We start from the raw sequence: 115343 nt of genomic DNA, 5'->3' as shown, positions 1-115343 counted from the left end.
CGCGACCGACACCGACCCGGAGCCCGAGGCCGACGACGCACCTGCGGCGGCCGCTCCGGCTGCCGAGGCCGCGACGGTCGAGGCGGTTCCCACGGCCCCGGCACCTGCCGCGGCGCCGTCGGGTGGCCCACGCCCCGAGGACATCACGTTCGACGCCGCCGACGCCACCATGGCGCTCATCGCGCTGTCGGCGAAGATGCGCGTCGATCAGATCGAGGCGCTCGACTCCATCGAGTCGATCACCGACGGTGCGTCGTCACGCCGCAACCAGCTGCTGGTCGACCTCGGCTCCGAGCTGAACCTCGGTGCCATCGACGGTGCGGGCGAAGCGGATCTGGCCGGCCTCAAGGGGCAGGTGACCAAGCTGGCGCGTACGTACAAGCCGTTCGGTCCTGTGCTCTCCGATGCCATCAACGACCAGCTGCGCACGGTGCTCGGCCCGTCCGGCAAGCGCCCGGCGGCGATCGCCGAACGCGTCACCAAGGCATGGGAACTCGGCGCGGGCTGGGCCAAGCACGTCACGGCCGAAGTGGCGCTGGGAACCCGTGAGGGCAGCAGCGTCCGCGGCGGCAGCCTCGGCGGTCTGCACGACGGAGCGCTGCCCGACGCGGCAGCGTTCGACAAGGTCGTCGACGCGGCGGTCGGTGCGGTCGCGGCGCGACGCGGCATCGCGGTGTCGCTGCCGTCGGCCGGCGGTGCCGGGGGAGGCGTGGTGGATTCCGCCGCGCTCACCGAGTTCGCCGAGACGGTGACCGGACGCGACGGTGTGCTCGCCTCAGCGGCCCGGATGATCCTGAACCAGCTCGGCCACGATGCGCCGGTGAGCGTCGGCGAATCGGTCAACGACGCCGAACTCGTCGACCTGGTGACCGCCGAACTCGGGTCCGACTGGCCCCGCCTGGTGGCGCCGACGTTCGACGGCCGCAAGGCGGTGCTGTTCGACGACCGGTGGGCCAGCGCCCGCGAGGACCTCGCCCGGTTGTGGCTGGCCGAGGAGGACGAGATCGACGGCGACTGGAAGCGGCTCTCCGAGCGCTTCGAGGGTGCCGGGCACGTCGTTGCGACGCAGGCGAACTGGTGGCAGGGCAAGGCCCTGGCTGCCGGCCGCAACGTGCACGCGTCGCTCTACGGTCGCGCCGCGGCCGGCGCGGAGAACCCCGCCAGCGGTCGCTACGCCAACGAGATCGCCGTGGTGACCGGCGCGTCGAAGGGTTCGATCGCGGCATCGGTGGTCGCTCAGCTGCTCGACGGCGGCGCGACCGTCATCGCCACGACGAGCAAGCTCGACGACGATCGGCTCGGGTTCTACAAGGCCCTCTACCGCGACAACGCCCGGTTCGACGCGACGCTGTGGGTGGTTCCGGCCAATATGGCCTCCTACGCCGACATCGACGCCCTGGTGGACTGGGTCGGCAACGAGCAGTCGGAAAACCTTGGACCGCAGTCGATTCACCTCAAGGACGCCCTGACGCCCACGCTGCTGTTCCCGTTCGCCGCACCTCGGGTGGCCGGTGACATGTCCGAGGCGGGCTCGCGCTCCGAGATGGAGATGAAGGTGCTCCTGTGGGCCGTGCAGCGGCTCATCGGCGGGCTGTCGCACATCGGCGCAGAACGCGACATCGCGTCGCGTCTGCACGTGGTTCTGCCCGGCTCGCCGAACCGCGGCATGTTCGGTGGCGACGGCGCCTACGGCGAGGCCAAGTCGGCGCTCGACGCCGTGGTCACGCGGTGGAAGGCCGAGACCTCGTGGTCGCAGCGCGTGTCGCTGGCCCACGCCCTGATCGGCTGGACCAAGGGCACGGGCCTGATGGGACACAACGACGCCATCGTCGGTGCCGTCGAAGAGGCCGGGGTCACCACCTACTCCACCGCGGAGATGGCCTCGATGCTGCTCGCACTGTGCGACATCGAGTCCAAGGTGGCCGCAGCCCGCGCGCCGCTGCACGCCGATCTGACCGGCGGACTCGGCGACGTCGAGATCGACATGGCCGAACTCGCCGCCAAGGCGCGCGAGGAGATGCTGGCCGAATCCAAGCCCGACGCCGACGAGGTGGATGGACGCACCATTCGCGCCCTGCCGTCGCCGCCGCGCGGATACACCGCGGCGCCGCCGCCGGCATGGGACGACCTCGACGTCGACCCGGCCGACCTGGTGGTCATCGTCGGTGGTGCGGAACTCGGGCCGTACGGCTCGTCGCGCACCCGCTTCGAGGCCGAAGTGTCCGGTGAACTGTCGGCCGCCGGCGTGCTCGAACTCGCGTGGACTACCGGTCTGGTCAAGTGGGAGGACGACCCGAAGCCGGGTTGGTACGACACCTCCTCCGGCGACCTCGTCGACGAGGGTGAACTGGTCGAGCGCTACCACGACACGGTGCTCGAGCGGGTCGGCATCCGGTCATGGGTGGACGACGGCGCGATCGATCCCGATCACGCTGCGCCGCTGCTGGTCTCGGTGTTCCTGGACAAGGACTTCACCTTCGTGGTGTCGTCGGAGGCCGACGCCAGGGCGTTCGTGCAGTTCGACCCGGAGCACACCGTCATCGCGCCGGTGGCGGACGGGTCCGACTGGCAGGTCACCCGCAAGGCGGGCACCGAGATCCGGGTTCCGCGCAAGGTGAAGCTCTCCCGCACCGTTGGCGCGCAGATCCCCACCGGATTCGATCCGACGGTCTACGGCGTCACGCCGGACATGACGAACTCGATCGACAGGTTGGCGCTCTGGAACCTGGTCACCACCGTGGACGCGTTCCTCGCCTCGGGCTTCACCCCGACCGAACTGATGCGCTGGGTGCACCCCAGCCTGGTCGCCAGCACGCAGGGCACCGGCATGGGTGGCATGACGTCGATGCAGACGATGTACCACGGGAACCTGTTGGGCAAGAACAAGCCGAACGACATCCTCCAAGAGGTGCTCCCGAACGTCTTCGCTGGTCACGTCGTGCAGTCCTACATCGGCAGCTACGGCTCGATGATTCACCCGGTGGCGGCATGTGCCACGGCCGCGGTGTCGGTCGAGGAGGGCGTCGACAAGATCAAGCTCGGCAAGGCGGAGTTCGTGGTCGCCGGTGGGTACGACGACCTGACGCTGGAGGCCATCACGGGCTTCGGCGACATGGCGGCGACCGCCGACACCGAGTCGATGCGCGCCAAGGGCATCAGCGACTCGAAGTTCTCCCGCGCCAATGACCGGCGCAGGCTGGGCTTCGTCGAGTCCCAGGGTGGCGGCACGATCCTGCTGGCCCGCGGTGACCTGGCACTCGAGATGGGTCTGCCCGTGCTGGCGGTCGTCGGGTACGCGTCGTCGTTCGGCGACGGCGTGCACACGTCGATTCCGGCTCCCGGCCTCGGCGCCCTCGGCGCAGGGCGCGGCGGTAGGCAGTCGCAGCTGGCCAAGTCCCTGGCCAAGCTCGGCGTCGGTGCCGACGACATCGCCGTGATCTCCAAGCACGACACGTCGACGCTCGCCAACGATCCCAACGAGACCGAGCTGCACGAGCGGCTCGCGGCCTCGATGGGACGGTCGACCGGCAACCCGCTGTTCATCGTCAGCCAGAAGAGCCTGACGGGCCACAGCAAGGGCGGCGCGGCAGCGTTCCAGATGATGGGGATGTGCCAGATGCTGCGCGACGGCGTCATACCGCCCAACCGCAGCCTGGATTGCGTCGACGACGAACTGAACCACGCACAGCACTTCGTGTGGGTGCGCGAGACCCTGCACCTTGGCGAGAAGTTCCCGCTCAAGGCAGGTCTCGTGACGAGCCTCGGCTTCGGTCACGTGTCGGGTCTGGTGGCGCTGGTGCACCCGCAGGCGTTCCTGGCGGCACTGGATCCGCAGCAGCGCGAGGACTACCAGCGTCGTGCCGGTGAGCGCGTGCTCGCCGGGCAGCGCAGGCTCGCGTCGGCGATCGCCGGTGGGCCCGTGCTGTACGAGAAGCCGGCCGATCGCCGGTTCCACCACGACGAGCCGGAGAAGCGCCAGGAGGCCGACATGCTCCTCGACGCGTCGTCGCGACTCGGCGCGGATGGCTGGTACGCGCGGTGACGGAGTCGGGCTGGGGTAGCGTCGCGGCGTGAGCATCGTGGGAGTGGGCATCGATCTGGTCTCCATACCGGACTTCGCCGAACAGGTGGATCAGCCGGGAACGGTGTTCGCGGAGACGTTCACCCCTGGTGAGCGTCGCGACGCTGCAGACAAGAGTTCTTCTGCGGCAAGGCATCTCGCCGCGCGGTGGGCTGCGAAGGAGGCCGTGATCAAGGCGTGGTCCGGGTCACGGTTCTCCAAGCGGCCGATGCTGCCCGAGGGCATCCACCGCGACATCGAAATCGTCACCGACATGTGGGGCCGACCGAAGGTCCGGCTGTCGGGCGCGATCGCCGAGCATCTGAAGGACATCACCATCCACCTGTCGCTCACCCACGAGCGCGACACCGCCGCGGCGGTCGCCGTCCTGGAGACCCCCACCTAGCGGTTCCCCTTTCCCGCGAGCGTGCGTGTCTGCGGACGACACGCCGCGTCCGGAGCCGAGTTCACGCACGCTCGTGGCTGGGTGAGCGTGCCACTAGCCTGGGTGTCATGACCGATGTCGCTGCCCGTGTGCGCGAAGTCCTTCCGTCCGTACGTGCCGATCTCGAGGCGCTCGTCCGCATCGAGTCGGTATGGGCCGACCCCGCGCGACGTGACGAGGTCCGGCGCAGCGCGGAAGCGGTGTCGAAGTTGTTGTCCGAGGCAGGCTTCGGCGACGTCCGGATCATCAGCGAGGGCGGTGCGCCCGCGGTGATCGCGCACCATCCGGCGCCGCCCGGTGCGCCGACGGTCCTGCTGTACGCGCACCACGACGTGCAGCCCGAAGGCGACCGCGCGCAGTGGCACTCGCCGCCTTTCGAACCCACCGAACGCGACGGCCGGCTCTACGGCCGCGGCACCGCCGACGACAAGGCAGGCATCGCAACGCATCTGGCCGCGTTTCGGGCCCACGGCGGCAACCCGCCCGTCGGCGTGACGGTGTTCGTCGAGGGCGAGGAGGAGTCCGGCTCGCCGTCGCTGGGCGCCATGCTCGCCGCGCACCGGGACGAACTCGCCGCCGACGTCATCGTGATCGCCGACTCCGACAACTGGAGTCCCGATCTCCCGTCCCTTACCGTGTCGCTACGCGGCCTCGCCGATTGCGTGGTCGAGGTGGCGACGCTCGACCATGGGCTGCACTCGGGCATGTGGGGCGGGGTTGCGCCCGACGCCGTGACCGCACTGATCCGCCTGCTGGCCAGCCTGCACGACGACGACGGGAACGTCGCCGTCGAGGGTCTGCACGAGGCGTCGGCGGCTGACGTCGACTTCCCGGCCGAACGGGTGCGGCGCGACGCGGGACTGCTCGACGGCGTCCGCGAGATCGGTTCCGGCAGTGTGGTGCAGCGGCTGTGGGCCAAGCCCGCGATCACCGTGATCGGCATCGACACCACGCCGATCGCCTCGGCGTCGAACACCCTGATCCCGCGGGCGCGCGCCAAGGTCAGCATGCGCGTCGCTCCCGGGGGCGACGCCGCCGAACACCTGGCGGCTCTCACCCGTCACCTCGAGCAGCACGCGCCGTGGGGTGCCCGGGTGACCGTGACCCCCGGCGACGTCGGTCAGCCGTATGCGATCGACGCGACCGGCCCGGTCTACGACGCCGCGCGTGCGGCCTTCCGCCAGGCGTGGGGTGCCGACGCCATCGACGCGGGCGTAGGCGGCTCCATCCCGTTCATCGCCGAGTTCGCCAAGGCCTACCCGGAGGCGAAGATCCTCGTGACCGGCGTCGAGGACCCAGACACGCAGGCGCACAGCATCAACGAGAGCCTGCACCTCGGGGTCCTGGAACGCGCCGCGACGGCCGAGGCGCTGCTGTTGGAGTCGCTTGCCGGCGGGCAGGAGCGCAGCGACCGGGGTCTGTAGAACGCGGCTAGACCGAGATGTCGCGGCGCAGCTTCGCGACGTGCCCCGTGGCCTTGACGTTGTACTGGGCGACCTCGATCTTGCCCTGTTCGTCGACGACGAACGTCGAGCGGATCACGCCCTGGACGGTCTTGCCGTACATGGTCTTCTCGCCGAAGGCGCCCCACGCGGTCAGCACCGAGCGGTCCGGGTCGGACAGCAGCGGGAAGGTCAGGCCTTCCTTGTCGCGGAACTTGGCGAGCTTCTCGGGCTTGTCGGGGGAGATGCCGACCACGTCGAGGCCTGCATCGTTCAGTTCGGCGAGGTTGTCGCGGAAGTCGCAGGCCTGCTTCGTGCACCCGGGCGTGGAGGCCGCGGGGTAGAAGTACACGACGACCTTGCGACCCTTGAAATCCCCGAGAGCGACGGTGTTGCCGTCGGCATCGGTCAGGCTGAACGCGGGGGCGGTGTCGCCTACCTGGAGGCGGGGCGTCGGTGCCATGCGTGATTCCCTTCGGTTCGGCCGTGCTCGCAGTCGGCGGTCGCCGGGGCGAGCGACGCGACGGGGTAGCGCCTGAACTAGGGTAGTGCGACAAGGCGCGAGGCGAGTTGGAGGGCTGACGTGGCGGATAGAGATCCGGACACCATCAAGCGGGATATCGACCAGGCGCGCGATCAGTTGGCCTCGACGGTGGATGCGCTGGCGGTTCGCGCCAATCCCCGTCGGATCGCCGACGACGTGAAGGCCGCCGCGCTGGACTTCGTCAAGAAGCCCGCGGTGGCAGCCTCGCTTGCCGGCCTGGGTGCCGTGGTGCTCGTCGTCTTCGTCAAGCGCGTCAGGAATCGCTGACCAGCCGAGTTCAGCGGCGGTTCGGCCTGAAGAGGTTTGCGAACCAGGAGCGGGGCGGGTTGGCCCGCAGGCCCAAGCGGCTGCAATTGTGGATCGCCAAGAGTTCGGGTGCCGTCGCGTCCTCGTCATCGACTTCGGCCGCAAGCGTGGAGGTCGATGCGCTGGATGTTCTCATCTAGCTAAGACCTCGCTTCCCCGGTTAGCTGCTGTCAGGCGTCTTGCCCGGATGGTCACCAGCTAACTCCGACTGTACCAGGCTTACCCGGCTTTGTAGCCGGTGAAACGCGACGAACTGCCTGATCAACGACTTACGCTACGTCCCGTATCGATACGATTCGGCGGCAAAACCGCCGCTGTGCAGGCGAATCCAGCACACCCAGAAACGCCTTGCTAGCTGCGCATGGGCGAAATTGCCGGGGCGTCAGCGGCAATTTCAGGTGGGCGTTGCGGCAAAGGGGTAGCCGGCGAGTTGTGAGCTACGTCATCCGAGGCCAGGGTGTCGGGAAACGACGAAGACCCCGCCGTGGCGGGGTCTTCGAGTGGTGCGCCGTCAGGGTTTCGAACCCCGGACCCGCTGATTAAGAGTCAGCTGCTCTACCAACTGAGCTAACGGCGCGCGTGAGAGACGATAACAGGCGGCGCGGCGCAGGTGAAATCACGCCGTCAGACGACCGTCACGAGGGCCAAATGTAACGATCGCGCCGTTGTCGGCGGTTTCCCTTAGACTATTGCCAACAACTGACGCCGGTCGTCGTCACGTTGAATCCTGAGTCGTGAGGTGGAGCCAATCATGTGGCGAGTCCATTCGGTGACCCGTCCGCGTCGCCGCCCGGCGCTGATGGTGTCCCTTCTGCTGGTGCCTGCCGTGGTGCTGGGACTGAGCGGCTGCAACAGCTCGCCGTCCGCTGCGCCTCAGCCCGAGACCATCGCCGACAAGGGCACGCCGTTCGGCGATCTGTTGGTGCCGAAGCTGACGTCGTCGGTCACCGACGGAGCGGTCGGGGTGACGGTCGACTCGCCCGTGACCGTGCAGGCCGAGGACGGGGTGCTGGGCGCGGTCACCATGACCGACGAAGACGGCGCCAACGTCGTGGGCGCGCTCAGCAAGGACGGGCTGACCTGGACCACCACCGATCCGCTCGACTACAACGCGCGCTACACCCTCAACGCTCAGTCGCTCGGTCTCGGTGGCGTCACCAATCGGTCGATGACGTTCCAGACCCACTCGCCCGAGAACCTGACGATGCCCTACGTCCTGCCGAACGATGGCGAGGTCGTCGGTGTCGGCCAGCCCATCGCGATCCGGTTCGACGAGAACATCCCAAACCGGGTGGCCGCGGAGAACTCCATCAAGGTCGTCACCACCCCCGAGGTGGATGGGGCGTTCTACTGGCTCAGTAACCAAGAGGTCCGATGGCGTCCCGCGCAGTACTGGAAGCCGGGCACCATCGTCGAGGTCGCGGTGAACACCTACGGCGTCGACCTGGGCGACGGTCTTTTCGGGCAGGACAACGTCAGCACTCGCTTCACCATCGGCGACGAGGTCATCGCCACGGCGGACGACGACACGAAGACGCTGACCGTCCGCCGCAACGGCGAGGTCATCAAGACCATGCCGATCTCGATGGGCAAGAGCAGCACGCCCACCAACAACGGCACGTACATCGTCGGGGATCGCTACTCGCACCTGGTCATGGATTCCTCGACCTACGGCGTGCCGTCTAACTCGCCGAACGGCTACCGCACCGAGGTCGACTGGGCGACCCAGATGTCCTACAGCGGCATCTACGTCCACGGCGCCCCGTGGTCGGTGGGCAGCCAGGGCTACAGCAACGTGAGTCACGGCTGCCTGAACGTCAGCACGAGCAACGCGAAGTGGTTCTACGAGAACACCAAGCGCGGCGACATCGTCGACGTCACCAATACCGTCGGATCGGTCCTGCCGGGCACCGACGGCCTGGGTGACTGGAACATCCCGTGGGAGCAGTGGAAGGCCGGCAACGCCGACGTCTAGACCCGAACCGGACCCAACGAAACGGGCCCGCCGCACTGAGTGCGGCGGGCCCGTTCCGTTACCGGGGTGGCTGACGGGACTCGAACCCGCGACAGCCAGGATCACAACCTGGTGCTCTACCAACTGAACTACAGCCACCATCGCCGCCGACCCGAAGTGGGCACTGCGGCGTCGTAGATACTAGCCGCTCGGACGCTCGGTAGCCGAATCGATTGTCACTTCGCCGTTGCCGACGGGCCCGAGGTCGGCCGCGACGGCCGCGATGTCGCTGGTCGCGGGTCCCGGAGCAGGCACGAATGCGGTGCGGCGGTAGTACTTCAACTCGCGGATCGACTCGTGGATGTCGGCCAGGGCGCGGTGCGCGAGCCCCTTCTCGGGCTGGCCGAAGTAGATCCGCGGGTACCAGCGCCTGCAGAGTTCCTTGATGGAGCTGACGTCGATCATGCGGTAGTGCAGGTAGCCGTCGAGGGTCGGCATGTCGCGGGCGATGAAACCCCGATCGGTCGCGATGGAGTTGCCGCACAGCGGTGCGGTGTTGGGGGCCTTGACGTGGGTGCGGATGTAGTCCAGCACCATCTCCTCGGCGGCACCGAGGCTGGTCGTCGACGCGCGCACCTCGTTGGTGAGGCCCGACTTGCGGTGCATCGTCGCGACCACGTCGATCATGCCGTCGAGCGCCTCGTCGTCGGTGTGGATGACGACGTCGATGCCGTCGCCCAGCACGTTGAGTTCCGAGTCGGTCACCAGGGCGGCGATCTCGATGAGTCGGTCAGACCCGAGATCGAGGCCGGTCATCTCGCAGTCGATCCACACCAGTTCGTCGCGCACGAGGTTCCACAGTATTCCCACCGTCCGACGGTGTCGTCGCGACCACCTCTCACGTGCCCCCACGGCCGGATGGCACGACTAGGGTTCGCCGCATGACAGCAGACCCGTCGACCGCCCCCGCACAGCAGATCGCCGCTGGCTACGCCTTCGAAGGACCCGCCCTCGAGCTGGGGACGGTGATCGTCGACGGCGTGGTCGACCCGTCGGCCCGGGTCCGCATCCCGCTTGCCACGGTCAACCGGCACGGACTGGTCGCCGGTGCGACGGGTACCGGCAAGACGAAGTCACTGCAGATGATCGCCGAGCAATTGTCGGCGGCCGGCGTGCCCGTGCTGATGGCCGACGTCAAGGGCGACCTGTCCGGCCTGTCGCGCCCGGGTGCGGCGGGGGACAAGACGACCCAGCGCGCCGCCGACACGGGCGACGCGTGGACGGCGACCGCGTATCCCGTCGAGTTCCTCTCGCTCGGCACCGGCGGCGTCGGCGTGCCGGTGCGCGCCACCGTCACCAGCTTCGGGCCCATCTTGCTGTCCAAGGTGCTCGGTCTGAACGCCACCCAGGAGTCGACCCTCGGCTTGATCTTCCACTTCGCCGACCAGAACGGGTTGGCGTTGCTCGATCTCAAGGATCTCCGCGCGGTCATCCAGTACCTGACGAGCGACGAGGGCAAGCCGGAGCTGAAGGCTCTCGGCGCGGTGTCGACCACCACCGCGGGGGTGATCCTGCGCGCGCTGGTCAACCTCGAGGCCGAGGGCGGCGACACGTTCTTCGGCGAACCCGAACTCGAGCCCGAGGACCTGATGCGGCGCGACGCGCAGGGCCGCGGCGTCATCACGCTGCTGGAACTCAGAAATCAGGCCGCCCGGCCGGTGCTGTTCTCGACGTTTCTGATGTGGGTGCTCGCCGACCTGTTCACCACGCTGCCCGAGGTGGGCGACGTCGAGAAGCCCAACCTGGTGTTCGTGTTCGACGAGGCGCACCTGCTGTTCACCGACGCGTCCAAGGCGTTCCTCGAGCAGGTCGAGCAGACGGTGAAGCTGATCCGCTCCAAGGGCGTGGGCGTGTTCTTCTGCACCCAACTCCCCACCGACGTGCCGAACGACGTCCTCTCGCAGCTCGGAGCGCGCATCCAGCACGCGCTGCGGGCGTTCACCCCGGACGACGAGAAGGCGCTCAGGAAGACCGTGCGCACCTACCCGAAGACCGCGGCCTACGACCTGGGCGAGGCGCTGACGTCGTTGGGCATCGGCGAGGCCGTGGTCACGGTGCTCTCCGAGACGGGGGCGCCGACGCCGGTCGCGTGGACTCGGATGCGCGCGCCGCGCTCTCTGATGGACACCATCGGCCCCGACGCGATCAGCGCTGCGGCCACGGCGTCGCCGTTGCAGGCGGAGTACGGGCAAACGATCGACCGGGAGTCGGCCTACGAGCGGCTCAGCGCCCGAGTGGCCCCGCCGGAACCCGTCGACCTGCCGCCACCGGTGCCGCAGTGGGACGGGCCAGTGGCGTCGGACGAGCGAGCCGAGCCAGGGATGATGGAGAAGGTGATCGGTAGCCCGGCCTTCAAGAGCGCGATGCGCTCGGCCGGCACCGTCATCGGCCGCGAGATCACCCGCAGCATCTTCGGCACCGGCCGGCGCCGACGTCGGCGCTGAGCCGGGCTACTCGCCGCCCAGCTTCTTGTAGACCGCGCCGACGATCGGCGTGACGATCGAGCGGGGGGCGTAACCGCTCGCAACCGACATCGCCTTCGACGTCACGCCCGGCACGACGCGCATCTTGTTGCGCTCCAAGCCGTCGAGCGACACCTTCGCGGTGTACTCGGTGTCGATCCACAGGAAGTCCGGGATCAACTTCTCGACGAGCGACTGCTCGTCGGGGTCGGGCAGTTCAGTGCGGACCGGTCCGGGAGCCAGCACGGTCACGTTGATGCCGAGTGGCTTGACCTCACCGCGCAGCGACTCGCTGAACGTGTTCACGAAGGCCTTCGTCGCCGCGTACGTCGCGTTGTTCGGGATCGGTGAATTGCCCGCAGCGGAGCCGGAGATCAGGATGCCGCCTGCCCGGCGCTCCACCATGCCGGGCAACACCGCCAGCACCAGGTCGTGCACGCCGAGGACGTTCAGCTGCACCTGGTCCTTCTCGCCCTGGGCGTCGAGCTTCGCGACTGCGCCGAAGGTGGCGGTCCCGGCGTTGGCGCACAGGATCGACACGTGGCGTCCGGCCAACTCGTCGCAGAACGCGCCGCGTGCGGCGGGGTCGGCGAGGTCGACGGCGCGCACCTCGACCGTCACGCCGTACCGCTCGGTCAGCCGGGCGGCCAGCGCCGTCAGCACCTCCTCGCGCCGGGCGGTGACGATCAGATGGTGCCCGCGGGCGGCGAGTTCGGTCGCCAGCGCCTCGCCGATGTTCTGCGAGGCGCCGGTGACGACGGCACGGGCGTCGGGGTGGGGAGCGGGTACTGGCATGGCGCCAATCGTAGGGACCAATAGAGTGCACCCATGAGCAGCCCCGACCCGGGCTCGCCGACTCCCGGGCGGTCACGCATTGCGGCGTGGGCTCTCTGGGACTGCGGCGCCACCGGTGTGAACGCGATCGTCGTCACCTTCGTGTTCTCCGTGTACCTCACCGGGCAGGTCGGCCAGGGCATCGGCGGGTCGACGACGCCGGCGGAGTGGCTGGGCCGGGCACTGACGATCTCAGGGCTGGTGGTCGCGGTGCTGGCTCCGGCGACGGGTATCTGGGTCGACGCCGTTCATCGCAGACGCCGGGTGCTGACCGCGCTGACGGGTGCGGCGATCGTGCTGACGGCGTCGTTGAGCATGATCCGCGACGACCCCTCCTACTTGTGGCTCGGCCTGGCGCTGTTGGCGTGCACCGCCGCGTGCAGTGACCTGGCGACGGTGCCATACAACGCGATGCTCGGTGAGCTGTCCACGCCCGCGACGTCAGGCAGGGTCTCTGGATTCGGTTCGGCAGCAGGCTATTTCGGGAGCGTTGCGCTGCTGCTGATGGTCTACCTCGGGTTGATCGCCGGTGAGGGCGACACCCGCGGGCTGCTCGGGATCTCCGCCGCCGACGGCTGGCCGGTGCGGCTGGCGATGCTGTTGACCGCCGCGTGGTTCGCCCTGTTCGCCCTGCCGCTGCTACTGACCCGACGCACCGAGACCCCGCTGCAGACCGGTCCCAAGATCACCTTTCTCGGCGCCTACCGCCGGTTGTGGGCCGAATTGTCCGATCAGTGGCGCCGCGATCACAACATCGTCTACTACCTGGTCGCGAGCGCCATCTTCCGCGACGGGCTCACCGGGATCTTCACGTTCGGCGCGGTTCTCGGCGTCACGGTGTACGGGCTGTCCCAGGCCGACGTGCTGCTGTTCGGCGTGTGCGCGTGCGTCGTCGCCGCCGTGGGAGCGGTGCTGGGTGGGTTGCTCGACGACCGGGTCGGATCCAAGCCGGTGATCGTCGGGTCGCTGGCCTCGATGGTGGTCGTGGCTGCGGTGTTGATGACCCTCGACGGTCCTGCCGGATTCTGGACGTGTGGTCTGCTGCTGTGTCTGTTCGTCGGGCCGACCCAGTCGTCGGCGCGCACGCAGATGTTGCGCCTGACGCCGGAGGGCAAGGAGGGGGCCGCGTTCGGCCTCTACACCACGACAGGGCGTGCCGCGGCGCCGCTCGCGCCGTGGTTCTTCGCGACGTTCATCGCGGTGTTCGGCACCGACCGCGCCGGTATGGGCGGACTGCTCACCGTGCTGGCGCTCGGTCTGGTGGCGATGCTGCTGGTGAAGACGCCTACGTCACACCGGACTGCATACAGTGAGGCCTGACCCCGTGCGTTGCTGAATTGGCGTGCCGTTCACCGAGATCGAGCAGCTGATGTCCCGGCCCACGTTGATGATGCTGACGCTGGCGGACTGCCGTGCCGGGGCGCTGAGTCGAACTTCCTTGCTCCACGGCAACACCACGTTGAACTCGGTCTGGAACATGCCGCCGCTGTCGATGTAGGTGATGTTGATCGCGCGTCCCTCGCCCGCCACGTCGTACAGGACGGTCTCGGTGGTTCCCGGCGTAGCCGATTCGCCAGGCGCCGTGGACGTCCCCGGCGGCGGGATCGGCAGTGGGGTGGGCGACGCGGTCGTCGTCGGAGTGCGCGTCGTGGTCCGGGGCGCCGTGCTGAACGACGGCTCGGTCGGACCGTTCGGCGGAGCCACGACGGTCTCCTGCTGGGAACTGTTCACGATCACCAGCGCGATGAGGAGGCCGACGACGATGACCACCGACAGCGCTGCCAACGCCCACAGCCACATGCCGCGGCCGGGTCCGCCGTCGCCTGGATCGCCGGGCGGCACCTCCGGCTGCATCCCGAACTGCTCGGTGGGTGGCGGCTGGTAGGCGTATGGGGAGTAGGGCGGCAGGTTCTGCGTGTGTCCCTGCGGTGGTGGGGCCTGGTACGGGTTGGGGTACGACGGCCCGTACGGGGCCTGGTTGGCGTACGCCGGGTCGCTGTAACCGGGGTGGCCGTACGACAACGGCTGCGTCGGCTCCGGCCCGTCGCGTCGTCCTGGATCGGTCATTCCCACCTCATGTGCGCCAAGGGTACCCGCGCCTCACCGGGCCTGGCAGCGACGCGAACCCCGGTGCTTACAGCGTTTAACAAATTTTTCGCGAGGGTAAACCAAGATCACGCGCCATGGTGGCGCGCAGGAGTGGAGGCCCATCATGCGGATTCTCAGCGTCATCGTTGTCATCTGGCTGTTGATCGGCGTGGTCGCCACGTTCCAACGCGGCTACTTCGAGTCGTCGGCGAACAACTGCGGCACTGCGGGCACCATCGCCTTGACGGTGGTGGCAGGTCCGCTGAACTACGCGGGCGTCAACCCGAAGGTGACCGACTGCAAGCTCCCCGAGCCCAGTCAGTGATCGACGCGTCTCGATGCACGTGATCGTGAATGGAAGGGGCTCATCGTGATCGCACTCGGAGTCGTCCTACTGGTACTCGGACTGATCTTCTCGGTCCCGATCTTGACCTACATCGGAGTCGTCGCGCTGGTGATCGGCGCGGTGTTCTGGATCCTCGGCGCAGTCGGCCACGCGGTCGGTGGCCGCAGAGTCTGGTACTAGTTCCGACCACGCGACGTCAACGCCGCCACGGTCATCGCACGCAACACTGCGCGCGACGACCGTGGCGGCGTCGTCTGTCTGATGGCGTGCGGCGTGGAGTTGAGTAGTCCGAAGCCTGCGTGAGCCATGAGTCTGGCGTCGTCCTCGTCGAGTTCGCCGTCGAGACGCCGCAGCACGTCGACCCAGATCTCGACGTACTGACGCTGCGCCTTGCGAACCTGGCGTTTGGCCGCGGCGGGCAGGTGCCCGAGGTCGCGGTCTTGGATGCGGATGAGGTCTGACTCGCCGAACGCGAAGTCGAGGTGGAAGTCGATCAGCCCGTCGAGGGCGGCCGCGGCATCGGGGGCGTTCCGGACGACGTTCGTGCCGCCGTCGAGCAGACGCGTGCTGATCCCGACGAGGATCTCGACGAGCAGTCCCTCCTTGTTCGAGAAGTGCCGGTAGATCGCCGGTCCGCTGACGCCGGCGGCGGCGCCGATGTCCTCGAGCCGGACCGACAGATACCCACGCTCGGCGATCAGGCGCTCGGCGGCGGCGATGATCTGGCTGCGCCGATCCGACTTGGCTCTGCTGCGGGAGGTTTCACCGGCCCCCGCCGACGAGGCGCGCGCACTGGTCGTCACATCGTCTCCTCGAAGCCGGTAGACATTTGGGTTAATCGTCACTAACATCCTACGAGTTAGTCACCATTAACTCAACTGAAGTGGGTGCCCCGATGGCGACGCGGGTTTCGCATCGCGAGCAACACCTCGTTCTCGTCGAGCAATTGCAGACCAAGCTCACCGCCGCCGCCCGCGGCGGGTCGGAGCGGTCCAGGGAACGGCACGTCAGCCGCGGCAAGCTGTTGCCGCGTGAGCGGGTCGACGGTCTCCTCGACCCGGGTTCGCCGTTCCTCGAGATCGCCCCGTTGGCCGCCGACGGCATGTACGACGACGAATGTCCCGGCGCCGGAATGATCGCGGGCATTGGGCGGGTTTCGGGACGCGAGTGCATGGTCGTCGCCAACGACGCGACCGTCAAAGGCGGCACCTACTACCCGATCACGGTCAAGAAACACCTGCGGGCGCAGGAGATCGCCGGCCAGAATCGGCTGCCGTGCGTCTATCTCGTCGACTCCGGTGGCGCCTTCCTGCCCCGGCAGGACGAGGTGTTCCCCGACCGCGATCACTTCGGGCGGATCTTCTTCAATCAGGCCAACCTGAGCGCGCAGGGCATTCCGCAGATCGCCGCGGTGATGGGGTCGTGCACGGCAGGCGGCGCGTACGTGCCCGCCATGAGCGATGAAGCCGTCATCGTCCGCAATCAGGGCACGATCTTCCTCGGCGGACCGCCGCTGGTGAAGGCCGCCACCGGCGAGGTGGTGAGCGCCGAGGACCTGGGCGGCGGAGACCTGCACGCCAAGGTCTCCGGCGTCACCGACCACCTGGCCCACGACGACCGCGACGCCCTGCGCATCGTGCGTCGCATCGTCGCCACCCTCGGTCCGCGGACACCCACGCCGTGGGACGTCGCGCCGACCGTCGACCCGATCGCCGATCAGGCGGAGTTGTACGACGTCGTGCCGATCGACTCGCGGGTGCCCTACGACGTGCACGAGGTCATCGGACGCATCGTCGACGGCGGCGAATTCACCGAGTTCAAGGCCGAATACGGCACCACGCTGGTCACCGGGTTCGCCCGCATCCACGGTCACCCGGTCGGGATCGTCGCCAACAACGGCGTGCTGTTCGGCGAATCCGCCATGAAGGGCGCGCACTTCATCGAGTTGTGCGACAAGCGGTCGACGCCACTGCTGTTCCTGCAGAACATCGCTGGCTTCATGGTGGGCCGCGACTACGAGGCGGGCGGCATCGCCAAGCACGGGGCGAAGATGGTCACGGCCGTGGCGTGCGCTCGGGTGCCGAAGCTGACGGTGGTCATCGGCGGTTCCTACGGCGCGGGCAACTACTCCATGTGCGGGCGGGCCTATTCGCCTCGGTTCCTGTGGATGTGGCCCAACGCGCGCATCTCGGTCATGGGCGGCGAGCAGGCCGCCTCGGTGCTGGCCACGGTGCGCGGGGACATGACGGCCGACGAGGAGGAGGCGTTCAAGGCGCCCATCCGCGAGCAATACGAACACCAGGGCAACCCCTACTACTCGACCGCGCGGCTGTGGGACGACGGCGTCATCGACCCGGCGGACACCAGAATCGTGGTGGGACTTGCGCTCTCGGTCGCCGCGAATGCGCCGCTGGAGCCGGTGTCCTACGGCGTCTTCAGGATGTGAGGCAATGACTCTCAACGTGTTCGATACCCGGGGCGACGCCATGTTCGATACCGTGCTCGTGGCCAACCGAGGCGAGATCGCCGTGCGGGTGATTCGCACCCTGCGCGCGATGGGCATCAGGTCGGTCGCCGTCTTCAGCGACGCCGACGCCGGGGCACTGCACGTCGCCGAAGCCGACGTCGCGGTGCGGATCGGCCCCGCCCCGGCGCGACAGAGCTACCTCGACATCGCCGCAGTGGTCGATGCCGCGCGCCGCACGGGCGCCCAGGCCGTCCACCCCGGATACGGATTCCTCTCGGAGAACGCCGAATTCGCTGCGGCGCTGCGGGACGCGGGCATCGCGTTCATCGGCCCACCGGTCACCGCCATCCAGACCATGGGCGACAAGATCACCGCCAAGGCGGCGGTGTCGGCGTTCGGCGTGCCGGTGGTGCCGGGCATCTCGCGCCCGGGGCTCACCGACGACGACCTGATCGGCGGCGTCGGCGAGGTCGGCTTCCCCGTGTTGGTCAAGCCGTCGGCAGGCGGTGGCGGCAAGGGGATGCGAGTGGTGCATGCGGCCGCCGACCTTCCTGCCGCGTTGATCTCCGCACGCCGCGAGGCCGCCGCGGCCTTCGGCGACGACACGCTGTTCATCGAACGCTTCGTGTTGAATCCCAGGCACATCGAGGTGCAGGTGGTCGCCGACGGCCACGGCAACGTCGTGCACTTCGGGGAGCGCGAGTGCAGCCTGCAGCGCCGTCACCAGAAGGTGATCGAGGAGGCGCCCTCACCGCTGCTCGACTCGGCGACGCGGGCGCGCATCGGGGCGGCGGCGTGCGACACCGCGCGCAGCGTCGACTACACCGGTGCCGGTACGGTCGAATTCATCGTTTCGGCCGACCAGCCCGACGAGTTCTTCTTCATGGAGATGAACACCCGCCTGCAGGTCGAGCACCCGGTCACCGAACTGGTCACCGGCACCGATCTCGTGGAACTCCAGGTTCGCATCGCGGCGGGGGAGCAGCTGACGCTCGAGCAGGACGACGTCGTGCTCTCGGGCCACGCCATCGAGGCGCGCGTCTACGCCGAGGATCCGGCACGGGACTTTCTGCCCACGGGCGGCACGGTACTCGACGTCGTCGAAAGCCCGCTCGCACGCAACGATTCAGGCATCCGAGTGGGCACCGTCGTCGGCAGTGACTACGACCCGATGCTGGCGAAGGTCATCGCCCATGCCGGCGACCGGGAAGGCGCCCTGCGGGCGTTGGACCGCGCCCTGGCCGGTACCGCCGTACTCGGGGTCGCCACCAACGTCGACTTCCTGCGCTTCCTGCTGGCAGACCCCGACGTGGCGGCGGGACGGTTGGACACCGGGCTGCTCGACCGCCGCCTGCCCGACTACGGCGGATCACCCGCCGACGACGACGAACTCATCGCCGCCGCCGTCCATCACTGGCTGCAGCGCTGGGCCGGGGCCGACAACGACCCGTGGTCGCTACCCTCGGGCTGGCGCGCCGGCGTTCACGCCGCGACGACGATCCGCTTGCGAGCGGGCGAGCGCACCGACCACGTGCACCTCACCGGAACCCCGTCCGCGGGTACCGCCCGGATCGAGGATGGTGAATCTCGTTCCCTGGCAGCCACGCTCGCCGGGCGAGACCTCACCGTCACCCTCGACGGGCTGCGGACGGAGTACGTGGTTGCCGCCGCCGAGCACGTCACCTGGCTGCACGGTGCCGGCCGCACCACGGCGGTCGAGGAGGTCCGCGAGGCGCCGGTCCGTCCCGACGACGCGCACGCCGGAGACGCCGAACTCGTCAGCCCGATGCCAGGATCGGTCGTCGCGGTGGGCGCCGAGGACGGCGCCTCGGTGACGTCGGGGGACGTCGTCGTCACCGTCGAGGCCATGAAGATGGAACACGCCCTCTCGGCGCCCGTGGACGGCGTCGTCGAACTGCTCGTCGCCGTCGGCGACCAAGTCAAGGTGGGCCAGCCGCTGGCCCGAATCACCGTGTCGAACAAGGAGTCCGAACAATGAGCGACTTTCTGTCCACCGGCACTCTGCCGGACCACTACGAACAGCTGGCCAAGACCGTGCGCGACTTCGCGCAGAGCGTCGTCGCTCCCGTGGCGGCCAAGCACGACGCCGAGCACTCGTTCCCCTACGAGGTGGTGGCCGGCATGGCCGACATGGGTCTGTTCGGCCTGCCGTTCCCCGAGGAGTACGGCGGCATGGGCGGCGACTACTTCGCGCTGTGCCTGGCGCTGGAAGAACTCGGCAAGGTCGATCAGAGCGTTGCGATCACCCTCGAGGCCGGGGTGTCACTGGGCGCCATGCCCGTGTACCGCTTCGGCAACGACGCCCAGAAGCAGGAGTGGCTGCCGCTGCTGGCGAGTGGCAAGGCGCTGGGGGCATTCGGCCTCACCGAGGCAGGCGGCGGTTCCGATGCGGGCGCCACCAAGACCACCGCCAAGCTCGACGACGGCCACTGGGTCATCAACGGCACCAAGCAGTTCATCACCAACTCGGGCACGGACATCACCAAGCTGGTGACCGTGACCGCGGTCACCGGTGAACGCGAGGGTTCCGGAGGGCAGGAGCGGAGCGACTCGGGAAATCGGCCCGGCAAGAAGGAGATCTCGTCGATCCTGGTGCCGGTGCCCACCGAGGGCTTCACGGCCGAACCGGCGTACAACAAGGTCGGCTGGAACGCCTCCGACACCCATCCGTTGAGCTTCGACGACGTCCGCGTGCCGCAGGAGAACCTGCTCGGCGAGCAGGGTCGCGGCTACGCCAACTTCCTGCGCATCCTCGACGAGGGCCGCATCGCGATCGCGGCGCTGTCGGTCGGTGCCGCGCAGGGTTGCGTCGACGAATGCGTCCGGTACGCCAAGGAGCGTCAGGCCTTCGGTGCGGCCATCGGGACCTATCAGGCGATCGCGTTCAAGATCGCCCGCATGGAGGCACGGGCGCACGCTGCCCGCGCGGCCTACTACGACGCGGCCGCACTCATGTTGTCCGGCAAACCCTTCAAGAAGGCTGCCGCCGTCGCGAAGCTCGTCTCCAGTGAGGCCGCCATGGACAACGCACGCGACGCCACGCAGGTGTTCGGCGGCTACGGCTTCATGAACGAGTACCCGGTGGCGCGGCACTACCGCGACAGCAAGATTCTCGAGATCGGTGAGGGCACGACCGAAGTGCAGCTGATGCTGATTGCCAGGGAGGCCGGGCTGTAATGACGGATGAGACGCAGAAGAGGATTGTCACCCAGCGGGGGTTGTGGTTCGAGGAGTTCGAGACCGGTGTGCTGTACCAGCACAGGCCCGGGCGCACCATCACCGAGGCCGACAACGTCTTCTTCACCACGCTGACGATGAACACCCAGGCGCTGCACCTCGACGCCGCGTTCTCCGATGCATTGCCACCGTTCAACCAGCGGCTGGTCAACTCGATGTTCACGCTCTCCACGCTGGTCGGGCTGTCGGTCGCGCAGCTGACGCAGGGCACGATCGTCGGCAACCTGGGTTTCGGCGAAGTGGCGTTCCCCAAGCCGCTGTTCCACGGCGACACGCTCTACGCCGAGACCGAGGTGCTCGAGAAGCGCGAGTCGAAGAGCAGGCCGGGTGAGGGCATCGTCACGTTCTCCCACGTCGGGCGCAATCAGCACGGCGACGTGGTGGCCACTGCGTCGCGAAAGACCATGGTGCGCAAGCGGCCAGCGGAGGAGTCCTGATGCTCGGCACCAACGGACCAGGCTGGCTGTTCTGTCCTGCCGACCGCCCGGAGCGGTTCGAGAAGGCCGCGGCGGCGGCCGACGTCGTGATCCTCGACCTCGAGGATGGCGTCGCCGCCAAGGACCGGGAGGCCGCGCGCAGAGCGCTCGCCGAGACCCGGCTCGACCCGGCGAAGACCGTCGTGCGGGTGAACCCGGTGACGACGCCGGACCACGCCCTCGACATGAAGACCCTCACGCAAACCGATTACACGACCGTAATGCTCGCCAAGACCGAGACCGCGGAGCAGGTACGTTCGCTCGCGCCGTTCGACGTCGTGGTGCTCGTCGAGACCCCGTTGGGCGCTCTCGCCGTCACCGAGACCGCGCGCATCGACAACGCTGTCGCGGTGATGTGGGGTGCCGAGGACCTGTTCGCCGTCACCGGCGGCACCGCGAACCGATGGCCCGACGGCAGGTACCGCGACGTCGCGCAGCACGTCCGCTCGCAGACCCTGCTCGCGGCCAAGGCCTACGGCCGGTTGGCGCTGGACTCGGTGTACCTCGACATCTCCGACCTCGACGGTCTCCGTGCCGAGAGCGACGACGCGGTGGCGGTGGGTTTCGACGCCAAGGTCGCGATCCATCCGACCCAGGTGGCGGTGATTCGCTCGGCGTACACGCCGACCGACGAGCAGATCGACTGGGCACGCCGCGTCTTGGACACGGCACGCGATCAGCGCGGTGTCTTCCAGTACGAGGGCCTGATGGTGGACGCCCCCGTGCTGCGACGGGCCGAGCGAATCGTCGCGTTGGCCCCCTGAGTCGAGCGATTCGTGGAGTATCACCCGCGCTGAGCGCAGGTCTCACTCCACGAATCGCCTACTTGCGCTTGGCGGCGGCCAGACGCGCTGCGAACTCCGGCGATTCGATCGACCGCGCCTGTGGGCCGATCTCGACGTCGACTGCCTGCGCGTGCTGATCCAGGTCGACGGTGCCGGGGTTGGCCGTAGCCCGCATGGACGCCTTGGTGGCGAGGACGACGTCGCGCGGCGCCGACGCCGGGCCCGCGGCAAGCGCCCGCGCGGCAGCGACGGGATCGTCGGCGACCTCGAGCGCAAGTCCATGTCGCACAGCGCTTTCCGCGTCGAACCGCATGCCGAACAGCAGCGCTGCGCGGGCAGCCTGCGGCCCAATTGCGCGTTGCAGCATCCACGTCGCACCGCCGCCGGGGTGAATGCCCAACTTCTGGAACCTCGGGTCGAACATCGCTGCAGACCCAGCGATCCGGACGTCGGCGGCGAGCGCCAGGTTCAGGCCCGCCCCGACGGCAGCGCCGTTGACTGCGGCGATCGTCGGAAGGGTGCATTGCGCGACGGCGAGGAAACCGTCGTAGATCACGCGCAGTCCGTCCTCTGTCGCGGCACCGAGTGCGGTGAGGTCGGCGCCGGCACAAAATGCCTTGCCCGCCCCGGTGAGGATGACCGCGTGTACCTCGGTGTTCGCCTCGGCGGCTTCGACGGCGGCGCGTAGTTGGGCCGAACTCTCCGCGGTGACTGCGTTGCGGCGATCCGGGTCGTTGACGGTGATGAGCGCGACGCGGTCCTCGACCTGCGTCAGTACGAGATCGGGCATCGTCTCAGCGTAGTGACGCGCCCGTTGGTGACAGCAGAAGGGCCGTTCGGGACCTGCGACGGGTGGTCCGTGGCGTCACTCAGCCCAATTACCTGCGGTTTCCCCTCTCCGGTCACGGACGCGGTTCACCTTCGCAACGGATTCATAAACGCCCATATTGTCTAACGTGCAAATAAATAAACCGGTCCTACCTTCAGCTTGACCACAGGGTCTGAAGAGCTGGAGGACAAATGGCACCGACGAGCAAGCGCCTCACCGTGAGTGCAGTGGCAATCACGGCAATGTGCTGGCCAATGATCTTGCCGAGCGCGGTGAGCACGGCTGAGCCGGCTCACCAATCAGCGGGTAGCGGAGGTGTGCCCTGCTCGAACATGTTCCAGCAGTTCACATCGACGCCGGCCGGCGTTCCCCAGACCCTTCAGAGTGCCGCGTCAGCCTTGACCGGCGCAGGCGCGCCGGCCACGCCGGTAGTGATCCCGCCGGCGACGAACGCCGCGGCCGTTAGTGGTGGGACGGGAGCTGGCGGCGCTGCTGCGGGTGGTGGTGGAGGAGCTGGTGGTGCGGGCGCGGCCGGTGGTGGTGCGGGCGCGACCGGTGGCGGTGCGGGCGCTGGTGGCGGCGCTGCTGGTGGCGGAGCTGCCGGTGGTGGTGGAGGAGCTGGTGGTGCGGGCGCGGCCGGTGGTGCCGGCGGAGCTGGTGGCGGAGCTGCCGGTGGTGGCGCCGGAGCTGGTGGTGGAGCGGGCGCCGGTGGTGGCGGAGCCGCAGGTGGTGGCGGTGGAGCAGCCGGTGGTGGTGCAGGCGGCGGTGCGGCTGGTGCAGGCGGAGGTGGCGGTGCCGGTGGTCTCGGTGGAGCGGATGCGGCCGCACTGCAGACCGCATCGGGTGTCGTCGGTGGCGACGCGGGCGCGGCGGCACCTCTGGGCGCGGTTGACGCCAGCGCCGGTGTCGTCGGCGATGGCGGCGGTGCAGGAGCGGGTGGCGGCGCAGGCGCAGGCGGTGGTGCAGGTGTCGGCGGCGGTGGTGCTGATGTGGGACAACTCGTCGACGCGGCCGGTACCGGTGCAGGCGCGCCGATCGACACTGCAGCGGGCGTGGGAGCCCCTGTCGGAGAGGCGATTCCGGCGGCAGCTCCGGTCGGTGGCGGCGCCCCGGTCGGCGGTGGTGCTCCTGTTGGTGGCGGTGCTCCGGTTGGTGGCGGAGCCCCGGTTGGTGGTGGTGCTCCGGTTGGTGAGGTGATTCCGGCGGCCGCGCCCATTGGTGGCGGTGCTCCGGTGGGCGGTGGCGCTCCGGTCGGTGGTGGCGCACCGGTTGGTGGTGGTGCTCCCGTCGGTGGCGGTGCGCCGGTAGTCGATGGCGGAGCGGTAGCCGTGCCCGCCGCTGACGCAGGTGCGGTAGCCGCGCCCGTGGTCGATGCCGCCGCCGTTGCGGCGCCGGTCGCAGACGCAGGTGCCGTGGCCGCGCCGGTCCTGGACGCTGCCGCAATCGCGGCACCGGGCGGCGGGGGCGTCGTGGGCGGCGCGCCAGCCACGGGCGCGGTCGAGGTGGGAGTGCCGGCAGCCGTTGAGGTTCCTGCCGCCGCCACGATCGAGAACTCGGGTGCCGTGGTGGGCGGTGCGCCTGCCGCAGCCCCAGTCGTTGCCGGTGCGCCGGGAGCGGTGACGGCAGGGATTCCCGGAGTGGGCGTTCCAGGCGTCAGCGTTCCGATCGTGACGCCCCCTTCGGCAGGAACGGTGCCCCTTGGCCTGCCGTCCGCAGCGCTCGGCGCCATTCCCGGTGCGGGCGCATCCGGTGGTTCCGCTGCTACGGCCGGCGGCGGTGCCGCGGCCGCGGGTGGTGCGGGTGCGGCTAGTGCAGGCGGTGCAGCGGCCGGGGCTCCCGTGGTGGGCACGATCGACACTGCCGCAGCAACAGCGGCCCCCGCGGCAATCGACGCTGCCGGAGGCATTCCCGTCGCAGGCGGTGGCGGCGCGCCGGCAGCCGGCGGTGCCGGTGTGCCCGTCGCGGGCGGTGGCGGTGCGCCCGTGGCCGGTGGCGGCGGTGTGCCTGCCGCCGGCGGTGGCGGTGTCCCGGCGGCCGGTGGTGGTGGCGTCCCTGCAGGCGGCGGCGGCGGTGCGCCCGCGGCCGGTGGTGGCGGCCTACCCGAGGCAGCGGGACTCCCCGGGGGCGGAGGTGCGGGTGCTCCGGCGGCAGGTGGCGGAGGCGCGCCCGCTGCCGGCGTAACTGGTGGACCAGAAGTGCTGCCGCAAGCGGCCATTGACGATGCAGCCGCACGTGCGCAGCTCGACCAGAATGCTGCCCGTGCGGCAGCCGAGCAGGCCGCGGGCGTCGGTGGCGGCCAAGGCGTCGGTGGCGGCGAAGGTGCCGGCCTACCCGGGGGTCACGTTGGGATCGACGGTGGCCAGGGTGCTGCCGTAGACCAGCTAGCGGCTGTAGGGGCACCCATAGCGGGTCCTGAGGTGGCGCCGGTCGTCGACGCTGCCGCTGCTGCCGCTCCCGGCGCAGGCGGGGGCGCGGGTGGCGCAGGTGGTGGCGCTGGCGGCGGAGGCGCTGCGGGTGCCGGTGGTGGCGGAGCAGGCGCAGGCGCAGGCGGCGCCGGAGGCGGCGGAGCCGGTGGTGGCGCAGGTGCAGGCGGCGGTGCCGGTGGTGCGGGTGCAGGCGGCGGTGCCGGTGGTGCGGGTGCAGGTGGCGGCGCAGCAGGTGGCGCAGCCGGAGCCGGAGCCGGGGGCGCAGCCGGAGCCGGAGGCGCAGCAGCAGGTGGTGGTGCAGCAGGTGGGGGTGGCGGCGCAGCAGGTGGTGGCGGTGCTGCCGGAGCAGGCGCGCCGGCCGTCGTGACCCAGGCCGCCGGCGTCCCCGCCGCTGCGTCCACTGGTGTCCTTGCGCCGATGGCTGCCGTACAGCCGATCCCCGCGCAGGTCATCGCGCCGCTCACCGGTGCTGCGGCCCTGGCCACGCAGTACGTGCCGCAGCCGGCAATCGTGCCGGGGCAGGGTGGGCTGTTCGCGCTGCCCGCACTGAACCTGCCTGCGGTCAGCGGGCTGGGCATTCCGCTTCCCACGCAGATCACCATGCCCACGGACATGATCTGCACGTCGCCGGACTGGTCGGCCCCCGCAGGCCCGGCTGCTCCCGGCGGCCCGACGCCGCCGCCGGCCACTGCGCCGGCTGGCGGAAGATGGTGATGCGCAACGTCATTGACCTGATGGCGTGACGACGGTGGAACGGTTCGCTGACCGCGGCGAGAGTCGCGGGCAGCGGACCGTTCCTCGTCTGCTGGATGATTCCGTCGTCGACCACCCATGACGACGTGAACTGACGCAGGATGAATGCATGGACCTCTCTTCCTGCACTGCACTGGTCACCGGAGCCAACCGTGGGCTCGGCAGACACTTCGCCGAACAGCTCCTGCAACGCGGGGCGCGCGTCTACGCCGGCGCCCGCAACGCCGACGGCGTCGACCTGGCCGGTGCGATCCCGGTGACCATCGACGTCGCCGATCCCGGGTCGGTATCGGCCGCCGCGGAGGCGGCCGGTGACGTCACGCTGCTGATCAACAACGCCGGCATCTCGCTGGGCGCAGACCTACTGACCGGCGACCTCGACGACGTCCGCCGCGAGATGGACACCAACTACTTCGGAACCCTCTCGGTGACACGGGCGTTCGTTCCGGTGATCGAGCGCAACGGTGGCGGGGCGATGCTGAACGTGCTGTCCGTGCTGTCCTGGCTGAGTCTGCCGATGGCGGGTGGCTATTGCGCATCGAAGGCGGCCGCCTGGTCCATGACCAATGCCCTGCGGCTGCAACTCGCCGAACGCGGGATCGCCGTGACGGCACTGCACGTCGGCGCCATGGACACCGACATGATGAAGGACAGCGACGTGCCGAAGTCCGATCCCGCCGCGGTGGTGGCGCTGGCGCTCGACGGCGTCGCCGCGGGCGACCACGAAGTACTCGCCGACGACGTCAGCCGTCACGTTCGGGCGCAGTTGTCGAACGGTGTCGCCGGGGTGTACCCGCAGCTGGCGTGACGAGGGCCGGTCACGCAGTGGTGTCGCGCGCGCCCAGGCGGAGATGCTCGATGTGGTAGACCGCTTCGTCGAGGAGTTGAGCCACGTGATCGTCGTACAGGCGATAGACGATGTTGCGCCCGTTGCGATCTCCGGTCACCAGTCCGAGCGCACGCAGCAGGCGCAGTTGGTGCGACACGGCGGGTTGCTCCATGCCGACGGCAGCCGACAGGTCGGTGACGGTGCAGGGCGAGAGCCGCAGCCGGGTGAGGATCAGTAGCCGGTTCGGCGAGGCGAGGGCTTGCAGGGTCTCGGCCACCTTGGCCGCAGACGACGCATCGAGGGTTGCCGGTGGTGTCGACCGGCCCTCTACGCCATGGCCCATGGCTCCATTCAAGCATGATCGACGGGCTGCCCCTGACACCTCTACACTTTTACATGTATACATGTCTGCGTGACTTGTTCTGGAACGCTCACGCACCCGGGCGCGCCCTGCACCGACCACGACGTCGCTGCTCCCGCTCGCTCGTCGGGTGCGTGGGCGCTGCCGTCGGTGCGCTGGGCGGCCGTGGCGTTGGCTCTCTTCCTGGGCGGCATCGGTGCACGCCTGCTCGGAGCACCCGCCGCGGTGTGGTGGTCGTTGTTCCTGACCTGCTACGCCGCTGGGGGATGGGATTCGGCACTCGAGGGCCTGAAGGCGTTGCGGGACAAGCGCCTCGACGTGGACCTGTTGATGATCGTTGCGGCCATCGGCGCCGCCGCGATAGGCCAGGTGCTCGACGGCGCGCTGCTCATCGTCATCTTCGCGACGTCCGGAGCCCTGGAGGACGTAGCGACACGGCGCACCGAGGACTCGGTCAACAGCCTCCTGACCCTGGCGCCGCAGCAGGCCGTGCGCGTGGACGCCGACGGCACGGAGACGGTCGTGCCCGCCAGTCGACTCGCCATCGGCGACCGCGTGATAGTCCGCCCGGGCGAACGGATCTCGGCCGACGGCCGCGTGGTCGACGGCGCGTCGGACGTCGATCAGTCCTCGATCACCGGCGAGTCCATGACGGTTGCCAAGAACGTGCACGACGAGGTGTTCGCGGGCACCGTGAACGGCTCGGGCGTGTTGGTCGTGCGGGTCGATCGCGACCCGTCGCAGACGGTCATCGCCCGGATCGTCGAGATGGTCGCCGTGGCGTCGGCGACCAAGGCCGGTACGCAGCTGTTCATCGAGAAGGTGGAACAGCGGTACTCGGCGGTCGTGGTCGCCGCGACGGTCGCGCTTCTGGCGATACCGCTGCTCGTGGGCCACGACGTGCAGTCGACCCTGCTGCGCGCCATGACGTTCATGATTGTCGCATCGCCGTGCGCGCTCGTCCTGGCCACGATGCCTCCGCTGTTGTCGGCCATCGCCAACGCCGGCCGACACGGCGTCCTGGTCAAGTCGGCGGTGGCGATGGAGCACCTCGCCGACGCCGACGTCGTCGTACTCGACAAGACCGGAACCCTCACCCGCGGAACGCCCGAGGTCTCCTCGGTCGTCGCGCTCGACGAGTCCGCCGACGGTCCGGACGTCCTCGAACTCGCGGCGGGCGCCGAACTCTACAGCGAGCACCCGATCGGTCGCGCGATCGTGGCCGCAGCACGCGCCAGGGGAGTGGAGATCCCCCCGGCACGGCAGTTCACGGCGCTGCCGGGACGCGGAGTCCGGGCGGAGGTGCGGGGTCGCACGGTCGCGGTACTCGTGCCCGATGGTCAGCACCGCCTGCCGCAGGTCGTCGACATGCAAGCGGCGGGCGCCACGGTGGTCGTGGTGCTGGTGGACGGGCGGGCGGTCGGACTCCTCGGGCTCAACGACCTCATCCGAACCGATGCCGTCGAATCCGTCGAACGGCTCACTCGGATGACCGAGACCTCGCCGGTTCTGCTGACGGGCGACAACCCGTCCACGGCCGCGCACGTCGCGCGAACGGTCGGCATCCGCGAGGTCCGCGCCAATCTGCTTCCCGACGACAAGAGCTCCGTCGTGGGGGGTTTCGAGCAGGCCGGCCGGCGCACGCTGGTCGTCGGTGACGGCGTGAACGACGCGCCCGCGATGGCTGCCGCGCACGCGTCGATGGCGATGGGACGTACCGGAGCCGACCTCAGCATCGACACCGCCGACGCGGTCACCGTGCGCGATGAACTGACCGTGATCCCGACGGTCCTCGCGCTGGCGCGTCGCGCACGTCGGGTTGTGATCGCCAACCTCGTCATCGCGGGCTCGGCGATCGTCGCCCTGGTGACCTGGGATCTGGTCGGTGAGCTTCCGTTGCCGCTCGGAGTGGCTGGGCACGAGGGGTCGACGATCCTGGTGGCCCTTAACGGGTTGCGGCTACTGACCGACCGCGCGTGGCGACGGGCCGGAGGGCGCTGAGGTGCGGTGGCGTGTCCGGGGTTCCGGCTCAGGAATAAATGAGTCCCGGTGACGGCTGTGGGGAGGACGTATGCGCCGGCTGACAAGGAGACGGGTATGTCGGAACCCATTGACTTCGACGAGATGAACCGGAAGGTCATCTCCGAGTTCCGCGAGACGGGCGGCAAGGCAGGCGGCGTGTTCGAGGGCAAGCCACTGGTGCTCGTGCACCACGTCGGCGCCAAGTCGGGCAGAGAACGCATCGCGCCCCTGGTGCCGTACCTGGATGGCGACCGCACCTTCGTCTTCGCCAGCAAGGGCGGCTCCGACACCAATCCCGACTGGTATCACAACCTGGTCGCCAATCCCGACACCGTCGTGGAGCAGGGCTCCGAGACCTTCCGCGTCACCGCGCGAGTGCTGAGCGGTGAGGAACGGGACGACGTCTACGCCAAACAGACCGAGGCGGAGCCGCAGTTCGGCGAGTATCAGCGCAAGACGTCACGGGTGATCCCCGTCATCGAGTTGCAGCGAGTGGTGGACTGAACCCATGGCCGTAACCGTTCTGCTCGAATTCAAACTCAAGGCCGAGGCGTTGGCCGAGGCGCGCGAACTGATGGGCCGCGAACTACAGACCACACGCGCGTTCGACGGCAACCTCGCCACCGACGTCATCGTCGACGAGGACGATCCGACGCATTGGATCATCTACGAACGCTGGGAGTCCGTCGAACATGACGAGGCGTACCGCAGCTTCAGGGCAGGCGAGGGCAGGATCGCCGCATTGCCTGCGCTATTAGCCGTTCCACCGGTCAAGACGCGGTACCTCGACACCGACATCTGACGCATCAGCTGCGGAGTCTCGTAGGGGACTACAACTTGCGGAGCAGCACCGCCGCGCGGACGTCGTCGCCGACGGCGAGCGCGAAGCGCACCTCGTCTCCGCGGCGCACGGAATGGATCGCGACGTCCTCGCCGTAGCGGATCGGCCGCCGGTACTCGACGACGGCTCGGTATGGTGCCGTGCACACGTCGGGTGCGGAGGCCATCACCTCGTGCACCGCGTGCCAGTAGGCGGCGTTGGTGACGTGCTCGAAGAGATCGATATCGGTGCGACGCAACGCGAACGGCGTGACGACGTCGGTGTCGGTAGGGTTCTGCAGCCATGGTCGCCACTTGAGTCGGTGTTCGTCGGTCGTGGTGGCGAACCGCGCGACCAGTGTGTCGGAGACTCGCGACGGAGTGAGTGTGTCCTTGTTGATCGCGATCCAGAAGCCCTCGGTCTCGATGTGGCCGCCTGCGCTCCCATCGAGGTCGACGCGCATCGTGCACCAGCGGCTCGACAACGCCGAACACCACCGGTGGAACGTCAGGTCACTGGGCCACTCGATGGGTTCGATGACGTCGATGACCGTGCGTTGCACGATCCAGTGCGGATGGTTCTCGGCCTCACCGGCGTCGACGAGGTTCTCCGCACCGACCTCCTGGATGTAGCGGGCCACGCCATCCAGGCGTAGGTGCAGGTCACCGTCGATGTCGCCCGTCGCGACCGGCCACGACGTCTGGTAGACGTACCCGGTGTCGGGCCGGGGGCTCAGGCGGTGGTCGACGTCGTTGGTGGGCATCGGGTCATGTGTACCGCATCCGCTCGCGGGGCTCGGTCACCGGTGGCTTCATCGTGGCCCAATACCGACGAGACCAGGGTCGAAGGTCGCCCTGGCCGCGACCGACGCCGCCGCAGCCGCGACGATGACGCCCGCATCGGATTCGTACCCCTTCGGAAACACGATCTCGGCGCTGTCGGGGCCGTCGCGGTGAGCCATCAGCCAGTCGTACAGCAACCAGTCCAGCGCGCAGGTCACGGCCATCGGGTCTGCCTCGGCAGAACGGGCGGCGGTGAGCACCGATCGCAGCGCCTCGAGGTGCTCCTTGCGCGACGCCTCCTTGTTCACCCCGGAGCTGTCGAAGAGCAGCATCGACAGGGTCAGCGGAAAGCGTTGACCGGTCTCGGTTCTGACCACCCACCGGCCGCCCTTCCACGGATTCCCAGGATCGACCTGCTGCATTTCACCGAACCCGCCGATGACGCCGATCGCAGGGTCGTCGAGTTCACCGTCGAACGGCGCCGGGCCCAGCAGTCCGAGCGGTTCGCGCGCCAGGATGGAGAACAAGGCCGCGGTTCCGAGGATCTTGCCTGCCCGCAGGTCGGGGACCGAACCCGTGCGATCCAGCGCCGCGGAGTACTCGAAGCACAGCCGATCCAATGTGCGATGGAGATCCAACAGGTCCTCACGTTCCTCGGCTGCGGGCCGTCGGCCGCCGCCGAGAATTCGACCGAAGCGCTCCGCGGCGATGATGAGGGAGTCGTCGATGGCTTCGAGGTGCGTGGCCACCAGGCGCTCGGGCTCGTCGTCCTCGGCGACCAGCGCCTGCAGGGTCGTGGGGACGCCTCGTTCCGTCGCCCAGTAGAAGCCGAGCTGCCCCTCGTTCTGGACGATCCGTGGCCTCACGACCGTTGCCAGATCACGACGCGGTTGTTGCCGGAGTCGGAGACGGCCAGCCGGTCGCCGGCCAGCGAGATGCCGTACGGCCAGCACAACGTGTCGCGTTGCACCGACGTCCAGCGGTTCTCCCCGTTGGATCCGAAGTCCGGTTGCGCCAGCACGTGATCGGCCGCGCGGCCGTCGAGGGGGACACCGTTCCACAACAGGATCCGGTTGTTGGCGGTGTCCGCGATCGCCAGGCGCTCGGTCGACGGGTCGGTCGCGTCTAGCCCGATCGCGTAGGGGAAGCGAAACCTGTCCCCGGTGTGCGGGCCATACGGCCACTCGGTGGCAGAGGTGAAGTCCGGCTGGCCGATCACGACGTCGGCGGGCCGGTCGACATCCGGGTGCGGCGACCAGCCCAAGATTCGGTGATCACCGGCGTCGGCCACCAGCAACAGGTCGCCGCGGCCCGCGATGTCGTGCGGCCACCGGAAGCTGGCGGGACCGGCGTCGCCACCTCGATTCTCCTCGCGGTGCTTCGGATCGGGTTGTCCCAGTACGACGTCGGCGGGACGACCAGGGTCGGGGATTCCGCCGTCCCACCCGAGTACACGACGGTTGCCGGTGTCGGCGACCCAGAATCTGGATCCGACCATGGCGATTCCGAACGGCCAGTAGAACGTGGACGCTGAACACTCACCACCCTGGTTCGGCAGGACGCTAGTCACATCGGGTTGTCCGAGAACGTGATCCGGCGGAGTGTCGTCGAGCACGGGAACTTCGTCCCACACCAGGATCCGGTGGTGCCAGGCGTCGGCGACGATCAGCCGACCGCCATGGACGAGCACTCCGGTCGGCAGGTTCATTCCCCGCTCGGGTCCGCGTCCATTCGCCGCGCGGCCTTCGGTCGTCCCATCGGGTTGGCCGAGCACGACGTCGGCGGGCTGCTCGTCGGCGGTGGGCATGCCGTGCCAGATGAGCACCCTGTGGTTGCCCGAATCGGCGACGGCGACGTGGTTCTCGCCGAGGAACACCCCGCGCGGCGAGTACATCCAGGCCATGGTCGGGCTCGCAGGCGGCAGTGCCAGACCGCCGGGGGCGGGCGCACCCAGCCACACCTCCGGTGCCCAGCCACCGCTGACGTCGACCTCGGGCGTGACGTCTACCCTGGCCGGCCGTCCGCTGACGTTCACGCGGACGGTGTATCGGCTCATGTCGTGACTCGAACCCAGACGTCGCCCTCGTCGACCCGCAGCGGAAGCTGTTCGAGCTGGGCGCCCGGTGCCGTCAGGCATTCACCGGACGTCGCGTCGTAGCAGAACCCGTGCCACGGGCAGGTCAAGGTGCCATTCGAGACGTCGAGCATCGCGTTGTCCAAGGGCAGTGCCTCGTGCGCACATTCGTTGCGATACGCCGTCAGCCGCTGTGCGATGTTGACGACGATGACCTCGGCCTGGTCGCCGGAACTGGCCGTCAAGCAGGCGGCCGTGATGTCGCCGACGGGTATGTCGGCCGCGGCCCCGACCTTCACCCAGCCCTCACCGGTCGGGTTCAGACCGATGCGCAGCGATTCGACTGAAATCAACGTCGGTGAGGGCTCGTTGGGAAGCACTTCGACAGCGCTCACGCCGGGGACGCTCTCGGTCAAGGCGTTCTCGACGAGATTGCGCAGAGTGACCGACGACATCGAGCAGCCGTTGCAGGCGCCCTCCAGTCGCACGAAGGCCGTGCCGTCCTCGATCCGAACCAGGGCGACGTCCCCGCCATGGCTGTGCAACTGCGGGCGCACGTCGGCCAGCACGCGATTGGCCAGTGTCATGGGATCGGGTCGCACGATCTCGTGCAGGGACAGCAGTAGGTGTACCACCGGGTCGTCCACGAGTTCGAACAACGCCTCGCGCGTGGCTTCCTCGGCCTTGAGCCGGCGCACGATGGACACCAGGCCGGCACGGTGAATCGACTCGACGGACGCCTTGACCTCCTCGGCGATCGCACGCGACATGGGATCCAGGCCCGCCAGCGCCCTCATCGCGTCGTCGACGCGCTTGGCCAATTTCTCGAACTCCGGTTCGTCACCGGGGGCCGACGTGGAGTGCGACTGGTCGGCGATCGCGGTCACGGTGTCTCGCTTCGGTTCAGCGTGGTCTGCCGGGCGACTTCGTCGAGCACACCGCGCACCGCACGTACCGATTCGTCGTCACCCAGTTCTTCGAACAGTGAGCGCGCCTCGTACAGCTTCGCCTTCGCATCCCGGAAGGCCCCTAGATGCGCCAACACGTTGCCCTGATTCGCGAGCACTCGGGCCCGCCCGAGCGGGTCGGTGGTTCGGTCGCGCGCCTCGAGGATGGCCTCGTAGAGTTCGACGGCTTCGACGAGGTTGTCGGCTTGATGCTTCGACGGCGTGTAGACGAGTGAATTGGCAAGGTTCAGTTGCGCGCTGGCCCACTGCTCCGGATGGTCCTCGCGGGTATACACCGTCAACGCCGACCGCAGCGACTGCGACGCGACGCCCAACCGCAACTGACCGGACGCCTCGACCATCGGCATGGTCAGGTACGCAGCCGCGAGATTGGCGTGGGACGACGCCCAAAGCAGTGGTGCGTCCGAGCATTTCACCAGCTGCAGTGCCGAGTGGTAGTGCGGGATGGCCTGTGCGATGAGCCCGGGATTGTCATGCGTCTGTTCGTGCAATAGCCCTGCGGCGGTCAGATGCAGTTCGGCGCGCTCGACGCGGAGGGCGTCGGCGTCGGTGAGCAGGCGAAGCGCCTTCTCGATGCGTTCATGGGCTTCGCCGGGATCGCCCATCTCGATGCACACGGATGCGGAGGCGCCGAGCAGCACACCGGCAAGTGGCCTCGACATGCCCTGCGCGGCTTGGACTGCCGTGTCGAGGAGACCTACGGCCACGGCCGGGTCGTCGCTCAGCGCGTGGCTTGCGACGCCGCCGAGCAGGACGGCGGCCAATTCGCCGTCGGTGTCGCCGACGGCTGGTGGCGTGTTGATGCGCCCGAGCGCGAAGGCCACCAGGTCGACCAGTGGACCGAATTCGCCGAGTATGGACCGGAGTTCGTCGGGGTCCTCGAGATCTGAATTGAGTACGAAGCGGTTGTATCGGGTGATCGGGTCGCTGCCATGAAGCGCGGCGAGAGCGGCATCGCGGTCCCCGGCAAGGGCATGGCGATGTGCGGCCAGCCGACCGGGCCACTCGTCGGGTAGGCACCCGGCCAACAGCGTGAGGCGGGCCTGCTCGGTGTCGTCACCGGCGGGAATCAGCAGGTAACCCAGGGGAAGGCCGAAGGCGCCCAATGGTTGTGGACGGACAGCGAGGTCCGGCCGGACGAGGGCGGCCTCGGCGGCCGACGGATCGACGATAGCGGTTTTGGTCACGGCCCTCCCATGTTCGTCATCCCATCAGTCTTCCGCGCACGTCGCGTTCGGCGGCTCGTTTGATGAAGCTGGCGGCCCGCTCGGCGCGACGGCGCGTCCGATGGGTGTCGATCCGCTTGCGCACGACGCCGTCGGCGAAGACGACGACGATGTCGACGGCGAACTGACCGCGCTCTTCGACCACCACGGTGTCGACGGCGTGTGCTTCCTCGGCGGAACTCTTGGCGGGGATCACGGTCGGTGGCCGACCGGTCGGAAGGGGCTCGTGACTAGACATGGGCAACCGCCCGGATCTTCGTGTTCATCGTCGAAGGATTCCCGGAAAACAGCTCCGAACACGGGCCTCCCCCCACCGATTATGGCCAGGATCACGTCACCGGCTCCAGAGGCACCCGAAGCGCGCCGCGCTCCTCGTCCCAGAAGGCGCGCTGGACGCCGACCGGGATGCGGCCGTAGAGCACCTCGTGGATGAGCGCACTCCGGTCACCGGCTGGATTGCGCTGCTTGAGCAGCAGACCGCCGCTGCGTGGCCCGCGTAGCGGAATCAGCAGGAAGTCGTCGTCCTGGACGATGGCGGCCACGGCGTCGGAGGCGAACCTGCTGGCGGCCAGGGCGGCATCGAGGCGGACGTAACCGTCGCCGGTGAACTCCACGGTCACCTCGCTGGCCTTCGCGGGTCTCAAGGGCGCCAGGAAGTCCCGCTCGATGACGTCGCTGACGGTGTTCATCCCTGCCGTCACCGGCTCGGACAGCTCGGCTCCGTACTCGACGCCGGCGACCTCGATCAGGAACACCGTGATGTCGGTGGGGCAGGAATCGCCGAGCGCCCACCGCGCGAAGGCAATGGCGTGATCCCACCGGAACGAATGGGTGTGCAGCCCTTGCAGAGGCGGCAGCTCGGCGAACTCCTCACCCGGTACGCGAAACACGGTGCCGGGCTCGGATCCCGTCGCAGCCGCGTCGACGATCACGACCCGTCCGGCGCCCCGCATGCGGAACGCGGTGTCCATCCCCGCGGTGCCGCCGTCGACCATCTGAGCGCCGTCAGGGACGCCGAGTTCCCAGAGATGACGCACCAGGACGGGCCCGACGCCGTCGTCTCCGCGCAGGAGGTTTCCGCATCCGACGACCAGCACCTCGCAGCCGGGCGGTTCGATGTCGATCCGTTCCGGCTCGGAGGCGTGCGTCGACGTCAGGATCACACCATTCCGTTGATGACGAACTTGGACAGTTCTCTTCCGGTCTTGCCGTCGTAGGCATGGACGGTGCACACCAGGCAGGAGTCGAAGCTGCGGGCTACGTGGCCAAGCTCGACCGGGTCCTCCGCGTCCACGATGGGCGACCCGACGAGCGCTTGCTCGATGGGGCCGAGCACCTCGGAGCCGTCCCGCGGCCCGATGTTCCACGCAGTCGGCGTGACGACCTGATAGTTCTTGATCTTGGAGTTCTCGATGACGATCCAGTCTGCCAGCGCACCGCGGGCAGCCTCGGTTGCGCCGAAGCCCTTCCCCTCGGCATGCTCGGTGGGCTTGGTGTAGAAGCTCTCCTTCAAATCGAGGTCGTCGAGCCATTGACGCGCCCACTTGTAGTACTTGGGCGCTTCGTGCATGCGGGCCATCTGCCGGACGAAGACACTCGGGCCGATCGATGCGAGCAGGTTGGGAAACAGCGGGTCGTCGTCCTGGTGCGCAGCCGCGTTCGGGCCTCCCGCAGCCATTCGCCTGGCCAGCGGGCCGGCCTCCAGCGGAACGTTGCCCAGCCCACCGCCGATGTCGTAGCGCGGCGATTTCGCCCAGCTGTACTTGCCCTGCTTGCGACCGGCTTCGGGATCGATCGGGATGGTCTCGCCGTCGAACGGGTGCAGGGGCTCGCTGCCCTCGTAGAACGAGTGCGTGACGTCCTCCCGCACCTTGGCTTGGTCGAAGTCGTGCCACTCGCCGTTGGCGTAGATGCCCGAGCGGCCGATCAGTGCGGCGTTGCGACCGTCGATGGTCGGGTTCTCGTAGAGGGTCGGGTCGAAGTAGGTGCCCATGGCGAGGTAGTTGCCGACGCCCTGGCCGTACTTGTCGAGCCCGACGTCGAGGCAGTAGCGGATGAAGAATCCGCAGTCACTGTTGTACTGCGACTCGTTCTCGTCGACCCAGGCCAGCATGTCCTCCCAAGTCTTGACCTCGAGCCAGCGTTCCACGCTGCAGCCCAGCCACTGACCTTCCAGCCATGCGTCCTTCCAATGTTCGAGGATCGCGATCGACCGGGTCACGTCAGACAGCGTCGGCGCGCACATCACCCCGCCGGGGACCATGAAGCTGGAGTGCGGCCATTGGCCGCCGAAGATCGCATAGACCTCGACGGGTTTGCCCGAGAGTACGACGCCCGGTTGATAACTCGTGCCCACGTACGGTGCGAAGCGCCGGACCGCCTCGGCGTAGAGCGGCGACTTCGCGTAGTTCTTGTTGGTCAGGTCGATGGCGAACAGCGCGTAGAAGTAGCGCGGTATCGATTGCAGGGTCTCGGCCGCCTGGCAGATGTTGCGGATCAGGGTGGCATTCGGCGGCATGTGCGTCGCCCAGGCCGTGTCGAGCGCATACGCCGACTTGTAGAGGTGGCTGCCGCCGCAGATTCCGCAGATCCGCGGACACACGACGAGTCCGGCCTGTGGATCCTTGCCGCGCAGGATGATCTCGAAGCCGCGGAACATGGCGGCCTCGGTCCAGGCGGAGGTGACGATGCCGTCTTCGATGGTCACTCGGACGTCGAGGTCACCCTCGACGCGGCCCAGGGGACTTATGTAGAGGTCCAGTGCGGTCATTGGGTGGTCCTTCCGATGGGTCGATTGGTGCGGCAAGCGGTGTCTGGGCACGGCTAGACCACGAACATGTCTTCCTTGGACCACTGCGGGGCGGCGATGCGGGCTGCTGCGGCATGCGCCATGTAGGTGAGGTGGTCGGTGCCTTCCGGCACCTCCTTGGGAATGACTCCCGCGACCTTCTGGGTCTTGAACACCGTTCCGGGGGCGAGGTCGAAGTGTGGGAACTCCGGTTCGGTGCAGCCCAGACAAGGCATGCCGGCACGGGTCTTGGAGGATTGTCGGTTCCACAGGATGCGGTTGCACGGCGAATGGGTCATCGGCCCCCGGCACCCGAATTCGTAGAACAGGCAGCCGGTTCGCGTCCCCTCGCCGAACGACATCGTCGACTGCTTGTACTCGAAGAATTGCACACGGGTGCAACCGGTTTGCGTGAACGTCTTGAAGAACGTCTCGGGCCGGTGCAGTTCGTCGAGCGTCAGGTCGCCCGCGCGACCGGTGGCCAGCGCGACGAGGATCTGGGTAATCCAGTCCGGGTGAGCGGGGCAACCGGGGATGTTGATGACGGGCAAACCCATCTTCGACTTGAAGTCGGCACCGAGGTAGCCGCCCTTGCCGCGCTTGTGGAACTGTAGGCCGGTGGAGCCGGACGGATTCGGTTCCATCGCGGGGATCCCGCCCCAGCACGCACAGTCACCGATGGCCACGACGATCTGCGCGGCACCGGCCAGGTCGGTCACCCAGTCCTTCATGGGCCGGTCGGCGAACATGTCGGTGCGTCCGTCATAGGCCTCCATGACGGTGCCCTCGAACACGAAGATGTCAAGTGGGCGTTCGCCGCTCGCGCAGTCGTTGAACACCTGCTGGGCGTTCTTGCCGAGTTCGAGTCCGAGCGAGGGATGCCAGATGAGGTCGAGCCCGAAGTCGACGATCAGGTCGACGACGTTGGGTTCCTCGGCGTTGAGGAACGACATGGTGTTGCCACTGCACGCGCCTCCCTGGAACCACAGAACCGAAGCCATGCGAACTTCCTCTCCTAGCGAGACCCCTGCCGGGACCTTGGTCGATCTCGAATCGAAAGTGAAGGGCCGAAGGTCATCTGAGTTGTCGGCCGAAGGACTTCGCAACCTGCAGAAGGAAGCCGAGGCCGCGGGCGACGTCGGGATCTCTCGCCGCCTTGAGGATTCCGAACAGGCCCTTGGGGCTGTGCGCCGCGGCCGTCTTCGCATCGACCAGTGCCTGCCCTAGCTGGCTGAGCACCTCGACGGCCTGCGGGTCGGTGAGGCGGGATTCCAGAAGGGAATTCAGTGCCGGGGTCGCACCGACGACCTTGTCCGACAGCGTGGCGAAACTGGCCGCCAAGCCGGCCAGATCGACCGACTTCAGCGAGTCGATGCCGGGGATCGACTGGTTCGCCCCGTTCAGGCCCTTGAATTCGCCGATCGCAGACGTGAGGCTGTCACCGAGCGTGTCGCTGCGCCGCACCAGGCCGTCGAGGCCCGACACCAGAACCGCCAGCAGATCGGCGTGTTCGAGGAGATCGTTCAGTGACTCCGCTACGCGCGGATCGTCCAGCTTGGCGCGAATCTGTTCGGCCGGTGACGGTTTCAGCACCTGTCCGTTTGCTGTCATCGCGCCTCCGTGGATCAGATGTGGCCCTGCTCACAAGCTAGCTCGCCGAACTGGCTGCGCCTATCGCTATCGCGCAGATACTGTCAGGATTGCGCACACTTCAATGCGCTGGTGCGCAGCGAGATTGGGCCGGACGGGCATGAGCGTCATCGAATCCTTAGGTGAGGCTGGGCTCATGCACGAGTTCGTCGTCAGGCAGCCGTCATGTCACGACTGAGCCGTCTCGGATTCATCGACGTTCGGCACACCGAGGTCCCGGTGCGCCGCCGGGTCAGATCGCGGGGCGTGCCACCGGCGCTCACCAGCAACGAGGTCTTCTACAGTGAGGACGTTCGCGAGGCCGCCCAACTGATGGGTCAGGCGTTGTCCCCCATGGCGCTCCGCGTCGCCGACGAACATCTCGCCGGATTTGCCGCAGGCATGCACGGCGTGCGACTGCGCAACGTCAGCATGCTGTACTTCGACCTTCATGTCCCGGCCGTGATCGACATCCCCCGCCATGGCGACTACTTCGGCGTGCACATGCCCATGAACGGCTGCGCACTCGCCAGCCACCGGGGAAGGACCTTCGAAGCGAACAGCATCCGTTCGCTGGTGACCAGTCCCGGCCAACCGCTGACGATGCGTCTGGATCTCGACTCCCCGCAACTGGTCATCCGGATCGAGAAGCCCGTGATGACTGCCTATCTCACCCGCGTCATGGGACGAACCCTCCAGCACCCCCTGGCATTCGAACCCGAATTCGACCTCACCAGTGAAGCAGCGATGCGCTGGCATGCCGCCGTGCAGTTGATCCACACCGAGGTATTCCACGCCGGTTCGCTCGTGAGCCGCGGACAGGGCATCGGAGCAGTCGAGGACCTCGTCATGAGCAGTTTGCTCCACCTACAACCGTCCAACTATCACGAGGAGTTCACGTCGCCGGCGCCGCCGGACAAGCGTGGCGCCGTGGTGCAGGCCGCCATCGACTACCTCGAGGACCATCTGGCCGAGCACATCACGATGAGTTCAGTGTCAGGTGCGGTGCACATGAGTGTGCGGGCCGTCCAACAGGGCTTTCACGAGCAGCTCGGGATGACGCCCATGACCTACGTGCGAGAGCGCCGCCTCGAACGCGTCCACGCCGAGTTGATGGACGCGACGCCTGCCGACGGAATCACCGTGACCGCCGTGGCCGAGCGGTGGGGCTTTCACCACCTCGGGAGCTTCGGCAGCGAGTATCGCAAGCGTTGGGGGGAGTCACCGTCGCAAACCCTGCGACGCTGACTCTCAGCAGATGCGGGGAAGCTGTTCGCCCAATTCGCGTTCGATCACCCGCGTGGTTCCGAACGGCGTCCTTCCCACCGCCATGCCGGGGTGCTCGGTGACCACGCGGCCGATGACGGCGGCGCCGGCGCCCTCGGGGTGCCCGTGCATGGCTGCGAGTACCGCCTCGGTCGCGGCGGGGTCGACGAACGCGATCAATTTGCCCTCGTTCGCCACCTGCAGCGGGTCCAGTCCCAGGAAGCCGCACGCCGAAGCCACCGCCTCCGGCACGGGAACCAGGCTCTCCTCGAGGGCGATTCCCACTCCCGCAGCCCTGGCGATCTCGATGACCGACGCGACGAGACCGCCGCGCGTCGGGTCGCGCAGCGCGTGGATGCGACCACCGCGGACGTCGGCCGTGAGCATCGCATCGACGAGCCCGTGCAGGGGTGCGCTGTCGGTGGTGAGGAGGGTGCCGAAGTCTATTCCCTCACGAACGCTCATGATCGCCACGCCGTGCTCACCGATGTTGCCGGACACGATGACGTCGTCGCCGGGCCGTACCCGTTCGGGTCCGACGTCCACGCCGTCCGGGATCACCCCGACGCCGGCGGTGTTGACGAAGAGCTGATCTGCACTGCCCTTTCCGACCACCTTGGTGTCACCGGTGACGATGCCGACCCCGGCGTGGTCGGCCGCCTTGCCCATGGCTTGCGCGATGCGACCGAGTACCTCCAGCTCGAGCCCTTCCTCCAGGATGAAGCCGGCGGTCAGGCCGAGGGGTTGAGCGCCGCTCATCGCGAGGTCGTTGATGGTGCCGTTGACGGCCAGATCGCCGATGCTGCCCCCGGGAAAGAACAACGGCTGCACCACGTATGAGTCGGTCGACACTGCGATCCGTCCGGCGGGCACCGTCAGCACCGCCGAGTCCCGCGAGGGTCCGCCAGTGCCCCGTCCCGAGTTGAAGGCGGGAAGAAACAGGTTCTCGATCAGTTCCTCGGACAAGATGCCGCCACCGCCGTGGCCCATGACGACGCGCTTGGTTTCGCGCAGGGGAAGCGGGCACACCCAGTTCGCCAGGTCGATGGCAACCAGATCGTCTGCCTCAGGCATTGGCGGCCGTCAGGTCGGTGATGCCCAGCCTGCGGAACTGGTAGTAGGCCGCGCACGCGCCCTCGCTGGACACCATGGTGGCGCCGAGCGGACTGCGGGGGGTACACGACGTGCCAAATGCCGGACACTCGTTGGGCTTCAACAGGCCCTGCAACACCTCGCCGCTGTGGCATTCGGTGGATTCCCGAACCTGCATGTGCCCGACTCCGAACTTCTTCTCCGCGTCGAACTCGGCATAGCGGGGGGACAGGGTCCATCCCGACTTCGGGATCACGCCGATGCCGCGCCACGGCCGGTCGATCACGACGAAGACGTCGTCGAGAGTCGCCTGTGCAACGACGTTGCCCTGATCCGTCACCGCCCGCGGATACGCGTTGCGCAACTCGACCTTGCCGTCTTCCAGCAGATCGACCAGCTGACGGACCCCCTCGAGCAGGTCGAGCGGTTCGAAGCCGGATACCACGATCGGCACCCCGAATTCCTCCACCAGCGGCCCGTATGCCGAGGTTCCCATCACGGTGCAGACGTGACCCGCGCCGAGGAAACCCTGTACGCGGTTGGTCGGCGAGGACAGAATGGCGGTCATCGCCGGCGGCACCAGCACGTGCGACACCAGGAGGTAGAAGTTCGTCAGGCCCAGACGCTTGGCGTGCACCACGGACATGGCGTTGGCCGGAGCGGTGGTCTCGAACCCGACGCCGAAGAACACGACGTCCTTGTCGGGGTTGTCGGCGGCGATCTGCGTGGCGTCCAGAGGGGAGTAGACGATGCGGACGTCTCCACCGCGGGCGCGCACGCTGAACAGGTCCTCACGACTGCCAGGCACGCGCAGCATGTCGCCGAACGAGCAGAAGATGACGTTCTCGCGCGCCGCGATTTCCAGCGCCCGGTCGATCATCTCCAACGGCGTGACGCAGACCGGGCAGCCGGGTCCGTGAATGAACTCGAGGGCATTGCCCAACAACTGGTCGATGCCGTTGCGGATGATCGAATGCGTTTGACCACCACAGACCTCCATGATGGTCCACGTGCGGGTGGCACGGCGCTTGATCTGGTCGACCAGTAACCGAGCGGCGGCCGGGTCCCGGAATTCGTCGAGGTACTTCATGCCCGCTCCCGTTCTTCGTCAGCGCTCGCAGACTGCACGCCGGCGAGTTCTTCTTCGAGGAAGCCGAGGTCGGCGAACATCTTCAACGTGTTGTTGGCGGACTCCTCGTCGAGTCGGTTCAGCGCAAACCCGGCGTGGACGATGGTGTATTCACCGACCTGAAGGTCCGGCAGGTAAGCCAGGCAGACCTTCTTGGTGGTGCCGCCGAAGTCGACGGTCGCCATTCGGGTGCCCGACTCGTCCCAGATCTTGACTATCTTGCCGGGGATTCCGAGGCACATGAGCCACTTCCTTCTCTTGTCGGAGACTTCGGTGATGCTGCCGCGATGACGGCCTGCCCCAGGGCCAGACCGCCGTCGTTGCATGGCACGACGCGGTGAGTGAGCACGTCGAACCCCCGCGCTCGAAGACCGTTTCGAATGCCCTCGAGCAGAAGGCGATTGGCGAAGACGCCGCCGGTCAGACCGATCGTCGGCATCGACGTGGCGAGCGCGCACTCGGCGGCGACCCGGATCGTGGCTCGGATGACGGCGAGGTGGAACGCGGCGGCCAACTCGGCGGCGGTCGCACCGGAGCGCATCCCGGCCACCAGACCGATGATGACCGGCGCCGGATCGAGCACGCCGTCGCGGACGTCGAAGTCGACCAGCACCCGTCCGGGCCGGCCTGCCCGCGCCACGTGCTCGAGTTCGATCGCGGCCTGACCTTCGTATGTCACCTCCTGGCAGACACCCAGCAGGCTGGCCACCGCGTCGAACAACCGACCCATGCTGGTGGTGGTGACGCAGCCGATGCCGCGGGGGATCTGCTGGCCCAGCACGTGGCGGCCGTCCGTCCCGACGTGGGCCACGGGAGGCAAATCGGGGTCCCAGTCGACGCCCGCCCTGAACATCAAGTCGAGCGCGATGCGCGCAGGTCGTCGTGCAGCGCCGTCCCCACCGGGGAGGGCGAACGGCTTGAGATGCCCGACCCGGGTGAACCGGGACGGCTCGGTCAGTGCCAGAAGCTCACCGCCCCAAGTGGTTCCGTCGGTGCCGTAGCCGGTGCCGTCGTAGGTGACCGCGAGGATCGCGCTGCCGAGGCGGCCGTGCTCGGCCAGCAAGGAGACGGCGTGTGCGTGGTGATGCTGCACCCCGACCATCGGCCCGCCCCGCCGCTGCGCCCAGCGGGTGGTGGCGTACCCGGGGTGCAGGTCACGAGCGACGAGTTCAGGTCGTCGGCCGGTTAGGTGGACCAGGTGATCGAGCGCTGCCGAGAAGCACGACTGCGTCCGCGGATCCGCCATGTCGCCGAGGTGCGATGACATGTGCGCGTGTCCGTCTGGTGCCATCAGGCAGAACGTGGTCTTGAGATCGCCGCCCGTCGCCAGGATCACGGGGGTCTCGGGCGTGGGCACCGACACCGGCAAGGACACCGGCAGCGGCGCATATCCGCGTGACCGGCGCAGTGGAAGCGTGGCACCGAGGTCGTCGACCGCGAGCACCGAGTCCTCGCATGGCACGTGAATCGGCCGATCGTGGGTGAGCACTCCGTCGGCGAGCCCGTTGATCCACGTGAGGTCGTCGTCGCGAAAGACGATCGGGGAACCCCCGGCATTGGCCGACGTCATGACGAGTGCCGTCGACTCCAACCGCTGGAAGAGCAGGTGATGGATCGGCGAGTAGGCGAGCATCACTCCGACGTCGTGCAGGCCGGGGGCTACGAGGGCCGACACTGCGCCGGGTGCGGAGGGAACGAGGACGATCGGGGCCGCGGTCGACGTGAGCAACGACGCGGCGGCATCGGAGATCACCGCGACCAACCGGGCCGTGGCCAGATCGCGGACCATGACCGCGAACGGTTTCGCGGGTCGCGACTTGCGACGCCGCAGCTCCGCGACCGAATCGGTGTCATCCGCGCGGCACGCGAGGTGGTAGCCGCCGATCCCCTTCACCGCCACGATGCCACCCGCTTCGATGACGGCCGCTGCGGCGTCGATCGGGTCGCCGACGGCACCATCTCGCGACGTCGGGCTGAGCCACGTGAGCGTCGGCCCGCAGTCCGGGCACGCGATGGTCTGCGCGTGAAACCGACGGTTGCGGGGATCGTGGTATTCGTCGGAGCACCGTTCGCACATCGGAAAGGCCGCCATCGTGGTGGCGGGACGGTCGTAGGGCAGATCGGTGATCACCGTGTAGCGCGGCCCGCAATTGGTACAGGTGATGAACGGATGGCGGTAGCGGCGGTCGGTGGGGTCGGTCATCTCATCGAGGCAGTCGGTGCACATTGCGACGTCGGGGGGAACCAGGGTGCGCGGACCCGCGGTGGCCGTGCTCGCGACGATGCGAAACCCGTGATCGCCCTGCGGCGCAACGACGGTCACCCGAATGTCGTCGATGCGAGCCAATGGCGGCGGACCGGCCCGGAGATCGGCGATGGCCGCGTCGACCGCTTCGGCGCCACCCTCGAATTCGAGGTGGACGGAGCCGGAGTCGTTGGTGACGAAGCCGGTGACGCCGCGGGCGTCGGCAATGCGGGCGACAGCGGGACGGAACCCGACACCTTGAACGACTCCGGTGATGTCGAGCCTCGATCGCACCGCCGTCACGGGCGCATGCCGTCACGCTTCATGGGCCTCCCGGGCACCGCACTCCAGTCGCGTCATTGGGCTGACGACGCGGCCTGGTGACTTCAGGCTAGACCCGCATCCGCCGCATGAAGATCACAATCCCCTGAGGACTTTGGTCACTACTTCTTCATCTCGGTTCCAGGCTCGCCGCGTGCATTCGAGGCATAGGATCCGCACATCGACGACACAACCGGACCGGCGGTGGTTCCCCGTGCATGAGCTGTCACTGTGCCAGGCCATCGCCGGTGTCGTGCAGCCTCACGCTGCTGGGCGGCAGGTGGACGTCGTGCGGGTCCAAGTGGGTGCGCTGCGGCAGGTAGTGCCCGAGTCGTTGTCCTTCTGTTGGACCCTGGTCCGGGAGTTCGCGGGCATGGACCATGCTGAGTTGGAACTGCAGCTGATCGCGGCCGCCGTGTCGTGCCGATCGTGTGGGGAGGAGAGCGAGATCGCATCGCGCTTCTCAGTCGCCTGCCCAGGGTGCGGCAGCACCGAGGTGGACGTCATTCGCGGCGAGGAGTTCATGGTCACGTCCATCGAGATCGGCGATCCCGTAGGCGTTGACGCGTCGAAAAGCGGTCCAAATGGGTAGGTTTCACCGTCACGACGACGGCACCGAACACAGCCATGACCACGACCACGACCACGAAGCCGACCATGGGGACCACACCGGATATGCGACCGGATCTCAACGCGTCAGTGTGCTCGAGTCGATCTTCGCCGAGAACGACAGCACGGCCGCCCTCAATCGCAGCGCGTTCGAAAGGCACGGCGTCCGTGCCCTGAACCTGATGAGTTCACCCGGCTCGGGTAAGACGACGGTCCTGGCCTCGACGCTCGACGAACTCAATGGCGACATCGCGATCGGGATCATCGAAGGTGACATCGCCACCGACCTCGACGCAGCAAAGCTAGCGGGCCGTGGTGCTCAGATCTCACTCTTGAACACCAGCAACGGGTTCGGCGGTGAGTGCCACCTGGACGCTCCGATGGTCAACCGGGCTCTGGCACAATTGGATCTGGCCGCGTTGGACCTCGTCATCGTCGAGAACGTAGGCAACCTCGTGTGCCCCGCCGAGTTCGACGTGGGCGAGCACGCCAAGGTGATGGTGTATTCGATCACCGAGGGCGAGGACAAGCCGCTGAAGTACCCGGTCATGTTTCGTTCGGTGGACGTGGTGCTCCTCAACAAGATCGACCTCGAGCCGCACCTGGATGCCGATGTCGCGACCTACGTCCGCCACGTGCACGAGGTCAACCCCGGCGCCCTGGTGCTGCCCCTCAGTGCCCGGACGGGTGAAGGGATGGTCGCGTGGTTCGCATGGCTGCGCGCCTTCGCCGCGCAGTGAACCCTCGACGATCCCCGCTCGTTGGTTACGGTGGTGGATCGGCTCGACTTGGTGTCCCACCGCCGACGTGACGGTTCATTCGCCTATCCGCCTTCGGCAGCGCGTCCCAGATTCATGCATCGAAAGCGCCCCCGGCAGGGATCGAACCTGCGACCAACCGCTTAGAAGGCGGCTGCTCTATCCGCTGAGCTACGGGGGCCGCGAACACACCTTAACGAACGACTCGAACCGGAGGACGCGTCATCCCCGCATCCTGGGTCACCGGTGTCGATCGGTCTCGACCGTTCACATCTGCGTCACAGCTACGATCAACGCCCCGCGCAACCGAGGGGCCGCGGACTAGCGTGGAGTCAGCATCGGGCCACCAGGGGAGGGGAGCGCAACGCCATGAGCGACGTGCCGGAGTTGGACGCGGCCGGACTTCCCGAGGAACTGAGCGCCGTGGACCAGCTGTTGCATCGCGGCGAGGCCAACCCACGCACCAGGTCGGGAATCATGGGCGTCGAACTGCTCGACACCACACCCGACTGGAACCGCTACCGCGCGAAGTTCGAGCAAGCGTCCCGCAAGGTGCTGCGCCTGCGGCAGAAGGTCGTGATGCCGACGCTTCCCACCGCGGCGCCGCGATGGGTGGTCGACCCGGACTTCAACCTCGACTTCCACGTGCGACGGGTGCGCGCGCCCGAACCGGGAACCCTGCGCGACGTGCTCGATCTCGCGGAGGTGGCCCTTCAGTCGCCCATGGACATCTCACGGCCGCTGTGGTCGGCCACGTTGGTCGAGGGCCTCGCCGACGGCCGTGCCGCCAGCATTCTGCACCTGAGCCACGCGATGACCGATGCGGTGGGCGGGGTCGAGATGTTCGCCCACATCTACGATCTCGAGCGCGATCCGCCCGCGACCCGCGCGGCGCCGTTGCCGATCCCGCAGGATCTGTCGCCGAACGACCTGATGCGCGAAGGGATCGGCAACCTGCCCAACACCATCGTGGGCGGCGTGCGAAGCGCGCTCGGCGGAGCGGCCGGAACGCTGAGCCGGGTGGTGCGCAACCCGGCGTCTGCGGTCGGCGGCGTGGTGGATTACGCCCGGTCCGGAGCGCGGGTCATGGGCTCGGTGTCCGAACCGTCACCGCTGTTGCGCCGCCGCAGTCTCTCGTCTCGCAGTGAAGCCATCGACATCGAGTTCGGCGACCTCTACCGAGCGACCAAGGCCGTCGGCGGATCCGTCAACGACGCCTATCTGGCCGGATTGTGCGGCGCGCTGCGGCTCTATCACGACGCGCGCGGGCTGCCGGTGCAAACGATCCCCATGGCGGTCCCGGTCAACCTGCGCTCCGACGACGATCCCGCGGGCGGCAACCGCTTCGCCGGGGTCAACCTCGCCGCACCCGTGGGAATAGTCGACCCCGCCAAGCGGATTGCCCAGGTGCGCAAGCAGATGACGCAGAAGCGCGAGGAGCGCGCCATCGACCTGGTGGGCGCCGTCGCGCCGATCCTCAGCCTCCTGCCCGACGCAGTCCTCGAATCGGTGGCCGGGTCCATCGTCGCCTCCGACGTGCAGGCCAGCAACATCCCGATCTACCCGGGTGACACGTTCATCGCCGGGGCGAAGATCGTGCGGCACTACGGACTCGGTCCGCTACCCGGGGTGGCGATGATGGCAGTACTGGTGTCCCGCGCTGGGTACTGCACCATCACCACCCGCTACGACAAGGCATCGATCACCGATTCGGACCTGTGGGCCCGCTGCCTCGCCGAGGGTTTCGACGAGGTGCTCGCGCTCGGCGGCGACGCCCGCTGCATACCGGCCTCGTTCACCGACGATGCCGACACTGATACGTCGAATGGGAGTGCGCCGCAATGAGTTCGCAGAACGGACAGACCAGCCGGGCCATGCGCTTGCCGGGTTCGGTGGCCGAGATCCAGGCCAGCCCGGAGGGTCCCCGGATCGGCGCGTTCTTCGACCTCGACGGCACGCTGGTCGCCGGCTTCACCGGGGTGCTGATGACGCAGGACCGCCTGCGCCGCAGGCAGATGAACGTCGGCGAATTCATCGGCATGGTGCAAGCCGGGCTCAACCACCAGCTCGGCCGCTCCGAGTTCGAGGACCTCATCGGCAAGGGCGCCCGCATGCTGCATGGGAGTTCGCTCAGCGACCTCGAAGAACTCGGCGAGCGGCTGTTCGTCCAGTACGTCGAGCAGCGCATCTATCCCGAGATGCGCGACATGGTGCGCGCCCACCAGGCGCGCGGACACACCGTCGTGCTCAGCTCCTCGGCGCTGACCGTTCAGGTCGAGCCGGTTGCCGCGTTCCTGGGCATCGACAACATCCTCAGCAACAAGTTCGAGACCGACGAGAACGGCCTGATCACTGGCGAAGTGAAGCGGCCCATCATCTGGGGGCCGGGCAAGGCACGCGCGGTGCAGGCGTTCGCCGCGGAGAACGGCGTCGACCTCGCCAAGAGCTACTTCTACGCCGACGGCGACGAAGACGTCGCGCTGATGTACCTGGTCGGGAACCCGCGGCCCACCAATCCCGGCGGCAAGATGCAGGCCGTCGCCATGAAGCGCGGGTGGCCCGTGCTGCGGTTCTCCAGCCGCAGCGGCAGCAGCCCCGTGTCGCAACTGCGTACGGTCGCAGGCATCGCTTCGCTGGTGCCCGCCGCCGCTGGAGCATTCGGGCTGGGCCTGCTGACCCGCAACCGCCGCACGGGGGTCAACTTCTTCACCTCCACGTGGACCAGGCTGCTGATGACGGTGATCGGCATCGACCTCAACGTGGTGGGCGAGGAGAACCTGACGGCCAAGCGGCCTGCGGTGTTCCTCTTCAACCACCGCAACCAGGTCGATCCGTTCATCGCCGGTCGGTTGATCAGCGACAACTTCACGTCGGTGGGCAAGAAGGAACTCGAGAACGACCCACTGATGGGTTCGATCGGCAAGGTGATGGACGCCGCGTTCATCGACCGGGATGATCCCAGGGCCGCCGTCGAGGGTCTACAGAAGATCGAAGAACTTGCGCGCAAGGGTATCTCGGTGATGATCGCGCCCGAGGGCACCAGGCTGGACACCAACGAGGTTGGCCCGTTCAAGAAGGGTGCCTTCCGCATCGCGATGTCGGCAGGCATACCGATCGTGCCGATCGTCATCCGCAACGCGGAGGTCATCGCGCACCGGAACTCCACCACCTTCAATTCGGGCACCGTCGACGTCGCGGTCTTCCCGCCGATCCCGGTCGACGACTGGACCAACGAGAACCTCTCGGAGCGCATCGCCGAGGTCCGTCAGCTCTATCTGGACACGTTGCGGGAGTGGCCGTTCGACGGCATCCCCGACGTCCCGCTCTACTCGCGCAGCACCGCCGACGAGTCGCAGCCGAAGAAGACCGCCGCGAAGAAGTCCGCTGCCAAGAAGACGCCGGCCAAGAAGGCGGCGGCCAAGAAGGCTCAGCCACAGAAGTCAACGGGGACAGCGCGTTCCACCGGGACCGCGAAGGGGCGGCCGTGAAGCCCTCGGTCGACGAGTATGCGACCTTCAGCCCGACCGGCGACGCGCTGGTCCTCGCGTCCGTCGGGTCCCCGGCTGAACGTCGACTGCTCGACGATTGGCTCGGCGACCAGCGCGACAAGCACCCGGACGCCCGCATCGAAGTGCTGGAACTCCCCGACGGCGATCCGCCGGGCGCGGTGCTGGCCAGGCTGGTGGAGTTGCTCGAGGCCGATGAGGACAGGTCGGTCGTGCCGTCGCGGGTCTTTTGGATTCCCGGCGGTCTACCGACCCGATCGAAGGTGGTGTCGTTCCTGTCGGGCCGCGACACCTACCGGCCGCCGACCGCCCTGCAGCGCCGCATCCTCAAGCGTGACCCGGCGCGCGCCCGCGTGGTGGCCGGTGAGCCCGCCAAGGTCTCCGAGCTACGCCAACAGTGGAGCGACACCACGGTCGCCGAGAACCCGCGCGAATTCGCGCACTTCGTGCTGCGGCGGGCCAGCCTGGCCATCGAGCGCGTCGAATTGCGCTTGCTCGGACCCGAATACAAGTCACCCCGCCTGGTCAAGCCCGAGATGCTGGCATCCGCGCGCTTCCGCGAGGGGCTCGAAAAGATTCCCGACGCCACCGTCGACAAGGCCGGCGAGATGCTCGACGAACTGTCGACCGGGTGGAGCCGCTTCTCGGTCGACCTGATCCCGTCGCTCGGGCGGGCGATCTTCAGCCGCGGCTTCGATCCCAACATCGACTACGACCGCAGCCAGGTCGAATCCATGCGCAAGGCGCTGGAGACCCATCCGGCCGTGCTGTTGTTCTCGCACCGTTCGTATCTCGACGGCGTCATCGTGCCGGTGGCCATGCAGGAGAACCGGCTGCCTCCGGTGCACACCTTCGCAGGCATCAACCTGTCGTTCGGCGCCATGGGGCCGCTCATGCGGCACTCCGGCGTCATCTTCATCCGGCGCCGGCTCGACGACCCGCTGTACAAGTACGTGCTGCGGCAGTTCGTCGGGTACATCGTCGAGAAGCGCTTCAACCTCAGCTGGTCGATCGAGGGCACGCGGTCGCGCACCGGAAAGATGTTGCCGCCCAAGCTCGGTCTGCTCGCATACGTCGCCGACGCGTATCTCGACGGCCGCAGCGACGACATCCTGTTGCAGCCCGTGTCCATCAGCTTCGACCAGTTGCACGAGACGGCGGAGTACGCGGCGTACGCCCGCGGCGGCGAGAAGACGCCCGAGGGCCTGTCGTGGATGTACAACTTCATCAAGGCCCAGGGCGATCGCAACTACGGCAAGATCTACGTCCGCTTCCCCGAAGCGGTGTCGATGCGCGAGTACCTCGGTGAGCCGCACGGCACGATGACCACCGACGAGGACGCCAAACGCCTTGCGTTGCAGAAGATGGCGTTCGAGGTGGCGTGGCGCATCCTGCGTGCCACCCCGGTCAACGCGTCCGCGCTGGTGTCCGCGCTGCTGCTCACCACGCGCGGTGTGGCGCTCACGCTGGACCAGCTGTGCCACACGCTGCAGGACTCGCTGGACTACCTCGAACGCAAGCAGACCCCGATGACGAACAGTGCCCTGCGCCTCCGCACGCCCGAGGGGGTGCGCGCAGCGGTCGACGCGCTGTCCAACCGCCACCCCGTCACCCGCGTCGACGGGGGACGGGAACCGGTGTGGTTCATCGCCCCCGAGGACGAGCACGAGGCGGCGTTCTACCGCAACACGCTCATCGACGCGTTCCTCGAGACGTCGATCGTCGACCTCGCCCTCGCGCATGCGGCCCGCGTCGACGGCGACCGCCTCGAGGCGTTCTGGTCACAGGCGATGCGCCTGCGCGACCTGTTGAAGTTCGACTTCTACTTCGCCGACTCGGCAGCCTTCCGCGCGCACGTCGCCGAGGAGATGTCGTGGCTCGCCCGCACCGAGGTGGGTGCGTCGCGCGGCGGCACCCCGGATTGGGAGGGTGACTTCGCGGCAGGGCACGAGCGCATCGAGGAGATGCTGCGACACAAGCGCCCGCTGGTCGCCGGCGCCTTGCTGCGGCCGTTCTTCGAGGCCTACGGGATCGTGGCCGACGTGCTGCGCGACGCGCCTGCCGACATCGACGAGAAGGAACTGACCCGTCGGGCCCTGGGCGTGGGCAACCAGTACGTCGCGCAGGGGAGGGTGCGCAGCAACGAGTCGGTGTCGGCGCTGCTTTTCGCGACGGCGCGGCAGGTGTGTGCCGACCGGCGACTGCTCGAACCGGCTGCCGACCTCGCCGACCGGCGTGCGGCGTTCCGGCACGAACTGCGCGGCATCCTCGAGGACATGAGCACGGTGGAGACGGTGTCCCGGCAGCAGTTCATGGCCCGGGAGTCGAGGCGGCGTCCAGCCGCCGAATGACCGTCGGTCACCGCACCGCAATACCCTGGTGGCATGACCACCACCACCGCGCCGCCGAGTACCCGCCGTGGTGCGGTGGGCCCGATCCTGGTGGCCGTCGCACTGCTCGCCGGGTGCACCGCTGCGGGGCTGGGCGCGCTCGCGCTGGCTGACGCGCTCACCGCCACCGGGCTGCCCGATCCGGGTCCGATCACCAGCTACGGCCTGCCGTTCGTGCGGTCTGCGGGTGAGATCGCCGCCGTCGTGGCGGTCGGGTCCTTCTTGTTCGCCGCGTTCCTGGTGCCGCCGCAGCCCAGCGGCGTGCTCGACGTCGCCGGATACCGGGCGCTGCGCATCGGCACCGTCGCATCCGGGACGTGGGCGGTGTGCGCGGCCCTGCTGGTGCCCTTGACCGTCTCCGACGTGACCGGTCAGCCGCTGACCCCGCAGCTCAGTCCATCGTCGATCTGGTCGGTCGCCGGGCTCGTCGAGACCGCGGGGCTGTGGCGCTGGACGGCTGCGCTGGCCGCCATCGTCACGATCGCGGCCATCCCGGTACTGCGCTGGTCGTGGACACCGCTGCTGTTCGCCGGCTCGCTGGTGACGCTGCTACCGCTGGCCCTGGCCGGTCACTCGTCGTCGGGCGGCTCGCACGACCTGGCCACCAACAGCCTGATCATCCACCTCGTCGCGGGCGCGATCTGGGCCGGTGGCCTGCTGGCGCTGCTGGTCCACGCGCTGCGCGGCGGCGCGCACGCCGACGTCGCGGCGCGGAGATTCTCCGCGGTCGCCCTGTGGTGCTTCGTCGCGATGGCGGTGTCCGGCATCGTCAACGCGCTGGTGCGGATCCGGCCGGAGGATCTGCTGACGAGCGGGTACGGCCGCCTGATCCTGGCCAAGGTCCTCGCGCTGTGCGTTCTGGGCTTCATCGGCTGGCAGCACCGGCGGCGGAGCGTGGCCGCGTTGGCCGAGGACGCCGAGAGCCGTCGTCCACTGATCCGGCTCGCCGTGGTCGAGGCGGTGGTCTTCGCGCTGACGTTCGGCATCGCAGTGGCCCTGGGGCGCACGCCGCCCCCGCCGCCGCTGGTGCTCAACCCGTCGATCCCCGCCGTCGAACTGGGCTACGACCTCGCGGGTCCGCCAACGGTGGCACGGCTGCTGTTCGACTGGCGCTTCGACCTGATCCTCGGCACCGCGGCGCTGATCTTCGCCGCCGTTTACGTCGCGGGCGTCGTGCGGCTGCGCCGGCGCGGCGACGCCTGGCCGACCGGTCGCATCGTCGCCTGGCTGTGCGGCTGCGCCGTGCTGCTGTTCACGACGTCGTCGGGCGTCGGGCGGTACATGCCCGCGATGTTCAGCGTGCACATGTCGGCACACATGCTGCTGTCGATGCTCGTTCCCGTGCTGCTGGTCCTTGGCGCGCCGGTGACGCTTGCCCTGCGGGCTCTGCCCGCCGCAGGCCGCGGTGATCCGCCCGGCATGCGGGAGTGGCTGCTCGCCGCGCTGCACAGCAAGGTATCGAAGTTCCTGACGCACCCGATCGTGGCGCTGGTCCTCTTCGTGGCCGGCTTCTACGGTCTGTACTTCGGCGGCCTGTTCGACGCCGCCGCGGACAGTCACGCCGCGCACGTGGCGATGAACGTGCACTTCCTGCTCAGCGGGTACCTGTTCTACTGGGTCGTCATCGGCGTCGACCCGACGCCGCGCCCGATTCCGCCTTTGGCCAAGCTCGGCATCGTGTTCGCCTCGCTGCCGCTGCACGCGTTCTTCGGGGTCGTGTTGATGGGCACCAAGTCGCTGCTGGCCGGGGACTTCTACGAGTCGCTGGGCCTGCCGTGGCACACCGACCTGATCGACGACCAGAAGCTCGGAGGCGCGATCGCGTGGTCGGCGGGCGAGGTCCCATTGGTCCTGGTCCTGCTCGCGCTACTGATCCAGTGGCGCCGAACCGACCAGCGCACCGCCACTCGCATGGACCGCGCTGCCGACCGCGACGACGACGCCGACCTCGCGGCCTACAACGCGATGCTCGCCCAGATGGCCAAACGCGAGTCCGAGTCGCGCTAGCGAGGTCGGGCCCCGCCCATCCATCCCCAGTCCGGGTTTCATCCACAGCGCGGCATCGTGGGCTCGGTTCAGCCGCGTCCTCGTCACCCCTCGCGCCGTGAATGGAGGTGTCCATCGTGGACATCGCCAGTAGCGATACGAGAGGAACACCAATGTTCGAGACACCCATCGCCCTCGTCGGCAACATCGTCAGCGAGCCCGTGCGGCGCCGCGTCGGCGAGCAGGACCTCACCCGCCTCCGGGTGGCGAGCAACTCCCGCCGCAAGGCGGCCGACGGCAGTTGGCAGGCCGGGGACACGCTCTACGTGACGGTCAGCTGCTGGGGCGCGCTGGCCCTGGGAGCCGGCGGATCGCTCGTCAAGGGCGACCCGGTCGTGGTCGTCGGGCACCTCTACACCAATGAGTACGACGACAAGGAGGGCAACAAGCGCTCGACCAATGAGATCCGCGCCATCTCCGTCGGGCCGGACCTCGCGCGCAGCGTCGCCCGCATCACCTCGACGCGGCGACTGGCCGGCGTCGGCCCGGGCACCGGGGACGGTGGCGATGCGGGCACGGAATCCGCCGGGACCGGTGACGTCGACCCCGGTGACGTCGACGACGACGGTTCGGACGGCTCGTCCGACGGGTCGGCGCCGGAGGCTGGGCTCACGCTCACGGCGTAGCCGTCCCGACAGCCTCCGTCGGTTCGGCCGACGCGGTGACGCCTAGGATGGTCTCCGAGCATTACCCGGGGAGACGAAAGGCAACGCAACGGCATGGCCGAATTCATCTACACGATGCGGAAGGTCCGCAAGGCGCACGGCGACAAGGTCATCCTCGACGACGTCACGCTGAACTTCCTTCCCGGCGCGAAGATCGGCGTCGTCGGGCCCAACGGTGCCGGCAAGTCGAGCGTCTTGCGGATCATGGCCGGGCTCGACCAGGCGAACAACGGCGACGCCTACCTGCAGCCGGGTGCGACGGTCGGGATCCTGATGCAGGAGCCCCAGCTCGACGAGGACAAGACCGTCCGCGAGAACGTCGAAGCCGGCGTGGCGATCAAGGGCAAGCTCAACCGGTACAACGAGGTCGCCGAGCTGATGGCGACCGACTACACCGACGAACTCATGGAGGAGATGGGCCGGCTCCAGGAGGAACTCGACGCCGCCGACGCCTGGGACATCGACAGTCAGCTCGAGCAGGCGATGGACGCCCTGCGCTGCCCGCCGCCCGACGAGCCGGTCAACCACCTCTCCGGTGGTGAGCGACGCCGTGTGGCGCTCTGCCGCCTGCTGCTGTCGAAGCCGGACCTGCTGCTGCTCGACGAGCCCACCAACCACCTCGACGCCGAGAGCGTGATGTGGCTCGAGCAGCACCTCGCCGACTACAAGGGCGCCATCCTCGCCGTCACCCACGACCGGTACTTCCTCGACAACGTCGCCGAGTGGATCCTCGAACTCGACCGTGGTCGGGCGTACCCCTACGAGGGCAACTACTCGACGTACCTGGAGAAGAAGGCCGAGCGCATCGCCGTGCAGGGCCGCAAGGACGCCAAGCTGCACAAGCGTCTGACCGAGGAACTCGCCTGGGTGCGGTCGGGTGCCAAGGCGCGGCAAGCCAAGAACAAGGCGCGCCTGAGCCGCTACGACGAGATGGTCGCCGAGGCGGAGAAGACGCGCAAGCTCGACTTCGAGGAGATCCAGATCCCGACCGGCCCACGCCTGGGCAACGTCGTGGTCGAGGTGAGCCACCTCGACAAGGGATTCGCGGGTCGCACGCTGATCAAGGACCTCTCGTTCACGCTGCCCCGCAACGGCATCGTCGGCGTGATCGGCCCGAACGGCGTCGGCAAGACGACGCTGTTCAAGACGATCGTCGGCCTCGAAGCGCCCGACAGCGGTGAGGTGAAGGTCGGCGAGACCGTCAAGCTCAGCTACGTCGATCAGAACCGTGGCGGCATCGACCCGAAGAAGAACGTGTGGCAGGTCGTCTCCGACGGTCTGGACTACATCGAGGTCGGCCAGAACGAGATTCCGTCGCGCGCCTACGTCTCGGCATTCGGCTTCAAGGGACCCGATCAGCAGAAGCCGGCGGGTGTGCTCTCCGGTGGTGAGCGCAACCGCCTGAACCTGGCGTTGACGCTCAAGGAGGGCGGCAACCTGATCCTGCTCGACGAGCCGACCAACGATCTGGACGTGGAGACGCTGTCGTCGCTGGAGAACGCGCTCGAGACGTTCCCCGGCTGCGCCGTGGTGATCTCCCACGATCGCTGGTTCTTGGACCGCACCTGCACGCACATCCTCGCCTGGGAGGGCGACGACGACAACGAGGCGAAGTGGTTCTGGTTCGAGGGCAACTTCGGTGCCTACGAGGAGAACAAGGTCGAACGACTCGGCATCGATGCGGCGCGTCCGCACCGTGTGACGCATCGCCGGTTGACCCGCGACTGATCTCGCCGGGTAGGCGCGCGGGGGCCACGGGGGCTACTAGTGTCGCTGCTGCGTGCCATCGCTCCGCCGTCCCCGTGGGGCCGGCGGAGCGGGCCAACGACGGACGGCGCGCAGGCGGGAGTAGATCGGCATGACGGTGATTCCGGGAAGCGGCAGAGGCGCCGACGGCTCGGCTGAGACGACGACGATTCCCAGCCAGGATCCCAACGCCACGCTCGCCAGGGCGTACCTGCAGACCCACCGGGGACCGCACGGTGACGCACCCGCCGCGGACTCCACCGTCACCGCGCCGATCGCCCGTTCCATCGCAGGCGGCATCGTCACGCCGGCGCTGCTCGCCGCTCACGGCAAGGTGGGCCGAAAGCGATCGATGGGCGAGACCAAGGTCGCGGTGTACGCCTCGGGTGACCAATCCGGTTGCGGCCCCGCGATACAGATCGTCACCGACGCCAGCGCGATGTCGATGGACTCGGTCACCGTGCTGCTGCACCGCCTCGGCGTCGCCTACGTGGCGATCATGAATCCGGTGTTCCGGGTGCGCCGCAGCGCCAACGGCGAGCTGCTCGACATGCAGCCCGCCGCCGATCCGCAGGCAGCCAGGGACGGCATCGACGAATCCTGGATCCACGTCGAACTCTCGCCGTCCGCCGACGCGAAGGCCGTGACGGAGGCAGCCGAGCTGCTGCCCAACGTGCTCGCCGATGCCCGCCAGGTCGCCGTCGACACCGGCGCGCTGAACGCGATGCTGGTCGGGCTGGCCAACGCGCTCGACTCCGACGTGGCGGGCAACTTCCCGAGCTACGACCGCCGCGACGTGGCGGCGCTGCTGCGCTGGCTGGCTGCCGGTCACTTCGTGATGCTCGGCTACCAGCGTTGCGCGGTGCGCAACGGCGAGGCATCGGTGGAGCCCGCCAGCCGGCTCGGTGTGCTGCGGCTGCGCACCGACGTGCTGCCCCAGCTCACCGGCGACGACGACCTGCTGGTGCTCGCCCAGGCGACCATGCCGAGCTACCTGCGCTACGGCGCGTACCCGTACATCGTGGTGGTCCGGGAGAACCTGCCCGGTGGCACCACGATCGAGCACCGGTTCGTGGGTCTGTTCACGGTCGCCGCGGCGAATGCGAACGTGCTGGAGATTCCGCTGATATCGCGCCGTGTCAACGAGGCGCTGGCGCTCGCGCACGGTGATCCCAGCCATCCCGGCCAGCTGGTCCTCGACATCATCCAGACCATCCCGCGGCCGGAACTCTTCTCGCTCACCGCACGTGATCTGCTGGAGCGGGCCAAGGCCGTGGTCGACCTCGGGTCACGGCGACGGGCCCTGCTGTTCCTGCGGGCCGACAAGCTCGCGCACTTCGTCTCGTGCCTGGTGTACCTGCCACGCGACCGGTACACGACCGCCGTCCGGTTGGAGATGCAGGACATCCTGGTCCGCGAGTTCGGTGGCCTGTCCATCGAGTACACCGCGCGCGTCAGTGAATCCCCCTGGGCCGTCGTTCACTTCACGGTCAAGCTGCCGGACGGCTCGGTGCGGACCGACGTCGACACGTCGCTGGAGAACGAGACCCGGGTGCAGAGCCTGCTGACGGAGGCCGCGCGTACGTGGGGCGACCGTTTGATGGGTGCGGTGCGAGACGGCGCCATCAGCCACACCGACGCCGAGCACTACGCAGCGGCGTTCCCGGAGGTCTACAAGCAGGCGTTCAGCCCGGACGACGCCATCGCGGACATCGAGATCATCGAGCATTTGTCGGACGACTCGGTCAAGTTGGTGTTCGCCGACGGCGCCGAAGACCATGCCGCGCAATTGACCTGGTATCTCGGCGGGCGATCCGCATCGCTGAGCGAATTGCTGCCGATGCTGCAGTCGATGGGCGTCGTCGTGCTCGAGGAACGGCCGTTCACCGTCACCCGCAAAGACGGTCTGCCGGTGTGGATCTACCAGTTCAAGATCGCGGTACACCCGTCGATACCGGACCCCGACGACGCCGAGGAACGCGCCGCCACCGCCACCCGGTTCGCCGACGCCGTCACCGCGATCTGGCAGGGCCGGGTCGAGATCGACCGGTTCAACGAGCTGGTGTTGCGGGCAGGGCTCACCTGGCAGCAGGTGACGATTCTGCGGAGTTACGCGAAGTACCTGCGGCAGGCGGGTTTTCCGTACAGCCAGAGCCACATCGAGACCGTCGTCAACGGCAACCCCGACACCGCGGTCGCGCTGGTGCGGTTGTTCGAGGCGCTGTTCGATCCGTCGGAGTCCGACACCCGCCCCGACGCGCAGGCCGCAGCCGCCGTCGTGGCGGCCGACATCGAGGCGCTCGTCAGCCTCGACACCGACCGCGTACTGCGGGCGTTCGCGTCGATGATCCAGGCGACGCTGCGCACCAACTACTTCGTCACCCGCGCCGGCTCGGCGCGCGAGCAGAACGTGCTGTCGATCAAGCTGAATCCGCGCCTGATCGACGAACTCCCCTTGCCGCGGCCGAAGTACGAGATCTTCGTGTACTCGCCGCGGGTGGAGGGCGTGCACCTGCGGTTCGGCAACGTCGCACGCGGCGGCCTGCGGTGGTCGGACCGCAAGGAGGACTTCCGCACCGAGGTCCTCGGACTCGTCAAGGCCCAGGCAGTCAAGAACGCGGTGATCGTGCCCGTGGGCGCCAAGGGCGGGTTCGTGCTGAAGAACCCGCCGTCGCCCACCGGTGACCCGGCCGCCGACCGCGACGCGCAGCGTGCCGAGGGCGTGGCGTGCTACCGCCTGTTCATCGGAGGGCTGCTCGACGTCACCGACAACGTCGACACCGTGAGCGGCACCGTCACGGTGCCCGACCGGGTGGTACGGCGCGACGGCGACGACGCCTATCTGGTGGTGGCCGCGGACAAGGGCACCGCCACGTTCTCCGACATCGCCAACGAGGTCGCGAAGTCCTACGGATTCTGGCTCGGCGACGCGTTCGCCTCCGGCGGGTCGGTGGGCTACGACCACAAGGCGATGGGCATCACGGCCAAGGGCGCGTGGGAATCGGTGAAGCGACACTTCCGCGAAATGGGCCACGACACGCAGACCGAGGACTTCACCGTCGTGGGCGTCGGTGACATGAGCGGTGACGTGTTCGGCAACGGGATGTTGCTGTCCAAGCACATTCGGCTGGTCGCGGCGTTCGACCACCGGCACGTCTTCCTCGACCCGAACCCCGATGCGGCGAGTTCGTGGGACGAGCGCCACCGGATGTTCGCCCTTCCGCGGTCGAGTTGGGACGACTACGACCGCAGCCTGCTCAGCGAGGGTGGCGGCATCTACAGCAGGGAACAGAAGTCGATCCCGGTCAGTCCCCAGGTCCGCGCGGCACTTGGCCTGTCGTATGACGCCGAGGAGATGACGCCGCCCGCCCTGATGAAGGCCATCCTGCTGGCGCCGGTCGACCTGTTCTGGAACGGCGGCATCGGCACCTACGTCAAGGCCGAGACCGAGTCCGACGCCGACGTCGGTGACCGCGCCAACGACCCGATCCGCGTCAACGGGAACCAGTTGCGCGCCAGGGTCGTCGGCGAGGGCGGCAACCTCGGCGTGACGCAACGCGGCCGCATCGAGTTCGACCTGAACGGCGGGCGGATCAACACCGACGCGATGGACAACTCCGCAGGCGTGGATTGCTCGGATCACGAGGTCAACATCAAGATCCTCGTCGACGCGCTCGTCACGGCGGGCAAGGTCAGCGCCGAGGAGCGCACCGGTCTGTTGATGTCGATGACCGACGAGGTCGGCCAGCTCGTGCTCGCCGACAATGCCTCGCAGAACGACCTGATGGGGACCAGCCGAGCCAACGCCGCGAGCCTGCTGCCCGTGCACTCCCGCCAGATCAAGGAACTCACCGCCCGCCGGGGACTGAACCGCGAACTCGAGGCGTTGCCGCCGGAGAAGGAGATTCGCAGGCGCATCGACCTCGGGCTGGGTCTCACCTCACCGGAGTTGGCGACGCTCATGGCGCACGTCAAGCTGGCTTTGAAGGACGACCTGCTGGCGACCGACCTGCCCGACCAGGAAGTGTTCGCGGCGCGTCTGCCGGAGTACTTCCCGTCGCAGTTGCGCGAGGGCTTCGGGCCCGACATCCGTACCCATCAGCTGCGGCGCGAGATCGTGACGACCATGCTCGTCAACGATCTCGTCGACACCAGCGGCATCACCTACGCCTACCGGGTCACCGAGGACACCGGCGTCGGGCCGGTCGACGCGGTACGCAGTTTCGTCGCCGTCGACGAGATCTTCCGCGTCGGGGAGGTGTGGCTCGGGATCAGAGAGGCTGCTGCCCAGGGTGTTCCGGTCTCGGTGACGGACCGCATGACGCTGGATCTGCGCAGGCTCATCGACCGGGCGAGCCGGTGGCTGCTGAACTACCGTCCACAGCCGCTGGCCGTCGGCGCCGAGGTAAACCGCTTCGCGTCGAAGGTGGCTGCGCTGACCCCGCGGATGTCGGAGTGGTTGCGCGGGTCCGACAGGGACATCGTGGCCCAGCAGTCCGCCGAGTTCACCGCCAAGGGCGTCTCGGAGGATCTCGCCACGATGGTCGCGACGGGGCTCTACCAGTACAGCCTGCTCGACATCATCGACATCGCCGACATCGTGGACCGCGAGCCCGCGGAGGTGGCCGACGCCTACTTCGCGCTGATGGATCACCTCGGCACCGACGGACTGCTGACCGCCGTGTCGGGCCTGGCCCGCGACGACCGTTGGCATTCGTTGGCACGTCTGGCGATTCGCGACGACATCTACGGTTCGCTGCGCGCATTGTGCCTCGACGTGCTGGCGGTGGGGGAGCCGGAGGAGACCGGCGAGCAGAAGATCGAGGAGTGGGAGCACACGAACAGCTCGCGTGTCGCGCGAGCGCGGCGCACCCTCACCGAGATCTACGACGACGGCGAGAAGGATCTGGCGACGCTGTCGGTGGCGGCGCGCCAGATACGAAGCATGACCAGGACGAGCGGAACGGGAGCCACCGGGTGACGGACCAGCCGCCACGGATCGACGGTCGGGAGCGGTTCACGACACCGGTGCCGGTGCGATGGTCGGACATCGACATGTACCAGCACGTCAATCACGCGACGATGGTGACGATCCTCGAAGAGGCGCGCGTGCCGTTCCTCACCAAGCCGTTCGCCGACGACTTCGCGACCACCGGGCTGCTGATCGCCGAGGTGCGCGTCGCGTACAAGGGCCAGCTGCGACTCGCCGATTCGCCGCTGCAGGTGACCATTTGGGTCAACCGCCTGCGTGCGGTCGACTTCACGCTCGGCTACGAGGTGCGTTCTGTGCTGGCGGATCCGGATTCGAAGCCCGCGGTGATCGCCGAGACGCAGCTGGCCGCGTTCGACATCGAGGCGCAGAAGTTGGTGCGCCTGGCGCCGCATCATCGGGAGTACCTCCAGCGCTACCAGCGATGAGCGCCGGGGAACGCGGTCTGTGGCTCGACGGCGGCGCGCACCGCGACGACCTGGCGACGTTCGTCGATCGGGTGCTGCGGCTCGACGAGTCGGCCGTGATCAGGTTCCGCGAACGTGCCGATGGCTTGGTCGTCGCCTGGGTCGCAACGGGTTTCGACGTCCTCGCCAGCCGCGTGGTCGGTGGCCGGGTGCGTCCCTCGGACCTGTCGGCCGGCGCCGACGCGCTGGCGCGTTCGCTGCCGGCGATGGACCGGTCCGGCTTCGTGGACACGGGCTTCGCCATGGATTCGGCCTGGCGTGGTGCCCTGCCCCCGGACAGCGGATTCGTTCACCTCGACGACGTGCCGGCGCGTGCGGTGCTCGACCTGGCGCAGCGCGGCGTCGCCCTGGCCAAGGAGCACGGCAGCGCGCACGGCCCCCCGGCATCGCTGCTCGACCAGGAGGTAGTGGCCGTCAGCTCGGGCGACGCATCGGTCGGCGTTCCCATGAGGTGCGTATTCGCCTTGACCGCAATGGGTTTCCTGCCGCAGTCACCCTCGCGAGCCGACGACTTCGCTCCGGAGTCGGTGGCGGCCGACGAAGTGGTGCGGGTACGCGTGCACCCGTCATGGGTGCGCGTCGACGCGAGGTTCGGCACCGTGTACCGCCGCCGCGGCGACCCGGCGCTGGTCTTGCGTTAGGACACCCAGGCCGCGGCGTTGGGCGGCAGGTCACCGCGCACCAGGGGAGCGCTGGTGATCAGCACGTCCTCGTCGGACAGTGGCACGGGGTGATCAGTGGCGTTGAGCAGACACGTCACGCCGTCGGGTCCGCGGAAGGCGAGCACTCCGGTCGGCGTCGCGAGCCACTCCACGCCGGTGCCGAGATCGGTTCTTCCGTGCCGCAGTTCGATCGCGCGACGGAAGAACTCCAGCGTCGAACCCTCGACGCCGTCCTGCTTCTCCACGGTCAATGCCGCCCACTCGGGAGGCATCGGCAGCCACGTGTCCGGTGAGGAACTGAAGCCGAACGGCGGCGTGTCGCCCGACCACGGCATGGGCACCCGGCACCCGTCGCGGCCGCGCTCGGTGTGGTCGGATCGCTCCCACACCGGGTCTTGCAGCACCTCGTCGGGCAGGTCGACGTTGGGCAGGCCGAGTTCTTCGCCGTTGTAGACGAACACCACGCCTGGCAGCGCGAGCATCACCAGCGCCATCGCCCGCGCGCGCGCCAAACCGACCTCGCCGCCACCGTAGCGACTGACCTCCCGGTCGACGTCGTGGTTGGACAGCGTCCACGTCGGGGGAGAGCCGGCCAGATCCGCTGCCGCAAGCGAGTTCTCGATCGCCTCGCGCACCTCGATCGCGTCGAACTCGGCGCGGACGAGGCGGAAGTTGAAGCCCAGGTGCAGTTCGTCGGGCCGCAGGTACTTCGCGAAGTCCTCGTTGTCGAACACCCAGATCTCGCCGATCGTCACGGCCTCGGGATGGTCGTTGACGATGGTCCTGATCCCGCGGTGGATGTCGTGCACGCCGTCGTGGTTGAAGCGCGGGTCCTCCGAGTCGTGGCTCAGCATCGCGAGATCGGTGGTGGCCATGTCGGGCAGGCCCGGTGGCTTCGACATGCCGTGCGCGACGTCGATGCGGAACCCGTCGACGCCCCGCTCCAGCCAGAACCGCAGCGTCTTCTCGAGGTCGTCGAAGACCTCCGGGTTCTCCCAGTTGAGGTCGGGCTGCTCGGGGTCGAACAGGTGCAGGTACCACTCGCCGGGGTTGCCGTCGGGTTCGACGACGCGGGTCCACGCGGGGCCGCCGAAGACCGACACCCAGTTGTTCGGCGGATGGATGCCGTCGGTCCCACTGCCCTCGCGGAAGACGTAGCGCTCACGCTGGGCGCTGCCAGGGCCTGCGGCCCGAGCCGCCTCGAACCACGGGTGTCGGGAGCTGGTGTGATTCGGGACGAGATCCATCGTGATCTTGATGTCGCGCGCGTGGGCGGCCTCGATCAGCCGGTCCAGCGCGTCGAGCCCACCGAAGATCGGGTCGACGTCGCGGGGGTCGGCCACGTCGTAGCCGTGGTCGGCCATCGGCGAGACCATCACCGGGTTCAGCCACAGCGCATCGATGCCGAGCCGGGCCAGGTAGTCCAAGCCATCGGTGACGCCGTCGAGGTCGCCGACGCCGTCGGAGTTGCTATCGCGGAACGACCGTGGGTAGGCCTGGTAGAACACGGCGCGGGACCACCACGCGTCGGGGGATTGGGTCACGCCAACCCATCCTGCCGCAAGTCAGAACGTCGAGTTGACCATCGACTGGGCGGCCATCTCGAGGTAGTCCAGGAGCGCCTTGCGATGCGCGTCGTCCAGCGTCTGGGCGTCGATCTCCGCGACGGCGGTGTGCATGCACCGCAGCCAGGCGTCGCGTTCGAGGAAGCCGATTCGGAAAGGCGCATGACGCATCCGCAGCCGTGGATGTCCGCGCTGGTCGGAGTAGGTGCGCGGGCCGCCCCAGTACTGCTCGAGGAACATCAGCAGACGGACTTCGGCAGCCGCGAGGTCTTCTTCCGGGTAGAGCGGGCGCAGGATCTCGTCGTCGCGCACCAGCTCGTAGAAGCGGCCCACGATCCTGCGGAACGTCTCCGCGCCGCCGACCGCGTCGTAGAACGACCGGGAATCGTCTGTCACGGCGTCCATTGTCCTCCGCTGTCTCGGGGCCGCGTCGCAGGCGTCGACGTCACGCGTTGTTCATCGAACTGACCTGCGAACACGGTCAGAATTGTCGTGCGGACGACTCGGATCCATGGTGGACTGTCTCCTCGGAGGGCGTATGTCGCAGCGAGGAAGAAGTCGCGGCCGGCAACACGGGACCGCGACGGGTTTGACCGGGCTCCCTGCTGCTCCTGCAGCGGGCGCGTTCCTGCACGCGACCGTCGACGGCCGGGTGGGAAGCCAGGCGTCCATCTGGGGTCGTCGCCGGGTGCTGCTGCTGAACTCCACCTACGAGCCGCTGACCGCGCTGCCGATGCGGCGCGCGGTGATCATGCTGATGTGCGGCAAGGCCGACGTCGTGCACGAGGATCCCTCGGGTCCGGTCATCCACTCCGCCACCCGCACCATCACGGTCCCGTCGGTGATCCGACTGCGGACGTTCGTGCGGGTGCCGTATCGGGCGCGGGTGCCGATGACGCGGGCCGCGCTCATGCACCGCGACCGGTTCCGCTGCGCGTACTGCGGACAGAAGGCCGACACCGTCGACCACGTCATCCCGCGCAGCCGCGGCGGCGAGCACTCGTGGGAGAACTGCGTCGCCGCCTGCGCGCAGTGCAATCACCGCAAGGCCGACCACATGCTCAGCGAGCTGGGCTGGACGCTGCGGGCGACGCCGCTACCGCCCAAGGGGCAGCACTGGCGGCTGCTCTCGACGGTCAAGGAACTCGACCCGGCGTGGGTGCGCTACCTCGGCGAGGGAGCGGCGTGAGCCTTCGCCGGTTCACCCCGCGGGCCGCGCGAGCCTGCTGATACGGTTTGCACCGTGAGCGAAGTCGCGATTGCCCATTCGATCATGGGCGGCGTTCCGTTGCTGGTGTTGCTGATCCTGGCGGCCCTGATCTACCGCCGCAAGGGGCCGCACCCCAAGACGTACGAACTGTCCCAGGAGTGGACCCACGAACCGATTCTGTGGGCCTCTCCCGAGCCTGCTGACCATGGCCACGGCGGCCACGGCACGCACCTGACCGTAGGAGGTGGCGCAAGTGGCCGCTGGTGAACTCGCGAAGACCTCCGACGGCGCCGTCCTGCCCTACGGGTACGCGCAGACGCTCAGCGGACGCATCTCCGGCGTCACCGAGCCCGGTACGTTGTCGGTGCACTACCCGTTCCCCGTCAAGGACCTCGTCATCCTCGACGACGCGCTGAAGTACGGGTCGCGCGCGGCGCGGGCTCGCTTCGCGGTCTACCTCGGCGACCTCGGCGAGGACACCGCGGGAACGGCGCGCATGATCCTGGCGCGGGTGCCCACCCCCGAGAACGCCGTGCTGCTCGCGGTGTCGCCCAATCAGCGGGCGATCGAGGTGGTGTACGGCTCGGAGGTGAAGGGCCGTGGCATCGAGGAGGCTGCGCCACTGGGCGTTTCGGCCGCCGCGGCGTCGTTCCAAGAGGGCGACCTCATCGACGGACTGATCAGCGCCGTGCGCGTGCTGTCTGCCGGCGTCTCCCCCCGCTGACTTTCCCGTAGCCGGTTCTTCGGGCCGTCCTTCGGCGAGCGTGCGTGTCTGCGGGCGACACGCCGCTCGCGAAGCCGACTTCACGCACGCTCGCGCTCCTTGAAAAGCAAGAAGCCGGTGATCCCGAGGATCACCGGCTTACGAGAATCGCTGCGTCACTGGTCGGCGTCGTGCCTCTGGGCGATCGCCAGGAGTTCTTCGCGAACCGTGGACTGCGGGAGGGCGTAGATCCGTGCGTACAGACGGCGCCGGTTGATGGCGCGCGTCATTTCGGCGCGGTATCGAGCGAGGGGCATTCGGGTACTCCTACGTTGTGCTCCGGGTCACAGAGCGTTGATTGCTGTGTGCCCGCCGACATGAGGATCGCTCAGTCGGCGGGCTCCTCAATAGTCCGTGTTAACGCCATGTAAATCAAGTTCTGACCTGTGATCTTGCGCTCACATCGGTGCCGTCAACGGCCGTCCTGGGAGCTGCACGACGAACCGCCGTGCCCGCGAAATGGCGCGCATACCGTTTGCTGGCTATGGCCCGTCGAGCGGCGAGCCCGAGCCGAGCACGATGGTGATCTCGGTGGTGATCGCGGTCGATCGGTTCGCCGGGGGATTGGTACCCACCACGCGATCCTCGGTCTCGGGCGTGGACGGCAGCGACGACTGCTGGAAGTTGCGGAAGCCCGCGTTCGTCAGGGCCATGACCGCCTCGGCGTAGCTCATCGACGACACGTCCGGCACCACGGCCTGCTCGTCGTTGGCCGTCACCAGCGGTGCTTCGGTACGCGTGAACGACGGCGCATCCGGGGTGGTGGGCACGGTCGCGTCCTGAGAGTCGGGCGCGACCGCGTTGATTCCGATCGTCACCACGACGGCCGCTACGGCCAGCACGGCGACGCCGGCCAACCAGCGCCCGACCGAACCGCGCGGCTCGCGATCCTGGCCGCGGGCAGAACCCTGCGTCGGCATCCGTGCCGTGCGGGACTTGCCGGGTACCAACGGGACGGTCGGGGGCGTCCACGCGATGGCGGCGTCGGTATCGGCTTCGGCCGAGGCGGCATAGGACGGCGATCCACTGTGCAGGCGGACTAGGTCGGTGCGCATCTCCGCGGCGCTCCGGTAGCGGCCGTCGGGGTCCTTGGCCATCGCCTTGAGGGCGACGGCGTCCGCATCCGCGGTGACGGTGGCGTTGCGTCGAGACGGCGGGACGGGCGACTCGCGCATGTGCTTGTAGGCGACCTCGACCGCGGAGTCGCCCGCGAAAGGCGGCTCGCCCGTGAGCAATTCGTAGAGGACGCAGCCGAGTGAGTACACGTCGGCGCGCGGGTCGACCGGGTCGCCGCGGGCCTGCTCGGGAGACAGGTACTGGGCAGTGCCAATCACGGCGCCGCTCTGGGTCACGCTCTGCTCGTCGTCGAGCATCGCCTTGGCGATGCCGAAGTCGACGACCTTCACCGAGCCGCTCTTGTCGATCATGATGTTGGCGGGTTTGACGTCGCGGTGGATGATGCCGCGCCGATGGCTGAAGCTCAGCGCCTGGCACACGTCGGCAACCACTTCGATCGCGCGCTGCGCTTCGAGCGGCCCGTGAATGCGAAGGACGTCGCGCAAGCTGAGCCCGTCGACGTACTCCATCACGATGTAGGGGAGCAGCCCGTCCTGCGTCTCCACCTCGCCGGTGTCGTACACCGCGGCGATCGCAGGGTGGTTGAGCCCGGCGGCGTTGCGCGCTTCGCGCCGGAATCGCAGGTTCAGGCTGCTGTCTTCGGCCATGTCGGCGCGCAGCACCTTGACCGCGACGTCACGATGCAGCCGCAGGTCGCGAGCGAGGTGCACCTCGCTCATGCCGCCGAGGCCGAGGATCTCGCCGAGTTCGTAGCGGCCGGACAATCGCCGCGGTGTCGTCACGACCTGGACCCCACCGCTACCGTCGAGGCACGCCGCTGCGCCGGTGCTGCGATGCGGTACGCCGGGGTGAGGGCCACCTGCTGATGGTGGCATGTTCTGGTCGCGCGCGACGGCTAGTCGAACGACGGTTCGCGTTCCATGGCCGTGGTCTGCGCCACCAGCTCCGCCCGTATCCGGACGTACCGCTCGAGGAAAGCCCGCTCGTCGAGACGCTTGCGGCGCAGCCAGCCGGTCACCTCGTCGTTGCACTTGCTGGCGTTGCACGCCCCGCACGCGGGTACCACGTTGTCGATCGTGTACCGGCCGCCGCGGGAGATCGCCATCACGCAGTCGCGTTGCAGGGCACCGCCGGTCGCGCCGCAGTACGCGCACCCGTCCCACGCGGCCTTGATCGCCGCCCACTGCGCGGGGGTGAGGTCGTTGACGACGGCCTTCACCCGTCGCGTGCGCCTGCGCGCTGCCCGCGCTCTCCGGCTGTTGGTACCCGCCATCGGAACATCATGCGGCGCGAGCGTGCGCGAACTCCGGCACGACCACGGCGTGTTGCCCGCAGACACGCACGCTCGCGGGAGAAGGGGAGAGGTCAGGCGGAGTCGGCGGCGCGGGCCCGCAGGGATCGTTCGACGCCGGCGCGGCCCTCGAGCACCAGCCTGCGCAGTGCGGGCGGGACGTCGGGGTCGGCGAGGAAGCGGTCGGCCGCGTCGAGACCCGCCTGGCTGACGTCCCACGACGGGTACAGCCCGATCACCACGGTCTGCGCGACCTCGCTGGAGCGTCGCTCCCACACGCCGGAGATCGCCTCGAAGTACTTGGCGGTGAACGGCGCCAGCAGGTCGCCCTGGCCTGGCCGGGCGAAGCCGCCGACGATCGACCGGGTGGTGATGTTGGCCAGCGTGTCGTCCTCGACCACCAGCTGCCAGGCGGCCTCCTTGACCGCCGACTGCGGACGTGCCGCCGCGGCCGCGGCGGCGTTGCGCTTGCCCGCCGCCGTCGGGTCCAGCTGAGCCTCGGCGTCGATCAGCGGCGTCTCGATGCCATCGGCGTCGACGTCACCACTGGCGGCCAACGCGGTGACGATGCGCCAGCGCAGGTCGGTGTCGATCACCAGGCCCGGCAGGTTCACCGCGGCCGGTTCGTTGTCCAGCAGCGTGGACAGCACCGCGACGTGGTTAGGCGAGAGCACCGAGGTGCACAGGGCGTTGACGAACGCGAGCTGATGGTCCGAGCCGGGAGCAGACTCGCGGGCGAGGTCGAGCAGCCGGTCGCCGAACGCCGGCCAGCCGTTCTCGGCCGCCCACCCCGCGTCGGCGTAGGAGCCGAGCGCGGTCTGCGCCTGCAGCAGGAGGCGCTGTGCCACACCGACTTCGGTCTCGGCGTGCACGCCCGCCATGACGAGCGCCACGAAGTCGCGGGCCTTCATCTCGGCGTCGCGGGTCATCTCCCATGCGGCCGACCAGGCCAGCGTGCGGGGGAGCGGTTCGGCGATGTCGGCGATCCGGTTCAGCACGGTGTGCAGCGAGTCCGGGTCGAGTCGCAACGAGCAGTACGTGAGGTCGTCGTCGTTGACCAGGACGAACTTGCCCCGTGAAACACCCACCAGTCCGGGTACATCCGTCTCGGAGCCCTCGACGTCGAGTTCCTCGCGGTGGACGCGCACCAGCTTGCCGCTGCCGTCGTCGTCGTAGATGCCGACGGCCAGCCGGTGCACGCGGGTTTCCCCGGCGCCCGGCGCCGCGCCGCTCTGGCTGACCGCGAAGCGGGTGAACGCGCCGTCGGCGTCGACGTCGAAGTCGGCGCGCAGCGTGTTGAGGCCGGTGGTCTTGAGCCACTGCCTGCCCCAGTGCGAGAGGTCGCGTCCCGACGACTTCTCCAGCGCGCCAAGCAGATCACCGAACGTGGCGTTGGCGAAGGCGTGGTCGCGGAAGTAGTCGCGCAGCCCGGCCAGGAACGCCTCGAGTCCCACGTAGGCCACCAGCTGCTTGAGCACGCTTGCGCCCTTGGCGTAGGTGATGCCGTCGAAGTTCACCTCGACGGCGTGCAGGTCGGGGATGTCGGCCGCGACGGGGTGCGTCGACGGGAGCTGATCCTGCCGGTAGGCCCACGACTTCTCGACGTTGGCGAACGTGGTCCATGCCTGGGTGTACTCGGTCGCCTCGGCCTGGCACAGCACCGACGCGAACGTCGCGAAGGATTCGTTGAGCCACAGGTCGTCCCACCACGTCATGGTGACGAGGTCGCCGAACCACATGTGCGCCATCTCGTGCAGCACCGTCTCGGCGCGCCGCTCGTAGGAGTACCTGGTGACCTTCGACCGGAACACGTAGTCCTCGAGGAACGTCACCGCGCCTGCGTTCTCCATCGCACCGGCGTTGAACTCCGGCACGAACAGCTGGTCGTACTTGCCGAACGCGTACGGCACGCCGAAGTTGCGGTGGTAGAACCCGAAGCCCTGCTTGGTCTCGGTGAACAGCCGCTCGTGGTCCATGAACTCCGACAACGAAGCGCGGCAGAAGATGCCGAGCGGGATGTCGCCGTGCTCGTCGGTGTAGACGTCGTCCCACCGCGCGTACGGCCCGGCGATCAGCGCCACCAGGTAGGTGCTCATCCGCGGCGTGGTGGCGAAGGTGTGCACGGCCGCGGAGCCTGATGTCGCCGCCGGAGCGGCTCCGTCGGCGGACACGGTCGCTCCGTTGGAGATGACCTGCCAGTGCGCGGGCGCGGTGACGGTGACGTCGAACGTCGCCTTCAGGTCGGGCTGGTCGAAGCACGCGAACATCCGCTTGGCATCGGCGGTTTCGAACTGCGAGTACAGGTACACCTCGTCGTCGACGGGGTCGACGAACCGGTGCAGACCCTCACCGGTGTTGGAGTAGAGGCAGTCGGCCTCGACGACGACGACGTTGCGCTCGGCCAGGCCCACCAGGGGGATGCCGGTCGACTCGTCGTAGCCCGAGACGTCGACGTCGACACCGTTGAGCGTCGCGCGGTGGATGGTGTCGGCGGCGATGTCGATGACGGTGTCGGCACCGGCCAGCGCGCTGAACTCCACGGTGGTCGTCGAGCGGAAGGTGCGCTCACCGGCCGTCAGATCGAGTTCGATGCGGTAGGCGTCGACGGTGACGAGGGCGGCGCGTTCGGCGGCCTGGTCGCGGGTCAGATTGGGAAGAGCCACGTCAAGCACACTAGACGCCGCCGGTATGCATGGCGCGGCGCCGTGGGGGGAACATCGGTGTCGACGGCAGGGTTGTGCCGAACGGAGATCTGCCCTCACCGACCGAAGGGAACGCACGCTCATGACCAAGAAGGATGTCGCCGGTTTCTGGTTCGATCCGCTGTGCCCGTGGTGCTGGATCACCTCGCGCTGGATCCTGGAGGTCGAGAAGGTCCGCGACATCGACGTGCAGTGGCACGTGATGAGCCTCGCGGTGCTCAACGAGGGCCGTAACCTGCCCGAGGAGTACCAGGAGATGATGAAGAAGGCGTGGGGCCCGGTGCGCGTCGCGATCGCGGCCGAGCAGGCTCACGGCACGGACGTGCTCGCCCCGCTGTACACGGCGATGGGCACCCGGATCCACAATGAGGGCAACAAGGACTTCGACGACGTCATCGAGGGCGCGCTCGCCGACGCCGGTCTGCCGGCGCACCTCGCCAAGGCGGCCACATCCGACGAGTACGACGAAACGCTGCGCAAGAGCCACCACGCGGGCATGGACGCCGTCGGCGACGACGTGGGCACGCCCACCATCCACGTCAACGGGGTCGCGTTCTTCGGTCCGGTGCTCTCCCGCATCCCGCGCGGCGAGGAGGCAGGCAAGCTGTGGGACGCGTCGGTGACCTTCGCGTCGTATCCGCACTTCTGGGAGCTGAAGCGCTCGCGCACCGAGTCGCCCGAGTTCGACTGACGCGGGCCGGCTACTCGACGGTGAACACAATCGAGTGCCACCCCGTGGAGCCGTCGGGAACCGGCCCGGGGTTGATCAGCCGGAGCCGGTCCTCGGCCTGCATCTGACCGTCGCCGTCGAACGCGCGGCACGTCACGGTGTGCTGACCGGCGGGCAGCACCGTCGTCAGCCGGAACATCCGCCACGTGTTGGGGTTCACCTCGGTGGCCAGTTCGGCGGGCTGCCACGGGCCCTTGTCGAGGCGCAGTTCGACGCGGCTGATGCCCCGGCCCTGCGCCCACGCGGTGCCGGCGATCGTGACGTCCCCGCCGGGCAGGCGCTGAAACGACGTCGGTGCGTCGATGCGCGAGGAGATCTTGATCGGGACGATGCCTGGCGGTTGGCCGTCCCATCCGCGTTCGACCCAGTAGGGCTTGACGTCGTAGGTGGCGAGTTCGAGTTCGGTGACCCACTTCGTCGCCGAGACGTAGCCGTACAACCCGGGGACGACGGTGCGCATCGGGAAGCCGTGCTCGGGCAGCAGTGGCTCCCGGTTCATCCCGATCGCCAGCAGGGCGTCGTCGCCGGCGCCGCGCAGCATGTCCAGTGGCGTGCCGAGGGTGAACCCGTCGACCGCGTGCCCGACCAGTTGCTGCGCACCGTCGCGGATCCCGGCGCGGTCGAGCAGCTCGAGCAGTGGCACGCCGATGAAGTTGGCCGTCGAGACGTACGGTCCGCCAACCTCGTTCGACACGCACGTCATCGTGATGGTCTTCTCGACCAGCGTCATGGAACGGATGTCGTCGAAGCTGAGTTCGATCGGCTCGTCGACCATCCCGGTGATGCGCAGGGTGGCGTCCTCCGCGCGTAGTTGCGGCACGGCGAGATTGACGTCGATGCGGTAGAAGTCCGCGACCGGCGTGAGGAACGTCGGGGTCCCGAGTTCAGGGAACGCGGCGTCGGCCGGGATCGGCGGCGCCGGTGTGGCGGGCACCAGTTCGCCCACGCCGCGGCGTGACTCCGCGACGTCGATCCGGCGGGCCGACGCGAAGCCTCCCGCGCCTGCCAGCAGCGCACCCACCGAGGTGGCGGCGGCACCGATCACGAAGCCGCGCCGACCCACCCCACCCCTTGGCGTCTCCGCCGCCGGGCGGGCCCGGTGGTGCAGCCACCAGAACACTGCGACCCCGGCGACCATCGAGCCGAGCGGCGCCAGCAGTCCGAGGCGGCCCGACGACTGCTCGTGCACCGCCAGCGCGCCGACGATCCCGAGGACGACGACGGCCACGATCCCTGGCCACACGGTGCGACGCGACGCCAGCCCGATCAGCAGGCCAGCCAGGACGAGGACCACCGCCATGCCGACCAGCAGGGCCGGTTTGTCGTTGGTGCCGAACGTGGAGATCGCGAAGTCCTTCACCGGCGCCGGGGTGCGGTCGATGAACGCATTGCCGACCGCGAGGAACGGTGAGGCGGCAGGAAGCAGCAGCAGCCCGGCCACCAGATGCCCGACGCCCAGCGCCGCCAGTACGGCGACGAGCCCGGTCGTCGCGGCGCGGACTGCGGACAGGCGCGGCGTCGTCATGACACTCATTCGGCGCGGGCGACGTTCGGGATGGCACGGCGATGTGACCAAAACCTGACGCCCAATGAGCCGCTCCGGTTGCGAGCGGCGGCGACTGGGTGAACGGTATGCCAATGGCAGTCGCTGAGCCCACCACGGACGGCACCTATCGCGACCGGATCGTCGCCGTCGAACCCGGAGGGAACGAGTACATCGCCGAAGCCGACCGGCACGGCAAGCCGCGCCAACTGTTCTGGACCTGGACGTCACCGAACCTCGAGTTCGCGACGATCTTCGTCGGCATGCTCGCGGTGCTCGCCTTCGGGATGACGTTCTGGCAGGCGGTCGCTGGGATCGTGATCGGCACGGGGCTCGGTGCCACCGCGCACTACTTCTTGTCCGCGCGCGGTCCACTGCACGGGGTGCCGCAGATGGTGCTGGGCCGCATGGCATTCGGTTTCAGGGGCAACGCCGTGCCGTCGGTGCTGATGTCCATCACTGCCGGTGTGGGCTGGTTCGCCACCAACAGCGTCAGCGGCGCGTTCGCGCTCTCGACGCTGTTCGGCATCGGCCCGTTGGTCGCGCTCATCGTGATCGTGCTGCTGCAAACGGGTTTCGCCTTCTTCGGGCACAACCTGGTGCAGGCCTTCGAGCGGTGGTCGTTCCCGTTCCTGGCCGTCATCTTCGTCGTCGCGTCGGTGGCGATCTTCGCGCACGCCGACTTCACCACGCCCGTGGCGGCCGAGGGCGTTGGCGGCATGGGCGGCTTCCTGCTGACCGTGGGCACCTCGTTCGGCTACGCCGCAGGCTGGACGCCGTACGCGGCCGACTACACCAGGTACCTGCCGTCGACCGTATCCACCGCGCGCACCGGGCTGTTCGCGTCGTCGGGACTGTTCCTGTCCTGTGTGGTGCTCGAAATCGTCGGCGCGGCATCGGTGACCACTGGCGAGGCGTCGCTCGCCGACCCCACCGGCTCGTTCACCTCCGAACTGGCCTCACCGATCGCCAACGCAACGCTGCTGGCGATCGCCGTCGGCGCCATCGCCGCGAACTCAATCAACATCTATTCCGGCGCAATGGCTTTCGTGACGATCGGGATCAAGCTGCCCGCGCACATCGCACGGGCCCTGGTCACCGTGTTCTTCGGCGTGGCCGGCTTCTTGGTGGCATGGTGGGCGCTTCCCGACGCCGCGCACAGCTACGAGGCGTTCCTGCTCATCATCGCCTACTGGATCGGGCCGTGGCTGGGCGTCGTGTTCGCCGACCAGTACCTGCGCCGCAATCAACCGATCGCGGAGTTCCTCTACGACCGGTCGTACACCAACTGGAACGGCCTGCTGTCCTTCGTCATCGGCCTCGTCGCGTCGGTGCTGCTGTTCGCCAACCAGGAGAAGCTGGTCGGCGTGGTCACCAGGGCCGTGCCAGAACTCGGCGACGTCACGTTCTTCGCGGGCTTCCTGTTGGCGGGCGGCTGCTACCTGCTGCTGTGCAGGTCGAAGATCGCCAAGGAGCGCGACGTGGCGCCGGTGACGTCGTGACACCGGAGCAGATGTTGGACGTCGCCGTCGAGGAGGCACGACAGGGCCTGGCGGAGGGCGGGATCCCGATCGGGGCGGCGCTGTTCTCCGCCGACGGCAGCGTGCTCGGCCGCGGCCACAACCGGCGCGTGCAGCAGGACGACCCGTCGGTGCACGCCGAGACGGACGCGTTCCGCGCCGCAGGCAGGCAGCGCAACTACCGCTCCACGGTGATGGTCACCACGCTGTCGCCGTGTTGGTACTGCAGCGGGCTGGTGCGGCAGTTCAACATTGGCGCGCTGATCGTGGGGGAGTCGACGACCTTCCGCGGCGGACACGACTGGCTCGCCGAGCACGGCGTCTCGGTCACGGTGCTCGACGACGCGCGGTGCGTGGAGATGATGACCGACTTCATCGCTGCGCGCCCCGACCTGTGGGCGGAGGACATCGGTGAGTGAGGTGAACGGATGAGTGCGATTGCGACCATCGACCTGTCGCGCTGGCGCGCCGGTGGTGCCGACGCCGACGCAGTGGCCGCCGAGGTGGACGCCGGGCTGCAGCGGGCGGGATTCATCCTCGTCACCGGCCACGGCGTCGACCCGGGCCTGACCGCCGCGGTGCGGGCGGCCAGTCGGTCGTTCTTCGCCCAACCCGAGCACGTCAAGGCGACCTATTCGGTGCCGGTCGGCGGTCACGGATGGATCGGGCCGGGTGCCGAGGCCAACGGCTACGCCGAGGGAACCGAGACGCCACCGGACCTCAAGGAGAGTTTCAGCCTCGGCGCCGAGACGGCGACCGGTGACCCGGACGTCGACCGAATCTGGTTCGCGCCCAACGCATGGCCTGCGGAAGTGCCGTCGCTGCAGCCGCTGGTCGACGAGTACACCGCGGCCATGCACAGGGTCTCCGACGAACTGCTCGCCCTCTTCTCCCACGCCCTCGCCTTGTCCGACAATCCGTGGCTGGCGCTGGCGGATCAGCCGACGTGGACGATGAACATCAACCACTACCCGCCGGTGAGCGTGGTCGGCCAGCCCGAGCCGGGCCAGTTCCGCATCGGGCCGCATACCGACTTCGGCACCGTGACCGTGCTCGACCGCGAGCCGGGAGCCGGTGGGCTGCAGGTGTTCTCCGACGACGGCGGCTGGGCCGACGCACCGTACGACCCGGCGGCGCTCACCGTGAACATCGGCGACCTGCTCGAGTACTGGAGTGGCATGCGGTGGCCCTCGGGCCGCCACCGGGTGCTGCCGCCGCAACCCGAGGCGCCGGAGGAGGACCTGGTGTCGCTCATCTACTTCTACGAGGCCAACCACGACGCGCTCGTCCGCCCGCTCGATCCGCCCGTCGGCCGCGTCGCCGGGCTCGATCCGGTCACGTCGGCCGACTTCGTCAAGCAACGGCTCGACGCCATCACGGTGGGATAACCGCTGCGTGCGGGGACGTCCGTCCGCTCTGCCACAATGGCGGTCATGCGCGTCTACCTCGGCGGCGACCACGCCGGATTCGAACTCAAGCAGGCGATCTTCGAGCACTTGTTGGCGGGCGGCCACGAGCCGATCGACTGCGGTGCCTTCGCCTACGACGCGCAGGACGACTATCCCGCGTTCTGCATCGCCGCCGCGGAGCGGACCGTGGCCGATCCCGGCAGCCTGGGCATCGTGCTCGGCGGGTCGGGCAACGGCGAGCAGATCGCCGCCAACAAGGTGCCCGGCGCACGGTGCGCGCTGGCGTGGAGCGTCGAGACGGCGCAACTCGCCCGTCAACACAACAACGCCCAGCTGATCGGCATCGGCGGCCGCATGCACACGGTGGAAGAGGCGCTCGCCATCGTCGACGCGTTCCTCGCGACGGCATGGTCGGAGGAGCCGCGGCACCAGCGCCGCATCGACATCCTGGCCGAATACGAGACGTCGCACGTCGCACCTCCGGTGCCCGGCGCCTCCGCCTGACCCATGCCCGAGGGCCACACGCTGCACCGGCTGGCCCGGCTGCACCAGCAGAGATTCGCAGGCGCCCCCGTCGAGGTGTCGAGCCCCCAAGGCCGCTTCGCCGAGGGTGCCGCCGCCGTGGACGGACGGGTGCTGCGCAAGGCGAGTGCCTGGGGCAAGCATCTGTTCCACGACTACGAGGGCGGCCTGATCGTCCACGTTCACCTCGGGCTGTACGGAACCTTCACCGAGCGGCCCGTGCCGATGCCCGCACCCGTGGGCCAGGTGCGGATGCGCATGGTCGGCGTGGAGTACGGCACCGATCTGCGCGGTCCGACGGCTTGTGAGATCCTGCACCGCGCCGAGGTCGACGAGATCATCGCCCGGCTCGGCCCCGACCCGTTGCGCCGCAACCCCGACGCGGCGAAGGCGTGGACGCGAATCAGCAAGTCCCGCAGACCGATCGGTGCTCTGCTGATGGATCAGTCGGTCATCGCAGGCGTCGGCAACGTGTACCGCAGCGAGCTGCTGTACCGCCACCTCATCGACCCGCACCGGCCCGGCACCCACGTCAGCGCCGAGGAGTTCGACGCGGCGTGGACCGACCTGGTCAAGCTGATGAAGGTCGGCGTCAGCCGCGGCAAGATCATCACGATCCGCAGGCCCGACGACAAGGGGCCGCCGTCCTACCGTCCCGGTCGCCCGCGGTCGTACGTCTACCGCCGTGCCGGCGACGCGTGCCGCGTCTGCGGGGACACCATCCGCACCGAGGTGATGGAGGGCCGCAACCTGTTCTGGTGTCCCACCTGTCAGGTGTAAGCCCTACCGACCCCTCGCCGAGACTGCTGTGAGGACGTGATCCGAGGCTCATTCGTGATCTGGCAGCAGTCTCGACGCGAGCCGAACGGGGTTTGACGGGACAATCGTCGCGTGGAACTGATCCTCGTCGTCGTCGGCGCCATCGTCGTGACCGCCATCGCCCATCGTCGCGGTCTGGAACCTGCGCTGATCATCGTGGTGGTGGGCAGCGCGGTGTCGTTCCTGCCCGGATTCGAGGCGCCCGAACTCGATTCGCACATCCTGCTGACGGTGGTGTTGCCGCCGCTGCTGTATTCGGCGGCGCTCAACTTCTCGTTCCCGACGTTCCTGCGCAACATCCGGCCCATCCTGGGGCTCGGTGTCGGCCTGGTGGTCATCACGGCCTTCGTGGTGGCTGCGGTGTCGTCGTGGCTGGTGGTCGTGCCGCTGACGTTCGCGACGGCCCTGGTCCTCGGCGCGATCGTCGCACCGCCCGATGCGGTGACGGCCGTGGCGGTGGGCCGCAAGCTTGGTCTGCCCAAGCGGGTGATGGCGATCCTGACCGGCGAGAGCCTGATCAACGACGCCGCCGCACTGACGCTGTTCTCGATCGCGGTCGCGCAGGTGGCCGGTAGTCACACGTTCATCGGCAACCCGTTCCTGCTGTTCGGCTACAGCGCCACCGTCGGCCCCATCGTCGGTGGCGTGCTCGGCGTCGTGACGCTGTGGATCCGCAAGCGGCTGGCCAACCCGGGTCTGGAGACGGTCCAGGGTCTGGTGGTCCCGTTCGCGGCGTTCATAGTCGCCGAGGAACTGCACGCCTCAGGGGTGCTCGCCGTCGTCGTCGCCGGATTCGTGGTGGGCAGCGGCACGCTCGGCGCGGGCTACCAGACCCGCCTGCAGGAGCGCTACGTCTGGAACTCGGTCGACGTGTTGCTCGAGGCGTTCGTGTTCGCCTACATCGGACTTCATCTGCGGTTCGTCCTCGAGGACCTGCGCGAGGCGCACGAATCGCTCGGCGAGGTCGCCGTGGCGTCGGCCATCGTGCTGCTGATCGTGCTCGTCATCCGGCCGCTGTCGGTGTTCGCAATATTTGGCCGCAACAAGTTGTCCAACCACGTCGAGCGGCGGCTCAGCGTGCCGGCTCCCGACGGCGGTGGCCGCCGGGCGTCGAGCACCCGGCAGCGCGTTCGGTCACCAGGCCGATGGCGGTCGCGGATCGACCGGCGGGAACTGTCCTGGCAGGAGAACGTCGTGGTGTCGTGGACGGGCATGCGCGGGGTGGTGACACTGGCGGCCGCCGCGGCGATCCCCGCGACGACGGTCAGCGGGGAGCCGTTCCCCGAGCGGGCCACCATCCAGGCCATCGCCTTCGTCGTCAGCGTCGGCACGCTGCTGATTCAGGGCTGGTCGCTGCCCGCGCTGATCCGACGGCTTCGGCTGTCGCGGTTCTCCGACGACCACGCCGCCGACCGTGGTGAGGAACTCAAGGCGGAGCGGGTGGTTCACGACGCGGCCGACGAGGTGCTCGCGGCGTTCCGCGCCGACCCGCCTGCTGGCATGGACCCGCGCACGCTCGAGGAAATCCGTGCGGCGATCGCCCGCCACTCCGAGGACGTCGACGAGATGCCCGACCCCGAGGCGCCCACCAAGCGGGCGCAGGTCTTCTCCGCGCTCTACCGCGACGTGCTCGCCGCGCAGCGGGAAGCGCTGATCACCGAGCGGGACGAGGGCCGCATCGAGGACGAGGCCGTGCGCGCGATGTTGGAGCGCCTCGATCTACAGGAGGCAGGTGTGTCGGCGCGTCTGGAGAGCCGGTTCTGACTCAGAACCCGAAGTCGCCGCCACCGAAGTCGCCGAGGCCGCCACCGTCGCCGCCCCAGCCGCCGTCGCCCCCGCCGCCATCCCAGCCACCGCCGTCGCCGCCGGCATCTCCACCGGCGTCACCGCCGCCGTCGATTGCGCCCTGGTCTCCGCCGTCACCGGAACCGTTCTCGAACGCCTGCGTGTCGTAGCCGACGCCGCCCATCCCGGAGAACAGCGACGTGAACAGCAGTGCCGAGCCCACGCCCCAGGCGCCGGCCACCAGTGCGGGCTTCCACCACGGCTCGGAGTACCAGCCAGCGGGAACCGGGCGCCCGGCGACGCGGCCGCCCGGGTAGTAGTTGGGCGTGCGCTGCGAGGGCGCGGGGGAGGCCTCGATCTCTCGGCCCTCGAACTCGACCCGACGGTCCTCGGTCACGGTGCCCGCAGACTTCTGGCCGGACAGCGATTCGAGTTCCGGTCCCGGATCCATGCCCATCGCCACGCGGGCGGCGCGCACGTAGTAGAGCCCTTCGACGGCGCTCTCCTTGGCCAGCTGCGCCTGCTTGACCGTGGTGGCCTGGTCGATCTGCGATGCCGCCGCGTTGTAGCGCTCGGAGGCGTCGGCCATGGCCTGCTTCGACGCCTCGTCGTTGCCGCTGAGGTTGAGCACCTGCCCGCCGAGGCGCTCGATGAGTCGCCGGGCGTCGGCCTTGGCGTCGGCGAGGGTGTTGGCGTTGCGTGCGCCGGTCGCCTTGTTCGTGCTGTAGACCGCCACGCCGATGGCGACGACGACCAGCACGATGAGCAGAAGCAGGAAGCTTTCCATGACGTTCAGCCTACCGACGGGAAACGCCCAGCGAGTGTCGTCAGAGCGCGTGCAGTGCGAGTACGCCCGCGATGCTCAGCCCGGCGCCCGCCAGCGCGATCTTCGAGGCGTGTTCTTCGAAGTGGTGCAGTGCCAACAGCATGGTGATGACGGGGTAGGCCGCCGAGGTCGCCACCACCAGGGTCCCCGAGGCCTGGTCGAGGCCGAACCCAACGTTGATCGCCAGGACCGCCAGCATCTGCAGCACTCCGGCCGCCAGGACGTACGGGTTGCGTAGCGTCTCGAGGGCCAGCGTTCGGGTCACCGACTCGCGCCGCCGTCGGGTCACCAGTACGACGCCGATGACCGGAACCATCGTGACGAATTGAATCAACGTGACCGTCTGCCAACCGAATTGGCCGATGGCCTGACCCACCAGCGGGTAACCGAACCCCCACAGCACCGTGGTGAGCAGAGCCAGCGCCGGACCCGTGCTCAGCTTGCGTTCACTGCGGTCGACGTTGAACAGCCCGGCGGCGGCCATGATCCCCACCACGATGACCGCGATCGCGACGCATTCGGCCACGCTGAGTTCGGCGTGGAAGAACGCCACGCCGACCACCGTGGTGACCAGGGGATAGGCGGCGCTCAATGGGCTCGCCAGGCTGACGGGACCGATGTCGAAGGCGAGGTACAGCGTGCACATGCCCGCACCCATCAGCAGCCCGCCGCCCACGGCGTACGCCCATCCCGACGTCGTCATCGCAGGCATGCCGTCGGTGAACAGGACGTACCAGAGGGCGTAGGCGAGCGTCCCGGTCGACTGCACGAAGAACACCGCGGTGACGGGCCCGAGGTTCTTCGACGCGCGGGCGCCGAAGAAGTCGGCGATGCCGAAGCTGGCGGCTGCGAAGACGCCGATGCCGAAGACAGCCAGGGCGCTCGTCACGGCGCCATCCTCGCAGTCGTCCGGGCGGATAGGTGGGGCAGGTGTGTTCCGAGTTCGAGACGGTGGAGTTGGCGGTGTGGGAACGTCGAGGATGGCAGTCGGCAAAGCACCGCTGGGGTAGACGTGGGGGCCCAACGAGGCGTTCGAGGTCCCCTGCCTGCGCCTCGGATGACGGAGGCGCTGGCCGGTGAACGGCTACCCGCCGACCACACCGACGACAACCCCTCGTGGGTATGGAGGGCAGGTGGCGTCATCTCCTGTGCGGAGGAGGTCGCCGACTTCACCGAGGGGATCGTGGCAGGGTCGTTGCTCGACGAGACGACCCGGCAGTGGCGGCTGGCCAGCCTGAAGCCGATGAACGCAGCCGCTACGGGTGCCGCGGCAAGCCTGGGCTTCGGGACCTACGGCTTGGGCTTGGAGGGAGCAGGCCCGATGTTCGGACATCCAGGGAACATGGTCGGGTTCTCTGGACTCGCCGTGCACGACCCGACGGCCGGGAACACGGTCATCGTGCTGGCCACGGTATATCTCACCCCGCAGGGCGATGCGCCGCAGAACGTGCTCTTCGTACCGATCCTCGCTCAGCTGTGCCCGGAGATCGCCGCTCGGCTGGCGGGTGGACGGCCGCGTCGGGCGTATCGCCATCGGCGGTCCCGAGCGGGTCGACGCGACCGGGCGGGTGACGTCGCCGAGGAACGCGTCATCCTGTCGATTCTTCCCACTCGAGGTTGCTGAACTCTCTGGTCCTGGGTTCCGAGGCTGCTCGAACCGGTGCAATCGGCAGTGTCAGCAACGTTTACTTAGGGCGTCGAAAAAGAGCCGTGAGCGGCTGTGCGCTTAGACTGCTCAGCAAATGAAGCGGGTACATGTTCAGCCGCTGCGTTCTTGAGTTGGCCCATTCCGCCGCCCATCGTCGCTCTCGGCGCGTGTCCGGTTCCGGATGGGTACTGCCGCCATGGTGCAACGAAATTAACCATGAATCCTTCTGTCACACGGGTAATTTCGAGGACAACGGTATCCCGTTCACCGCGATGTAGTGCGGTAGGCGCATCGGCCCAACCCCATGGAGGCTCGAGGCCGTGGATCCGGTGCGTGCACCTTACGTTGCGCGCAGCGGATCACGATCATGCAACGCAGCTATCTCCATGAGGTAACGGAGAGTATTGCGAACGCAACGACATTGCAGTCTTGGCAAAGTATTGTCGCGAACGATAGTTTCGCCGTGCTGGTGGGAGGTACGGTTCGCCACGACCCTACCCACCAACAAAGGCAGCGCTCATGCACACAGCACTTCGTCCATACGTGACGACCGGTATAGCCATCGTTGGTGCGAGCGTGCTCGTCACCGTTCCCACTCTGGCGAACCCGCCCGACTTCAAAGCGGCTAGCACCCCGTTCAGTCACAGCGCCGTGCAACCGGCCTCGCTGATCACCGATTTGTTGGCGGCCTTCAACACGACCTCCGTGGCCCTCGGGAACGCCACGCAAATCGGCATCGACACCGCCGCAGGCCTGCCGCTCGGACTGGCAGGCGCAGCCAACGCGGTGATCACCGACCCGTCGAAGATCCCCGACATCATCAACTTCCTGGCCTACAGCTTCCTCTACCCGGACGCGCCCCCCGCGACGCCAGTGCCGGGCCTGTCGCTGCCGCCGTCGCTGCTCTACCAGTTCGGCACCGAAGTGGTGGTGCCACTTGCCCTGCTGCTGCCTGCGCCGATAGCCACCTTCGTCTTGACGGCCTTCGGCCAGTTGGGGAACGCCATCGGCGCGGGGCTTGCACTCCTGCCTGGAAATCCGATCGCAGGGTTCTTCGCAGTCGGAGCCGGCGTGCTCGGCCTCCCCGATTTCATCGGTTCGTCGCTTGAGCAGTTCAAGACGATCGGGGAGGCACTTGGCTTCGCGATCGGTGGCGGCTTCAGGGTGGCGCCGGCAGAAAGCGGTATCGCCCCGACCCAGGGAATCGCGGGGTGGGTCGGTGCATTGCCTGCCGTGCTCGTGGCGAGTTTCGGCGCCGCCATTGCCAATCCCACTCAAATCCCCGGGCTGGTCAGCTACCTGGCCTACAGCCTGCTCGCAGCCCCGGGTGCAGCCTTTCCACCGCCGGGCAGCCCTCCATTCGCCTCACCGTTCGGTTCCTTCTCGCTATTCACAGCGGGGTTCGCGCCGATCGCAGCTGCGCTGGAAGAGATTCTGCCCCCTGCGCTGGCGGAGGCGTTCGGACAGTTGTCGGGCATCTTGGGCGATGTCATCGCCAACGTCCTCAACCTCCTGCCGGCACCGATCAATCCGACATTGCCCGCCATGGCGTTGGTAGCCGCCAGAACGGCCACGCCCTCGATCTCCGAGACGTCCGTCGACAGTTTCGAGACGTCGCTGAAGGTAGTGGTCGATGACGCGACGACACTGTCCGACGAAGTGGAAGGCCCAGTCGACGGTCAGGACGATGCACTTCCGAACCCCGAAGCGTCGCCGGTGGGCAGCCTGCCCGCGGCAGTCGACGCACCCGTGCCGGCCGCCGAGCCGGTCGAGACGTTGCAGGCGGACGTCATTACGAGCAATCCGTCGGACGACATCACTGCGATCCCCGATCCACCGAAGAAGCCAGAGTTCAACGTGGTGAGGAATCTGGATCCGTTCCAAGCGGCCGACTCCGAGGAAGGTCCGGATGCCGCTGATGGCGGGGACGTGGCCAAACACCAGGAAGGTGAGGGCAAGATCAGCGTGCAGGATCTGGCCCAGCGACTCGCGGACGCGAACGATGGCGAGTCCGAGAAGCCGACCGCTGACCAAGCCGACCAGACCGACGGCCAGGCGGCCGCCACGGGGTAGTTCGGGCTCCCTTGGGCCGAGTCGAGAGTTCGCCGGCTTCGCCGGCGCCCCGGCTGCAGCGGTCACGCGAGTGACCGCTGCAGCCTGTGCTCACTTCAGTAGAGACAGAAGACCTGCCCGAGTCAGGGCGTCTTCGGGTTCGGATGCACAGACGGACGTAATCCATCGTGTTTGGGTTCGCCTCGTAGCCATCCGAACCCGACATGTCGATCTGGCAAACCTCAAGGAATTCACGCGAATTCACACTTGCTGGCTCTAAGGCCGAGGTATACGGTTCTATGTGGGGTTGCTGTACTTGCCATTAGTTGAGTCAGCAACTATATGGCCCTGAGTCGATGTCTGCGGTTCGGGTTCCTTGCTCGAGGGAGGTGCCGAATGTCGGTCCCAGCCACACGTCGGATCCGAAGCGCTTTCTTTCGGCTGTTCGGCGTTGTCGCGCTCGTTTCCGCCCTGATCGCTCTGCAGGTCAACGCAGCGTCCGCGATCACCGCGGAGGGGCTCAACGAAGCTGCCCGCGCCAGGGTGTTCTTTGGTCACCAGTCCGTCGGAGCGAACGTCTTGGGCGGGGTGCCCGGCGTATACGCGAGCCAGGGTGTGAAGGCGCCCCCGATCGTGTCTGGCACGCCCGGGACCATCGACGGAGGATTCATCACCGAAGAGTCCATAGGCGCCAACGGGAAACCGCTGTCCAAGATCGCCGATTTCGACCGCATCATGCGCGGCGGAATGAGCGACGAGGTCGACGTTGCCCTGATGAAGTTCTGCTACCTCGACGTCACTGCCGGCACCGACGTCGCATCGCTGTTCGGGTCGTATCGCAGCGCACTGGATGCGCTGCAGCAGGACTTCCCCGACGTCACGTTCCTCCACTCGACGACGCCTTTGACCACCGGCGCGTCGGCCGACAACGTCGCACGGGAGAAGCTGAACGGACTGATCCGCGGTTCGTACGGCGGGCAACTCTTCGATCTGGCTGCGGTTGAATCCACGAAGCCGGACGGGAGCAAGGCCCCCGGCCTCTACGACGGCTACGCGTCCGACTCGGGCCATCTCAACGCGGCCGGCTCCAGTGCGGCTGCATCCTCCTTCCTCGAGGCAGTCGCGCGGGCGTCCCGCTAGCGCAGCGGGGCACGATTCGTCTGTTTTGGATCAGGGCGAAACCTGTGCTCGCACATGTCTACTCGCGGACAATCCACGAGAGCCACGGCGCCCACGCTGGTTCGGTAATCGCCGATATCGCCCTCGGAGGTCGATCCGTCACATCGGGGATCGCGCGAGCATGTCCGGGTATGCGCGGGGCACGGGACCGGCCTCCCTGGTCGAGCGGCGCCACGAGGTCATCCGGCTGCGGCGGTAGTTCGGTGCCGTCTGTGGACTGATTCCGGCACCCGAACGAGCCGGTCAGGCGGTCAAACGTCCCCTAACAGGGGCTTCGGTGGAGCGGGCGACGGGAATCGAACCCGCGTAGCTAGTTTGGAAGACTAGGGCTCTACCATTGAGCTACGCCCGCGTGCACTGCACCGCAGACTGTACCGGCGACGACCTAGGCAAATCCAATTGAAGGTGCCGCGTGTCCAGGCCGTAGTATTCCGTCCGCAGAGTCAGACGGGGTGTAGCGCAGCTTGGTAGCGCATCCGCTTTGGGAGCGGAAGGCCGCAGGTTCAAATCCTGTCACCCCGACAGACGCCGTCATTCGATCCAACATGCAAGGAGCACCGAAGTGAAGAGCACCGTCGAGAAGTTGAGCCCGACCCGGGTTCGCATCAACGTGGAGGTGCCCTTCACCGAGCTGGCTCCGGACTTCGACCAGGCGTTCAAGGAGATGGCGAAGACCGTCCGCCTCCCCGGTTTCCGCCCCGGCAAGGTGCCCGTGAAGCTGCTCGAGCAGCGCATCGACAAGCAGGCGATGCTCGACCAGGTGATCGGCGAGGCCATCCCGGGTCGCTACAGCGAGGCCGTGGCCAGCGCCGAGGTGCAGCCGCTCGGCCAGCCCGAGATCGACATCACCAAGAAGGTGTACGGCGAGGACCTGACGTTCACCGCCGAGGTCGACATCCGTCCCGAGATCGAGCTGCCCGACCTGTCGGCGCTCAAGATCGAGGTCGACGCGATTCAAGTCGACGACGACGAGGTCGACACGGAGCTGCAGAACCTGCGCGCCCGGTTCGGCACGCTCACCGGCGTGGACCGCCCCGCCCAGGACGGCGACTTCGTCTCCATCGACCTGTCGGCCACCGTCGACGGCAAGGACGTCGAGGAGGCCAAGACCGAGGGCCTGTCCCACGAGGTGGGCTCGGGCAACCTGATCGAGGGCCTCGACGACGCCATCAAGGGCCTCGGTGCCGACGAGACCAAGGTGTTCACCACCAAGCTCGTCGCCGGTGCGCACGCCGGTGAAGAGGCCGAGGTGACGGTCAAGGTGAACTCCGTCAAGGAACGCGAACTCCCCGAGCCCGACGACGAGTTCGCCCAGCTGGCAAGCGAATTCGACACGATCGAGGAGCTGCGCGAGAGCCTCGTCGAGCAGGTCAAGCGCGTCAAGCGCGTCCAGCAGGCCGAGCAGATTCGCGACAAGGCGCTCGAGACGCTGCTCGAGCAGACCGAGATTCCGCTGCCCGAGGCCATCGTTCAGGCGCAGGTCGACGACACGCTGCACAACGCCATCCACGGACTCGACCACGACGAGTCGGCCTTCGCCGAGGCGCTGGAGAAGGAAGGCAGCACCCGCGAGGAGTTCGACGCCGACAACCGCAGCAATGCCGAGAAGGCCGTCAAGACCCAGCTGCTGATGGACGCCGTCGCCGACCAGCTCGAGATCGAGGTGGGCCAGGGTGACCTCACCGAGCGCCTGGTCCTCATGTCGCGCCAGTACGGCATCGAGCCGCAGCAGCTGCTGCAGGTGCTGCAGCAGAACAACCAGCTGCCCGCCATGTTCGCCGACGTGCGTCGCGGCCTGACCATCGCCGCCGTCGTGCACGGTGCGACGGTCACCGACAGCGAGGGCAACGAGGTGGACACCGCGGAGTTCTTCGGCCCGTCGAACGCCGAGCAGCCCGTCGAGCTGGCCACTGAGGACGACGAGGCCGACGCAGCCGGCGGCGACGTCGCTGACGACGACGCAGACGAAGCAGCCGACGACTCCAAGTGACGTACCGCGCGAGGGGCGAAATACTGCCCTGAGCGAACGAGCGTGCTCCGGGGACTCCCAAGCGCCATGCGTTCGTTAGTGTCGGTAGACGTGAATGCCGAGTACGAATACTCGAGAAAGCAGGTAAACCAGTCGTGACTGACATGCGTTCGAGCACGTCGGGGCTAAACCTCGTCGACTCCGTCTACGAGCGGTTGCTCTCCGAACGGATCATCTTCCTGGGGTCGCAGGTCGACGACGACATCGCCAACCGGCTGTGCGCGCAGATCCTGCTGCTCTCGGCGGAGGATCCGACCAAGGACATCAACCTCTACATCAACTCGCCTGGCGGCTCCATCAGCGCCGGCATGGCGATCTACGACACCATGGTGCTCGCGCCGTGCGACGTGGCGACCTATGCGATGGGCATGGCCGCGTCGATGGGTGAATTCCTGCTCGCTGCGGGCACCAAGGGCAAGCGCTACGCCCTGCCCCACGCGCGCATCCTGATGCACCAGCCGCTCGGTGGCGTCACGGGCAGCGCGGCCGACATCGCCATCCAGGCCGAGCAGTTCTCCGTGATCAAGAAGGAGATGTTCCGGCTGAACGCGGAGTTCACCGGCCAGAGCATCGAGCGCATCGAAGCCGATTCCGACCGCGACCGCTGGTTCACGGCGCCGGAGGCACTGGAGTACGGCTTCGTCGATCACATCATCACTCACGCAAACTTCAACGGAGCCACGCGATGACCGACCAGACCGACCCCAGGCTGCAGCCGCAGGCCCGCTACATCCTGCCGTCGTTCATCGAGCACTCGAGCTTCGGCGTCAAGGAGTCCAACCCGTACAACAAGCTGTTCGAGGAACGCATCATCTTCCTCGGCGTGCAGGTGGACGACGCCTCGGCGAACGACATCATGGCGCAGTTGCTGGTGCTGGAGTCGCTCGATCCCGACCGCGACATCACCATGTACATCAACTCGCCGGGTGGCTCGTTCACCTCGCTGATGGCGATCTACGACACCATGCAGTACGTGCGCGCCGACATCCAGACCGTGTGCCTGGGCCAGGCCGCGTCCGCGGCTGCGGTGCTGCTCGCCGCCGGCACGCCCGGCAAGCGCCTCGCGCTTCCGAACGCCCGCATCCTGATCCACCAGCCGTCGCTGGGCGGCGTCATCCAGGGGCAGTTCTCCGACCTGGAGATCCAGGCCGCCGAGATCGAGCGGATGCGCACGCTGATGGAGGTCACCCTCGGGCGGCACACCGGCAAGGATCCCGAGGTCATCCGCAAGGACACCGACCGCGACAAGATCCTCACGGCCGCCCAGGCCAAGGACTACGGGATCATCGACACGGTCCTCGAGTACCGGAAGCTCTCCGCTCAGAACGCCTGATCGTCACCCGGTGCGCCGGCCGGCGGAATGTACGTTGGAAGAGGTAGTCCTCACCTACGTCCCGCTCGGCTGGTCACGGTGGCGACACGCTCATGACACGTGGCGCGTCCCACCCGCAGTGCGGGTCGTCACGGGCTATGTTCTCCTCCTACGCAGATGAATATCACCGACGCGATTCGGCTTCATCTGTCGCATGGTGCGGGAACGAGCGGGTAGCGTCGGGTTTCAACCCGGAGCTGTCCGACGGACACAGTTATCGACGGCGATCGCAGAAAGTAGGCCACCAGGACCATGGCTCGCATCGGAGATGGCGGTGACCTGCTGAAGTGCTCGTTCTGTGGCAAGAGTCAAAAGCAGGTCAAGAAGCTCATTGCCGGCCCCGGCGTGTACATCTGCGACGAGTGCATCGACCTGTGCAACGAGATCATCGAGGAAGAACTCGCCGACGCCGATGACGTCAAACTCGACGAGCTGCCCAAGCCCGCCGAGATCCGCGAGTTCCTCGAGGGCTACGTCATCGGGCAGGACACCGCGAAGCGGACCCTGGCAGTGGCGGTCTACAACCACTACAAGCGCATCCAGGCGCAGGAGAAGATGCGCGATTCGCGGGCCGAGCCCGTCGAACTGGCGAAGTCCAACATCCTGATGCTCGGCCCCACCGGCTGCGGCAAGACCTACCTGGCGCAGACACTGGCCAAGATGCTCAACGTTCCGTTCGCCATCGCCGACGCCACCGCCCTTACCGAGGCCGGTTACGTGGGCGAGGACGTCGAGAACATCCTGCTGAAGCTGATCCAGGCCGCCGACTACGACGTCAAGCGCGCCGAGACCGGCATCATCTACATCGACGAGGTCGACAAGATCGCCCGCAAGAGCGAGAACCCGTCGATCACGCGCGACGTCTCCGGTGAAGGCGTGCAGCAGGCGCTGCTGAAGATCCTCGAGGGCACGCAGGCGTCGGTGCCCCCGCAGGGTGGTCGCAAGCACCCGCATCAGGAGTTCATCCAGATCGACACGACGAACGTGCTGTTCATCGTGGCGGGTGCGTTCGCCGGCCTGGAGAAGATCGTCTCCGACCGCGTCGGCAAGCGTGGCCTCGGCTTCGGCGCCGAGGTGCGCTCGAAGGCCGAGATCGACACCCAGGACCACTTCGCCGAGGTCATGCCCGAGGATCTGATCAAGTTCGGTCTGATCCCCGAGTTCATCGGCCGCCTGCCCGTCGTGGCGTCGGTGACCAACCTCGACAAGGAATCGTTGGTCACGATCCTGTCCGAGCCGAAGAACGCGCTGGTTAAGCAGTACTCGCGGCTGTTCGAGATGGACGGCGTCGAGCTGGAGTTCACCGGCGACGCGCTCGAGGCCATCGCCGATCAGGCCATCCACCGCGGCACCGGTGCTCGCGGGCTGCGCGCCATCATGGAGGAAGTCCTGCTGCCGGTGATGTATGACATCCCCAGCCGCGACGACGTCGCCAAGGTGGTCGTCACCAAGGAGACCGTCGAGGACAACGTCCTTCCGACGATCGTCCCGCGCAAGCCACCGCGCAACGAGCGGCGCGACAAGAGCGCCTAGTACGTCGACATTGCACTGAGGGCTGCGAATCCACGGGATTCGCAGCCCTCAGTGCATTCTCGCCGGTTGTCAGCCGCGTGCCGGTTCCCGCACGGTCGACATGAACAGCACCCGCACGGTGTAGTCGGGTGCCTCGGCTGGATGCATCATCGACGCGAATTGCACTGCGGTGGCGTCGACGTGGGCCGCGTTCTGCGTGGCGGTCAGCATGGTGTCGTAGTCGTCGGCCGGTGAGACACCGTTGAGTCGCCGCCATGGCGACCAGCCGTCGGCGGTCGCTTCCCGCCACATCATCTCGACGGTGGTGGAGCGCTCGACGTGCAGCTGACGCAGCGAGCAGACCAGAGCCCACAGCAGGGCCACGACGACGACGGCGGTCATCAAAGGATCGCTAGACACGCAGCGGCTCGCGGGTGGTCTCGTCGATGACCTCGTCGATGAGCGATCCGATCGCCGCGACCCCGTCGCGGCCGGCGTACGCACGCTGCAACCGGCGTGCGGCGGAGCGGTAGCGGTCACTACCCAGGACGTCGGTCACCGCCGCCCGGACTGCTTCGGCGCTCGGCGTCCCGGTGCGCAGGTTCACCCCGGCGCCGAACCATTCGACCCGGGCGGCGACCTCCGGTTTGTCTTCGGTGTTGCCCGCGACGACCAGCGGCACCCCGTCGAGCAGTGCCCGCTGCACTGCGCCGTAGCCGCCGTTGGTCACCATGACGTCGACCGCGGGCAGCAGCACGTCGTGGGGGATGATCTCGGCGACGAACGTGTTCGACGGCAGCGGCAGACCGATCTGCGACACCGGACGGCCGCCGGTCGTGACGACCACGGTGACGTCCTCCTCGGCGAGCGCGGCGATGGTGGGCTCGATCAGTCGGGTCAGGTCGGCGTTGTCGATGGTGCCCTGGGTGACGTGGACGACGGGACGGCCCGACGACAGCTCGCCCCACCACTCGGGTGCGACGAACGCGTCCGTCGGCGCGGGGGTGACCGCGCCGACGAAGCGCACGTGGTCCGGCAGATCGGAGCGGTGATACTCGAACTCGGGCACCGTCGGCACGATCAGCCGGTCGGCGAGCACCGCGGAATCGAGCAGGAAGATCGGCAGCTTCGGCAGCCCGAGTGCCTTGAGCATGGTGTTGGCCGAGCGGTGCGATGCGCGCAGCAGCACCTGCTGCGCCACGGCGTTGAGTACCTTGTTGCGCACCCGCCCCAGAGGACCCGGCATCGGAAGTACCCCGGTCCCTCCGGGCGCGGTGTCACGACTGCTGAGGAACAGCGGCGTGGTGGAGTAGGTGAGCACCGGCGGCCGGTCCGCACGGTCGCCGAGCAACATCGGCAGGATGCCCAGGAAGAACGCGTCGGCCACCACGGCGTCGAAGTGGTTGTCCGACAACAGTTCGTCGAGTGCGGCGGCCTGGTGCGGCATGGGGCGCACGAAGACGTGTTCGACGTCGAAGTTGACCCGTGCGACGCCCGACGTCTCGGCGCGGCCGGGAAGGTCGGCGTCGAAGGACGAGTCGTCGTAGTCGGCGCCGTAGGGCAGTGGGTGGAAGCGCGCGCCGGTTTGGCGCACCCTGTCGGCATGCCTGGCCGAGGTCAGGAACGTGACGTGGTCGCCGCGGGCGACGAGGCCGCGCGCGACGCTCGCCAACGGTGCGACGTGACCTAGGGGTGGGCAGGCGGCGATCAGGATCTCGGCCATGGTGAACGTCCTCTCGAAGCGGTTTGCGACTGACGTCGATGCTTCGCGATCGAGGGTGTTCGCACTTGGAGGCTGGGTGGAGAAAGCGTGGAGAAGTGGTGCAGATGCGTCAGTGCGTGACGCGGTCGGGCCTGCTGTAGACGTTCATCGACTGGCCGCGCAGGAAGGCCACTAGCGTCAGGCCGGCCTGGGAAGCGAGGTCGACGGCGAGCGACGACGGCGCCGACACGGCGGCCAGCAGGGGGATGCCCGCCATCACGGCCTTCTGCGTCAGCTCGAACGAAGCGCGGCCGCTGACCAGCAGGACCGTGCCGGTGAGCGGCACGCGCTGGTTCTCCACGGCCCACCCGATCACCTTGTCGACGGCGTTGTGCCTGCCGATGTCCTCGCGCACCACGAGCATCGTCCCGTCGGCGGTGAACAGCGCCGCCCCGTGCAGTCCGCCGGTGCTGGCGAATACCCGCTGGGCGCTGCGGAGTTGGTCGGGCATCGCGGTGAGCGTCTCGGCGCTGACCACCGTCGGGTCGTCGCCGGGGGAGTGCCTGCTGATCTGACGGATCGCGTCGATGGAGCCCTTGCCGCACACGCCGCACGACGAGGTCGTGTAGAAGTTGCGGGTCACGTCGACGTCGGGCATCGGCACGCCCGGCGTCAGACGGACGTCGAGCACGTTGTAGGTGTTCATGCCATCCGGACCGGCACCGCGGCAGTACTCGACGCGGGCGATGTCGTCACGGCCGCCGATCACGCCCTCGGTGAGCAGGAAGCCCTGTGCCAGTTCGACGTCCGAGCCGGGGGTGCGCATGGTGACGGTGATGGCGGTGCCGTCGATCCGCAGTTCGAGCGGCTCCTCGACGGCCAGCGTCTCGGGTCTGGTGGTGGTCGACTCGGCGGTGAGGTGACTGGCGCGCCGCCGTACCGTCACGCGTCCCATGACGCCCCGCTGACGAGATCCTCTGCCGCGCTGGCCGGTTCGAACCGGATGACGACGGCCTTCGACACCGGGGTATTGGACTTCTCGGCGACGTTGTCGAGCGCCACCAGCGAGTTGGTCTCCGGGTAGTACGCCGCGGCGTTGCCGACGGGCGTCGAGTAGGGCACCACCATGAAGTCCTTCGCCCGCCGTTCGGAGATGCCGCCGTCGGCGTCGGCGAACTCCGACACCAGGTCGACCCGAGATCCCTCGGAGAGACCGAACGCCGCGATGTCGGCGGGGTTCACGAACACCACCCGGCGGCCACCACGAACGCCGCGGTAGCGGTCGTCGAGGCCGTAGATCGTGGTGTTGTACTGGTCGTGGCTGCGCAGCGTCTGCAGCACCAGCCTGCCCTCGGGCACGGGCACCCATTCCAGCGGGTAGACGGCGAAGTTCGCCTTCCCGGTGTGGGTCGGGAACTCGCGGGAGTCGCGCGGGCCGTGTGGAAGCTGGAAGCCGTCGGGCGCACGCACCTTGGCGTTGTAGTCGGCGCAGCCCGGCACCACAGCGGCGATCGCGTCCCGGATGGCGTCGTAGTCGTCGTTGAACGCCTCCCACGGCACCGGGTGTGTCGAGCCGAACAACTCGCGGGCGAGCTGACACACGATCGCCACCTCGCTGCGCACCTCCTCGCCCGGCGGGTGCAGGCTGCCGCGCGACAGGTGCACCATCGACATCGAATCCTCTACGGAGACTTGCTGTTTGCCGCTGGCCTGGACGTCGCGGTCGGTGCGGCCCAGTGACGGCAGGATCAACGCGGACTTGCCGTGCACCACGTGGCTGCGGTTGAGCTTGGTCGAGACCTGCACCGTCAGTGAGCAATTGCGCAGCGCGGCCTCGGTGACCGCGGTGTCCGGCGTGGCCAGGGCGAAGTTGCCACCCATCGCCATGAACACCTTGGCCCGGCCGTCGCGCATCGCGCGGATGGCGCCCACGGTGTCGAGGCCGTCCTCGCGCGGACTGGTGATGCCGAAGCGCTGATCCAAGGCAGAGAGGAACGATTCGGGCATCTTCTCCCAGATGCCCATGGTGCGGTCGCCCTGGACGTTGGAGTGGCCGCGCACCGGACACAGGCCAGCGCCGGGCTTGCCGATCATGCCCCGCAACAGCAGCAGGTTGGAGATCTCGGCGATCATCGCCACCGCGTGCTTGTGCTGCGTCAGCCCCATCGCCCAGCAGGCGACGGTGCGCTCGGAGTCGGCGAGCATGCGGGCCACTTGCTCGAGCTGCGCCCGGTCGATGCCGGTAGCCGCGACGACGGTGTCCAAATCAATTGCGCGGGTGCGCTTCTCGTACTCATCGAAGTTGGCGCAGTGATCGGCGATGAACTCGCGGTCGACAACCGTGCCGGGTGCGCGGTCGTCGGCCTCGAGCAGCAGCCGGCCCAGACCGGCGAACAGGGCCATGTCGCCGCCGAGGCGGATCTGCACGAACTCGTCGGCGATCGGGACACCGTGCCCGACGACGCCGTTGACCTTCTGCGGATCCTTGAAGCGGATCAGGCCGGCCTCGGGCAGCGGGTTGATCGCAATGATCTTGGCGCCGTTGTCCTTCGCCTTCTCCAGGCTCGACAACATGCGCGGGTGGTTGGTGCCGGGGTTCTGCCCCGCGACGATGATGAGGTCGGCCTCGGTGACGTCGGCGATCGTGACCGAGCCCTTGCCGATCCCGATGCTCTCGGTCAGCGCGGCACCCGAGGACTCATGGCACATGTTGGAGCAGTCGGGCAGGTTGTTGGTGCCAAAGCTGCGCACCAGCAGCTGGTAGAGGAACGCGGCTTCGTTGCTGGTGCGTCCCGAGGTGTAGAAGACGGCACCGTCGGGGTCGTCGAGTGCGCGTAGCTCGTCGGCGATCAGGCGGTAGGCGTCGGCCCAGTCGATGGGCCGGTAGTGGTCGTCACCGGCGCGCAGGACCATCGGGTGGGTCAGGCGGCCCTGCTGGGAGAGCCAGTACTCGGGCCTGCCCTCGAGGTCGGCGATCGAGTGCCTGGCGAAGAACTCCGGGGTGACGACGCGTTTGGTGGCTTCCTCGGCGACGGCCTTGGCGCCGTTCTCGCAGAACTCGGCGAACTTGCGGCCGCCGTGCTCCTCGGGCCAGGCGCAACCGGGGCAGTCGAAACCCTTGCGCTGGTTCAGTCGCACCAGTGACGCCGCAGTGCGGAACGGGCCCATCGACTTGACGCTGCGCTGCAGCGAGACCATCACGGCCTTGACGCCTGCGGCCTCGTGTTCCTGCCCGGTGGCCGTGGCCGCATGCTCGTCGTAATCGACCTCGATGTCCCGCGTGACGCCGCGTCCCCGCCGCAACCGAATCGCCATGCCTCCAGCCTAGGCTTCCCGCCGCGGGCGCTTCAGCGGTCGGGCGGGGTGACGATCTGGATCACCCCGGCGGTGACGCCCGCAATGAAGAGGCGGCCGGTGGTGGCGTCGACCCCGAGTGTGTATGGATTCTGGACGGTCGTGATCCTGGCGACTTCGCGTGGCGTCGGCTGTGCCATGTCGTAGCCGACGACCTCGTTGGTTCCCGACGACGCCACCCACAGCCGGTCGCGGGTGGGGTCGTAGGCGATGCCGTAGGGCCCGCCGGGCTGCTCGACGCTCGCGAGTTCGCGCGGTGCGGTGTCGAACACCCGGATGGCGTCGCCGCGGGTGTCGGTGGCGACGAACCGGCCGTGCTTGTCGGCGACGAGGTGGGTGGGGCCGTCACCGGCTGGGGTCGACCCCCTGATGGTGAGGGCGTCGGCGTCGTACACGGTGAGGTCGTTCTTGCGGACGTCGAGCATGCCCATCAGTTCCCCGACGGGCGCCATGCCGGCGGGTTGCACGCTCTCGGTGAACACCTTGACGATCTCGTCGCCCCGCAGCACCGTGGTCGTGCCACCCAGTTCGTTGGCGACGAACAGCGTCCCGTTGGGCGTCTCGGACGCGTCGTGGGGCACGGTGCCGGTGATGATCTGAGGTTCTGCGGCGCCGCCGGGCAGGTCGACCCGGACCAGGGCGTTGGCGCTCTCCACCGGCACCAGGACCGGCCCGCCCGGACGCGCGAGCTGTAGGTGTCGGACGAATCCCGGCAGCGGCGTCCTGCCGGTGACCGCACCGGTGTCGGCGTTGATCAGCACCAGTTCGTTGGGGTCGCGCTTGGCGACGGCCACCGTTCGGGTCACCGCATCGACGACGACGCCCTCCGGGGCGGTGCCCACGGGCACCAGGCGTCCCGGCGGTGTGACGGTGGGCGCGGGGGCACGCTGGGGCTCGGCGGGTGGCGGCAGCTGATCCGACGGCGGGCGCGTGCCCTCGGTCGGAACGCCGGGCGGCAGCAGGCCCGTCGTGGTGGCCGGTGCGGCGGCCCCCTGGCTCGTCGATGGCGTCGGTGACGTGTCCTGCGACCCGCACGCCGCGACGAGCAGTGCGACGGCGGTGATGGCGAACGTTCGCATGCTGGCGGTCTACCCGCGAAACCGGCTAGTGGCTCGTGTGGCGAAGATCCGTCAAGAAGACGTCACGGGTAGCGAATTCTGTCGGTGACGCGGACGTAACGAGTTCGGCATCCAGCGTTCCTACGGTGGGCCGGTCGAGTCCGCGAATCGTGTGCGGGCACACGCAGCGATAGGAACCCCATGAGCGGAAACGCGGTGCGCCTGCAGGCCATCACCAACGTCGAGGCCTACGTGCCTCCGGCCATCAGCTTCGACCCGGCCGAGGCGCCCGGCGAGATCTGGGGCGCCAACGTGTTCACGCTGGCCGAGATGCGCCTGCGGTTGCCGAAGGCGGCGTACAAGTCCGTCGTCGCGACGATCGAGAAGGGCGCCAAGCTCGACCCCGCTATCGCCGACTCCGTCGCCTCGGTGATGAAGGACTGGGCGCTGTCCAAGGGTGCCACCCACTACGCGCACGTCTTCTATCCCATGACCGGCCTCACCGCGGAGAAGCACGACAGCTTCCTCGAGCCCGTCGGCGACGGCCAGACGCTGGCCGAGTTCGCGGGCAAGACGCTGATCCAGGGCGAGCCGGACGCGTCGAGCTTCCCGTCGGGTGGCCTGCGCAGCACGTTCGAGGCGCGCGGCTACACCGGCTGGGACGTCACCAGCCCCGCGTACATCCTGGAGAACCCGAACGGCAACACGCTGTGCATCCCGACGGTGTTCGTCTCGATGACCGGTGAGGCCCTGGATTACAAGACGCCGCTGCTGCGCAGCCAGCAGGCGATGGGCGCCCAAGCCGAACGCATCCTGAAGTTGTTCGGCCACGTCGACTTCGACCACATCGTGTCCTTCTGTGGCCCGGAGCAGGAGTACTTCCTGGTCGACCGGCACTTCTTCTTGTCGCGCCCCGACCTGATCAACGCGGGTCGCACGCTGTTCGGCGCCAAGCCGCCCAAGGGCCAGGAGTTCGACGACCACTACTTCGGCGCCATCCCCGACCGGGTACTGGGCTTCATGATGGACACCGAGCGCGAGCTGTTCAAACTCGGCATCCCGGCGAAGACCCGCCACAACGAGGTCGCGCCAGGGCAGTTCGAGATCGCCCCGATGTTCGAGCGGGCCAACATCGCCGCCGACCACCAGCAACTGCTGATGACGACGTTCAAGAACATCGCCAAGAAGCACGGCATGGAGTGTCTGTTCCACGAAAAGCCGTTCGCCGGCGTCAACGGGTCGGGCAAGCACGTCAACTTCTCGCTGGGCAACGCGCAATTCGGCAGCCTGCTGGTGCCCGGTGACACCCCGCACGAGAACGCGCAGTTCCTGGTGTTCTGCGCCGCGGTGATCCGGGCGGTGCACAAGTTCTCCGGGCTGCTGCGGGTCTCGGTGGCCTCGGCGACCAACGATCACCGCCTCGGTGCCAACGAGGCGCCGCCCGCGATCATCTCGATCTTCCTGGGCGATCAACTGGCCGACGTCTTCGAGCAGATCGCCAAGGGTGCGGCGACGTCGTCGAAGGGCAAGGGCACCATGATCATCGGCGTCGACACCCTGCCGGTGCTGCCGACCGATCCCGGCGACCGCAACCGCACCAGCCCGTTCGCGTTCACCGGCAACCGCTTCGAGTTCCGCGCGCCTGGCTCGGGCCAGACGATCAACGTGCCGATGATCATTTTGAACACGATCATGGCCGACTCGCTCGACTACATGGCGACGTGGCTGGAGAAGGCCGTCGGCGAGGGCGCGGACTTCGACGAGTCCGTGCAGAAGCTGTTGACCGAGATCATCACCGAGCACGGCGCGGTGGTGTTCAATGGCGACGGCTACTCCGACAACTGGCAGGTCGAAGCCGAGGCCCGCGGACTGCCGAACCTCAAGACGACGCTCGACGCGATCCCCGAACTCGGCAAGCCCGAGGCCATCGAGGTGTTCGAGAAGTACGGCGTCTTCAACGCGCGCGAGCTGCACAGCCGCGAAGAGGTGCGCTACGAGATGTACGCGCTGACAGTCGGAGTGGAGGCCAAGCTCACCCTCGAAATGGGGTCGACGGTCATCCTGCCTGCAGCCATCCGGTACCAGACCGAGTTGGCCCAGAACGTCGCGACGCTGAAGGCAGCCGGGATGGAACCCGACCTCACGATGCTCAAGACGGTGTCCGCGCCGATCGCCGACCTGACGGCCGCCTTGACGGCACTCAAGGCCGGGATGGACGCGCACGGCGGGGATTCGGCCGCCGAGGAGGCCGCGCACGCGCAGAGCCTGCTGGCGCTGATGGACGACGTCCGCTGGGCCGCCGACACGTTGGAGAACCTCGTCGCCGACGACCTCTGGCCCCTGCCGACCTACCAGGAGATGCTCTACATCCTCTAAACGCCCGTTTTCCCGCGAGCGTGCGTGTCTGCGGGCGACACGCCGTGCCCAGACCTGAGTCTGCGCACGCTCGCGGGGAGAGGCGCGTGAGTCTCCTCCCGGGGGAAGCCGCACCTGCCGGCTTTACAGCATCGCGCGAGCAGTATCCGCTGCGACCCGAAGCGCCTCCGGCACGGGTAGCGCACGGAAGTCGTCGGACAGGATCTCGACACCCCAGGGTCCGTCGAAGCCGTTGTCGCGCAGGACCTCGACGAGATTTCGCAGGTCGAAGACGCCCTGGCCGCACAGCAGGCGGTTGTGCACGGTGTCCTCGAACAGCGTGCCGACGACCTCGGCGGCCGCATCGTCGAGTTCGACGCCGAACACCATCCCCGGTTTCAGGGCGTCGCGCAGCTCGTCGAGCGATGTGCCCGCGCGGAACACGTGCCACGCGTCGACCAGCAGGCCCACGCCGGCATGGCCTGCGGCAGTGACGATGTCGACGCCCATCGGCACCGTGGCGATGCGCGAGAACGGCATGGTCTCGATCGCGATCCTGGTGCCGTGGTCGGCGGCCTCGTCGGCCAGTCGCCGCAGCGGCTCGACGAGCGTCTCTGGCCGGGAGGCCGGCGGGCCGAGTTCCGAGCCGATCTTGATGAAGGTTGGCGACAGGACGTCCGCCGCGTCGAACAGCAACTCGCGCACCTCGAACGAGTGGTCGGCGGCGCCGCGGGGGATCCACCACCTCTCGATGAGTTCGATCTCGACGTGTGTCAGCCCGGCGTCTTCGATCAGGTGCCGCAGATGACCGAATCCGATGGAGTCGCGAATGGCTCGAAGGTCGTCCTGGATGAGGCCCATGCCGACGTACCCCGCGTCGGCGATCGCGCGGATGCGCTCGGCGATCGGCACGGGGCTGATCGAAGGGACGTGCATCGGTGACGTATCGCCAGCGCTCGTCCATGTGGTCGCGACGAGTCGGGGTTCGTCATGCCACTCCTCAGCGCGAGCGTGCACGAACTCGGGTTTTGACCCGGCGTGTCGCCCGCAGACACGCACGCTCGCCGGAGAAACCTAGCCGCCGTGCTTGGCGACGTAGTCGGTCATCGTCTTGAGCTGGTAGCGCGAGACGTCGTGCGCGGTCTCGTCCTCGGCGAACACCGATGACACCATGACGGTGTCGGGGCGGTCGTAGAAGCCGAGTTCGCCCAGGCCGCCGAAGAACTCGTCCCAGTCGACGTCGCCGTCACCGATCTTGAGGTGCTGGTGCACGCGCACCGGATTGCCCGGCGGATTGGTGATGTAGCGCAGACCGTGACTGCGGTGATGGTCCATGGTGTCGGCGACGTGCACCAGCCGCAGCTTGTCGCCCGCGGCCCGCATGATGTCACCCATGGCACCACCCATGTGGAACGTGTGGCACGCGACGTAGACCATCCCGATGTTCGGCGAGTTCACCCCACGGATGATCCGCAGTGCCTCCATGCCGTCCTCGACGAAGTCGTCAGGGTGCGGGTCGATCCGCACGTCGATGCCCTCGCGCTCGAAGATCGGTACCAATTCCTCCATCGACCGGAAGAACGCCCGCTCGGACTCCTCGGCCTTCTCGGGCCTGCCGGAGAACTCGGTGTTGATGACGTTCACGCCGAGGTCGACGGTGATCTGCACGACCCGCTTCCAGTTTCGTACGGCCGCTTCCCGGGCATCCTCGTCGGGGCCGGACCAGCGCAGCACCGGCAGCACCGAGGCGATGCCGACGCCCGCATCGGCGCACGCCGTGCGGAACTTCGCGACCAGGGCGTCGTCCGCCCGGGGATGGTTGAAGAACGGGATGAAGTCCCGGTGCGGGGTGAGTTGCAGGTATTCATAGCCCAATTCCGCGACCAGAGCCGGGAGTTCGAGCAGCTCGTAGTCGTGGTGGAAGGGTGTCGGATCGAGTGCGATCTTCACGTCACGCGCCCGCGATCGTCGCGCGGTCCACCATCGCCACCTCGACGGGTAGCCCGCTGTCGAGCGACTCGACGCCGGCCTCGCACACCGCGGCGGCGGCGTAGCCGTCCCACGCGCTCGGTCCGTCGGTGAAGTCGCCGGTCGCCGACCCACGGTGGACCGCGTCGACCCAGCGCTGGAACTCGGTGTCGTAGGCCTGGCCGAAGCGCTCGCGGAAGCCCGGCGTGATCTGGCCGCCGCGCGTGCCGTCGCCGCGAGTGCGCACCAGGCCGACGTCGAGTCCGATCATGGCGCTGCCCTTCTCGGCCACGACCTCGGTGCGCACCTCGTAGGCGACGCCAGTGGTGACGAAGAGTTCCACGTCGACGTGCCTGCCCGACGCGGTCCGCATGATGGCGATCTGCGGATCGGCCAGGCCCTCGGGCGCACCGGGACTGGCGGCCGGCTTCACGATCTGGATGGAGGTGATCTCCTCGTCGAACAGGAACCGGGTGACGTCGACCTCGTGCACCAGCGAGTCCCTGACGATCATCGCGCTGTCGAAGTACGGCGGCACCGCCGGATTGCGGTGCGCGCAGTGCAGCACGAGGGCCCGCCCCAGCTCGCCCGAGTCCAGCAGCGCCTTCAGCCGCGCGTACTCGTGGTCGAACCGGCGCATGAAGCCGACCTGGATCAGGCGCCTGCCCAACTCTGCCTCGCGCTTCACCACCTCGAGCGACGTGGCGACGTCCGTCGTCAGCGGCTTCTCGCACAGCACGGGCTTGCCGTGTTCGAGGCAGGCGAGCAGCTGCTTCTCGTGCGTCGGTCCGGGAGTGGCGAGCACGACGGCGTCGACGTCGGGGTCGGCGATCGCGTCCAGCGGGTCGGTGATCGCGCGGCATCCGTCGATGCCGGCGGCGATCTGTTCGGCCTTCTCGGTCACGAAGTCGTTCACCACGGCGACTCGGGCGCCGGAGATCTTGGTGGTCAGGCGGGCGACGTGATCGGCGCCCATGACGCCGACGCCGAGGACGGCCACACGCAAGTCAGACATGTCCATGATCCTTGTCAGTTGAAGCGGACGGAGGGAACGCCGCACGACCCGAGGTACTTCTGGGTGCGCTGGGCGATGGGCAGGGGGGCGTCGGCCTCGCAGGGATACATGTCCTGCTCCACGATGGCGAACACGTCGATGCCGAGCTTCTCGATCTCGGCCAGCAGCGGCGGCATGTCCGGAATGCCAAGCGGCGGTTCGATCATGGCGCCGAGCTTGACGGCCTCGCCGAACGGCAGGTCTTCGGCTTCGACCTTGGCGCGCACCTCGGGGTCGACCTGCTTGAGGTGCAGGTAGCCGATCCGTTCGGGAGCTCGGCGGATGATCGCGATGTTGTCGCCACCGCAGTAGCTGATGTGGCCGGTGTCCAGGCACAGGTTGACGAACTCGCCGTCGGTGCCGTCGAGGAAGCGGTAGACGTGCTCCTCGGTGTCGACGTGGCTGTCCGCATGGGGGTGGTATTGCGCACGGACGCCGTACTTCTCGTACATCGCCCTGCCGAGTTCGTTCATGCCGGTGGTCTTCTGGTGCCATTGCTCGGCCGTGAGGTTGCGGTCCTCCAGCACGGCGCCGGTCGACGGGTCGCGCCACATCTCGGGGATGACGACGACGTGCTTGCCGCCGACCGCCGCCGTCAGCCTCGCGACGTCCTCGATCTGGTTCCACACCGAGTTCCATGCGTCGTCCCCACGGGACACGGATTGGTGCAGGTGCTCGAAGACCGTGCCTGCCGACAGCTTGAGCCCCCGCGCAGCCAGCTCGTCTGCGAGCTGCTTCGGGTCGGTGGGCAGGTAGCCGAACGGACCCAGTTCGATCCACTCGTAGCCGGATTCGGCCACCTCGTCGAGGAACCGGGTGTACGGCGTCTGCTGCGGGTCATCGGGGAACCACACTCCCCAGGAGTCGGGGGCAGATCCGACGAGTATGCGCGACATGGTGTTTGGTATCTCTCTGCGATCAGGACGGGCGGATGTGGGGCCGCTGGATGGTCTTCCAGTCGGCGTATCTCTGGTATGCGGTGCGGGTGGACTCGAGCTGCGACACCTGGCTGACCGGAACGTCCCACCAGGACTCGCTGTCCGGGGCGAAGATCAGTGGATCGGTCTCGACGTGGATCACGGTGGTGCGGTCGTTGGCCTTGGCCACCTTGACGGCGTCGCCGAACTCCGCCGCGGTAGCGACCTTGATGACGTCGGCGCCGAGGCTGGCAGCGTTGGCGGCGAGGTCGACGGGCAACTTGTCGCCGTCGAGCCTGCCGTCGCCGCTGCGATAGCGGTAGGCGGTGCCGAACCGCTGCGACCCCAGCGACTCGGAAAGCCCACCGATGGAAGCGAACCCGTGGTTCTGCACCAGGACGACGATGACTTTGATGCCCTCCTGCACGGCCGTCACCAGCTCGGTGGCCATCATCAGGTAGGACCCGTCGCCGACCATGACGAACACGTCGCGGGACTCGTCGGCCATCCGCACGCCGAGTCCGCCTGCCACCTCGTAGCCCATGCAGGAGTAGCCGTATTCGACGTGGTAGCCCTTGGGATCCCTGGTGCGCCAGAGCTTGTGCAGGTCCCCGGGCATCGAACCCGCGGCGCAGACCACGACGTCGCGCGGGTCGCTCAGCGTGTTGGCCAGTCCGATCACCTGGTTCTGGTTGAGCGCCACCCCTTCTTCCACGGCGTAGGCGGCGGACACGGTGTCGTCCCACTCCATGGCCAGTGCGGCGGTGCGGTCGCGGTAGTCGGCGTCCACCGAGTAGTCGCCAAGGGCCTCGCGCAGGGCGTCGATCGCCTCGCGGGCATCGGCGACGACGCTGATGCCGCCCTGTTTCACCGAGTCCAGCGATGCCACGTTGACGTTGACGAACCTGACGTCCGGGTTGGTGAAGGCCGTGCGGGATGCGGACGTGAAGTCGCTGTAGCGGGTGCCGATCCCGATGACGACGTCGGCGTCGGTGGCCAGCGCGTTGGCAGCGGTGGTGCCGGTGGATCCGATGGCGCCCATGCACTGCGGATGGTCGTAGCGCAGTGCGCCCTTGCCCGCCTGGCTCATCCCGACGGGTATGCCGGTCTGCTCGCAGAGCGCCGCGAGTGCCTCGGTGGCACCGGAGTAGACGACGCCGCCGCCGGCCACGATCAGCGGCGTGCGGGCGGAGCGGATCGCGTCGGCTGCGTGCGCGATCACCGAACGCTCCGGCAGCGGCCGTGCCACGTGCCAGGTGCGTTCGGCGAACAGCGATTCCGGCCAGTCGTGCGCCTCGGCCTGGACGTCCTGTGGGATTGCGACGGTGGCGGCACCGGTCTCGACGGGGTCGGTCAGCACCCGCATGGCGCCGAGCAGTGCGGCGGGCAGCTGCTCGGGCCGCCACACCCGGTCGAAGTAGCGCGACAGCGGCTTGAACGCGTCGTTGACCGTGACGTCACCGCTGGACGGGAGTTCGAGTTCCTGCAGCACGGGGGAACTCGCGCGGGTGGCGAACGTGTCGGCAGGCAGCAGCAGCACGGGCAACCGGTTGATGGTGGCGAGTGCGGCGCCGGTGAGCATGTTCGTGGCGCCGGGACCGACGCTCGCGGTGACCGCCCACGCCTGCAGTCGGTCCTTCTGCCGCGCGTAGGCGACGGCGCTGTGCACCATGGCCTGTTCGTTGCGCCCCAGCACGTAGGGGAGCAGCGGCTCGGTCCCTGCGTCGAGGGCGGTGACCTCGTCCTCGAGGAGCGCTTGGCCGAGCCCAGCGACGTTGCCGTGGCCGAAGATGCCGAAGCAGCCCGCGAAGAACTTGGTCCGCTCGCCGTCGCGCTCGACGTACTGCTTGCCGAGGAAGCGAATGCAGGCCTGTGCGACCGTGAGTCGGACCGTCGGCTCGCCGTCGGGCGTCTTCTCGGCGCGCTTCGGTGCAGTGGAGACCATGGGTCAGGCTCCTGTCTCGTGGAGGGGTAGGCGGGGGTCTATCGGCTGGTCGTCCCAGGTGCCGCGGAGCCAGGCGTGCTCCGGGTCGTCGACGATCTTCCATGCGCGTTCGTCGCCGGGTCCGGCCATGACGTTGAGGTAGTACATGTGGTAGCCGGGCGCGGCGACCGACGGCCCGTGATAACCGTGGGGAACCAGCACGACGTCGCCGGTGCGCACCTCTTCGAGGACCTCGATCGGACGCTCCGGGGTGCCGTACACCCGGTGATAGCCGAAGCCTCGGGAATCTCCCGGTCCTGGGGCGATCTCGAAGTAGTAGATCTCCTCGAGTTCGCTCTGGGTCGGCGTGTTCTCGTCGTGCTTGTGCGCCGGGTAGCTCGACCAGTTCCCGCCCGGCGTGATCACCTCGCAGGCGATCAGCGAGTCGGCCTCGAAGACGCCTGCGGTGCCGAAGTTGTGCACCTGCCTGCTGCAGTGTCCGGTGCCGCGCAACTCGACCGAGACGTCGGCGGCTGCGACCCGCCGGTTCGGGAACGCACGCTTGGCGCGGGCGCCGCAGATCGCGAAGCGACCCGTGCCGTTGATCGCGTAGGACTGGTCGATGCCGAGGTACACCATGTCCGCCGGACCGTCGAACACCGATGCCCGTGGCGACAACTCGAAGGTCTCAGCAGCGCATTCGACGGTGCCGCCGCCGGCCAGCGGCAGGATCATGACCTCGGTCCCGCCGGTCGCCATTTCCAGTGTTGTCCCGTCGACCAATTCGACGACCTGCAGGCTGGACTCGGTCCAGCCGGCCGACTCTGGCGTGACGTCGACGGCCAACGGCGGTTCGGCGCTACGCGCGGGGATGTAGAGATCGCTGTGCATGTCAACGTCCCCCGTCGCTTCGCTCGCCCATGGTCAGCGCACCATCGCGACGGCGGTGGCGACGGCGGCCGACACGTCGTCGTTGGACGGGTAGAGCAGGGTGCGGCCGACGATGAGCCCGCGCACCGACGGCAGCCCGAGCGCCTTCTCCCAGCTGGCGAACGCCTCGTCTGCGTCGGTGGGATCGCCGCCCAGCAGCAGCGTCGGCATGGTCGTCGCCTCCATGACGCGGTCCATCTCGTCGACGACCGGCAGCTTCATCCACGTGTACGCCGATGTCGAGCCGAGCCCCTGGCCGATGTGGATGGACTTGATCACGGCGTCGGGGGAGAGGTCGTTGCGGACCTTGCCGTTCACCCGGCCCGACATGAACGGTTCCACCATCGCGATGAGGCCGTGTGCGGCGAGTTCGTCGATCGCCTGCGCGCACGCCGTCATCGTATTGACCGTGCCCGGGTCGTCGACGTCGATGCGGCACAGCATCTTTCCGCCGTTCATCCGCGCCGCGGCGGTGGAGGCGGGAGTGGCAGCCGTCATGCGGTCGTCGAGTTCGAACACCGATCCGGCCAGCCCGCCGCGGTTGAACGACGAGAACACCACCTTGTCCTCCAGAGCCCCGAGCAGTACGAGGTCGTCGAGGATGTCCGAGGTCGCCAGCACGCCGTCCACACCCGGATCGGCGAGCGCGGCGCGCAGCCGATCCAGCAGATCGACACGATTGTTCATGGCGGTCGGCCGTGCGCCGACCGCCAGTGCGCCGCGGGCGGGGTGGTCGGCGGCGACGATCATCAACCGGCCGTCACCGCGAACGGTCGGCCGGGTGCTACGGGCCTGCCACGCCTTGGCGACGGCGCCGGGGTCGGCGGCGCGCGCCTCGGTGACCGCGGCGTAGTCCGCGCATACGGGGCGGGCAACGGGAGTGCGCGTCACGTCAGACATTGACGGCCTCCACGGCAGTCTGCTCGGCGAGTGCGGCGACCTCGGCGGTGGTCGGCATCGCCGTCGAGCACTCCAGCCGGGTCGCCACGATGGCGCCGGCCGCATTGGCGTAGCGCAACGTCTTCTCCAGTGGCCATCCGCGCAACAGTCCGTGAATCAGGCTGCCCCCGAACGCGTCTCCCGCACCGAGACCGTTGACGACGTCGACGTCGTTCGGCGCGACGGTGACCGAGCTGTGCCGCGTCTTGCCGAGCACCCCGCGGGGGCCCTGCTTGACGATGGCCAGTTCGACGCCGAGATCGAGCAGGGCCTCGGCGGCCTTGCGCGGGTTCGACTCACCGACGGCGATCTCGCACTCCTCGCGATTGCCGACGGCGACGGTGACCTGACCCAGCGCCTGCTGAACCTGTTCGGTGGCGGCGGAGGGCGTCGCCCAGAACATCGGGCGGTAGTCGAGATCGAGCACCGTCAGCGGACGCCGTTCGCGGGCAGCCCAGGCTGCGAAGTGCGCACTGCGACTCGGCTCCTCCGAGAGCCCGGTCACGGTCGACCAGTAGAGCCGCGCGTTGCGGATCGCGTCGAGGTCGAGTTCGTCGGGGCGGATCTGCAGGTCCGGTGCGGACGGCTTGCGGTAGAAGTACAGCGGGAAGTGATCGGGCGGGAAGATCTCGCAGAACGTGACGGGCGTGGGGTATTCGCCGTGCACGGTGACGAAGCGGTCGTCGACGCCCAGCCGGTTCAGCTCGGCGCGCACGTAGCGGCCGAACGGGTCCGACCCGACGCCGGAGATCAACGCGGTGTCGTTGCCGAGCCGGGCTGCGGCGACGGCGACGTTGGCCGCGCTGCCGCCGAGGAACTTGCCGAAGGTCTCGACGTCCTCCAGTCCGACCCCCGTCTGCAGGGGATAGACGTCGACGCCGCTACGCCCGATGGCGACGACGTCGAACGGTTCCGTGCTGGTCAATTTGGCTCCCAGGATGGTGGGCGATGGTTGCTTACGACTGTGCCTCGCGTCACTCCGCGATGTCAATAGTTTGTCCTGACATTCTGACTTGCGATCATGTCAGTGCTATCGTGCAGCTACCCTTCTGGTCAAGGCCCAAGATCGGAGCAGACGTGCCCATTGCGGTTGATATCGACAGGTCCAGCCCGGTTCCGCTGTACCACCAACTGGCACAGGCGATCGAGGCCGCGATCCGTGATGGCGAACTGGCTCCCGGTGACCGCTTCGAGAACGAACTCGCGTTGGCCAGCCGGCTCGCGCTGTCGCGGCCCACGACGCGGCGCGCGATCCAGGAACTCGTCGACAAGGGTCTGCTGGTCCGCAAGCGCGGCGTCGGAACGCAGGTGGTGCAGAACCCCGTCCACCGTCGCGTCGAGTTGACGAGCCTCTTCGACGACCTCGCCCGTGCGGGTCAGCAGCCCACCACCGACCTGCTCGACTATCGCCGCATCACCGTCGACGAGGAGATCGCCGTCGAGCTGAACCTGACGGTCGACTCGGAGGTCGTGACGATTCAGCGCCTCCGCTGCGCCAACGGCGAACCGCTGGCGGTGATGACGAACTACCTTCCCGCGGAACTGGCGCCGGGCCCCGAGGAACTCGAAGCCAGCGGGCTCTATCAGGCGCTGCGTGCCCGCGGCATACACATCCGGCTGGCGCGCCAGCGGATCGGCGCCAAGCCTGCGACCAAGCCGGAGGCGAAACTGCTCGGCGAGAAGCCCGGTGCGCCGCTGCTGACCATGAGCCGCACGGCATTCGACGACTCCGGTCGTGCGGTCGAGTTCGGTAGTCACTGCTATCGCGCTTCCCGCTACTACTTCGAGACCACGCTGGTCGATCGCTGACCCGCGGAGCTGGCCGGCGGGGCGGTCGTGCCGCGCACGATCAGGGTGGGATCGAGCACGACGTGCTCGTCGGCGGGGTCGCCTTCGAGCATCCGGATCGCGATCCGCACCGCATGACGCGCGATCCCCGGTGCGTCCTGATGCACGGTGGTCAGGTCGATCCTCGGGTTGTCGGAGAGGCGGCTGTCGTCGTAGCCGATCAGGGATAGATCCCCCGGAACGTCGACGCCCGCCCGGGTGAACACGTCGAGCAGGCCGAGGGCGCATCGGTCGTTGCCTGCGAGCACTGCGGTCGGCAGCTCGGGTTGCTCGAGCATGGTCCGCGCGGCCGCAGCGCCCGCGAACTCGTTGTGCGCACCGGGAATCACCCGGGCGTGCGCCGCGAGGTCTTGCCGTCGCATCGCCGCCAGGTAGGCCCGCCGGCGGTCGGCGGATCCAGGGTCGGACCCGCCGTCGACGTGATGGATGTCGCGGTGGCCGAGTCCCACGAGGTACTCGACCGCCTGCCGCATGCCCTTGGCGTCGTCTGTGCGCACGGTCGCGGGACGTGCTCCCGCGGAACGACCCGACAGCCTGCGTCCGACCACGACGACGGGCACCCGTTCGGCGAGGGAGCGCAGATACCCGGTCTCCGCCGTCGGGCCGAGCAGGATGAGCCCGCCGCAGCGGTGGCTCAGCAGCGCTTCCACCGCGACCGCCTCGTCGCGGTCCGGCAGGTTCGCCGACAGCAGTACCTCGTAGCCCAATTCCTCGGCTGCCGGGTAGATCCCGGTGACGAGTTCGGCTTCGAAGAGTTCCCGAACGTCCATCAGGACTCCCAGCGTGCGGCTGCGCCCACGCGCCAGCAGACGTGCGGCGGAGTCGGGGCGGTAGCCCAGTTCGGCGGCGACGGCGAGTACGCGCTGCCTGGTGTCCTTACTCGCCCCTGGTTTGCCATCGAGGATGAACGAGACCAGGGTCCGCGAGACACCCGCCTTGGCGGCGACGTCGGCCATGGTGGGGCGCCGAGCGTTTCCCGCAGGTGCGGGCATGGTCCCCATGTGAATCTCCCTCGGTTGTGACGGTTGACACAGCGGGCCGTCGCACCCATATTAGACCTAACGCGCGCAACTAACGCGCTTTAGTTTGAATCGATCGAAAAGGTGTCCCGCAACGGGACGCGGCGTCCATACCGCGCGGCCGGCATGCTCGTGATCACGGCTGTCACTGTGCTGCAACCCATTTGATACTTCGTCCACCTCAAGGAGCCATCGCCATGTCGACGTCGAGCACCACGGACCCAGCGTCCGGACGCTTCCTCACCAAACTGACCGTGATCGCCACCCTCGGCGGCCTGCTGTTCGGTTACGACACCGGCGTGATCTCCGGTGCACTGCTCTACATGAAGGACGACCTCGCCCTCAGTGCCTTCGGGGAGGCGACGGTCGTCAGTTCCCTGCTCTTCCCGGGAGCCGCCTTCGGCGCCCTGTTCGGCGGACGGGTGGCCGACCGGATCGGACGCAAGCGCAGCCTGCTGGTGTGCGCGGGCCTCTTCCTGGTCGGCGCACTCGGTTGCGCGCTCGCCCCGAACGTCGAACTGATGGTGGCGGCGCGAATAGTGCTCGGTCTCGGAGTCGGAGCGGCCGCCGTGACCTGCCCGCTCTACCTCGCGGAGATGGCGCCCGCCGAGCGCCGCGGCCGCATGGTGACCATCAACGAATTGATGATCGTCACCGGCCAGATGCTGGCCTTCGCGACGAATGCCCTGCTGGACCACTTCATTCAGGATCCACACGTGTGGCGGATGATGCTCGCAGTGGCCGTGGTGCCCGCCATCGCGCTCTTCGTCGGCATGTTCGCCCTGCCGGACTCGCCGCGCTGGTACGGCCTTCAGGGCCGGATGACCGAAGCGCGCAACGTGCTGGGGCTCAGTCGCACACCTGCCGATGCCGATGCGGAGTACGCGCTCATCGTCGAGCACACCAGCCACATGCTGAAGACCAAGAAGACCCCGCTCAGCGTCATCCGCGACGTGCCGTGGATCCGACGGGTAGTGGTGATCGGTTGCGGTCTGGCGATCGTGCAGCAAGCCACCGGCATCAACACGGTCAACTACTACGCACCGACGATCCTCGAGGAGAGTGGGCTCGGGGTCAGTGCATCCCTGGTGGCGACCATCGCCGTCGGGGTGACCTCGGTGGTAACCACCATCATCGGCATCGTCCTGCTGGGGTTCGTCGGCCGACGCACGATGCTCCTGATCGGGTTCGCGGGGGTCGCCGGCTCCCAACTGGCGCTGTCGCTGGTATTCCTCATGGCGGAATCGACCACCCGCAGCTACGTCATCCTGGCCTGCATGATCCTCTTCGTCGGCTTCGTGCAGATGTTCATCGGCACGTGCGTGTGGTTGCTGCTGTCAGAGATCTTTCCGCTCAGCATCCGCGGATTCGCCATGGGGATTGCGGTTTTCGTGCTCTGGTGCACCAACGCCATCATCTCGTTCGCCTTTCCGGTGCTCAACTCGGCGCTCGGGTCCACCGGCACGTTCCTGCTGTTCGTCGTGGTGAACCTCGGTTCGTGGGTCTTCGTGCACCGGTTCGTCCCGGAGACGAAGGGAACGTCACTCGAGGAACTCGAAGAGCGATTCGAAGCCCAGGATGGCCGGGGAATGGCGCAGATGACCCCCGCCTAGACTCGCGGGCGACGCCGTCTGACCGGCCAATACGCGTGCCGGCGGCCTGTCCCGGCATTTGACCTGCAGTCCGAATGTCCTAACAAAGTCTTGACTTTCCGGTGTGAGCCGTATTACATCACCGGTGAGGCGTGTCGCAGCGCACGGTCCCATCGGATCGACGAAGCGGCCCGGCGGGTGTCGAGACAAGGAGACAGACAATGGCGTTGAAGCGGCTTGCGGCGATCGTGGGAGCGGGCGTACTGGCGGTGAGCATCGTGTCGTGTTCGTCGACCGGTGGAAAACCGGAGGCGTCCGGCGACGGCGGAGGCGGCGGAACCGTCGACACCCCGCGCATGACGATCGCGATGATCACGCACGAAGTTCCCGGCGACTCGTTCTGGGACCTCGTCCGCAAGGGCGCCGAGACCGCGGCGAAGAAGGACAACGTCGAACTGCGCTACTCGAATGACCCCGAGGCGCCCAACCAGGCCAACCTGGTGCAGAGTGCCATCGACAGCGACGTCAAGGGCATCGCCGTGACGCTGGCGAAGCCCGACGCCATGCAGGCCGCAGTGAAGGCGGCAGAGGCCAAGGGCATCCCGGTCGTGGCCTTCAACGCCGGCATGGACGCCTGGAAGGGGATGGGCGTCAAGGAGTACTTCGGCCAGGACGGATTCATCGCCGGGCAAGGCGTCGGTGACCGACTCCGCGGCGAGGGCGCCACCAAGGCGCTGTGCATCATCCAGGAGCAGGGCCACGTCGACCTCGAAGCCCGTTGCGCAGGCGTGAAGTCCACATTCCCGGCCACCGAGATCCTCAACGTCAACGGCAAGGACATGCCGTCGGTGGAGTCCACGATCACCGCCAAGCTGCAGCAGGACGCCGGCATCGACTACATCGTGGCGCTCGGTGCGCCGTTCGCGCTGACCGCGGTGCAGTCCGCCAAGGGCGTCGGCAGCGATGCCAAGGTGGGCACGTTCGACACCAACGCCGCATTGGTCGACGCGATAAAGGCAGGCGACGTGCAGTGGGCCGTCGACCAGCAGCCGTTCCTGCAGGGCTACCTCGCCATCGATTCGCTGTGGCTGTACCTGAGCAACGGCAACGTGATCGGCGGCGGTCAGCCCACGCTGACCGGACCCGCGTTCATCGACCAGTCGAACATCGATGCGGTGGCCGAATACGCCAAGAACGGAACACGGTGACGGGAACGTGCGCACCGGTTATACGACGCTGACCACGACTGGCGGAGAGGCAAGGCCATGACAACTCAGGCAGATCTGGACATGGGAGATCGCAAGGTCGTCCACGACGAACGGGTCAAGGAGCGCAATCGACTGCAGCGCTTCCTGATCCGCCCCGAGATGGGCGCTGGCATCGGCGCCATCGGCATCTTCGTCTTCTTCTTGGTCGTCGCAGCACCGTTCCGCGAGGCGTCCTCGCTGGCGACCGTGCTCTACGCAAGTTCGACCATCGGGATCATGGCGTGCGGCGTCGCGCTGTTGATGATCGGCGGCGAGTTCGACCTGTCGGCGGGCGTGGCGGTGACGTTCAGCTCGCTGGCGGCGTCGATGCTGGCCTTCAACCTGCACCTCAATCTGTGGGTGGGGGCGGCGCTCTCGCTCGTCCTGGCACTGAGCGTCGGCTTCCTCAACGGCTACCTGGTGATGAAGACCAAGATCCCCAGCTTCCTGATCACGCTGAGTTCCTTCTTCATGCTGGCCGGCATCAACTTGGCGGTCACGAAACTGGTTGCCGGACAGGTCGCCACGCAAAGCGTGAGCGACATGCAGGGCTGGGCATCGGGCCAGTGGGTGTTCGCCCACGCCTTCACGGTCTTCGGCGTGCAGGTCAAGATCACCGTGCTGTGGTGGCTGCTCTTCACCGCGGTGGCGACGTGGGTGCTGTTCAAGACCAAGATCGGCAACTGGATCTTCGCGGTGGGTGGCGACGCCGACAGCGCACGCGCAGTGGGCGTCCCGGTGACGAAGGTCAAGATCGGGCTGTTCATGTTCGTCGGCTTCTGCGCCTGGTTCGTCGGCATGCACCTGTTGTTCAACTTCAACACCGTGCAATCCGGCCAGGGCATCGGCAACGAGTTCTTCTACATCATCGCCGCGGTCATCGGCGGCTGCCTGCTCACAGGTGGCTATGGAACGGCGATCGGTGCCGCCATCGGCGCGTTCATCTTCGGCATGACCAACCAGGGAATCGTTTACGCCGGTTGGGATCCCGACTGGTTCAAGTTCTTCCTTGGCGCGATGCTGCTCTTCGCGGTGATCGCCAACAATGCCTTCCGCAACTACGCAGCGAAGAGGTGACCCGATGACTGCAACGGTCGAAACCCAGCCGAGCGAGGCCCCGTCCGGTGGCAAGGTGCCGCTCGTCGAACTCAAGAACGTCGGCAAGTCCTACGGCAACATCACCGCCCTCAAGGACATCTGTCTGCGCGTCCACGCGGGCGAGGTCACCGGAATCCTCGGCGACAACGGCGCGGGAAAGTCTACGCTCATCAAGATCATCTCGGGCCTACATCAGCAGACCGACGGTGAACTCCTCGTCGACGGCGAGCCGATGACGTTCGGTTCTCCGGCCGACGCGCTGAGCAAGGGCATCGCCACGGTGTACCAGAACCTGGCCGTCGTCCCCCTGATGCCGGTGTGGCGCAACTTCTTCCTTGGCCAGGAGCTGCGCAAGAAGTCGTTCCCGTTCTCCCTCGACGCGAACGCGATGCGGGCCACCACGCTGACCGAATTGTCGAAGATGGGCATCGATCTGCCCGACGTCGACGTCCCGATCGGATCGCTGTCGGGCGGGCAGAAGCAGTGCGTCGCGATCTCCCGTGCCGTGTTCTTCGGTGCCCGCGTCCTGATCCTCGACGAGCCGACGGCCGCCTTGGGCGTCAAGCAGTCCGGAGTGGTGCTGAAGTACATCACCGCGGCCAAGGAGGCAGGCTTCGGCGTCGTGTTCATCACGCACAACCCGCACCACGCGCACATGGTCGGTGACCACTTCGTCCTGCTCAATCGCGGCCAGCAGAAGCTGGATTGCAGCTATGACGAGATCACGCTCGAGCACCTGACCCAGCAGATGGCGGGCGGCGACGAGTTGGAGGCGCTGTCGCACGAACTGGGCCGCAAGTAGCTCACCCCGTCGCTCTACGCCCCGCCGACCGATTGGTCGGCGGGGCCTGCGGGTATGTGGGGAGCATGACCTCGAGCACCCCGAAGACAGAAGACGCCGGCCCGCGCACCGTGAGCCGCAGCGTGCAGGTCGCCGCGCCCGTCGCCGACGTGTTCGCACTGATCGTCGACCCGCACCGGCACCCCGAGATCGACGGGTCGGGCACCGTGCGCGACGTCGACGTGAAGGGCCCGCACCGGCTGCACCAGGGTGACGCGTTCACGGTGGGCATGACGCAGTACGGGGTGCCCTACAAGATCAAGTCGAGGGCGACGGCAGTCGAGGAGAATCGCCTCGTCGAGTGGCAGCACCCGCTCGGCCATCGCTGGCGCTGGGAACTGACGGAGGTCAGCCCGGGCACCACGAAGGTCACGGAGACCTTCGACTACTCGACCGCCAAGGCACCGTTCTTCATCGAGCTGACCGGGTTCCACAAGAAGAACGCCGAGGGCATCGAGTCGACGCTGACGGCGCTCGCCGAGCGGTTCGCCTAGGCTCTTGCGGACCCGCATGCCGAGTATTGTGCGGCGTTGTCGATGTCGCGGCTCAGCGTGCGTCCTTTGATGTTTGCACGTCGTCCTGAGCCGCACCCCGGACGGGCTCGACCGTCTACCAGCCACGCGATGGCGCGGTTGTCCGTACTCATCAGGCGGATCAGCACACTGCACACCGCAGAATGCATCCGCGTCCGGCTATCCGGGCATCCCGATCTGTGCGCTGTTGCGGGGCGGTCCCTGCACGGATCCGAACAGTGCCTGCTTGAGTGCATCCGAGTTCAGCAGGACGCCCTGATTTCCGTACTTCCAGGGGTTGGCGCCGATGTCGGTGACCAGGAAGGGCGGCCGCTTGCCGTTCGGGACCGCGGGCAGCATCTGGTCCTTGCAGGACGAGCCGCTCTTTGCTGCCACGATCGGGAGATCGTCGGGGTAGCGGTACCGTTCCACGCCCAAGTTGAAGCTGGCGTTGATGACCACACCGGGTTGATACGCGGGCGGCGCCTTGACGAACGGGGCCAGG

At 68.0% G+C, this 115343-nt stretch carries 101 protein-coding genes, 5 tRNA genes and 2 pseudogenes (1 of these 108 running past the window's edge); 59 read left to right on the top strand and 49 right to left on the bottom strand.

The features are described from left to right. The 3 genes from LOK44_RS28575 to LOK44_RS28565 form a co-directional block, all read left to right on the top strand. Nucleotides 1-4042: the 3' portion of a type I polyketide synthase gene (locus LOK44_RS28575; RefSeq protein ID WP_237573454.1), read on the top strand. The gene continues 5228 nt to the left of window position 1, outside the view; only the last 4042 of its 9270 coding nucleotides appear in the window; the start codon falls outside the window, past its left edge; it ends in the stop codon at nt 4040-4042. A 28-nt stretch (nt 4043-4070) separates the two neighbouring features. Further along, nucleotides 4071-4466, top strand: a complete 396-nt coding sequence (gene acpS, locus LOK44_RS28570) for a holo-ACP synthase AcpS (RefSeq protein WP_237573453.1) — start codon at nt 4071-4073, stop codon at nt 4464-4466. Nucleotides 4467-4573: 107 nt separating this feature from the next. Then, on the top strand, nt 4574-5929 hold the full coding sequence (locus LOK44_RS28565) for a dipeptidase (protein ID WP_237573452.1): 1356 nt from the start codon (nt 4574-4576) through the stop codon (nt 5927-5929). 7 nt (nt 5930-5936) lie between these two features. Here the strand turns inward: LOK44_RS28565 and bcp are convergent, their stop codons facing one another. Further along, nucleotides 5937-6410: a thioredoxin-dependent thiol peroxidase gene (gene bcp / locus LOK44_RS28560; protein WP_237573451.1), complete on the bottom strand. Its 474-nt coding sequence runs from the start codon at nt 6408-6410 to the stop codon at nt 5937-5939. 120 nt (nt 6411-6530) lie between these two features. Here bcp and LOK44_RS28555 point away from each other — a divergent pair, with 120 nt between their 5' ends. Beyond that, nucleotides 6531-6758, top strand: a complete 228-nt coding sequence (locus tag LOK44_RS28555; protein WP_237573450.1) for a DUF3618 domain-containing protein — start codon at nt 6531-6533, stop codon at nt 6756-6758. A 540-nt stretch (nt 6759-7298) separates the two neighbouring features. Here LOK44_RS28555 and LOK44_RS28550 read toward each other — a convergent pair. Beyond that, a tRNA-Lys gene (locus LOK44_RS28550) sits at nt 7299-7374 on the bottom strand. Between the two features lie 174 nt (nt 7375-7548). On the opposite strand from LOK44_RS28550, the gene LOK44_RS28545 reads away from it, so the two are divergent. Further along, complete coding sequence (locus tag LOK44_RS28545) at nt 7549-8772, top strand: L,D-transpeptidase (RefSeq protein WP_237573449.1); 1224 nt, start codon at nt 7549-7551, stop codon at nt 8770-8772. Between the two features lie 65 nt (nt 8773-8837). On the opposite strand, the gene LOK44_RS28540 is transcribed toward LOK44_RS28545, so the two are convergent. Together LOK44_RS28540 and orn are read right to left on the bottom strand one after the other, a co-directional pair. Then, a tRNA-His gene (locus LOK44_RS28540) sits at nt 8838-8910 on the bottom strand. A 42-nt stretch (nt 8911-8952) separates the two neighbouring features. Beyond that, complete coding sequence (orn, locus tag LOK44_RS28535; RefSeq protein WP_237573492.1) at nt 8953-9600, bottom strand: oligoribonuclease; 648 nt, start codon at nt 9598-9600, stop codon at nt 8953-8955. Between the two features lie 92 nt (nt 9601-9692). Between orn and LOK44_RS28530 the strand changes: the two genes are divergently transcribed. Beyond that, the gene (locus LOK44_RS28530) at nt 9693-11255 is read left to right on the top strand and encodes a helicase HerA-like domain-containing protein (protein WP_237573448.1); all 1563 of its coding nucleotides are present in this window, start codon (nt 9693-9695) and stop codon (nt 11253-11255) included. Between the two features lie 6 nt (nt 11256-11261). Here LOK44_RS28530 and cmrA read toward each other — a convergent pair whose 3' ends face one another. Further along, nucleotides 11262-12068 carry a mycolate reductase gene (gene cmrA, locus LOK44_RS28525; RefSeq protein ID WP_237573447.1) on the bottom strand — a complete coding sequence of 269 codons (807 nt, stop codon included), beginning with the start codon at nt 12066-12068 and terminating at the stop codon, nt 11262-11264. A gap of 33 nt (nt 12069-12101) precedes the next feature. Here cmrA and LOK44_RS28520 point away from each other — a divergent pair, with 33 nt between their 5' ends. Next, the gene (locus tag LOK44_RS28520) at nt 12102-13427 is read left to right on the top strand and encodes an MFS transporter (protein WP_237573446.1); all 1326 of its coding nucleotides are present in this window, start codon (nt 12102-12104) and stop codon (nt 13425-13427) included. On the opposite strand, the gene LOK44_RS28515 is transcribed toward LOK44_RS28520, so the two are convergent. Further along, entirely contained in the window at nt 13398-14174 is a 777-nt protein-coding gene (locus LOK44_RS28515) for an MmpS family transport accessory protein (protein WP_237573445.1), read from the bottom strand. The genes LOK44_RS28520 and LOK44_RS28515 overlap by 30 nt on opposite strands. A gap of 145 nt (nt 14175-14319) precedes the next feature. Here LOK44_RS28515 and LOK44_RS28510 point away from each other — a divergent pair, with 145 nt between their 5' ends. Together LOK44_RS28510 and LOK44_RS28505 are read left to right on the top strand one after the other, a co-directional pair. Then, nucleotides 14320-14520 (top strand): hypothetical protein, encoded by a 201-nt coding sequence (locus LOK44_RS28510; protein ID WP_237573444.1) that lies wholly within the window; start codon nt 14320-14322, stop codon nt 14518-14520. A gap of 45 nt (nt 14521-14565) precedes the next feature. Further along, nucleotides 14566-14721 carry a DUF6131 family protein gene (locus LOK44_RS28505; protein ID WP_237573443.1) on the top strand — a complete coding sequence of 52 codons (156 nt, stop codon included), beginning with the start codon at nt 14566-14568 and terminating at the stop codon, nt 14719-14721. Here LOK44_RS28505 and LOK44_RS28500 read toward each other — a convergent pair. After that, nucleotides 14718-15344: an SACE_7040 family transcriptional regulator gene (locus LOK44_RS28500; RefSeq protein ID WP_237573442.1), complete on the bottom strand. Its 627-nt coding sequence runs from the start codon at nt 15342-15344 to the stop codon at nt 14718-14720. The genes LOK44_RS28505 and LOK44_RS28500 overlap by 4 nt on opposite strands. Before the next feature lie 92 nt (nt 15345-15436). Between LOK44_RS28500 and LOK44_RS28495 the strand changes: the two genes are divergently transcribed. The 5 genes from LOK44_RS28495 to LOK44_RS28475 are packed head-to-tail and all read left to right on the top strand — an operon-like array spanning nt 15437 to nt 21506. Further along, nucleotides 15437-16987 carry a carboxyl transferase domain-containing protein gene (locus LOK44_RS28495; RefSeq protein ID WP_237573441.1) on the top strand — a complete coding sequence of 517 codons (1551 nt, stop codon included), beginning with the start codon at nt 15437-15439 and terminating at the stop codon, nt 16985-16987. 40 nt (nt 16988-17027) lie between these two features. Continuing rightward, the gene (locus tag LOK44_RS28490) at nt 17028-19007 is read left to right on the top strand and encodes an acetyl-CoA carboxylase biotin carboxylase subunit (protein WP_237573491.1); all 1980 of its coding nucleotides are present in this window, start codon (nt 17028-17030) and stop codon (nt 19005-19007) included. Continuing rightward, the gene (locus LOK44_RS28485) at nt 19004-20206 is read left to right on the top strand and encodes an acyl-CoA dehydrogenase family protein (RefSeq protein ID WP_237573440.1); all 1203 of its coding nucleotides are present in this window, start codon (nt 19004-19006) and stop codon (nt 20204-20206) included. Before LOK44_RS28490 ends, LOK44_RS28485 begins: the two co-directional genes overlap by 4 nt. Beyond that, nucleotides 20206-20703 carry a MaoC family dehydratase gene (locus LOK44_RS28480; RefSeq protein ID WP_237573439.1) on the top strand — a complete coding sequence of 166 codons (498 nt, stop codon included), beginning with the start codon at nt 20206-20208 and terminating at the stop codon, nt 20701-20703. The genes LOK44_RS28485 and LOK44_RS28480 overlap by 1 nt, the downstream gene beginning before the upstream one ends. Then, nucleotides 20700-21506, top strand: a complete 807-nt coding sequence (locus tag LOK44_RS28475) for an HpcH/HpaI aldolase/citrate lyase family protein (RefSeq protein ID WP_283817946.1) — start codon at nt 20700-20702, stop codon at nt 21504-21506. Before LOK44_RS28480 ends, LOK44_RS28475 begins: the two co-directional genes overlap by 4 nt. Before the next feature lie 58 nt (nt 21507-21564). Here LOK44_RS28475 and LOK44_RS28470 read toward each other — a convergent pair whose 3' ends face one another. Continuing rightward, a complete protein-coding gene (locus LOK44_RS28470) occupies nt 21565-22317 on the bottom strand; it encodes an enoyl-CoA hydratase (RefSeq protein WP_237573437.1) in 753 nt (250 codons plus the stop codon). A gap of 507 nt (nt 22318-22824) precedes the next feature. Between LOK44_RS28470 and LOK44_RS28465 the strand changes: the two genes are divergently transcribed. From LOK44_RS28465 to LOK44_RS28445, 5 genes are all read left to right on the top strand, one after another. After that, nucleotides 22825-23553, top strand: a complete 729-nt coding sequence (locus tag LOK44_RS28465) for a hypothetical protein (RefSeq protein ID WP_237573436.1) — start codon at nt 22825-22827, stop codon at nt 23551-23553. 552 nt (nt 23554-24105) lie between these two features. Beyond that, nucleotides 24106-24537, top strand: coding sequence for a hypothetical protein (locus LOK44_RS28460; RefSeq protein ID WP_237573435.1), 432 nt, complete (start codon nt 24106-24108; stop codon nt 24535-24537). A gap of 294 nt (nt 24538-24831) precedes the next feature. Continuing rightward, nucleotides 24832-25149, top strand: a complete 318-nt coding sequence (locus LOK44_RS28455) for a hypothetical protein (RefSeq protein WP_237573434.1) — start codon at nt 24832-24834, stop codon at nt 25147-25149. 50 nt (nt 25150-25199) lie between these two features. After that, complete coding sequence (locus LOK44_RS28450; protein ID WP_237573433.1) at nt 25200-25496, top strand: hypothetical protein; 297 nt, start codon at nt 25200-25202, stop codon at nt 25494-25496. 148 nt (nt 25497-25644) lie between these two features. Beyond that, a complete protein-coding gene (locus LOK44_RS28445) occupies nt 25645-26343 on the top strand; it encodes an SDR family oxidoreductase (protein ID WP_237573432.1) in 699 nt (232 codons plus the stop codon). A 10-nt stretch (nt 26344-26353) separates the two neighbouring features. Here the strand turns inward: LOK44_RS28445 and LOK44_RS28440 are convergent, their stop codons facing one another. Continuing rightward, nucleotides 26354-26707 carry an ArsR/SmtB family transcription factor gene (locus LOK44_RS28440; RefSeq protein ID WP_237573431.1) on the bottom strand — a complete coding sequence of 118 codons (354 nt, stop codon included), beginning with the start codon at nt 26705-26707 and terminating at the stop codon, nt 26354-26356. Between the two features lie 159 nt (nt 26708-26866). On the opposite strand from LOK44_RS28440, the gene LOK44_RS28435 reads away from it, so the two are divergent. The 3 genes from LOK44_RS28435 to LOK44_RS28425 all read left to right on the top strand — a co-directional run bounded on the left by LOK44_RS28435 (nt 26867) and on the right by LOK44_RS28425 (nt 29549). Continuing rightward, nucleotides 26867-28726, top strand: coding sequence for a heavy metal translocating P-type ATPase (locus LOK44_RS28435; RefSeq protein ID WP_237573490.1), 1860 nt, complete (start codon nt 26867-26869; stop codon nt 28724-28726). 96 nt (nt 28727-28822) lie between these two features. After that, the gene (locus LOK44_RS28430) at nt 28823-29251 is read left to right on the top strand and encodes a nitroreductase/quinone reductase family protein (RefSeq protein ID WP_237573430.1); all 429 of its coding nucleotides are present in this window, start codon (nt 28823-28825) and stop codon (nt 29249-29251) included. 4 nt (nt 29252-29255) lie between these two features. Beyond that, nucleotides 29256-29549, top strand: coding sequence for a putative quinol monooxygenase (locus LOK44_RS28425; RefSeq protein ID WP_237573429.1), 294 nt, complete (start codon nt 29256-29258; stop codon nt 29547-29549). A gap of 28 nt (nt 29550-29577) precedes the next feature. Here the strand turns inward: LOK44_RS28425 and LOK44_RS28420 are convergent, their stop codons facing one another. From LOK44_RS28420 to LOK44_RS28375, 10 genes are all read right to left on the bottom strand, one after another. After that, nucleotides 29578-30330, bottom strand: coding sequence for an acyl-[acyl-carrier-protein] thioesterase (locus tag LOK44_RS28420; RefSeq protein WP_237573428.1), 753 nt, complete (start codon nt 30328-30330; stop codon nt 29578-29580). Nucleotides 30331-30378: 48 nt separating this feature from the next. Continuing rightward, nucleotides 30379-31215 carry a hypothetical protein gene (locus LOK44_RS28415; RefSeq protein WP_237573427.1) on the bottom strand — a complete coding sequence of 279 codons (837 nt, stop codon included), beginning with the start codon at nt 31213-31215 and terminating at the stop codon, nt 30379-30381. Continuing rightward, complete coding sequence (locus LOK44_RS28410) at nt 31212-32405, bottom strand: NHL repeat-containing protein (RefSeq protein WP_237573426.1); 1194 nt, start codon at nt 32403-32405, stop codon at nt 31212-31214. The genes LOK44_RS28415 and LOK44_RS28410 overlap by 4 nt, the downstream gene beginning before the upstream one ends. Continuing rightward, nucleotides 32402-33310 carry a NifU family protein gene (locus tag LOK44_RS28405; RefSeq protein WP_504928337.1) on the bottom strand — a complete coding sequence of 303 codons (909 nt, stop codon included), beginning with the start codon at nt 33308-33310 and terminating at the stop codon, nt 32402-32404. Before LOK44_RS28405 ends, LOK44_RS28410 begins: the two co-directional genes overlap by 4 nt. After that, nucleotides 33307-34578, bottom strand: coding sequence for a tetratricopeptide repeat protein (locus LOK44_RS28400; protein WP_237573425.1), 1272 nt, complete (start codon nt 34576-34578; stop codon nt 33307-33309). Before LOK44_RS28400 ends, LOK44_RS28405 begins: the two co-directional genes overlap by 4 nt. Nucleotides 34579-34594: 16 nt before the next feature. Beyond that, complete coding sequence (locus LOK44_RS28395; RefSeq protein WP_237573424.1) at nt 34595-34855, bottom strand: hypothetical protein; 261 nt, start codon at nt 34853-34855, stop codon at nt 34595-34597. Nucleotides 34856-34946: 91 nt separating this feature from the next. Beyond that, nucleotides 34947-35780, bottom strand: a complete 834-nt coding sequence (locus tag LOK44_RS28390; protein ID WP_237573423.1) for a hydrogenase maturation protease — start codon at nt 35778-35780, stop codon at nt 34947-34949. Beyond that, nucleotides 35777-37387, bottom strand: coding sequence for a nickel-dependent hydrogenase large subunit (locus LOK44_RS28385; protein WP_237573422.1), 1611 nt, complete (start codon nt 37385-37387; stop codon nt 35777-35779). The genes LOK44_RS28390 and LOK44_RS28385 overlap by 4 nt, the downstream gene beginning before the upstream one ends. 53 nt (nt 37388-37440) lie before the next feature. Then, complete coding sequence (locus tag LOK44_RS28380; RefSeq protein WP_237573421.1) at nt 37441-38406, bottom strand: NADH-quinone oxidoreductase subunit B family protein; 966 nt, start codon at nt 38404-38406, stop codon at nt 37441-37443. A 73-nt stretch (nt 38407-38479) separates the two neighbouring features. Beyond that, nucleotides 38480-39016, bottom strand: coding sequence for a helical membrane plugin domain-containing protein (locus LOK44_RS28375; RefSeq protein WP_237573420.1), 537 nt, complete (start codon nt 39014-39016; stop codon nt 38480-38482). Nucleotides 39017-39220: 204 nt separating this feature from the next. On the opposite strand from LOK44_RS28375, the gene LOK44_RS28370 reads away from it, so the two are divergent. Further along, a complete protein-coding gene (locus tag LOK44_RS28370; RefSeq protein WP_237573419.1) occupies nt 39221-40282 on the top strand; it encodes an AraC family transcriptional regulator in 1062 nt (353 codons plus the stop codon). A 3-nt stretch (nt 40283-40285) separates the two neighbouring features. Here the strand turns inward: LOK44_RS28370 and hypE are convergent, their stop codons facing one another. Genes hypE through hypF form a run of 4 tightly spaced genes read right to left on the bottom strand, consistent with a single transcriptional unit; the run spans nt 40286 to nt 45069 of the window. Further along, nucleotides 40286-41374, bottom strand: a complete 1089-nt coding sequence (gene hypE / locus LOK44_RS28365; protein ID WP_237573418.1) for a hydrogenase expression/formation protein HypE — start codon at nt 41372-41374, stop codon at nt 40286-40288. Continuing rightward, the gene (gene hypD, locus LOK44_RS28360; protein ID WP_237573417.1) at nt 41367-42482 is read right to left on the bottom strand and encodes a hydrogenase formation protein HypD; all 1116 of its coding nucleotides are present in this window, start codon (nt 42480-42482) and stop codon (nt 41367-41369) included. Before hypD ends, hypE begins: the two co-directional genes overlap by 8 nt. After that, on the bottom strand, nt 42479-42763 hold the full coding sequence (locus LOK44_RS28355) for a HypC/HybG/HupF family hydrogenase formation chaperone (RefSeq protein WP_237573416.1): 285 nt from the start codon (nt 42761-42763) through the stop codon (nt 42479-42481). Before LOK44_RS28355 ends, hypD begins: the two co-directional genes overlap by 4 nt. Then, entirely contained in the window at nt 42736-45069 is a 2334-nt protein-coding gene (gene hypF, locus LOK44_RS28350) for a carbamoyltransferase HypF (RefSeq protein WP_308192817.1), read from the bottom strand. Before hypF ends, LOK44_RS28355 begins: the two co-directional genes overlap by 28 nt. 232 nt (nt 45070-45301) lie before the next feature. Between hypF and LOK44_RS28345 the strand changes: the two genes are divergently transcribed. Then, on the top strand, nt 45302-45679 hold the full coding sequence (locus tag LOK44_RS28345; protein WP_237573415.1) for a hydrogenase maturation nickel metallochaperone HypA: 378 nt from the start codon (nt 45302-45304) through the stop codon (nt 45677-45679). Continuing rightward, a complete protein-coding gene (gene hypB / locus LOK44_RS28340; RefSeq protein ID WP_237573414.1) occupies nt 45672-46436 on the top strand; it encodes a hydrogenase nickel incorporation protein HypB in 765 nt (254 codons plus the stop codon). The genes LOK44_RS28345 and hypB overlap by 8 nt, the downstream gene beginning before the upstream one ends. Nucleotides 46437-46562: 126 nt before the next feature. On the opposite strand, the gene LOK44_RS28335 is transcribed toward hypB, so the two are convergent. Next, nucleotides 46563-46635, bottom strand: a tRNA-Arg gene (locus LOK44_RS28335). A 188-nt stretch (nt 46636-46823) separates the two neighbouring features. Between LOK44_RS28335 and LOK44_RS28330 the strand changes: the two genes are divergently transcribed. From LOK44_RS28330 to LOK44_RS28290, 9 genes are all read left to right on the top strand, one after another. Next, the gene (locus LOK44_RS28330; RefSeq protein ID WP_237573413.1) at nt 46824-48299 is read left to right on the top strand and encodes a wax ester/triacylglycerol synthase family O-acyltransferase; all 1476 of its coding nucleotides are present in this window, start codon (nt 46824-46826) and stop codon (nt 48297-48299) included. Beyond that, on the top strand, nt 48296-49942 hold the full coding sequence (locus tag LOK44_RS28325; RefSeq protein WP_237573412.1) for an HAD-IB family hydrolase/lysophospholipid acyltransferase family protein: 1647 nt from the start codon (nt 48296-48298) through the stop codon (nt 49940-49942). Before LOK44_RS28330 ends, LOK44_RS28325 begins: the two co-directional genes overlap by 4 nt. Beyond that, entirely contained in the window at nt 49939-52311 is a 2373-nt protein-coding gene (locus LOK44_RS28320) for a glycerol-3-phosphate 1-O-acyltransferase (RefSeq protein ID WP_237573411.1), read from the top strand. The genes LOK44_RS28325 and LOK44_RS28320 overlap by 4 nt, the downstream gene beginning before the upstream one ends. A gap of 33 nt (nt 52312-52344) precedes the next feature. Further along, the gene (locus tag LOK44_RS28315; RefSeq protein WP_237573410.1) at nt 52345-54357 is read left to right on the top strand and encodes a bifunctional copper resistance protein CopD/cytochrome c oxidase assembly protein; all 2013 of its coding nucleotides are present in this window, start codon (nt 52345-52347) and stop codon (nt 54355-54357) included. Between the two features lie 152 nt (nt 54358-54509). Continuing rightward, nucleotides 54510-55022 carry a single-stranded DNA-binding protein gene (locus LOK44_RS28310; RefSeq protein WP_237573409.1) on the top strand — a complete coding sequence of 171 codons (513 nt, stop codon included), beginning with the start codon at nt 54510-54512 and terminating at the stop codon, nt 55020-55022. 93 nt (nt 55023-55115) lie between these two features. Next, nucleotides 55116-56789 (top strand): energy-dependent translational throttle protein EttA, encoded by a 1674-nt coding sequence (gene ettA / locus LOK44_RS28305; protein WP_237573408.1) that lies wholly within the window; start codon nt 55116-55118, stop codon nt 56787-56789. 130 nt (nt 56790-56919) lie between these two features. Next, complete coding sequence (locus LOK44_RS28300; protein ID WP_237573407.1) at nt 56920-61788, top strand: NAD-glutamate dehydrogenase; 4869 nt, start codon at nt 56920-56922, stop codon at nt 61786-61788. Nucleotides 61789-61805: 17 nt separating this feature from the next. Then, a complete protein-coding gene (locus LOK44_RS28295) occupies nt 61806-62225 on the top strand; it encodes an acyl-CoA thioesterase (RefSeq protein ID WP_308192821.1) in 420 nt (139 codons plus the stop codon). Next, nucleotides 62222-62905, top strand: a complete 684-nt coding sequence (locus LOK44_RS28290; RefSeq protein WP_237573406.1) for a DUF8185 domain-containing protein — start codon at nt 62222-62224, stop codon at nt 62903-62905. Before LOK44_RS28295 ends, LOK44_RS28290 begins: the two co-directional genes overlap by 4 nt. Here LOK44_RS28290 and LOK44_RS28285 read toward each other — a convergent pair. Beyond that, nucleotides 62902-64470: a glycoside hydrolase family 13 protein gene (locus LOK44_RS28285; RefSeq protein ID WP_237573405.1), complete on the bottom strand. Its 1569-nt coding sequence runs from the start codon at nt 64468-64470 to the stop codon at nt 62902-62904. The two genes, LOK44_RS28290 and LOK44_RS28285, sit on opposite strands and share 4 nt — an antisense overlap. Nucleotides 64471-64491: 21 nt before the next feature. Beyond that, nucleotides 64492-64887, bottom strand: coding sequence for a globin (locus tag LOK44_RS28280; RefSeq protein ID WP_308192816.1), 396 nt, complete (start codon nt 64885-64887; stop codon nt 64492-64494). Nucleotides 64888-65029: 142 nt separating this feature from the next. Here LOK44_RS28280 and LOK44_RS28275 point away from each other — a divergent pair, with 142 nt between their 5' ends. From LOK44_RS28275 to LOK44_RS28265, 3 genes are all read left to right on the top strand, one after another. Next, entirely contained in the window at nt 65030-65680 is a 651-nt protein-coding gene (locus LOK44_RS28275) for an HNH endonuclease (protein ID WP_237573403.1), read from the top strand. A gap of 84 nt (nt 65681-65764) precedes the next feature. Then, complete coding sequence (gene ctaJ / locus LOK44_RS28270; RefSeq protein WP_237573486.1) at nt 65765-65968, top strand: aa3-type cytochrome oxidase subunit CtaJ; 204 nt, start codon at nt 65765-65767, stop codon at nt 65966-65968. Beyond that, nucleotides 65955-66425: a DUF5130 domain-containing protein gene (locus tag LOK44_RS28265; protein ID WP_237573402.1), complete on the top strand. Its 471-nt coding sequence runs from the start codon at nt 65955-65957 to the stop codon at nt 66423-66425. The genes ctaJ and LOK44_RS28265 overlap by 14 nt, the downstream gene beginning before the upstream one ends. Before the next feature lie 155 nt (nt 66426-66580). Here the strand turns inward: LOK44_RS28265 and LOK44_RS28260 are convergent, their stop codons facing one another. The 4 genes and pseudogenes from LOK44_RS28260 to pepN all read right to left on the bottom strand — a co-directional run bounded on the left by LOK44_RS28260 (nt 66581) and on the right by pepN (nt 71495). After that, nucleotides 66581-66721 carry a hypothetical protein gene (locus LOK44_RS28260; RefSeq protein ID WP_237573401.1) on the bottom strand — a complete coding sequence of 47 codons (141 nt, stop codon included), beginning with the start codon at nt 66719-66721 and terminating at the stop codon, nt 66581-66583. A gap of 246 nt (nt 66722-66967) precedes the next feature. Continuing rightward, nucleotides 66968-68323: pseudogene (pknB, locus tag LOK44_RS28255) on the bottom strand (Stk1 family PASTA domain-containing Ser/Thr kinase); the annotation flags it as partial. Nucleotides 68324-68436: 113 nt separating this feature from the next. Continuing rightward, nucleotides 68437-68814, bottom strand: a complete 378-nt coding sequence (locus tag LOK44_RS28250) for an HNH endonuclease (protein WP_237573400.1) — start codon at nt 68812-68814, stop codon at nt 68437-68439. Between the two features lie 92 nt (nt 68815-68906). Beyond that, nucleotides 68907-71495 (bottom strand): aminopeptidase N, encoded by a 2589-nt coding sequence (pepN, locus tag LOK44_RS28245; protein ID WP_237573399.1) that lies wholly within the window; start codon nt 71493-71495, stop codon nt 68907-68909. A 121-nt stretch (nt 71496-71616) separates the two neighbouring features. Between pepN and LOK44_RS28240 the strand changes: the two genes are divergently transcribed. Continuing rightward, nucleotides 71617-72225, top strand: a complete 609-nt coding sequence (locus LOK44_RS28240; protein WP_237573398.1) for a mycothiol-dependent nitroreductase Rv2466c family protein — start codon at nt 71617-71619, stop codon at nt 72223-72225. Between the two features lie 10 nt (nt 72226-72235). Here the strand turns inward: LOK44_RS28240 and LOK44_RS28235 are convergent, their stop codons facing one another. After that, nucleotides 72236-73789, bottom strand: a complete 1554-nt coding sequence (locus tag LOK44_RS28235) for a molybdopterin-dependent oxidoreductase (protein ID WP_237573397.1) — start codon at nt 73787-73789, stop codon at nt 72236-72238. A 113-nt stretch (nt 73790-73902) separates the two neighbouring features. On the opposite strand from LOK44_RS28235, the gene LOK44_RS28230 reads away from it, so the two are divergent. The 6 genes from LOK44_RS28230 (at nt 73903) to LOK44_RS28205 (ending at nt 79841) form a co-directional block, all read left to right on the top strand. After that, a complete protein-coding gene (locus LOK44_RS28230; protein WP_237573396.1) occupies nt 73903-75309 on the top strand; it encodes a purine-cytosine permease family protein in 1407 nt (468 codons plus the stop codon). After that, nucleotides 75306-75746: a nucleoside deaminase gene (locus tag LOK44_RS28225; protein WP_237573395.1), complete on the top strand. Its 441-nt coding sequence runs from the start codon at nt 75306-75308 to the stop codon at nt 75744-75746. The genes LOK44_RS28230 and LOK44_RS28225 overlap by 4 nt, the downstream gene beginning before the upstream one ends. Before the next feature lie 9 nt (nt 75747-75755). Further along, the gene (locus tag LOK44_RS28220; protein ID WP_237573394.1) at nt 75756-76715 is read left to right on the top strand and encodes an isopenicillin N synthase family dioxygenase; all 960 of its coding nucleotides are present in this window, start codon (nt 75756-75758) and stop codon (nt 76713-76715) included. A gap of 45 nt (nt 76716-76760) precedes the next feature. Then, a complete protein-coding gene (locus LOK44_RS28215; RefSeq protein WP_237573393.1) occupies nt 76761-77240 on the top strand; it encodes a ribose-5-phosphate isomerase in 480 nt (159 codons plus the stop codon). 3 nt (nt 77241-77243) lie between these two features. Beyond that, complete coding sequence (locus LOK44_RS28210; protein WP_237573392.1) at nt 77244-78038, top strand: Fpg/Nei family DNA glycosylase; 795 nt, start codon at nt 77244-77246, stop codon at nt 78036-78038. 111 nt (nt 78039-78149) lie between these two features. Then, the gene (locus LOK44_RS28205) at nt 78150-79841 is read left to right on the top strand and encodes a cation:proton antiporter (protein ID WP_237573391.1); all 1692 of its coding nucleotides are present in this window, start codon (nt 78150-78152) and stop codon (nt 79839-79841) included. A gap of 1 nt (nt 79842) precedes the next feature. Here LOK44_RS28205 and LOK44_RS28200 read toward each other — a convergent pair whose 3' ends face one another. Together LOK44_RS28200 and LOK44_RS28195 are read right to left on the bottom strand one after the other, a co-directional pair. Continuing rightward, nucleotides 79843-80649 (bottom strand): DUF1542 domain-containing protein, encoded by an 807-nt coding sequence (locus LOK44_RS28200; RefSeq protein WP_237573390.1) that lies wholly within the window; start codon nt 80647-80649, stop codon nt 79843-79845. Between the two features lie 40 nt (nt 80650-80689). After that, complete coding sequence (locus LOK44_RS28195; protein ID WP_237573389.1) at nt 80690-81577, bottom strand: DMT family transporter; 888 nt, start codon at nt 81575-81577, stop codon at nt 80690-80692. Nucleotides 81578-81745: 168 nt separating this feature from the next. Here LOK44_RS28195 and LOK44_RS28190 point away from each other — a divergent pair, with 168 nt between their 5' ends. From LOK44_RS28190 to LOK44_RS28180, 3 genes are all read left to right on the top strand, one after another. After that, on the top strand, nt 81746-82312 hold the full coding sequence (locus LOK44_RS28190) for a serine hydrolase (protein ID WP_237573388.1): 567 nt from the start codon (nt 81746-81748) through the stop codon (nt 82310-82312). 600 nt (nt 82313-82912) lie between these two features. Then, nucleotides 82913-84409 carry a hypothetical protein gene (locus tag LOK44_RS28185; protein ID WP_237573387.1) on the top strand — a complete coding sequence of 499 codons (1497 nt, stop codon included), beginning with the start codon at nt 82913-82915 and terminating at the stop codon, nt 84407-84409. A gap of 375 nt (nt 84410-84784) precedes the next feature. Further along, nucleotides 84785-85528 (top strand): hypothetical protein, encoded by a 744-nt coding sequence (locus tag LOK44_RS28180; protein ID WP_237573386.1) that lies wholly within the window; start codon nt 84785-84787, stop codon nt 85526-85528. A gap of 317 nt (nt 85529-85845) precedes the next feature. Here LOK44_RS28180 and LOK44_RS28175 read toward each other — a convergent pair. Further along, nucleotides 85846-85919: transfer RNA gene (locus tag LOK44_RS28175), tRNA-Gly, on the bottom strand. A 96-nt stretch (nt 85920-86015) separates the two neighbouring features. On the opposite strand from LOK44_RS28175, the gene LOK44_RS28170 reads away from it, so the two are divergent. The 5 genes from LOK44_RS28170 (at nt 86016) to clpX (ending at nt 90501) form a co-directional block, all read left to right on the top strand. Then, a tRNA-Pro gene (locus LOK44_RS28170) sits at nt 86016-86089 on the top strand. Nucleotides 86090-86129: 40 nt separating this feature from the next. Next, nucleotides 86130-87557: a trigger factor gene (gene tig, locus LOK44_RS28165; protein ID WP_237573385.1), complete on the top strand. Its 1428-nt coding sequence runs from the start codon at nt 86130-86132 to the stop codon at nt 87555-87557. A gap of 143 nt (nt 87558-87700) precedes the next feature. Further along, the gene (locus LOK44_RS28160; protein ID WP_179973727.1) at nt 87701-88285 is read left to right on the top strand and encodes an ATP-dependent Clp protease proteolytic subunit; all 585 of its coding nucleotides are present in this window, start codon (nt 87701-87703) and stop codon (nt 88283-88285) included. Continuing rightward, nucleotides 88282-88929, top strand: a complete 648-nt coding sequence (locus LOK44_RS28155) for an ATP-dependent Clp protease proteolytic subunit (protein ID WP_237573384.1) — start codon at nt 88282-88284, stop codon at nt 88927-88929. Before LOK44_RS28160 ends, LOK44_RS28155 begins: the two co-directional genes overlap by 4 nt. Before the next feature lie 291 nt (nt 88930-89220). Then, complete coding sequence (gene clpX, locus LOK44_RS28150; protein ID WP_163924314.1) at nt 89221-90501, top strand: ATP-dependent Clp protease ATP-binding subunit ClpX; 1281 nt, start codon at nt 89221-89223, stop codon at nt 90499-90501. 69 nt (nt 90502-90570) lie between these two features. On the opposite strand, the gene LOK44_RS28145 is transcribed toward clpX, so the two are convergent. From LOK44_RS28145 to LOK44_RS28125, 5 genes are all read right to left on the bottom strand, one after another. After that, nucleotides 90571-90882: a hypothetical protein gene (locus LOK44_RS28145; RefSeq protein ID WP_237573383.1), complete on the bottom strand. Its 312-nt coding sequence runs from the start codon at nt 90880-90882 to the stop codon at nt 90571-90573. Between the two features lie 10 nt (nt 90883-90892). Next, nucleotides 90893-92203: a glycosyltransferase gene (locus LOK44_RS28140; protein WP_237573382.1), complete on the bottom strand. Its 1311-nt coding sequence runs from the start codon at nt 92201-92203 to the stop codon at nt 90893-90895. Nucleotides 92204-92312: 109 nt separating this feature from the next. After that, a complete protein-coding gene (fdhD, locus tag LOK44_RS28135) occupies nt 92313-93137 on the bottom strand; it encodes a formate dehydrogenase accessory sulfurtransferase FdhD (RefSeq protein WP_237573381.1) in 825 nt (274 codons plus the stop codon). Beyond that, on the bottom strand, nt 93125-95497 hold the full coding sequence (locus LOK44_RS28130) for an FdhF/YdeP family oxidoreductase (protein WP_237573380.1): 2373 nt from the start codon (nt 95495-95497) through the stop codon (nt 93125-93127). Before LOK44_RS28130 ends, fdhD begins: the two co-directional genes overlap by 13 nt. A gap of 32 nt (nt 95498-95529) precedes the next feature. After that, nucleotides 95530-96615: a YncE family protein gene (locus LOK44_RS28125; RefSeq protein ID WP_237573379.1), complete on the bottom strand. Its 1086-nt coding sequence runs from the start codon at nt 96613-96615 to the stop codon at nt 95530-95532. 180 nt (nt 96616-96795) lie between these two features. Here LOK44_RS28125 and LOK44_RS28120 point away from each other — a divergent pair, with 180 nt between their 5' ends. Next, a complete protein-coding gene (locus LOK44_RS28120; RefSeq protein WP_237573378.1) occupies nt 96796-98970 on the top strand; it encodes a glutamine synthetase III family protein in 2175 nt (724 codons plus the stop codon). A gap of 123 nt (nt 98971-99093) precedes the next feature. Here LOK44_RS28120 and LOK44_RS28115 read toward each other — a convergent pair whose 3' ends face one another. The 8 genes from LOK44_RS28115 to iolC form a co-directional block, all read right to left on the bottom strand. Beyond that, nucleotides 99094-99885, bottom strand: a complete 792-nt coding sequence (locus LOK44_RS28115) for a sugar phosphate isomerase/epimerase family protein (RefSeq protein WP_237573377.1) — start codon at nt 99883-99885, stop codon at nt 99094-99096. Between the two features lie 138 nt (nt 99886-100023). Further along, nucleotides 100024-100899 carry a sugar phosphate isomerase/epimerase family protein gene (locus LOK44_RS28110; protein WP_237573376.1) on the bottom strand — a complete coding sequence of 292 codons (876 nt, stop codon included), beginning with the start codon at nt 100897-100899 and terminating at the stop codon, nt 100024-100026. Between the two features lies 1 nt (nt 100900). Beyond that, complete coding sequence (locus LOK44_RS28105) at nt 100901-101941, bottom strand: Gfo/Idh/MocA family protein (RefSeq protein ID WP_237573485.1); 1041 nt, start codon at nt 101939-101941, stop codon at nt 100901-100903. Between the two features lie 5 nt (nt 101942-101946). Further along, the gene (locus LOK44_RS28100; protein WP_237573375.1) at nt 101947-102867 is read right to left on the bottom strand and encodes a sugar phosphate isomerase/epimerase family protein; all 921 of its coding nucleotides are present in this window, start codon (nt 102865-102867) and stop codon (nt 101947-101949) included. Between the two features lie 22 nt (nt 102868-102889). Beyond that, entirely contained in the window at nt 102890-104833 is a 1944-nt protein-coding gene (gene iolD / locus LOK44_RS28095) for a 3D-(3,5/4)-trihydroxycyclohexane-1,2-dione acylhydrolase (decyclizing) (RefSeq protein ID WP_237573374.1), read from the bottom strand. Between the two features lie 3 nt (nt 104834-104836). Next, nucleotides 104837-105703 carry a 5-deoxy-glucuronate isomerase gene (iolB, locus tag LOK44_RS28090; RefSeq protein WP_237573373.1) on the bottom strand — a complete coding sequence of 289 codons (867 nt, stop codon included), beginning with the start codon at nt 105701-105703 and terminating at the stop codon, nt 104837-104839. A 33-nt stretch (nt 105704-105736) separates the two neighbouring features. Then, nucleotides 105737-106642 carry a Cgl0159 family (beta/alpha)8-fold protein gene (locus tag LOK44_RS28085; RefSeq protein ID WP_237573372.1) on the bottom strand — a complete coding sequence of 302 codons (906 nt, stop codon included), beginning with the start codon at nt 106640-106642 and terminating at the stop codon, nt 105737-105739. Next, nucleotides 106635-107606, bottom strand: coding sequence for a 5-dehydro-2-deoxygluconokinase (gene iolC / locus LOK44_RS28080; protein WP_237573371.1), 972 nt, complete (start codon nt 107604-107606; stop codon nt 106635-106637). Before iolC ends, LOK44_RS28085 begins: the two co-directional genes overlap by 8 nt. Before the next feature lie 152 nt (nt 107607-107758). Between iolC and LOK44_RS28075 the strand changes: the two genes are divergently transcribed. Beyond that, entirely contained in the window at nt 107759-108490 is a 732-nt protein-coding gene (locus LOK44_RS28075; protein ID WP_237573370.1) for a GntR family transcriptional regulator, read from the top strand. Here the strand turns inward: LOK44_RS28075 and LOK44_RS28070 are convergent. Continuing rightward, entirely contained in the window at nt 108460-109521 is a 1062-nt protein-coding gene (locus LOK44_RS28070; protein WP_237573484.1) for a LacI family DNA-binding transcriptional regulator, read from the bottom strand. The genes LOK44_RS28075 and LOK44_RS28070 overlap by 31 nt on opposite strands. A gap of 224 nt (nt 109522-109745) precedes the next feature. On the opposite strand from LOK44_RS28070, the gene LOK44_RS28065 reads away from it, so the two are divergent. The 5 genes from LOK44_RS28065 to LOK44_RS28045 all read left to right on the top strand — a co-directional run bounded on the left by LOK44_RS28065 (nt 109746) and on the right by LOK44_RS28045 (nt 114820). Further along, on the top strand, nt 109746-111161 hold the full coding sequence (locus LOK44_RS28065) for a sugar porter family MFS transporter (RefSeq protein WP_237573369.1): 1416 nt from the start codon (nt 109746-109748) through the stop codon (nt 111159-111161). Nucleotides 111162-111361: 200 nt separating this feature from the next. Next, nucleotides 111362-112348, top strand: a complete 987-nt coding sequence (locus tag LOK44_RS28060; RefSeq protein WP_237573368.1) for a substrate-binding domain-containing protein — start codon at nt 111362-111364, stop codon at nt 112346-112348. A 57-nt stretch (nt 112349-112405) separates the two neighbouring features. Further along, nucleotides 112406-113464 (top strand): ABC transporter permease, encoded by a 1059-nt coding sequence (locus LOK44_RS28055; RefSeq protein ID WP_237573367.1) that lies wholly within the window; start codon nt 112406-112408, stop codon nt 113462-113464. Between the two features lie 4 nt (nt 113465-113468). After that, a complete protein-coding gene (locus tag LOK44_RS28050) occupies nt 113469-114287 on the top strand; it encodes an ATP-binding cassette domain-containing protein (RefSeq protein WP_237573366.1) in 819 nt (272 codons plus the stop codon). 65 nt (nt 114288-114352) lie between these two features. Next, nucleotides 114353-114820: an SRPBCC family protein gene (locus LOK44_RS28045; protein WP_237573365.1), complete on the top strand. Its 468-nt coding sequence runs from the start codon at nt 114353-114355 to the stop codon at nt 114818-114820. A 198-nt stretch (nt 114821-115018) separates the two neighbouring features. Here the strand turns inward: LOK44_RS28045 and LOK44_RS28040 are convergent. Then, a pseudogene (locus tag LOK44_RS28040) lies at nt 115019-115343 on the bottom strand (MCE family protein); the annotation flags it as partial.

Origin of the sequence: Mycolicibacterium lacusdiani (assembly GCF_021916785.1) — a bacterium.
GTDB lineage: Bacteria > Actinomycetota > Actinomycetes > Mycobacteriales > Mycobacteriaceae > Mycobacterium > Mycobacterium lacusdiani.
This window is presented reverse-complemented; position numbering and strand designations above follow the sequence as displayed.

Bases quoted from the DNA above. Each gene is read 5' to 3' on its own strand.
- LOK44_RS28085 (WP_237573372.1), bottom strand. From the start codon at position 106,642: ATGTCTGACGTGACGCGCACTCCCGTTGCCCGCCCCGTATGCGCGGAC.
- LOK44_RS28220 (WP_237573394.1), top strand. From the start codon at position 75,756: ATGAGTGCGATTGCGACCATCGACCTGTCGCGCTGGCGCGCCGGTGGT.
- LOK44_RS28495 (WP_237573441.1), top strand. From the start codon at position 15,437: ATGGCGACGCGGGTTTCGCATCGCGAGCAACACCTCGTTCTCGTCGAG.
- LOK44_RS28380 (WP_237573421.1), bottom strand. From the start codon at position 38,406: ATGGCTTCGGTTCTGTGGTTCCAGGGAGGCGCGTGCAGTGGCAACACC.
- LOK44_RS28055 (WP_237573367.1), top strand. From the start codon at position 112,406: ATGACAACTCAGGCAGATCTGGACATGGGAGATCGCAAGGTCGTCCAC.
- LOK44_RS28130 (WP_237573380.1), bottom strand. From the start codon at position 95,497: ATGGCGATTCGGTTGCGGCGGGGACGCGGCGTCACGCGGGACATCGAG.
- LOK44_RS28375 (WP_237573420.1), bottom strand. From the start codon at position 39,016: ATGACAGCAAACGGACAGGTGCTGAAACCGTCACCGGCCGAACAGATT.
- clpX (WP_163924314.1), top strand. From the start codon at position 89,221: ATGGCTCGCATCGGAGATGGCGGTGACCTGCTGAAGTGCTCGTTCTGT.
- iolB (WP_237573373.1), bottom strand. From the start codon at position 105,703: ATGCACAGCGATCTCTACATCCCCGCGCGTAGCGCCGAACCGCCGTTG.
- LOK44_RS28520 (WP_237573446.1), top strand. From the start codon at position 12,102: ATGAGCAGCCCCGACCCGGGCTCGCCGACTCCCGGGCGGTCACGCATT.
- LOK44_RS28065 (WP_237573369.1), top strand. From the start codon at position 109,746: ATGTCGACGTCGAGCACCACGGACCCAGCGTCCGGACGCTTCCTCACC.
- fdhD (WP_237573381.1), bottom strand. From the start codon at position 93,137: ATGGGACGCGTGACGGTACGGCGGCGCGCCAGTCACCTCACCGCCGAG.
- LOK44_RS28180 (WP_237573386.1), top strand. From the start codon at position 84,785: ATGTCGGTCCCAGCCACACGTCGGATCCGAAGCGCTTTCTTTCGGCTG.
- LOK44_RS28215 (WP_237573393.1), top strand. From the start codon at position 76,761: ATGCGCGTCTACCTCGGCGGCGACCACGCCGGATTCGAACTCAAGCAG.
- LOK44_RS28370 (WP_237573419.1), top strand. From the start codon at position 39,221: ATGTCACGACTGAGCCGTCTCGGATTCATCGACGTTCGGCACACCGAG.
- LOK44_RS28200 (WP_237573390.1), bottom strand. From the start codon at position 80,649: ATGGAAAGCTTCCTGCTTCTGCTCATCGTGCTGGTCGTCGTCGCCATC.
- LOK44_RS28395 (WP_237573424.1), bottom strand. From the start codon at position 34,855: ATGTCTAGTCACGAGCCCCTTCCGACCGGTCGGCCACCGACCGTGATC.
- LOK44_RS28530 (WP_237573448.1), top strand. From the start codon at position 9,693: ATGACAGCAGACCCGTCGACCGCCCCCGCACAGCAGATCGCCGCTGGC.
- LOK44_RS28325 (WP_237573412.1), top strand. From the start codon at position 48,296: ATGAGTTCGCAGAACGGACAGACCAGCCGGGCCATGCGCTTGCCGGGT.
- LOK44_RS28070 (WP_237573484.1), bottom strand. From the start codon at position 109,521: ATGCCCGCACCTGCGGGAAACGCTCGGCGCCCCACCATGGCCGACGTC.
- LOK44_RS28145 (WP_237573383.1), bottom strand. From the start codon at position 90,882: ATGACCGCCGTCGTCGTCGTGGCCCTGCTGTGGGCTCTGGTCTGCTCG.
- LOK44_RS28050 (WP_237573366.1), top strand. From the start codon at position 113,469: ATGACTGCAACGGTCGAAACCCAGCCGAGCGAGGCCCCGTCCGGTGGC.
- LOK44_RS28485 (WP_237573440.1), top strand. From the start codon at position 19,004: ATGAGCGACTTTCTGTCCACCGGCACTCTGCCGGACCACTACGAACAG.
- LOK44_RS28310 (WP_237573409.1), top strand. From the start codon at position 54,510: ATGTTCGAGACACCCATCGCCCTCGTCGGCAACATCGTCAGCGAGCCC.
- LOK44_RS28330 (WP_237573413.1), top strand. From the start codon at position 46,824: ATGAGCGACGTGCCGGAGTTGGACGCGGCCGGACTTCCCGAGGAACTG.
- LOK44_RS28260 (WP_237573401.1), bottom strand. From the start codon at position 66,721: ATGCCCCTCGCTCGATACCGCGCCGAAATGACGCGCGCCATCAACCGG.
- ctaJ (WP_237573486.1), top strand. From the start codon at position 65,765: ATGGGCGGCGTTCCGTTGCTGGTGTTGCTGATCCTGGCGGCCCTGATC.
- LOK44_RS28290 (WP_237573406.1), top strand. From the start codon at position 62,222: ATGAGCGCCGGGGAACGCGGTCTGTGGCTCGACGGCGGCGCGCACCGC.
- LOK44_RS28300 (WP_237573407.1), top strand. From the start codon at position 56,920: ATGACGGTGATTCCGGGAAGCGGCAGAGGCGCCGACGGCTCGGCTGAG.
- LOK44_RS28160 (WP_179973727.1), top strand. From the start codon at position 87,701: ATGCGTTCGAGCACGTCGGGGCTAAACCTCGTCGACTCCGTCTACGAG.
- LOK44_RS28510 (WP_237573444.1), top strand. From the start codon at position 14,320: ATGCGGATTCTCAGCGTCATCGTTGTCATCTGGCTGTTGATCGGCGTG.
- hypB (WP_237573414.1), top strand. From the start codon at position 45,672: ATGGGTAGGTTTCACCGTCACGACGACGGCACCGAACACAGCCATGAC.
- LOK44_RS28155 (WP_237573384.1), top strand. From the start codon at position 88,282: ATGACCGACCAGACCGACCCCAGGCTGCAGCCGCAGGCCCGCTACATC.
- LOK44_RS28480 (WP_237573439.1), top strand. From the start codon at position 20,206: ATGACGGATGAGACGCAGAAGAGGATTGTCACCCAGCGGGGGTTGTGG.
- LOK44_RS28230 (WP_237573396.1), top strand. From the start codon at position 73,903: ATGGCAGTCGCTGAGCCCACCACGGACGGCACCTATCGCGACCGGATC.
- LOK44_RS28045 (WP_237573365.1), top strand. From the start codon at position 114,353: ATGACCTCGAGCACCCCGAAGACAGAAGACGCCGGCCCGCGCACCGTG.
- LOK44_RS28190 (WP_237573388.1), top strand. From the start codon at position 81,746: ATGACGGAGGCGCTGGCCGGTGAACGGCTACCCGCCGACCACACCGAC.
- LOK44_RS28140 (WP_237573382.1), bottom strand. From the start codon at position 92,203: ATGGCCGAGATCCTGATCGCCGCCTGCCCACCCCTAGGTCACGTCGCA.
- LOK44_RS28440 (WP_237573431.1), bottom strand. From the start codon at position 26,707: ATGGGCCATGGCGTAGAGGGCCGGTCGACACCACCGGCAACCCTCGAT.
- LOK44_RS28125 (WP_237573379.1), bottom strand. From the start codon at position 96,615: ATGCGAACGTTCGCCATCACCGCCGTCGCACTGCTCGTCGCGGCGTGC.
- LOK44_RS28425 (WP_237573429.1), top strand. From the start codon at position 29,256: ATGGCCGTAACCGTTCTGCTCGAATTCAAACTCAAGGCCGAGGCGTTG.
- LOK44_RS28100 (WP_237573375.1), bottom strand. From the start codon at position 102,867: ATGTCGCGCATACTCGTCGGATCTGCCCCCGACTCCTGGGGAGTGTGG.
- LOK44_RS28115 (WP_237573377.1), bottom strand. From the start codon at position 99,885: ATGCACGTCCCTTCGATCAGCCCCGTGCCGATCGCCGAGCGCATCCGC.
- LOK44_RS28490 (WP_237573491.1), top strand. From the start codon at position 17,028: ATGTTCGATACCGTGCTCGTGGCCAACCGAGGCGAGATCGCCGTGCGG.
- LOK44_RS28420 (WP_237573428.1), bottom strand. From the start codon at position 30,330: ATGCCCACCAACGACGTCGACCACCGCCTGAGCCCCCGGCCCGACACC.
- LOK44_RS28315 (WP_237573410.1), top strand. From the start codon at position 52,345: ATGACCACCACCACCGCGCCGCCGAGTACCCGCCGTGGTGCGGTGGGC.
- LOK44_RS28250 (WP_237573400.1), bottom strand. From the start codon at position 68,814: ATGGCGGGTACCAACAGCCGGAGAGCGCGGGCAGCGCGCAGGCGCACG.
- LOK44_RS28235 (WP_237573397.1), bottom strand. From the start codon at position 73,789: ATGACGACGCCGCGCCTGTCCGCAGTCCGCGCCGCGACGACCGGGCTC.
- LOK44_RS28060 (WP_237573368.1), top strand. From the start codon at position 111,362: ATGGCGTTGAAGCGGCTTGCGGCGATCGTGGGAGCGGGCGTACTGGCG.
- LOK44_RS28120 (WP_237573378.1), top strand. From the start codon at position 96,796: ATGAGCGGAAACGCGGTGCGCCTGCAGGCCATCACCAACGTCGAGGCC.
- LOK44_RS28515 (WP_237573445.1), bottom strand. From the start codon at position 14,174: ATGACCGATCCAGGACGACGCGACGGGCCGGAGCCGACGCAGCCGTTG.
- LOK44_RS28240 (WP_237573398.1), top strand. From the start codon at position 71,617: ATGACCAAGAAGGATGTCGCCGGTTTCTGGTTCGATCCGCTGTGCCCG.
- bcp (WP_237573451.1), bottom strand. From the start codon at position 6,410: ATGGCACCGACGCCCCGCCTCCAGGTAGGCGACACCGCCCCCGCGTTC.
- LOK44_RS28355 (WP_237573416.1), bottom strand. From the start codon at position 42,763: ATGTGCCTCGGAATCCCCGGCAAGATAGTCAAGATCTGGGACGAGTCG.
- cmrA (WP_237573447.1), bottom strand. From the start codon at position 12,068: ATGCCAGTACCCGCTCCCCACCCCGACGCCCGTGCCGTCGTCACCGGC.
- LOK44_RS28410 (WP_237573426.1), bottom strand. From the start codon at position 32,405: ATGAGCCGATACACCGTCCGCGTGAACGTCAGCGGACGGCCGGCCAGG.
- LOK44_RS28450 (WP_237573433.1), top strand. From the start codon at position 25,200: ATGGCTGCCGTACAGCCGATCCCCGCGCAGGTCATCGCGCCGCTCACC.
- LOK44_RS28210 (WP_237573392.1), top strand. From the start codon at position 77,244: ATGCCCGAGGGCCACACGCTGCACCGGCTGGCCCGGCTGCACCAGCAG.
- ettA (WP_237573408.1), top strand. From the start codon at position 55,116: ATGGCCGAATTCATCTACACGATGCGGAAGGTCCGCAAGGCGCACGGC.
- LOK44_RS28275 (WP_237573403.1), top strand. From the start codon at position 65,030: ATGTCGCAGCGAGGAAGAAGTCGCGGCCGGCAACACGGGACCGCGACG.
- iolD (WP_237573374.1), bottom strand. From the start codon at position 104,833: ATGGTCTCCACTGCACCGAAGCGCGCCGAGAAGACGCCCGACGGCGAG.
- LOK44_RS28385 (WP_237573422.1), bottom strand. From the start codon at position 37,387: ATGACCGCACTGGACCTCTACATAAGTCCCCTGGGCCGCGTCGAGGGT.
- hypD (WP_237573417.1), bottom strand. From the start codon at position 42,482: ATGAAGTACCTCGACGAATTCCGGGACCCGGCCGCCGCTCGGTTACTG.
- LOK44_RS28470 (WP_237573437.1), bottom strand. From the start codon at position 22,317: ATGCCCGATCTCGTACTGACGCAGGTCGAGGACCGCGTCGCGCTCATC.
- LOK44_RS28430 (WP_237573430.1), top strand. From the start codon at position 28,823: ATGTCGGAACCCATTGACTTCGACGAGATGAACCGGAAGGTCATCTCC.
- hypE (WP_237573418.1), bottom strand. From the start codon at position 41,374: ATGCCTGAGGCAGACGATCTGGTTGCCATCGACCTGGCGAACTGGGTG.
- LOK44_RS28445 (WP_237573432.1), top strand. From the start codon at position 25,645: ATGGACCTCTCTTCCTGCACTGCACTGGTCACCGGAGCCAACCGTGGG.
- LOK44_RS28565 (WP_237573452.1), top strand. From the start codon at position 4,574: ATGACCGATGTCGCTGCCCGTGTGCGCGAAGTCCTTCCGTCCGTACGT.
- LOK44_RS28545 (WP_237573449.1), top strand. From the start codon at position 7,549: ATGTGGCGAGTCCATTCGGTGACCCGTCCGCGTCGCCGCCCGGCGCTG.